The following is a 96,406-nucleotide window of genomic DNA, read 5'->3' as shown; positions in this document are numbered from 1 at the left end:
GGGTCGGGGAGATTGAATGCGTTATACTTAATTTACCTGACATATGATTGAACTTCTCGCCAACCTCCTTTTGTCTCCGCACCGCTAACGCTTTGATGAAGAAAGAGGGATGATCAAACGATCATCCCTCTTCATTTTGGGTCGGGGAGATTGAATGCGTTATACTTAATTTACCTGACATATGATTGAACTTCTCGCCAACCTCCTTTTGTCTCCGCACCGCTAACGCTTTGGATAAATTAACAATTTTGTAACATTTTGAAATTCAGTATTTTATTTTATAATTATTCTCTTTATATTGTATTCGTTTAAGTTATAAATGAGCAATAAAATTCTTTGCTTTTAACTCCGTTTGCCAGGACTTATGATTAATTATAAAGGCACTTGGGTTTTATATTATCTGGTTTATAGCATTAAACAAGTAGTGCAGATTATTAAACCTAAATTAACTAATCATGGAATTAAAAGTAACCCGTTCTGTCTTTACCGACACTACTACCCTTGGCAAGTTGTATGTTGATGATGACTTTTATGCTTTTACCTGTGAGGATGTTGTTCGGGATCTGACAGATGGCTGCTCGGCCAAGGTTCAGAACGAAACCGCTATAAACTATGGCAAGTATAAAGTCATAGTTAACTACAGCAATCATTTTAAAAAAGAACTCGCCTTACTGCTGGATGTTGATTGTTTTGAAGGCATTCGCATACATGGTGGCAATACCAATAAAGATTCAGAAGGTTGCATTTTGATTGGTGCAGAAGGAGATATGCAAACCAGTATATGGAATTGTGCCGAAAAAGTAGCGCAGCTAACCGCAATGATCAAGGCCAAACAAGTGCAGGAAGATGTATGGATAATGATTGAGAAGGGATAATATGTTCTTAATCTGTATTTTAAGTTGACAGGGCAGGTTGTCAATTATTCTTTCTGATAAAAATGCAAACACCTGACGTGTGGGTTTTAGAAGCGGCTAAAAATTGGTTTTAAAATGTATATGCTTTTTGGGGCAACCGATAACTTTCTACATTTCCTTTCACAATGATACATTATTTGATATTTCAATATGTTCAGCAAACTTTTTTCATTTAGCCGTAATCAGGGAGTAGTGTTGGTCACTGTACTGTTTCTACTCGCGATAGGATCTGTTTATTTTTTAAAATACATTCCTGACCGTCAGCGCGAATTAGAAGAAAAGCAATTCAGGGGCCTTCAAAATATTGAAAATAATATATCGCGAAAAATAGATAATTCATTGGCTTTGTTAAAAACGCTCGTTGATGCTTATACCAAAAATGCCAGCGATTATGACAGTGTTTCTGTCAGGAAATACATCACAGACTATCCCACGCAAAATTTTATAATCAGTATAGATACCCCGCCCACAAGTAAACTGGCTACAATTACCAGTAAAGCTATTGACACCTCTTCAGTTGAATTTAACAATACGCAACTCATTGTACGCTTAACAAAAGGGAAAACACGTGTTAATATTACTTATACACTGAAACAATTTATAGTACCCCTGCTTTCAAAAGATGTATTTAACGAGTACATAATTTTTAACGATAAAAGGGTCATTCATCAAACTTTCCCAAGCGGTATAACAGCTATCATTACCGATTCATTAAAAAATGAAAAAAACGGACTTGCAAAATGGCAAATTAAAGATGTCACGATAAGTGGTACGGCCTACAAGCTTTTTACTCAGCAACTTAACTTAAATACCACCACTGCGATTACTATAGCTGGCTTGTTAACTAAAGAAAGATATGATGCCGAGAAAAATAAACTCCCCGAACGTGCGGTGCTTTTTTTGCTAATGATCGCTATTGCAGGCATACTTGCCCTTCCATGGATAAAGCTATACCAGATAGGAAACAAAGACAGGCTTACCTGGGCCGATGGCTTATTTTCATTTGCTGTGTCGATGTTGTTGATGTCCATACTTTTTTTCGCTTTTTTTTCCTACAATGCCAGCTGGCAGCCGGGAGTTGCAGCTACAGAAAAATCTACTAAAGCGTTATCCAATAAAATAAAAAAGGCATTTTATTCGGAGCTGACAAATACTTATCAAATACTGGATTGTGTCGATAATGTTATTAATGGAATGGCTCCGGTTAACCAAAACTCAAAAGAAGTAAAGGACCGCTATTCGGAACAGTTGAAGGAACTTACCAAAAACATAAGTGTAAACCAGATTTTTCAATTAGATAAAAATGGGATAGGAGTATACAGCTGGTCGCCAACTACCGACCCTCCGCCTTCCGGAGATTTTTCTAACAGGGCTTATTACCTTAATTTAAGAGATAATAAATCCTTTTATTTAAAAGATTCAGTCCAAAAAAAATTCTCTCTGGAACAGGTCATTTCCTGGACTTCCGGTTCTTTTACTACCGTTTTATCAAAAAGGTCGTCGTTTAATAAAGTCAATCCTTATATAGCTATAGCATTTAACTTAAAATGCCTTAACTATCCGATAATGCCGCCCGGATTTCTTTATGCAATCATTAATCAACAAGGATTAACTTTATACCATTCTAATGTTTCAAAACAGCTGAATGAGAACCTGCTCAGCGAATTTTCTGAGCATAGATCGCTCAGGGCTGCCATTGAAGCCCGTAGTGATATTTTTTTCACAACCAGGTATGGGGGGAAGGAATATAATGCCATTGTAAGCCCTATTAGTGGCTTACCTTATTATATGGTTGTCCTGGAAGATCGCGCTTATACCAACATTCGCGATATTAATAATTTTTGTTTTAGCTTTTTTATGCTTTTTGGGTTCTTTTTTATCCTTGCTGCAGAATTACTGGTTGTATTTATAGTGTCTTACAGAAAGATCTACTATAATAAGCATTATTTCGATATCTCCTGGATAGGGCCAAACCAACGCTTTCACAAACAATATAATATTGCTGTAGCGGGCAATATTGTAGCGATTATTCTGCTGATCTGTATATACCATTACACTACATTTTTGCAATACGTGTTTATTTTGTTGATCGCAGCTACTATGATCATCTATTTTCTTAACTACCTTTGTAAAAAGGTATATTATGAAGAGGATGAGCCTGTTTTATTGAAGCTTAAAGAAAATGCTTTAGTCTGGTTACGGATCATTATTATTATACTTAATGTATTTGCCGCTCACTTAACGGCCTACACCCCTGTTTTAATCTTCCAGCTTATTTTTATCGTTCTATTGGCAGCGGTTAAGAAGTTTTATGAATTGGCAGAAAACAAAGGCTGGATTAAAAAAGCTACTTCCTGGGATTTTAGCGTTAGCTTTTCACTAATGACTTTTACACGCCTGATTATCACCAGCGGGTTGCCGGTAGTTTCATTCTATATCGCCACATCAACATATGAGGTAAAATTACTAACCCGCTACAGGCATACGGAATTTGTGAAAAGCATACAAAGGGACACTGATCTAACCCTGGATAACCTAAAGTACGACAAAATTTATGCCGATAGCGTTTGGGTTAAAACCGAAATGCTACGGCAGGAAAATCCCAAACCTCCCCGTGATGCAGATGATGTTATTACCAGTGCGCTATTTAAGCGACTGATGATTGATAATGACGAACTTATACCTGAAATCAAGGAACTGGATCATAACGCGGTTGATAGTTCGTGGATATATAGCAGCTTGTTTAGGTCAGGCCGTGGAATATCATACTATCATGTTCAAAAGAATAAATACTTTCATGTCGAATCTGAACATCTCAAATATAGACTCCCGAATCCATTGGACAGGGTAGACTGGTTTAACGGAATGGTTTATTGGATAGGCTTTTTAGGATTTCTTGGCGGGTTTTGGTATGTGCTTCACCATATTTTGAGGAAGCTATTTGCATTAAACCTTACCTCTGAGGCTTACTGGGATGAAATCGATACCCTCTTGCTTACCAAAGATGAACTTAACTCGTTAGTATTCCTGATCGGGTCTCCGGGTTCAGGTAAATTGAAAAAGGTAAAAACCCTGATTGAAAAACCAGGTATAAACGGTAAAGATGGAAAGCCGGTTATTTATGATGAAGCCAAGCCTGATTTAAATACCTTTTTTGTTGCAGATATGATCCTGATTCCAAACGATGGGGATACTGATGAGGCAAAAAACGGTTGGAAGAAAATTATAGAGGAAATAGATAATGAAAAGTATAAATTAATCATTGTAAATCATTTTGAATATGATATTAAAAACACCGCGAGCAATAGCATAAAACTAAATTTTCTTGAGTCGCTGTTACAAAAAAACAGATGCAAGCTCCTGGTTATCTCTACGGTTCACCCTGTAAATTTTCTGGATTCACTTAATCAGCAGGAAGATGATAAACCCGAAGGCGAAAGGCAGCCCGAGCACGATTTGGAAAGGTGGCATGTACTTTTGGGCCATTTCAGCATAGCAATTGAACGATTGAAAAACTGTGATATATCGTTTGATAAGGATACCCCTCAATGGAAGAGAATCCTATTATATGAAACCCGTAACAGTCATTTTCTGCAAAGGCTTCGGGAGCCGGTACTTACTACCCTGGAAAATAAGGCAAAGGAAAACAAGGCAAAAAAGATATCCGGAAAATTTGATGGTGATTCGTTGTCAGCTAAATTGGGTATCACGTCGCATTACTTTTATATGTACATGTGGCAATCTTTAACAAAAGAAGAAAAATTCCTGCTTTATGACCTCGCAGAAGATGGCCTCGTAAACCCCTACGATGATTATAACCTCACTTTATTAATCAGTAAGGGATTAATCATAAGAGAAGACAACATATTGAAGATCTTTAACCATGAGTTCCGGAATTTTATCCTTACAGCCATAGGCCATGCAGAGGCTATGCAAATTCAGGAACAAATTAAAGATACAGGTAACTGGAGTAAGCTTAAAACACCGCTGTTGTTGCTCATAGCGGCAGTTTTAGTTTTTCTGTTTACATCACAAAAGGAAACATACTCCACGTTATTTAAGTACCTGACCATCATTACCGCGGGAGTTCCTGCTATACTAAAGATATTTTCGATGTTTGACAGTAAAACCAAAGATGCATAGCGAATCTTCAAAACAAATTTAGAATTAATAAATTAATCAAAATTTATCCATATCCTGGATCATGTCGAAGCACAATCGGCTTTGGAAGTATTCCATTTTTTAAACTTAACTATTTCTTTACTTTGAAAATCTATTTTTGGGGCATGTTTTCAAGTAGGGCCTTAGTTAACGATGAAAATCTGGTTGTATTACTTAAACAAGGCAAACCATACGCCTATAATCAGTTATATGAGCAATACTGGAAAGAGCTTTATTTGATTGCTTACAGTAGGGTTGGAGAAGAAGATACTGCGAAAGATCTGGTACAAAACCTGCTTATTGATATTTGGAAGAGGCGTGAAACACTTGATGTTCGAACGAATTTAGAACAGTTTTTATTCGGTGCGCTCAAGCTTCAGGTCCTGAATCACTATCGCTCGGAAGGCATTAAGCAAAAAATAATGGAAAGGGCTCTTGATAGGATGCGCGATCTGTTTGTCTCTATGGATGAGTTAGCTGCTTACCATGATCTGGAAAAGGTAATTGAGGATGAAGTACTAATAATGCCTCAAAATATGCAGCAATCCTTTTTACGAAGAAGTGATAACCGTTCGGTAAAAGAAATTGCCAACGATCTGAACCTGGCCGAACAGACAGTCTCCAATAATATTTCAGAAGCGCTTAAGCGGCTCAGAAAAAGATTAATGGCCGAATACCCCGACCGGCATATGGCCTGCTTTACGCTGCTTCTTTACTTACTTAATAATTAGTTTACAAAAGCTTAACTATAAATAGAAGTAGTATTTGCCGTTTGGTGCAACATAGGGTTAAATAACACAAATAGTGAAACCCTCTGAGCTCAAAAATCTGATCAATCGTTATCTTAATCATGAAGCAAATGAAACGGAACGCCAGTTAATTGATGTATGGTACCAGTCATTTGATGAGCAAAATAAAAAGCCCGATCTGTCTGCAGCGGAAGAGCAGCGGTTAAAGAACGATATTTTTGATCAGGTAAAAGACACCTGGAAACAATCTCCAAAACCTATAAAATTACAGTCCGCTTTTAGGTATGCAACCGCTGCTATGCTTTGTCTTGCTACTTTTTTAGGGGTGTACCGGTATTTAATTAAGCCAAACGCTCAAAAGCAAGAGAAGTATTTAACCATAAATACAGGTACACGTGAGGTTAAAAAAATAGAGCTGCCCGATGGCTCTGCCGTGTGGATAAATGCAAACAGTCATCTCCGCATCAGTGAAGATTTTCAAAAACAGGTGCAAAGAAATGTATACCTGGATGAAGGGGAGGCCTTTTTCACCGTTAAAAAAAATGTAAAGCGGCCCTTTGTTGTATTCACCAAATCGGTTCATACGCGCGTTTTGGGTACCTCGTTCAATATTAACTCCTATAAAACACTGCATAAAGCTACCGTAACTGTTGCAACCGGGCGTGTACAGGTAAGCACACCGGCTAAAGTATTGGGTATTATAACTCCAAGTCTGCAAATCAGTTATGCTATCCAGAACGGAAGATATCAGATTAACAAAGCCGATGCTTTACAAGCCCACTCCTGGACAGGGGGGCAGTCCATTTTGAATCAAGCCTCTTTTGATGAGCTTGCGTTGGTTATCAAAAACGTTTATGACGTTCGCCTGATTGGTCAAAATAAAGCCATAGCGCATTACAAATACAATTTACATATTAATACCACCCACACTCTTGATGAAACGATGAAGATCATCTGTTCTATCCATCAAAACACTTACAAAAGGAGGAAAAATAATGAAATAACTATTTACTAAACAATAACAATAAAAAAGCCGGTCTGCAGCAGATCCGGCCTCCATACAATAGCTGTGTCAAGTTGGACCCTTTGCAGCTGTTGCCTTAGTTTATCAGTATAAATTTCACTAAGTATTCAAAAATATGAAAAAAATATCACGCCGCTTGAATAAAGCTACGCGTACTTCTATTATTGTTTTCTGCCTGCTTTTGGCAAATATCGGGCAATTGATGGCCGACACCATTGGTGGCGTATTTGAAACACGCATTAGCGTGGCCTTTAAAAATGAAACTTTAACGCATGCTGTCAGGAAAATTGAACAGCAAAGTAAAGTGGAATTCGCGTACGATCCCGACTTGTTGGGTTTACATAAACTTCTGGTAAAAGAAGGGAGTTTTACCAATGAGCGTCTGGATGTTGTTTTAAGATCTTTATTACAAAACACCGGTATCGCTTTTAGGGAAGAGATAAAAGGCACAATCACACTTTATAAAAAATCAGCCTCGGTTAAAGCCGCTTATGGCAAGGTATCTGGCCGGATTGTTGATGAAAAAGGAGAGCCGTTGCCAGGAGCAACGGTAAGGTTAAATGAACTGAACAAAGCCATACAAACCAACACCGATGGCTCTTTTATAATAGATGCCGATCCTGGTGTTTACACGTTGCTGGTAAGCTTTATTTCGTACCAAACCTACCGTGTACCCGGTGTTAAGATCACAGCTGGTGAAACTACCGCATTGGGAAACATAACATTGGTTGCCGAATCAGGCAGTTTAAATGAGGTGGTGGTAGTGGGTTATGGTACACAGAAAAAAGAAAACCTTACCGGCGCTGTTGATCAGGTTACTTCAAAGGTTCTGGAAAACCGTTCGTTGCCTAACCTTACCCAGGGCTTACAGGGTGTAATACCCAACCTTAACCTGGTGCCTTTGGATGGTAAACCCATACAATCGCCAAGCTTTAACATCCGCGGAACAACCTCTATCGGTCAGAAAGGTAATGCCCTGGTGCTTATTGACGGAGTGGAGGGCGATCCAAGCCGTATCAATCCGAGCGACGTAGCCAGCGTATCCGTATTAAAGGATGCTTCATCATCAGCTATTTACGGTGCAAGGGCAGCTTTTGGTGTTATATTGATCACAACCAAAAGTCCGGCTAAAGAGAAAACAAGCATCACCTATTCTTTCAACCAGTCGTTCAAAAGTCCAACTACGGTTCCACAACTGGTAACCAATGGGTACACTTTTGCTAAAATGTTTAATGAGGCATGGACAGCGGCCAATAACTATTCGCAGACCCCGCAAAATATCAATAAAACAGTAAAGTTCTCACCCGAGTATCTGGCAGAGTTAAAGCGCAGGGACGGTGATCCGAGCTTGCCTAAGGTAGAAGTTAACGGGCTTGGCGAATATGTTTATTATGCTAATACCGACTGGTATAAGGAACTATATAAAGATCATAACGCTTCCAGGGAGCATAACCTGGCCATATCCGGTAACAGCGGTAAAGCCGATTTCCTGATCACTGGCCGTTACTTTGCGCAGGATGGTTTGTTTCGTTACAACTCTGACAATTACAGCATTTATAATTTAAGAGCCAAAGGGTCATTACAGGTGTTCCCATGGCTGCGTATTTATAACAATGCTGACTATTCAAACATGAAATATCATAACCCGCTTAACGTGGGCGAGGGCGGTGGTATATGGAGAAACCTGGCAGATGAGGGCCATACCGTGGCGCCAATGTTTAATCCCGATGGTACTTTAACTTACTCTGCCGCTTATACCGTGGGCGATTTTGTTTATGGTAAAAACGGTATCAATTTCGATAACCGGGTATTTCGCAATACAGCGGGCTTTAACAGCTCATTCTTTGATGATTCCTTCAGAGTTAAAGGTGATTTCACATTCCAAAATACGGACAATAACCAGGATCGCAAACGTGTTCCTGTTCCTTACAGTCGTAAACCTGGTGTAATAGAATATGTGGGTACTAACTATAATGATCTGGAGAACCTGAACCAGCGTACACAATACATCGCCACCAACGTTTACGGCGAATATGAACCAAAATGGAGCAAGGATCATTATTTTAAAGCTTTAGCTGGTTTTAATTTTGAACAGTCAACCTTTAAAAAGTTAGATCTTGTACGTAACGGGCTTATTTTTCCGGATGCTACGGATATTAACCTGGCGCTCGGTCAATCTATCACCACCAGTGGTGGCTGGGACAGATGGGCAGTTATGGGCGGCTTTTACCGGTTAAACTATTCTTATAAAGACAGGTACCTGGTAGAAGCTGACGGGCGTTATGATGGTTCATCAAAGTTTCCGTCAAATCAGCGGTACGCTTTCTTCCCATCTGTATCAGCAGGCTGGCGCGTTACCAATGAACCTTTCTGGACAATGTCAAAAGATATCATATCCAACTTAAAGATCAGAGGGTCTTACGGATCGTTAGGTAACGGAAGCATCGATTCTTATGCCTTTCAACAACAATTCAGCATTAAACAATCGGGCAGGGTATTAAATGGCGTGCGTCCGCAAACTACTACTCAGCCAGGTGTATTGCCCGATGGATTAACCTGGGAAACCTCTAATGTTCAAAACCTGGGTATTGATCTGGGATTATTGTCTGATCGTTTAACAATCACGGGTGATGCTTATATCCGTAAAACCAAAGATATGTTTACCGTGGGTAATACCCTTCCTGCTGTATTTGGTACAGGTGTTCCAAAGGGTAACTATGCAGATCTGAAAACAAAAGGCTGGGAGGTAACCGTTGCCTGGCGTGATAAATTTGACCTGGGTGCTAAACCTTTCAACTATGGTTTTAGGGCCACTTTGGCAGATTATCAGGCTACCATTACCAAATATAATAATCCCAATAAAAATTTGAACGACTACTATGTGGGCCAAAAATTAGGCGAGATATGGGGTTTTGAGACCGCTGGTTATTTTACCTCGGCTGCGGATATAGCCAACTCACCCAAACAAACGCTGATTAAAGCTTCCGGTGCCAGCGAGCTATTACCCGGTGATATTAAGTTTAAAGACTTGAACGGTGACGGTGTAATTGATTACGGCGATCAGACCGTTAATAAGCCCGGTGACAAAAAGGTTATTGGTAATACTACCCCACGATATACTTTTGGCTTTGGTATGGATGCCGACTGGAATAGTTTCTTCTTCTCGGCCTTTTTCCAGGGGGTAGGTAAACGTGATTGGTACCCCGGTCCTGAGGCTGATTATTTCTGGGGACAGTATAACCGCCCTTACAATAAAGTTCCGGTATCGCAGTTGGATAAAATCTGGTCAGAGAGCAATCCAAATGCTTATTTCCCACGCTATCGTGGTTACTCTGCCCAAAACGGATCAAATGAGCTGGCACAAAACCAAACTAAATATTTGCAAAATGCCGCTTATGTAAGGATGAAAAATATCCAGTTAGGTTACCACCTGCCATTAAGCCTTATCCGCAAGATCAAACTGGGCGATGTCAGGGTGTTTGTTTCCGGAGAGAATTTATGGACATGGTCGCCATTATACAAGATCACCAAAGATATTGATCCGGAAAGCATCAACGGGTCAGACAGGGTACTAACTGATGGAACCAATGGTAATGGTAACAATTACCCCATACTAAAAAGTGTAACCATTGGTGTATCGGCCACTTTTTAATTGCCATAAATAATTAGAACATTTTAAATCATTAAACATGTTTACTCAACGTATAAAATCAATCAAAACTTATCTATGTATTTGCCTGTTAGGTTGCATCATAGCAAGTTGTAAAAAACTTGATCAGGTACCTCAGAGTACCGCTACCGGCAGTGCTGTTTTTGGCAGCGTTAATGGCCTTGAACTATACGCAAACTCATTTTATAACATTTTGCCTAATGCCGATACTATACCGGTATTTCGTGCCGATGCCATGGCCGACTTTTCGGCGAGAACCTCTTTCCCGGATTTTTTAAGGCCCGGAGTTTTCGATGCCAGGCAAAGTTCAGGATGGAACTGGACTGATTTACGCAGTTTTAACTACTTTATTCAAAATTGCACCAACCCTGCTATACCCCTTGTACAACGCCAGCATTATATAGGCCTGGCTCGTTTTTTCAGAGCGTGGTTTTACTTTGATAAGGTAAAACGTTTTGGTGATGTGCCATGGATCAACAAACCCATGTCTATAAATGACCCGGCATTATTTAATGGCCGCGATTCAAGAACACTGGTTATTGACTCTGTTATAGCGGATCTGGATTACGCCTGTCAGCATATTACCACCAACGATAATACGCGCAGCCTGATCACCAAATATGTTGCCTATGCCTTTAAATCAAGAGTATGTTTGTTTGAAGGTACATTTAGAAAATACCACGATGAATACAAATTGCAGGGTTCCGCCAATGCTTTGCTTGCCCAGGCTGTTGACGCAGCTCAGAAGGTAATGACTGAAGGTGGATTTAGCCTGAACACAGCAGGAGGCCCTGATAAAGCGTACCGGCAGCTGTTTACCACACAGGCTCCGGTAGTGTCTGAGGTAATTCTGGCTTCAGTTATTGATCCGGCCCTGGGCATATTTAGCGATGCCAACTGGTATTGGACAAGTGCCACTTATGGCGATAGGGTAAGTTTAACCCGTACCTTTGTAAATACCTATTTGAATATTGACGGAACTCCGTTTACCAGCAAAGCAGGTTACCAAACCATGCCATTTGCACAGGAGGTAAAAGGCCGCGATATGCGTTTGCAACAAACCATCAGAATGGGCAACTACAAGCGTATCAATGGCGGTACACCAGAGGCTGCTCCGCCGGTATTTTCATATACCTACACCGGTTACCAGCCTATGAAATGGACACTGGATGATGTGTCATTAGATGGCGGTAAAAAAAATACCAACTCCATACCGCTTATCAGATATGCTGAAATTTTGTTAAATTACGCCGAAGCCAAAGCTGAACTGGCTACGCTTACCGATGGCGATTGGAACCAAACTGTTGGTGCCATACGCAGACGGGCAGGTATTACAGGCAATACATCATCAAAGCCGATGACTATTGACCCATACTTACAAACCAATTATTTTCCGGCTATTTCTGATCCGGCTATTCTGGAGATCAGAAGAGAGCGCGGAATTGAACTGGCATTTGAAGGATTTAGATTTTATGATTTAGTACGCTGGAAACGCGGCCCGCTTATGGATCAGGTGTGGAATGGTTTTTATGTTCCCGCACTTGATGTACCGATGGATCTGAATGAAGATGGCGTGCTGGATGTTTGCTTTTATAAAGTAATGCCGGCTAATCCGATAAAAGGCGTAACTTACGTAAACGTGGCAGAAACCTTAAGTGGTGGCACACCTAACCCGCAAAGGTTGGCTAACAATACATTTGGTGAATTAACCTGGTTAACCACTGTACCCAAAAAATGGGATGATAAGTTTTACCTATATCCAATACCGGAAACCGACAGATTACTTAATCCTAAATTAGGACAAAATCCAGGTTGGTAAATAATAACAAGCGCAACAATTAAAAAATGAAAACAAAACATATCATACTGGTGGCATTAGGTATAATGCTTTCCTTTTATGCCCAGGCCCAAAACCTTATTGTGGGTACTTATAACCTGCGTTATGCCAATCCGCGCGATACCGGTAATATGTGGGTTAACCGTGCACCTATCGTGGCCTCCCTCATACAATTTCATGATTTTGACATTTTTGGCACCCAGGAAGGTTTACTAAACCAGCTGCAGGATATCAATGCTGCCCTGCCCCAATATGAGCGCTACGGATTGGGCCGCGATGATGGTAAAGATGCCGGCGAGCATTCGGCCATCTTTTTTAAAAAAGACAGGTTTAAACTATTGAATAAAGGTGATTTCTGGCTTTCACAAACACCTGAGAAACCCTCACTGGGCTGGGATGCTATCTGCTGCAACCGTATATGCTCATGGGTGTACCTGCAGGATAAACAATCCAAAAAGAAGTTTTACTTTTTTAACGCTCATTATGACCATCAGGGAAAAGTGGCCCGTGAGGAAAGCAGTAAGCTGATTTTGGAAAGGATCAAAACCATTGCAGGTAAAGAACCTGTGATACTTACCGGCGATTTTAATGGATCGCACGAAAGTAGCTGGTATCAGCGTGTGGCTACTTCGGGGCTAATGGTTGATACTTATAGTAAAACAGCGCGTCCATATGCCAATAACGCCTCATTCAATGGTTTCAAAAGATCTGTTCCGGGAAATGAGATCATTGATCATATTTTCACTACCGAAGCTTTTGTAGTAAAACGCTGGGGTATATTGACTGACAGCTATCACGGTAAATATCCGTCTGATCATTTTCCTGTACTTTCGGAGATAAATTTCCGATGATCTGATCATTTAATTTTTTCAAACCCGCTTTGTGAAAACAAAGCGGGTTTGTTTTTAATATGGATAGGAGGGGTTAATATTGAATTGTATTATTTGGCAAATTTCGATTTATTGCTTTGTGCTTTCATCATGAACCGACCAGCGAACCGTTTGCGTTAATTCAGCAGGGGTTTAACCTTTTGTCCGATTAGTTCGATTGATTTTAATAGTTGTTCGTGCGAAAGTCCTGCATTATCCATCTGAAAAGTGACCCTCGATATGCCGCCCAGTGCTTCACTATGGCGCAGGATCTTCTCGGCCACCACCTCAGGCGTTCCGATAAGCAGTGCGCCTTTAGGCCCAATCTGCGCGTCGAAACCTGCACGGGTAACCGGCGGCCAGCCACGCTCTCTCCCAAACTTGGTAAAAGTTGCCGCATATCCAGGATAATAATCTTCCACGGCATTTTCCGGTGTTTCACCAACGTATCCCAGTGAGTGGAGGCCTACTCTTAAATCCTCCGGGGCAAAACCTGCATCACGGCCTGCCCTCCGGTATAGGTCAACCAATGGCCGAAAACGCTCCGTGTCACCTCCAATGATAGCTACCATCAGTGGCAGGCCCATTGAACCTGCACGCACGAAGGAAGCTGGTGTGCCGCCCACACCCAGCCATACCGGTATTTTCTCCTGAACAGGGCGGGGGTAAATAGCCTGGTTGCTCAATGGCGCTCTGAAACGCCCCGACCAGTTCACCACTACATTATCTCTGATCTTTAGTAACAGGTTAATTTTCTCTTCAAATAAAGGATCATATTCCTGCAGGTTAAAACCAAAAAGCGGGAAGGCTTCAACAGAAGAACCACGGCCAACTACCATTTCGGCACGTCCTTTGGAAATGATATCCAACGTCGCGAAATTTTGAAACAACCTTACCGGATCGGCGGCGCTTAGCACTGATACCGCGCTGGTCAGCCGGATACGCTTTGTGCGGGCCGCTGCCGCCGCAAGGATCACTGCCGTAGCTGAGTCTAAAAACTCTTTCCGGTGATGCTCACCAATACCAAACACGTCAAGGCCAACCTGGTCAGCAAACTCAATTCTGGCCAGCAAATCCTCCATGGCCCGCATGTTGCCCTGCGCATCCAACGCGCTTTCAAGGTTACCCGTTGCAGCAAAACTGTCAATTCCGATCTCCATAATTCAAAAAATAAAAAAGTAGTGGCTGTTGATTTAATGAAGTAAAAATAGATGATTACTTTACATGTTTAAACATGTAAATGTCAAACATTTTTACCATTATAATTTTCCTTCATCGTGTTGGAGCAGGATAGAGGTGATAAAGCTCTACAGTGTAACAAACTTTATACACAATAATATATATTGTCTATAGTGTTTGTAGTCTTTATTATTATTTTTATGTTTGTCCCGTCAAAAATAAAAACATGAAGTAATGAAAACTTCCTCAAACAGCCAGACAGCCTATATAAATAGCAGGACAATGGAAAATGCTCCTGTAGTATTTGTGATGTGCTGTTGTTGTCTGTAAATCACTTTTTCAAATATTAGTTTTCCAGATAATGCAAGCCACCATTTAATTATGCTGACTTCAAAAATTAAAGAAGCTCAGGCTTTTAACGGTATTACTATTTAAAAAATTCCCCTGAATGAGATCATAAATATATTATAAAAAAAGACCGGCAAGGAAGCCTCGCCGGTCAAATTACAGGAAAGATCAGCTACGTAACGCCAATCACTCACTGACCTTCCATCAAGTTTTACTAACAATAAATTATTAAATAAAACCTGTTAAATATATGGAAATATATATCCATGCTAAATCATTTTACAAAAAGCTTATAACGCTGCTCTTACTTTTCTCCATCCCTATAATATCAAGCGCGCAAACAGAACAACCTCCAACAATTAACTCACATCTTAACGGTACTGTACTTGATGCTGTTACCCAGGAGCCTTTACCCGGAGCGGCCGTATTGATCTTAGGGACTACACACTCTGTAGCAACTGATAAGGATGGTAAATTCTCATTTGTTACCGGCCAAAAATTTCCTTATACGTTGGTAATTACCTATATAGGGTATGATAAACAGGAAGTTACCGCTAATGGTAGCCCTGTTACTATACTTTTAAAGCAATCGGTACGTGCATTAAATGATGTGGTGGTGGTAGGTTATGGTACACAAAGCCGTAAGTCGCTCACCGGTTCAGTATCAACTATTAATGCCGATGAAGTGCGTAATAAACCGGTAGCCAGTTTTGACCAGCAATTGCAGGGTAAGGCTGCAGGCGTACAGGTATCTGCCGGTACAGGTATACCCGGCGATGGATTGTTTTTCCGTATCCGCGGTAGCACATCTATTAATGCGGGTAATGACCCTTTGTATGTAATTGACGGGGTGTTTGTTAACAGCCAGTCGTTACAGAAGATCACTACGCAGGGGCAGGCTAATAATCCCTTATCTGACATTAATCCGGCTGATATTGAAAGCATCAGTATCTTAAAAGATGCCGACGCTACGGCTATTTACGGTGCACGTGCTGCTAATGGCGTTGTACTGATCACTACCAAGCGCGGTAAATATAATACGGCCCCCAAAGTGAGTTTAAATACCTACTTTGGTTTTGCCCAAGCCCCCAAATTATGGGACCTGGTTACCGGACCCGAACATGCGGAACTGGTTAATGAATTATATAGCAATACTGAAGCTGATGCTATAGCTACAGGAAATACGGCTGCCGCGGCTACTTATAAAAATCTTCCGTTCAGAGCATTAACCGATAACCCCACGGGTTTACCGGCACCTCGTGGGTTGCCTCAGGATCAACCAACTTATGATCGTTTACATGATGTGTTCCGTACCGGTTTTATCCAGAACTATGACGCCTCTGTTTCCGGCGGTAACGATAAAACGAGATATTATGTAGGCGGAGGCTTTAACAGCCAGCAGGCTGATCTGAAAACCAACGATTTTAATCGTGGTAGTTTCAAGTTTAACCTCGATCAAAAAATAAGCAATGTGTTCAGCATTGGTACCAGCACCCTGCTTTCGCAAACCTACAGAACCAATGCCCGCGTGGGCGACGGTCCGCAGGGTGGTATTTTACAAGCCGCACTGCATACACCAACCTATCTGCCCAAAGTAAATGCCGATGGCAGCCCCGCTAAATGGGCTGGTTTTGACAACCTGGATGTACTGATCAATAATACCAATATGCATTCAAAAAGCAACCGCCTGATCAGCAATATCTACGCCGATGCCAATATTACACCTGATCTGAAATTCCGTACCAGTTGGAGCGTTGATTATAATACCTATAACGAATACCAGTACTGGAACAGTTTAACTAACCTGGGCGCTGCCAACCATAACCTGGGCACATCAAGCATCAGCACCAACTCTATCTGGACAAATGAACAAACTCTTACTTATAACAAAGTTTTTGCCAACAAACATTCCTTTAGCGCATTGGTGGGTAATACCTTACAAGGCAATGTAAACTCCCAGACCTTTGCGCAGGGCACCAATTTTCCTAATGATGCTTTTCAGCAGATAGCCTCGGCGGCCACAACCACATCTTCATCTACCGAGAATAAGTATAACCTTTCCTCATTTTTTTCAAGGGTTACTTACAATTATGCGGGTAAGTATTTTATAGAAGGTAATTTCCGTGCCGATGCTTCTTCAAAATTCGGTAAGGATCACCGCTGGGGATACTTTCCATCGGCGGGTGTGGCCTGGCAAGCTAAGGAAGAGGATTTCCTGAAGAATGTAAATTTTCTGAGCAATCTTAAAATAAGGGGCAGCATTGGTTTAACCGGTAACCAGAACGGTATTAGCAATTTTGCGTCACGTGGTTTATGGCAAGCTGGCGCTAATTATCAGGATAATCCAGGTACCGTGCCGTACCAGCTGGCCAATCCCGATTTGAAATGGGAAAGCACCAGGCAAATAAATCTGGGTGTTGATGCCGGTTTCTTTAACAATCGCCTGAATCTGGAGTTCAACGTGTATGACAAGTACACTACGGGCTTGCTCCTCAACCTGCCATTGGCCCTAAGCTCCGGCTTTGCTTCGATCACTAAAAATGCAGGCGAAATGAGCAATAAAGGTTTTGAGCTGGCTATTAACAGCACCAACATCAAAAGCAAAGATTTTACCTGGCAAACCAGCTTTAACATATCACACAACGCTAATAAAATTGAGAAACTGCCAATACCTATAGATGCTTCATATGCTGCTATCAGGATGCAGCAGGGTTATTCCATGAACTCATTTTATGTGTACAAACAGCTGTATGTTGACCCACAAACCGGTAACGCTATTTACCAGCATGCTGATGGTACCAGCGGGCCAACCGTAACGGCTGCCGATAAGGTGTTTGATGGAAGCGGCTTGCCCAAGTTTTTTGGAGGGTTAAATAACACTTTTACTTACAAAGGTTTTGACCTGAGCATATTTTTCAATTTCGAAACCGGTAACAAAGTTTACAACAACAACGCTTACTTTCTGGAAGGTGGCGGTACCCGCGACGACCGCCGGGCCATGGATACCTATCAGTTAAAACGTTGGCAAAAAACAGGTGATATTACCGATGTGCCCCGTTTAACCGCACTGGGATCAAATTATACGCTAAGCCCTGTTAGCCGCTTTATTGAGGATGGATCATTCTTAAGATTAAGTAACGTTAACCTGGGTTATACGTTACCAAAAACGGTTGCTGAAAAAATTAAAGCAGCGTCGGTACGCATTTACTTCAGCGGATCAAACCTGTGGTTGTTAACCCGGTATAAAGGACCTGATCCGGAGATCAACGTAACAGCCGATCCTAATGTACAAGGCTATGATTTGGGTACGCCTCCAATACCACGTACACTGCAGGTTGGCGCTAACATCACCTTTTAATTAATCAACTGACATGAAAAGACTACTATATATACTTCCATTTTTTATCATCCTGTCATCCTGCAAAAAGTTTTTGGATGTGCAGCCACAACAACAGGTTGATGAGTCGTTGGCTATTACCAACGCGGGTAGTGCCACTACTGCTGTTAACGGTTTGTACAATACTCTTGGTACCGATAATTACTATGGTTCAAACTTTCCCGCTATATCATACCTGTACGGCAGCGATGTGGTTTGGACAGGCTCACAAGCAGCTCCGCAGGAGATATCCGCCCACAAAACAACGGCTTTTAACAGGTATATCAGCTCGGCATGGGGTGCTATTTATAAAACTATTTTATCGGCCAATTACATCCTGGAGTCAGTTCCTAAAGTAACAGACCCCTTATTGACAACTACTACTAAAAATCAGTATTTGGGCGAAGCTTATGCCATAAGGGCTTTATCATATTTTGATTTGGCCCGTGGCTGGGGTGGCGTACAGCTGATATTGACGCCGACGCATACTACATCAGACCATGCCGGTATTAAACGCAGCAGCCTGGCTGATACCTACGCCCAGGTTTTAAAAGACCTGAATGCTGCCGAGCCTCTGCTGCCAGCAACCACCAACCGTAACCGGTTTACCCAAAAAACAGTTTGGGCGCTCAAGGCAAGGTTTTACCTGTACAATAAACAATGGGACCTGGCCGAGCAATATGCCACCAAGATCATCAGCGATAACGCTAACTATAGCCTGCTTAAACCGTACAGTGCTTTTTTTGCTAATAATGCAGTAGCTACATCAGAGTCGGTATTTGAGATTGCTTATAGTACTTCGTTCAAAAACGGGCATAGTGTATGGTTTCTGCCACCTGCATTAGGCGGCAGGAGGGAGTGGGCGCCATCAAGTACGCTGGTATCCCTGCTCAATGACCCTACAGTTGGTGGGGGAAGAAGCGCGCTGATAGGACAAACAGCTCCCCCCGGAAATTTATGGTATGGTAAATTATATTACCGTAACCCAATAGGTACCGATCCGGCTTATATTATTCGCGTGGCCGAAGTATATCTTATCAGGGCCGAAGCCCGTGCACAGCAGAATAATTTAAGCGGCGCATTGCAGGATCTGAACGCCGTGCGCGACCGCTCTGGCGTTGCAGCATCCACCGCTTCAACCCAAAGTGATATACTGCTGGCCCTTGAAGCCGAAAGAAGGGTAGAGTTTCCGTTTGAAACTGACCGCTGGTTTAACCTGGTACGTACGGGCCGTGTGGCAGCTGTATTAGGTATTACTGATGCAACCAAATATTTATTCCCGATACCGGCAAGTGAACTGCTGGCCGATCCTGATCTGACACCCAACCCCGGATATTAATCACTAAACCATAACGATATGAAAAAGATCATTAATTTATTTATAGCTCTGCTTGTATTAGGCTCCGCAAATGTATTCGCACAGAATCCAGCAAATCCCATAGGGCCCGAAAAAGGTTCATTGGTTATTGTTGGCGGCGGTAATGTTGGTCCCGAAATTTGGGCCCGCTTTGTTGAATTGGCCGGTGGCGCCAATGCCAATATTATTTACGTACCTACGGCAGGCGATGATTCGACCATTGTAAAGAATGATAAGACCATTAAAAAACTGCAGGAATTGGGTGTTAAAAGTGTTACCACCCTACATACCCGCGATCCTAAAGTAGCCAATACCGAAAAATTTGTAGAGCCAATACGCCAGGCAACAGGTATTTGGTTTGAAGGCGGCCGTCAATGGAAAATTGCCGACGCTTACCTGGGCACACTTACCCAAAAAGAATTTAAAGCATTGCTTGATCGTGGTGGTGTAATAGGCGGTACATCGGCTGGCGCTACTATACAGGGATCATACCTGTTCCGTGGTGATACCAAAGGCAATACCGTACTGGTAGGCGACCATGTTAAAGGGCTTGATTTTATACATAATGTAGCTATTGATCAGCATATTTTAAAACGTAACCGCCAGTTCGATCTGCTCAGCTTTATCAAAACCCGCCCTGATCTGCTGGGTATTGGTATTGATGAAAGTACTGCTATTGTAGTTCACCAGAATACTTTTGAAGTGTTGGGCGTATCGTATGTGGCTATTTATGATGCCAATAATTTTGCCGGAACCACTAAAAACCCGGCTGGTGATTCAGGTAATAACGGGCCGTTTTACTACCTCAAAAAAGGCGAAAAATTTGACCTGCTTAATAGGAAAGCGTTGATACCAAAAGCATCAACAAAAACAGCAAGTAATTAATATTAAAAGGACAAAAAGCCAGGTGACTGAGTGGCTAAGTGAGGGTCTGCAAAACTCTTTACGGCAGTTCGAACCTGCCCCTGGCGTCAATAACACCATAGTAAACAAAAATTAAAACAATGAATGCATTAAAAGGAGCATTATCAAATGATGAATGGAAAGGATACGAAAAGTGGGCTTTTCGCATCTTCTCTATTTATTTCTTCATTCAGGCTGTACCGCTCGACTGGAAATTTTACCGCAACTTGTTTTCCATAAACTGGCTGCACCTGCGGTTTAGTGATATATTTTACGTCAGCCGTTATACGCCCCAGATTTTCTCTGATAGGACATCTACGGGATGGGGGCTAAACACCTACGCTGATTGGTTAGTTATGTTAGGTATAACTATTGTTGGTGCAGCAGTCTGGACTTACCGGGATAAGGATGCAAAAGATTATAACAAGTTTTATTACTGGATCCGGGTTATTGTACGTTACCGGCTGGCAATAGGTATTATAGCTTATGGTTTTATCAAATTTTTTCCACTGCAATCGCCGTATCCTTCCCTAAGTAATTTAAATACGCATTATGGCGAGTTTAGTCGATGGAAATTATTTTCATTAAGCCTGGGCATAGTGCCTAATTATGAGTCATTTCTCGGATTGGTCGAGATACTGGCAGGCTCGCTGTTGCTTTTTCGCAAAACGTCAACCATTGGCGCATTGATGGTGGTGGTATTCACAGGCAACGTTTTTATGTCAAACCTGGCTTATGATGGCGGCGAAGCTACCTACAGTTTATACCTGATAACGCTGGCTTTATTTTTATTAACGTTTGATGTTGTACGCCTTTTTGTACTGATAGGCTTGGAAAGGCCGGTACAGCCTAACCGCTTTAAAATATCACTTTCGCAAAAAGGCCAAAGTGCCAGATTGGTTTTAAAAACGCTGTTTATTTTCTTTTTTGTGTTTTTATACGGTTACAAAACATGGTCGGTTTATCATCATGATGTTTACCAGTACCCGCAAACCGCAGGCTTAAAAGATGCTGATGGTTTGTATGATGTAAGCGAGTTTAAGATCAATAATACAGCGCTGCCATATTCTGCAACCGATACCAGCCGCTGGAAAAACGTGGTTTTTGAAAAATGGGCCACCCTCAGCATTGGTACCAATAAAACGGTTAAGATTGACTCCGCTGTTACCGAAGAGATCAATGATAAGGATGCCGACAGGAGTTATGAAGAAGCGGGTTCCATTGGCCGCCAGTACTACAGCTACCAGATTGATGTAGCCAACCAGCAACTCATCCTGCAAAATAAAAACCATAATTATCCAAACGATAAACTGGTGCTACATTACACAAGGCCCGATAATTCAAAACTCATTTTATCTGGTGTTGAAGGCCGGGATACTGTGTATGTCGTGTTAAACAGGATCGATAAAAAATATCTGTTAGAGGAAGCGGCCCGCGGTCGCGACAAAGCCATTAAACTTTGATAATCATTATTTAAAAGAATTTATCATGTCAACAGAAATCCATTCCAACGTTGTAAAACTGCAGCAGATATCTACTCAGGATCAGACAGCTGCTTCGTCAGCTGTAAATAAGCAGCCGGTTAAAACATGGAAACCATATCAAAAAGCATTGTTCCGCATGGCGTTTGTGTTTTTTGTGGGGATGAGCATCCCCATGTCCGGCGAGTGGTATAAGAACTTGTTTGGTATCAACTGGTTTCACCTGCATTACCGCGATTTGTATGATATTGCACGCTTCCAGCCATCGTTAGTCCGTTTCCAAACGCCAGCCTACAATTTAATGGGCTATGCCGATTGGTTAGCTGTATTGGCTGTTGGTATTGTAGGTGGTTTAATATGGACTGCCATTGACCGGGGTAAAACTAAAAATTACGATACCCTGTACTATTGGCTAAGGGTAATTGTACGGTATAGGGCAGGGATAGGTATCATCGGATTTGGTTTTACAAAGCTGTTCCCTGTGCAATTGCCATATCCTTCACTTGGTCTGTTAAACACCAATTTTGGCGACCTCACCGCTCAAAAAATTTATTGGTTATCGGTAGGTATTGTGCCCTGGTACCAGGTGTTTGCCGGTATTGTGGAAGTAGCCGCGGGAGCTTTATTGTTTTTCAGGCGCACTACTTTATTAGGGGCTATACTGCTGTTTGGGGCTTTGGGCGATATTACATTTGTCAATTTTTCTTACGATGGCGGGGTGCACATCTATGCATCTTACTTTGTACTATTCGCGGCATTTTTAATTATTTACGATGTGCCTAAACTGTATAACCTGCTGATCCTGGAGCGTTATACAATTCCAACTAATTTTTATCCGTCGTTTTCTCAAAAATGGTTAAAATACACCCGTATTGTTTTAAAGGTGGCCACTATCTGGATCTTTTTAATTGTGTTATTTTATATTCAGTACATCAATTTCAGGTACGACCCCTATAAGCAGCCAGCCACCACCGGGGTAAAACAGCTCAGAGGTAATTATAATGTAACCACATTTCGCATCAACAATAAAGAAATACCTTTTTCACCAATTGATTCGGTTAGGTGGAGCGAGGCGACATTTGAAAAATGGTCGACCCTTACTTTTAAAGTGAATAGGCCTGTGCCGCTTGATCTTTCAAACGGCGGCGGTTCGCCCATGCGCGATATCAACCGTACATTTGAGCTTACTGGGGTAGGTGGTGGTCAGCGGGTTTTTTATTACCAGGCTGATACCGTGAACAATGTACTTTACCTGGAAGATAAGTTTGTTGCCTCAAACAGGCGTAATAGAGATAAAGGCAAGGGAGGTAACCAGGAAGCTAAAAACAAAAAGGGCAGGGGAGATAAAAAAGATTGGATACCAAAAGAAGCCCGTGCCAATATCAGGGATGAAAACACAGCCATTGATCAGATTGCTCTTTCATCGCGCCGTACCAAAGGTATTGCCGATGAACTGAAAGACAAACGCAAGCGTAACCGGATGATTTTGAACTATAGTACTACCGATGGTAACCATATTATTTTAAAAGGCATCAATGAGCGCAAGGATTCAATTTATGTAGTGCTTGACAAAGTAAGCAGAAAATATGCCTTAACCGCTAGCAAGTTACAGGCAGGAAAGTATTGATAATTTTACTAAATTATACATTTGATGTCAGCAACAAACAAATTAACTTACACAAAGATTGTACTGTGGTAAATACTAAGTTATATAAAAAGTGAAGCTCGAAAAACGTGATTATGATGCGGTAATTGTTGGCTCAGGGCCAAATGGCCTTGCGGCGGCAATATTGCTGCAACAAAACGGGCTTTCGGTTTTATTGCTGGAAGGAAAAGATACGATTGGCGGGGGGCTGCGTACCGAAGAACTTACATTACCCGGCTTTCAGCACGATGTTTGCTCGGCTGTGCACCCCCTGGCCGCTGGTTCACCCTTTTTTGAAACTTTACCACTTGCTGAGTATGGCTTAGAATATATTTATCCTGATATTGCCGCTGCTCATCCTTTTGATAACGGCACCGCGGCTGTACTCAAGAAGTCGGTTGCGGAAACTGCTGCCTTATTGGGGACCGATAGCCAGACATATTTAAAACTATTGTCGCATTTGGTAAAAACATGGCCGGCAATGGCGCCTGATGTTTTAGGGCCGTTAACTTTTCCAAAACATCCTGTAGATATGGCCATATTTGGATTGGATGCTTTAACATCGGCCACACATTTAGCTAAGCGGTTTAAAACAGAGGAAGCTAAGGGGCTTTTTGCTGGAATGGCCGCGCATAGTATACAGCCATTAAGTAATATCGCCACATCAGCTATCGCGTTGGTACTCATGGCAAACGGACATTTGAAAGGCTGGCCGGTACCAAAAGGAGGCTCTGGGAAAATAGCAGCAGCGCTGGCATCCTATTTTGAAGCTATTGGGGGCAAAATTGAAACCAATACCTATGTAGCCTCTTTTGAACAACTGCCATCGGCACGTGCTGTATTGTTTGATGTTACACCGAAGCAATTGCTGCAGATAGCCGGTCATAAATTTTCTGCTATTTATAAATGGCAGTTGGAACGTTATCGTTATGGTATGGGTGTTTTTAAAGTGGATTGGGCGCTTGACGATGCCATACCTTTTACAGCCGGAGAAGTAAAACAAGCCGGAACTGTACACATAGGGGGGACATTAAAGGAAATAGCTGCCGGTGAACAGCAGATATGGAAAGGTGGCCACCCTGATAAACCCTTTGTTTTATTGGCACAGCAAAGCCTGTTTGACAACACCCGTGCACCCGAAGGTAAACATACTGCATGGGCATATTGCCATGTCCCCAACGGGTCAAGCAAGGATATGACCGGAATTATTGAACAGCAAATAGAGCGTTTTGCCCCCGGTTTTCGTGACCGCATAATTGGGCGCCATACTATTAACACCCGGCAGCTTGAAAAATACAACCCCAATTATGTTGGCGGGGATATTAACGGAGGGGTGATAGATATAGGTCAACTGTTTACCCGGCCGGTTTTGCGAAGATCGCCTTACCGTACATCGGCAAAAGGTATTTATATCTGTTCATCATCCACACCGCCCGGCGGCGGCGTTCATGGCATGTGCGGATACCATTCGGCCAAGCGTGCGCTGAAAGATGTATTTAATATCAAATTATAAAAAGAACTATATCACCACTTAAAAATAAATAAATATGTCATCATCAACTACTAAATTAACACTACACGAAGATTGGGCAGTAGTTATTTTAGGTTCATTAATTATTATACTGGCTATAGCCGGTTTACTTTTACCTGTACCTACATTTGGCTGGGCAAATAGTGCAGCACTTTCAGATAAAGTGTTTAGCTCCGCCAACCTCTCAAAAATAGGGGTTCAGTTTGTTTTCGTGCTCATCATAGGCGGAATAGGGGCTTTGATTACCGGCAAGTCTGTTAAAAATTATGCATTAGGTTTTCCATTGGTTTACTTGATTACTATGGTAGCCCTGGTTCTGGCAGGCAGCAGCCAGGCAAAGGCTTTAAACCTGGAGGCTGTTATATTCAGTTTAGTTTTGGGCCTGGTGATCAGTAATTTTTTAAAACTACCTGAATGGTTAAAGTCGTCACTGTCAACTGAACTATTCGTAAAAATAGGATTGGTACTATTGGGAACCAGCGTTATTTTTTCTGATATTTTAAAGGCGGGTTCTTTAGGTTTAATACAGGCTTTACTGGTAGTAACATCGGTATGGTATTTTGCGTTTTGGGTTTGCAAAAAGCTAAAGGTTGATGATGAAATAGCCATGATCATATCGAGCGCGGTATCTATTTGCGGTGTTTCCGCTGCTATCGCGACTGCCGGCGCCATCAAGGGAGATTCCAAAAAGCTATCCTATGTGATCTCCATGGTGCTCATTACAGCTATCCCGATGATGATCTTTATGCCTATAATAGCGCATTACTTTAAATTTTCACAGGCCGTAACCGGTGCATGGCTTGGTGGTAGTATTGATACTACCGGCGCGGTGGTTGCTTCAGGATCACTTGTTGGCGAGGTTGCATTAAAGATAAGTACCATTGTAAAATTTTCGCAAAATGTGTTGTTAGGACTGGCCGCTTTTGCAATTTCCATTTACTGGACCTACACCCAACACCCCGCCGGCAGCGATCCTGATAAAAAGCCAACCTTGAAAGTGATCTGGGAGCGTTTCCCTAAGTTTGTATTGGGCTTTATAGGCGCTTCGCTACTGTTCTCTTTCTTTATATCACCAGAAACTGGCGCCCATATTAAGGATAGCTTAAAAAACCTGCAGGGCCTATGGTTCGCGCTGGCCTTTACCAGTATTGGTTTAGAAACCAATTTTGCTGATCTGTTTAGCGAGAATAGTAAAAAGCCGCTGTACGCATTCCTGATAGCACAAACCTTTAATATTTTTATTACGTTGGCTATTGCCTTTGTTTTATTCTGATGATCCTGATCCATGCCAAAACCATTTAACAACGGTAATTCACTCGCAGCCATTGTATTGGGCATGCTGCCGATAGTGGTGCTTGGCGCATATAGTTATCATGCAGGAGCCAATAAACCAGCTTCTGCTTTTGTTGTGGATACCACCCAATGGCCTGCATCATTTGGTTTTGGAAAACCCGCTGCTCCGCAACAAATTGCCGCCTGGGATATTGATGTGAGGCCCGATGGGGTTGGTCTGCCTGTTGGTTCAGGCAGCGTAGCTCAGGGCAAAGTTATTTACCTGGCAAAGTGCAGTGCCTGCCACGGTTCCGCAGAGAAAGTGGTGCCCGGTGTAAAATTGCCAGCACCTGTTTTGGTGAGCGATAGTACATCAAAGGTAAAGGCTATTGGCAATTATTGGCCCTATGCAAGCACCGTGTTTGATTATATACGGCGGTCGATGCCGTATAACCTGCCCGGGTCATTAACCAATAATGAAGTGTATGGTGTAACCGCGTACCTGTTAAGTGCCAATAAGATCATTAAATCTGATGCCGTATTAAATGCCAACACCTTACCCAAAATAGTAATGCCCGCGCAAAAATTATTTATAACCGACGACCGCAAAGGCGGCCCTGAAGTACGTTAATATGGAAAACACGGAAAAGTATAACGAGGCTGTAAATGATCATAAGGATCCACCGGTTTATAAAAAGATAAGTCGCAGGTTTTTATTGGGTGGCGCTGCTACTACAGCTATTGTTGCTATGCAGGCATCATTGGGCAAGTGGATACAGGTAGCCGCGCAACAACCAATGTTAAAGACCGATGATCCAACAAAACGAATAGGGTTTGGGCCAGGCGCGGTAGGCAAACGCTCACCTTTTGAGCACCCCGTGCGTATTAAATCTGATACTTCATCACGTACACCCTTGCAGGATCTGTACAGTTCATTAACCCCGTCAGATCTGCATTATGAAAGACACCATGGCGGTGTTCCTGTTATTGACCCGGATAAATACGAATTGTTGATACACGGTATGGTGAGCAAGCCCATGGTGTTTAAAATAGCTGATCTGAAAAGATTTCCATCAGTAACCCGTACCTGCTTTCTGGAATGTTCGGGCAATTTCAGATCAGGTAAAGAAACCCTGACACCGCAGGAGATCTGTGGATTAACCAGTCAGAGCGAATGGACGGGTGTGATGCTGTCTACACTGTTTAGGGAGGTTGGCGTTCAGCCTAAAGCCACCTGGTTTTTGGCCGAAGGTTCTGATGCAGCTGTAATGACCCGCAGCATACCGGTTAAAAAGGGTTTTGAAGATGCCATGATCGTTTACGCGCAAAACGGCGAAGCCATACGCCCAGAGCAGGGTTATCCGGCTCGCTTGCTTTTGCCCGGCTGGGAGGGCAATACCTGTGTGAAATGGATCCGCAGGATCGAGCTATCCGATGAGCCGTTCATGACACGCGAAGAAACTTCTAAATATACCTACCCCGTAAAAGATAGAATAAGACAGTTCAGCTTTGAAATGGATGCAAGGTCGATTATTACTTATCCGGCCTATCCCAATAATTTAGAGCGCGGCTGGGTAGAGATACGTGGCATTGCCTGGTCGGGCAGAGGTAAAATAGTAAGGGTAGAGATAAGCACTGATGCCGGTAAAACGTGGAATACTGCCCGCCTTCAGGAGCCTGTGTTGGATAAAGCCCATACTTATTTTAGGCATCTGTGGCAATGGAATGGCGACGAAACTGAAATCATGAGCCGCGCTATTGACGAAACAAACTATACCCAGCCTACACTGGAACAACTGGTAGGTGCGCGTGGTGCCGCGATCAGCGGATATCATATGAACCCCATAACCGCCTGGCATATAAAGCGCGATGGCAAAGTTTTATTTAAGCCAGAAAGCTGGAAATAGATTAAGAGATATCAAGGTATTTTCATGTTGCAGGTTGGGTAAAGCTTTTATCATCAGCCGAAGGGCCATAAATAGAAGGTACAGCAATGTCGTTTAGTCGCATATAAACCGTCAGCTGGCCACGGTGGTGCACCATGTGGTTGATACTCAATTCAATCTGTTCTTTTTTTGTTGAGGTAAACAACGTTTGACCATTGGCTTTTAGCTGAAAGGATGCTGCGAGCGAACCCTCGGTGACGGATAACAATGCTTCTTTGGCATCGGCTACATTTTTTTTAAAATGGTCGACCATATCCTGTGTAGTTTGCGGCTTATAATGCTCGAATGTCGCAAAATCAATGTCACCCTTCTGAATCATATGGGCGATCCATAAAGGTATTTCTGATACCAGTGTTGCGAGATAGCCTAATTCCATAGACTTTTCATGCGGTTTCCAGCCAAATAGTTCCATTGGTATACGTTCCAGGCACTTGGTTGTAGCAGGCGCTTCAGCTTCGAGTTCCACGGCGAATTGCTGAGCTAATAGTAAATCGTTCATGATATATTTTTGATAATGTTATACTCAATAAACCACTATATCGGATTGTTGTTTAGGAAATCTGTTTACAAAAATTATTTGAGATAAAGCCTGGCCGGGGTACCGGAATAATGAGTCTCATTTTTTGACGGTTTACGTAGTTTTACATGCAGAAATCTTATCTTGTAGATAATTATACACCTACATGCTATTCTCCCGCAGACAATTTCTTCTTGCCACGCTCGGCATAAGCTTCTACCGTTTCAGGCGAAAACCAGGAACGATAATAACTGTGCTTGGAGAGATCCCGGCAGACGCATTAGGGAAGACACTGGTTCATGAGCATATGTTGGTAGATTTTATCGGTGCTGACAAAATCAGTTATGACCGTTGGAACCGGGATCAGGTGGAACATAAGGTACTGCCTTACCTGCTGGAAGCAAAGCAGGCAGGGGTAAAATCCATATTTGATTGTACACCAGCTTTCCTGGGCCGGGATGTAATATTGCTAAAGAGACTGTCGGAAAAGACAGGCCTGCATATGATCACCAATACCGGTTATTATGGAGCTGTGAATAATAAGTACCTACCGGTTTGGGTAAAGAAAGAAACGGATAAACAGTTAGCTTCCCGATGGATCAGGGAGTTCAAAGAAGGGATAGAAAATTCTGATGTGCGGCCGGGGTTTATTAAAATCAGCGTGGATGCAGGTAAATTGTCAGCGCTTCATCAGAAGCTTGTTCGGGCAGCAGCTTTAACACACCTGGAAACAGGTCTTACCATTTGTTCCCATACCGGTAAATCACCTGCCGCCTTTGAGCAACTCGACATCCTGAAGATAATGGGCGTGAAAGCCGATGCTTTTGTATGGGTACATGCGCAGGCAGAAACCGATAGGAACCTGCATATTAAAGCTGCCCGGCGTGGTGCCTGGATAAGTCTGGATGGCATCGGATGGGGCGATTTCGAGAACTATGCCGATTCCATAGCCAGCTTAAAGCAGGAGCATCTGTTGCACCGCGTGCTGATTTCGCACGATGCAGGATGGTACAAGCCCGGAGAACCCGACGGAGGGAAGTTCACGGGTTTTACCAATATTTTCACCCAGCTTATTCCTTTGTTGAATAAGCTGGGTTTTACGCAAGCCGACTATGAGCAACTGCTTATTAAAAATCCGGCTTCCGCGTTTGCATTGAGCGTAAAAGCAGGTTGATTATTAAGCTTTCACAGTAGTTCTTTATTCGCTCCTTAAACTCTTGACCGGGTTTTCCAGTGCTGCCCTGATACTTTGATAACTTACCGTAAGTAAAGTAATTGCCATGGCACCAGCGCCTGTAACGGCGAATATCCACCAGGATATTTCAGACCGGTATTGGTAATGCTGCAGCCATTGGTGCATAAAATAATAAGCAATGGGGGAGGCGATCAGGAAAGCGATCATCACCAGCAGTACGAAATCTTTCGAAAGCAGGCTCCAGAGATTCAATACCGATGCGCCTAATACCTTGCGTACACCAATTTCCTTAACTCGTTGCTCGGCTATAAATGATGCCAGGCCAAAAAGGCCGAGGCAGGAAATTAAAATGGCGAGCGCGGCAAAAACAGTAGCCAGGCTACCAATGCGTTCTTCAGCGGCGAATTTGGCGGCGTACTCCTCATCAGCGAACTGATATTCAAATGGCACCGACGGAATGATCTTCTTGAAAACGGCTTCTATTTTTGGCAAGGCCTGGCTGGCGCTTGTTTTAGGGTTGATCTTGATATTGATCATGGAGGTAGGTACGTGGCCTTTGATCATAAATACGGTAGGATACATCGGCTCATATGGCGATTCCATGATCATGTCTTTAACCACTCCCAAGATCTTATAATACTTTAGGGGCTGGTCCTGGAATTTCCAGCTCACGCTTTCGCCAACCGGGTTTTTCAATCCCATGTATTTGGCGGCAGACTCATTAATAACCATGCCCGATGAATCCGAGATAAAGGCCCTTGAAAAATCGCGCCCTTTTACAAATTGCCATCCTACTGTTTTGCCAAACTCAAAAGACACTGGCAAGGTGCCAAACTGGTCAATCAGATTGGGATCTTTGCCTTTCCAGTTAAATCCCCCATTACCGGAGGCTATTTCCGTAACCCTGCCAAAGGATTCAGACATTTCGGCTACTGCACCGGTATTTCTGAGCTCAGCCCGTAACAAGTCGTATTTCCCATCAAAATCGCTTGATTTTTTCTGAACCATGACCAAACCATCCCGGGTATAGCCCACCGGACGGTTTTTGGCGATCTGGATTTGCCGGTAAATGATGATGGTACAAATGATCAAAGCCACCGACACCGTAAATTGTGTAACTACGAGTACCTTGCGTGGAATAGATGCAAAACGACCAACCCGGAAGGTTCCTTTCAATACTTTAACCGGGTTAAAAGAGGACAGGTAAAGCGCGGGGTAGCTTCCGGCGATAATACTGGTTACTAAAATAAAGACGCCGCCTGCCGCCCAGAAATAAGCGCTTTGCCAGGGTATCATCACCTCTTTGTGCGATAAGTCATTGAACCAGGGGAGCGACAAGCGAACCAAGATCAGCGAAACCAGGAAGGATAATACCACCACCAGAAAAGACTCACTGTAAAACTGGCCGATCAGCTGTTTACGCATGGAGCCGATGGCCTTCCTTACGCCGATCTCTTTGGCACGATTTTCAGAACGCGCTGTGCTTAAATTCATAAAGTTGATACAGGCCAGCAGTAATACAAATGCACCAATGATGCCTATAAGCCACAATAACTGTAGCGGGCCCTTATCTGCAGCTCCGTGTTTGTAGCTATGTAAGTGCCAGTCGCTCATGGGCTGCAGGAAAACCTGTGGATTTTGTTTAGCCTGTTCTTTCAGATCAGTCAGGTTTTTTAACTCCGCATCTTTAATATTCCTGGAAACCTGTTCAAAATCAGTATTGGGGTTAATCTCTACATAAATTTTCAGGAAATGGTTTTGCCAGTCGTTCATGGCCCGTTCCTTGATCCATGGGTTATCCGCGATCCACAGATCGGCAGGCGACAGGAATTTAAGGTCCTTAAACTGGGTATTCAGTGGCAGGTCTTCGTAAACACCGGTAACTTTAACATCCATTTTATTATTGATCTTCATCACCCGGTTCACCGGATTTGCATCGCCAAAGAAAGCCTTGGAAGTTGATTCGGAAAGCATGATCGAGTGCAGATCTTTTAAACCTGCCCGGGAACCGTAGATCATCTTCAGGGTCAGCATGTTGGGCGCGTCAGGGTCCATGAACAGGCCTTTTCTGGACAATTTCTTATCACCTGCTGATAGAATATCGTCAACATCCCAGGAAGCCATGACAATGTATTTGAAATTAGCCGCATAGTTGGTCTTAAGTTCGGTGAGCATCGGGAACTGGAGTGAAGAGTTCATACCGGGATCCCCGGTATGTGTATCAGTCACTCGCGTTCTGACCTGGGCAATGCGGTCATAGTGCTGGTGATAGGTGTTAAATGATAGTTCATCCCACATCCATAAGCCAATCAGTATGGCCACCGCCATACCGACAGCCAATCCGCCAATATTGATCAGGGAAGAGACCCTGTTCCTGGTCAGGTTTCTCCAGGCTACTTTCAGATAGTTTTTTATCATGACGTTACGGTTTAAACAAAACTGAAAAGAAGATATTTAACCGTACTGTTTTAAATATAGTGCCAATGCTTTAATTTATTGATTATTAGTGTTTTATGACGAATTTTATCCTTGATATGTATCAGAAACGAACATCTGGCGTTCGTTTTTATAACAAGTTATACTACATCATAAAATGTGCGGCTGACAAGCCTGCGCAGTGGGCGATTTTTATACAATTAGTGGCATCTCATCCAGGCAGCAAAATACAAGCCGTACATCCGCTAATTTTGACTCAAAGCAACCGTCCTAAGTAAGGTTGTAAATTACTCAAAATCAGTAGTCCCGGCCATTGTGTGCGCCTGTTCGTTATTTTTTTAAATGGTGGTTTTTGATTGATTTCACGAAAATAAAGTCCATCTTTATATAGGTGTTTACCTTCCATATTAGGAACAATATTTCTAAATTTAATTGCTTATTTATAAAATTAAGTGTTATTTTAACAATAATTATAAACAATGGTCTTTCGGCCTTTTGAGTTTTATTTAAAAGATTTGAAAGGCCGTAAGGTAATACAACCGGTTTAATTTTAGTAATAACACCTCCAGCTTAGCTAATGATGAGCTGTACTTGTTATTTATTTATATAATAAATCGCTGATTATAAATGTGATGAAGAGGTTTTGTTTGTTGGTATTGCTTCAGGTTTTTATTTCGATAACTTATGGACAGGCACCCATAAAGAATAAAGTTCTGAAGTATACACTAAAAGATGGTCTTTCTTTTGGTATCGTCAATAGTATTACCCAGGATGAAAAGGGTTTTATCTGGTTTGCTACAAATGACGGACTAAATCGGTTTGATGGCTCTACTTTTAAAGTATTCAAGGTAAAGCAAGGCGATTCTACTGCGCTGTCAAGTAACTATGTTCAGAAAATATTTTCAGATCACGCCGGTTATATCTGGGTATCATCAAGGGATGGCTTAAGCAAACTGGATACCAGGAATGAAAGATTTTATCATTACAGGTTTACATCAAACCACACGAAAAAAAACGATGTGAACGACATCATACAAAGCAAAAATGATAATTTTTGGATTTCCACGTATGGTTTGGGTATTTCTTACTTTAAAACGAAATCTGGTGCTTTTATTAGCTATAACCGGGTAAAGCTGCCACAATTATCCAGTGACAGAATAGTTTCCATGCTGGAGGATTCGCAGGGACTGCTTTGGTTAGGAACCCAGGATGCCGGAATTGATGTATTTCATCAGAAAGATGGAATTGTCACTGATAAAATTAATACCTCTTCGGAGCTCAGCGATTTTCCCCCGGGAAGAATTAATGATATTTTTGAAGATCATCTTCACAATATTTGGATCGCAACCAGTAACGGGTTAATTCATTATAATCGGAATTTAAATAAGTTCAAACGATACCAAACCAGTCAGAAGAATATTAAAAGCAACAGGTATATCTCACTTATTGAAGACAAAGATAAAAATTTGCTTATTGGGCTCCAGGACGGTGGGCTCTATAAATTACCATTGCAATCCGTTACTGATTCTGATTTAAAAAACTTTTCACTTACACCTGTTACCGGTGATGATGGTTATAACATCACCCAAAGATCGGTACAAACCCTGTATGTTGACCGTGACCAGAATATTTGGGTTGGTACATATGGAGAGGGGATCTACATGATCAGCAGCATTAAGGAGAAATTTATGCGGATCCAAAACAACAGATCTGATGCTATTGGCAAAAGTCTGAACAGATTTTATGGGATGTGCCAGGATGAAAATGGCGCATTATGGTTTGGTACGGATGGGGATGGTATCTTTAAAGCTTTGCCGGATGGAAGTGTTATTAAACATTACTATGCTGACGGACGTCCGGGGAGCCTGACCGATAACGCTGTTTTGTCTGGTTATCTTGACCGTGAAAATAATTTATGGTTTGGCACGTATGCCAAAGGCCTCTTTCGCTACGACAGAAAAGCGGATTTATTTGTCAATTATAATCATAACGCCAACGACATTAAAACTATCGGTGGGAACGATGTTCGGGTGATTTATCAAGACAGCCATAAGAATTTATGGGTTGGTACTAATGGGGGCGGGCTTAGCCTTTTCAATCCGGCTACAAAAACCTTTACAAATTATAATCCAGGAAATAGCGCTCTTAGCTCCTATGACGTAAGGGCAATAATTGAAGACACCAAAGGAAACTTATTTATAGGAACTTATGGTGGTGGGTTAGATTATTTGGAGGTTCAAAGTAAAAAAATCCGGCGATTTTTTAATTCCCGAGAAGAAAAGGCTTATATGCCAAGCGAGGTTATTTTTTCATTGTATCTGGATAATAAATATAGGCTTTGGATAGGTACGGAAGGGGATGGTCTTGTTATCTATAATTTTCATGATCATACATTTAAGCGGTATAATGAAAGGGACAAACTGGCCAATAATACAGTTTATGCCATTAAAAAGGCCAGCGATAATTCGATATGGTTAAGTACAAATAAAGGTTTATCCAATATTGAACCGATAACAAACAAAGTGTCGAATTTTGATCAATCAGATGGTTTACAGGCCGGACAGTTCAATGTGGGGTCTGTTATATACGATAGCCGGAGCAGACTGATGTATTTTGGAGGTACCGAAGGCCTTAATGTTTTTGAACCAGAAAAGGTAAGCAAAAGCAATTTTAAGCCTGAGGTTATTATAACAGGCCTACAGATTTTCGGAAAACCGGTAGAAGTTGGCGATCCGGGCAAAAATGGAACTGTATTGTCAAGAACGATTAATGAAACTAAACAGTTGATCTTGCAACCAGATCAATCGGTGTTCTCCATTCAATATACTTCATTGAACTACGCTTATCCGCAAAAAGGTGCTTTTGCCTATAAAATGGAAGGGCTGGATAAGTCCTGGAATTTTGTTGGTAACCAACGATCAGCAACATACAGGTACCTGGAACCAGGTGATTATACGTTCAGGGTCAAATGTTCCAATCAGGACGGCATTTGGTTTGATGATTTTGCAACATTGCAAGTTAAAATTTTGCCGCCCTGGTATAAAACATGGTGGGCATATCTATGCTATATTGCCGCGGCAGGCCTTATCTTCTACTATTACATGCTTTACCGGGCCAACCAGTCTAAGTTAAAGTATGAAATAAAAATCACCCAATTATCCGCTGAAAAAGACAGGGAACTGAATGAGCGGAAATTATCTTTTTTTACTAATATTTCCCATGAATTCAGGACACCGCTGACGCTTATTATCAATCCGGTTAAGGAATTATTGTATCATGAAAACGAGGTTGACACCAGTAACCTGAATATAGTTTACCGTAATGCTAAAAGATTGTTAAGCCTGGTAGATCAGCTACTTTTATTTCGTAAGGCAGATTCAGAGGCTGGCGTATTAACTATTTCCCGGCTTAACATAGTTGAATTAAGTAAGGAAGTGTTTTTATGTTTTACCTATCAGGCGAAGGCTAAAAGCCTGATTTTTGAATTCAATTGTGCAAATGAACATATTGAAATATTTGCTGACAGGGAAAAGATGGAAATAGTTCTTTTTAACTTGTTATCAAATGCCATAAAATTCACCCCGATTGGTGGAAGTGTAAAAATGGTGATCACTGAGCAGGAATCTAATGTCAGCATCGAAATTATTGACACCGGGCATGGTATTAAAGAGGGAACAGGTGACAAGTTATATTCCCGGTTTTATCAGGAGGAACATATCAAAAATCCATCGACCGGTGGTTTTGGTATCGGTTTGTTCCTTGTTAAAAAATTTGTTGAAGATCATTCCGGAAATATAAATTATGAAAGTGCGGTTGGCGGGGGAACACGATTTACGGTTACCTTATTAAAAGGAAAAAAACATTTAAAGAGTGATATCATTTTCGAGGATGATGAAACCAGTTCGGTTATTTTGCAGGAACTCGTTGAAAACGAAATTATAGTCGATGCTGAGCCAGAAGATGTCAATTTACTTTTTGAAGATGCTGACCTTAGTGGCGATTTAAAGTCAATATTAATTATAGACGATAATAAAGATTTAAGAGAATATCTTAGAATGCTTTTCAAGCATGATTACAAAGTTTATTCGGCTGATGATGGTAAAGAAGGGCTGTTAATCATCAGGGAGCATTTGCCCGACATCGTAATAAGCGATGTGATGATGGAAGGCATGAGCGGCATAGAACTGTGCGCTGCAATAAGAGAGGATATTAACATCAGCCATATTCCAGTTATACTCCTTACTTCAAGCACATCTCCTGATATAAAACTGAAGGGTATTGAAGGCGGTGCAGATGATTACATCAGTAAACCTTTTGATAAAGAAATTCTTAAAGCCCGTGTAGCAGGTATTTTAAAAAATAAAAATACGTTGCAAAAGTATTTTTATAATGAGATCACGCTTAACTCAAGTAACCAGAAAATACCCGCTGAGTATAAAGCCTTTTTAGAAAATTGTATCAAGATCGTCGAAAAACATATTCAGAACCCTGACTTTGGTATTCAGATCCTGGCCAGGGAATTGGGTATATCACATTCCACATTGTATAAAAAGGTCAAGTTTATTTCAGGCCAGTCTGCCAATGGATTTATAAGATTTATCAGGCTTAGAAAAGCAGCAGAGATATTGATCAATACCAGGCATAATATTTTTGAAACAACTTATCTCGTTGGAATCAACGACATCAAATATTTCAGGGAACAGTTTAAAAAGTTATTCGGCATAAATCCATCTCAATATATTAAAAAGTACCGCAAAAATTTTTCTGAAGATCTGGTACATAATGAATTCAATAATACGGCTAAAAGTTTCGGGGAATATTAAGACTTCGGTTACTAATTTATGCTGCATCTCATTCCTATCTGTGCGTGCTGTAGAGAAGATCGTCATTGGTAATTAACGAATATTTTTAAATAATTATGCCGATCCTGTCAGTATGTTCCAGCAGGTGATCTATTCTTTTCCAAACTCATCAGGGATTTATTTAAAATATTCATCATCGTAGATAGCGAAGAGGAGCGAAGCTGTTTTTTTTAGTTTTTATAGTTAAAATACCTTTTTACCCCTTTTTTTCTGACGATTAACCACCCGTCGGTTATATAGATTTCATCGACCTTAGCTGCCATAAACCAAATTTCGCGTGCTTTATTTTATTATTTGATATAGCCAGTCCAGTGATAAAACGTGGACAGCTGAACAAGTTGCACGTGTTTTTTTTAATAATTATTAACCCCTAAAATTTAAAAACATGAGAAGAAATTTACTGAAAGAATTTTCACCGCATGGAAACGCAAGAAGAACTTTAAGCATGCTCCTTGTTGCTGCCGTTGCGTTTTTATCACCACTGCGCGGCCTCGCAAAAAGCTTGGAGTATGGGATAACAACTGAAAGCTTGAAAAGCGCGGACCTGACCGTTACGGGTGTGGTAACAGATGAAAAAGGAGCACCACTTCCCGGAGTTACTATTATTGTTAAGGGAACTACACAAGGTACGGTGTCGGACATTAACGGTAAATATTCCATAACTGTAAAGGATGAGAATGCATATCTCGTATTCAGATCCATCGGCTATACTACACAGGAAATTGCTATAAACGGAAAATCAGGTATTAATGTGCAGCTGGTGGGCGACCCCAGATCTTTGAACGAGATTGTAGTTGTAGGTTACGGCTCACAGAAAAAAGCTACCCTTACCGGATCAATATCGCAGGTTAAAGGTGCCGAACTGGTTAAAAGCCCACAACCCAACCTTTCAAATTCGCTTGCAGGGCGTTTCTCGGGTGTTATTGTAAACAACCGCAGCGGTGAGCCTGGTTATGATGGCTCAAACATAACCGTTCGTGGTTTGGCTACCACAGGTAATAACAACGTACTTATCGTAGTTGACGGAGTTCCAGGACAAATTGGTGGTTTGGAAAGGCTTGATCCCAATGATATCGAAAGTATGTCGGTATTAAAAGATGCCTCAGCAGCTATATATGGTAACAGGGCAGCCAACGGTGTTATTTTGGTTACTACCAAAAGAGGTAAAACCGGTAAACCTACTATAAACTACAGCTTTAATCAGGGCTTTAGTTCTCCAACTCGTTTGCCTAAAATGGCCGATGCGGCAACCTACGCACAGATCATGAACGAGATCAATTACTATACAAGTCCTACCCTGGGTTTAAACCAGTCTTACTCTGCCGAACAGATCCAAAAGTTTAAAGATGGATCTGACCCGCTTAATTATCCAAATACCGATTGGGAAAAGCAAACCCTTAAAAGCACAGCGTTGCAAAATCAGCATAGCCTTTCTGTTAATGGTGGTAGCGAGGATGTAAAATATTTTGTGTCGCTGGGTACCATTTATCAGGATGGGATATACAAAAACGGCGCTACAAAGTATCACCAGTACAATTTCCGTTCAAATATTGATGCTAATGTTACCAAACGTTTAAAAGTAGGGTTATCCCTTTCAGGCCGTGAAGAAGACAGGGTGTTCCCGGGGACTGGCGCGGGCGATGTCTTCCGTTCTGTATACAGGGGAAACCCTACTATTGGAGCCTATTTCCCTAATGGCTTACCAACAACCGGTGTTGAAAATAACAACCCGGCAGTACAGGTAACCGACATTGGTGGTATAAACAACAACCCAACACAGGTTTTCAATGGTATTTTAAGGGGTAGTTACGCTATACCAGGTATTGAAGGATTATCACTTGATGGTTTTTTCTCTGTAGATAGATCGGATGCTTTTGATAAAAACTTTAGCACTCCTTACATTTTATACAAATATGATGCAGCCACTAATACATACCCCAAAGTTGTGGTTGGCGGTAATAACAACAAAGCAACACTGTTTGAATCGCAGGACAATCAATCGCTAATTACCTCAAACATTAAGCTGAACTTTGTTAGGAAATATGGCTTGCATGACATCAACGCTTTTGTGGGTTACGAACAAAGCAAAACTCATCGTGAATATTTTGATGCAAGGCGTTACAACTATCTATCATCACAACTGCCCGAATTATCACAGGGCGGAAGTGCTGCTACTGACTACCTGAATTCTGGCTACAGTTCAAACTATAACCGCCGAAGCGTGATCAGCCGTTTGGCTTATGCCTATGACGAAAAATATTTGTTTGAAGGCCAGTTACGTGCTGATGGCAGTTCCATATTCCCTTCAGGAAAACAATGGGGTTACTTTCCTTCAGCTTCGGTTGGTTGGAGAATCTCCAAAGAAGACTGGTTTAAAAGCAGCGTCGGTTTTTTTGATGATCTGAAGATCAGGGCATCATACGGTTCATTGGGTAATGATAACGTCGACAACTTTCAGTATTTTGATAATTATGTTTTGGTTGGTAACGGCTTTGTGGCCTATGATCCGTCTGCAAGTTCTAACGTTATCCAACCTAATGTTAGCCTGAAAAAATTAGCAAATCCAAATATTACATGGGAAGTAGCCAAAAAACTGGATGTAGGTATTAACGCCACCTTCCTGCACAACTTTACTTTAGAGGCTATTTACTTTAAGCAAAAAAGGTCTGATATTCTTACAACAAGAAATGCTTCGCTTCCGGGCTCTTCGGGTATCGTAAACCCTTATAATGATGGATCAGCAACATACACGCCATTAGTGCCATCTGAAAATATCGGTAAAATTAACAGCTCAGGTTTTGAAGCAACCTTAGGTTACAACCACACTGGGCAGGAATTTACCTGGGGTGTAAGCGGTAACATTACCTACGCCAAGAGCAAGGTAATCTTTATTGATGAAGCCAGCAGCACTTTAGATTACCAAAGCAAAACAGGCCGGCCGTTAAATAGCTATTTGTTATACAACAGCATAGGCATTTTTCGTACACAGCAGGAGATTGACAGCTACCCCCATGTCCCGGGTACTAAGGTTGGTGACCTGAAATATCTGGATTATAACGGCGACACTCAAATAACCGCCGATGATCAAACCCGTACCAAATACGGTAATGTTCCGCAAATTACTTATGGCTTAAGCCTTAACGCCGCTTATAAAAACTTTGATCTTTCGGTATTATTTTCAGGCCAGGCCCAGGTTAGCCAGTATGTTTTACCGGAATCCGGCAGCATTGGCAACTTTTACAGCAGTTGGGCCAATAACAGGTTTAGCCCAACAAACCCGAACGGTACTTATCCAAGGGTACCCGACCGCGCATCAAACGCCATCAGCGGTGGATTGTATCCAAACACCTTCTGGCTTAATGACGCATCTTTCGTTAGGTTAAAAAACGTTCAGTTAGGGTACAACTTTAACGGGCCTTTCCTTTCAAAAATTAAACTCTCTGGTTTGAGGGTATACGTAAGTGCATTTAACTTATTTACCATTACAAAAGTGAAGGATTATGATCCTGAAGGAACAACTGGAGGCGCCCAAAACTATTCGGACCAAACCAATAGTAGCGGCCAGTTTTATCCGCAACAGAGAATTATAAACTTAGGTGTTAACGTGAAATTTTAATCAGGACAGATAATGAAACTACAATATAAAACCCCGCTATATTTAATAATGTGCGGAATGCTGAGTATTACAGCATGTAAAAAAGATTTTTTAAATGTACAACCAACGGATAGGATAGCAACATCGGCCATAGAATCAGATACGGCCGTTTTTGAAGCATTTGTAACCAACCGGTACATTGGCGAGAGATTACAGGACAAAGAGGGTGACGGCTCAAATCCTGGTTTTGGCCGTGGTTTTGAATACAGTATGTGGAGCTCGCTTACTGATGAGTCTATCTATAATAATGACGACGCTACCTGGCTTGTGCAAAGAGGGCAGCTGGCCCCTGAAAATTTAGGCGGTGCCGGTGTACTTTGGGGCCGTAGCTACAGGAGCATCAGGGAATGTAATTACGCTTTAAGTCTTTTACCAAACATGCCTTTAAGTGCAGGGCATAAAACACGTATTGAAGGCGAGTTGAAATTTATAAGGGCATTCCGCTACCAGGACCTCATCCGCAATTATGGCGGCGTTGTTTTAATGGGCGATAAAGTAACTAACCTTACTGATAATTTACAGGATCCATCACTGTTTAAAAGGGCGAGCATTAAGGAAAGTATTGATTACGCCACTGCTCAGCTTGATGATGCTGCTTCAAAGCTCCCCCTAAATAATGACGGTACCTGGATGTTAGGTCGTGCTACCAAGGGTGCTGCATTGGCTTTAAAATCAAGGTTATTGCTCTATGCAGCAAGCCCGTTGTACAATGCAGGCACCTGGGCTAATGCTGTTACCGCGGCGCAGGCAGTTATCGGCCTCAATAAATATGGAATATATACCGGCGGGTATGGTAACCTGTTTTTAATAAATGAAACCAACGAAACCATTTTTGCTCGCTTATATACCAAAAATGCTAACCATACGCACCTTGAAATTGCCAATGGCCCAAACGGTTATGGTGGCTGGGCAGGCAATACCCCGCTGCAAAACCTGGTTGATGATTATGAAATGATGGATGGTAAACCTATTACCGATCCAACATCAGGCTATGACCCTACCCATCCATATGCAAACCGCGACCCAAGGTTTGCTGCAACCGTGCTTTACAATGGATCTATCTACAGGGGGCAAACGATAGATGCCTTTATTCCGGGTGGTAAAGACAGTAAAGATGGACCTGATAACTGGAATACTACCAAAACTGGTTATTATCTTAAAAAGTTCATGAATGATGCTTACCCGCTTCAAAACCCATGGGGTAATGCAGGCTTTCAGCCGTGGATCTATTTCCGCTATGCCGAGATCTTGTTAAACTTTGCAGAGGCTGCTAACGAGGCATACGGTCCTGATGCTGTTCCTTCGGGTTCAACACTATCAGCACGCACGGCAATTAACCAGATCAGATCGCGTCCGGGAATTAATATGCCGGCGCTGGCAACCGGGCTTTCACAATCACAAATGCGCGATGCGGTGCGCTATGAGCGCCGTGTAGAGCTGGCCTTTGAAGAGCACCGTTTTTACGATGTGCGCCGCTGGAAAATTGCCGATGTTACCGAAAACAAACCGGCAGGAGGGATGATCATTACCAAAAATGCTAATGGCAGCTTTAGTTATACACCAAAAGTAGCATTGGATGGCCGTTCCTTTGCAACCAAACATTACTGGTTACCAATACCAAGGGCCGAGATACAGGCTTCAGGTGGCCAGCTGCAACAAAATACCGGCTATTAACAGCACTTATACCAGGGGAAGGATGTTTTTTTCTTTCCCCTTTTTTCAACCCAATACTAACCTAAACAAATTATGAAGAACCTACGTGTTTTATTATTGATGGTATGTTGTGTGGTGGGAGGCTGTAAAAAAGACATGATCGCGGTAAAGGAATCGTCAACAAGTGAAGTAAAAACCGGAGAAAAGCCGGTTAAAACAGACTCAACACCGGCAAGCGTGCTTAAGGGAGTTAATTGGGCGGCTGATGGCGATAACTTCAGCGACGGGATATTGGTATTAAGTGGCTTAACTTCGGCAGATAGTTATGCTACCGTATCAGCCAAAGCCGATGCAGTTTTAACGGGGATCCAGAACAATACAGGGGCCAATACGGTTAGGCTGCCTGTAAATTACTCAACCGTATCACAAACCTGGTGGAACTCGTATACCGGAGTTATTGATAAAGCGCTGAGCAAAGGAATGAATGTGATATTGGGCTATTGGGAAGCCAAATCTTCTGCAGATGGGAAGATTGATAATACTACGGAGTTTTGGTCAATGTGGCAAACTATTGTTACTAAATACGGCGGTAACGCGCATGTATATTTTGAAATATTTAATGAACCTCATGGCTATTCCCTAACCGAATGGACAACCATTTGTGCGCAATGGTTAGGCAATTATCCCTCTATACCACAGGGCCGCATCCTCATCAGTGGTACTTCTTATTCGCAGGATATTACAGGTGTAGGTGCCGACAGTCGTTTTTCGGGCTGCCTTTTATCCATACATGATTATACTTTCTTTAGCAATGGTACCAATACAACCGCATTACAGTGGGAAAACAGGTTGAAAGGCAATATAGGCAGCTACAGCAGCCGTGCGGTATTAACAGAGTTTGGCATACCTATGACCGGTGGTAAAAACTATACCGGTGCCATAGGCGGCGATGTGGAGATTGCTTACCTGCAAGGCCTCACCAACCAGGTGCGTACATTTGGAATGGGAGCCGTTTACTGGCCGGGCATCCGTACCGGCGATAGTTACAGGATCCAGGAGCTGAGTGGTACCGGAATAAATCTTACCGTATCAACCACAAATGCGTCGGGCTTAAGCCGCATAAAATATGCCTGGGGTGTAGGCACCGGTGGTACCGATACCTTTTATTCCGGGGCATATTACCGCTTTTTAAACCTTAACAGTGGTCTTGCGCTTGATGTTAACGGTGGCTCGACAGTAAATGGTGCGGGTATTATACAATGGCCGCAAAATGGTGGCAATAACCAGCAATGGCAAATAACCAATAACGGTGGCGGCTATTACAAAGTAACCAACCGCAACAGCAGCCTGGCGCTTGATGTTAACGGCTCATCCACAGCCAATGGAGCAGGCATAATACAATGGACATGGAATGGAGGCAATAACCAGCAATGGCAGCTTACTGCCACAAGCGATGGTATATACAAAGCTATAAATCGCAACAGTAGCCTGGCGCTTGATGTTAACGGCGCGTCTGTTGCAAATGGCGCAGGCATAATACAATGGCCGTGGAACAGCGGCAACAACCAGCAATGGCAAATTGTACAACAATAATTTTACAATAAAACAGTGCTGTTAGGCGCTGTTTTATTGTTGATTTAAATATGATGATACTAAGATCTATTATAAAAAATATACTTTTAGTGATTACTGCTTTAGGGCTTAATACCTCTTTTGTAAACGGTCAGATCAAAGCAGTTGCTATTAATATCAATCTTTCAAAAACATATCAAACCATCAGTAATTTTGGTGCATCTGATGCATGGGCATGTCAGTTTGTGGGCAATTGGCCCAATGATAAGCGCAATAAAATTGCCGACCTGTTTTTTAGTCGCGATACTTATACTGATGGCTCACCTAAGGGTATCGGTTTGTCATTGTGGCGGTTTAATATTGGTGCAGGTAGTGCCCAACAGGCAGATCAAAGCGGTATTAAAGATGAATGGCGCCGTGCCGAATCGTTTTTAAACAATGATGGCAGCTACAACTGGCAAAACCAGGCCGGACAGGTGTGGTTTTTAAAGGCAGCCAAAAAACGCGGGGTAAACCAGTTTTTAGGTTTTAACAATAGCCCTCCGGTGCAGTTTACAATTAATGGTAAGGCATATGCAAGCGGTGGCAAGGTAAATATATCGGCCGATAAATATGATGCCTTTGCCTCATACCTGGCCAGGGTAGTAAAAGGCGTGGAGCAGGTAAGCAAAGTTAAATTTGATTATATAAGCCCGGTAAATGAACCCCAATGGGATTGGAGCGATGGCGGTCAGGAGGGATGCCCGTATAACAATGCGGAGGTAGCAGGCCTCGTGAAGTCAATTAATAAAGAGTTTGTAAACAATAAGATCAGTTCAAAAATTCTTATCGGCGAAGCCGGGAGCCTTAACTATTTATTTACGGCAGGTGATAAGCCAGGAAAAGGGCTCCAAATAAATGATTTTTTTAGGGACGGATCAGCAAACTACATTGGTAACCTGCCGGGTGTAACTAAAACTATAGCAGCACACAGCTACTTTACCACATCGCCAATGGCTACCGCTATAAAAGCACGTAAGGTACTGGCCGATAGTGTGGCGGCTGTAAAAGGACTTGATTTCTGGCAATCGGAATATTGTATTTTAGGCGATAATGCAGGCGAGATAGACGGTAACAAACGTGATCTGGGTATTGACGCGGCTCTGTATTTAGCCTCGGTTATTCATACCGACCTTACCGCCGCAAATGCATCAGCCTGGCAGTGGTGGACAGCCATTTCGGCTTATGACTATAAGGATGGCCTTATCTATATAGATAAAAATAAAACAGATGGCAATTTTTACACCAGCAAAATGCTTTGGGCCATGGGAAATTACAGCAGGTTTATAGGGCCCGGAGCCATAAGGGTTGATGCTGAAGTTACATCCGCAGTAACAGTTAAGCCGCTGCTTGTTTCCGCATTTAAAAATGGAAAGAACTTTACAGCGGTTATCATCAACCCAAACGCTGATGACGTAGCTGCCAATTTGAACATTAGCAACGCCAATATTAAGTTTTCCTCGGCATATACCACATCGCAGGCGGATGAGCTTAAGGCTAATAAAGCAACGGGAGTAAGAAACGTGGTTCCCGCCCGCTCCATCATCACCCTTACAGGTATTATCAAATAACATCTTATCACTATCTCAAATGAAAAACAAAATCTACCACCTTCTTTTTTTTATGAGCATAATACTATTGCCGGGGATGCTTAAAGCCCAGGACAAGGGTAAGCCCGCTCTGTTTAATTCAAACTGGAGGTTTCACAAAGGGGATATCGGTACGGGCATCAACGGTATCGCCACCGAAACCCAGTGGAAAATTGTAGATCTGCCACATGACTGGAGTATTGAAGGTCCATTTAGTAATGAATGGGCAAGTGCTACCGGCTATTTACCCGGTGGTATAGGCTGGTATAAAAAAAGCTTTACTGCCAATAGTGGCTGGCGGGGCAAGCAGGTATACATTTATTTTGACGGGGTATACAAAAGTAGCGAAGTATGGATAAACGGGCACCATTTAGGTAAACGGCCTAATGGTTTTATTTCGTTTAAATATGAGCTTAGCCATTATTTAAATTTAAACGGTAAAAACACGATAGCCGTTAAGGTTGATCACAGTGAATTTGCCGACTCGAGATGGTATACCGGCTCAGGCATTTACCGCAATGTTTACCTTATTGTTAAAGATCAAGTACATATTGACCCATGGGATGTGGCATTTTGCACACCAAAGGTTTCACCAAAACAGGCAACAGTAAAGGTTAAAGTAAACATTACCAACAACACTGCCGGTGATGCAAATGTGACCGTAAGGGTGAACCTGTTTAACGATAAGGCCAAAGCGGTAGCATCCGTACAAAAACAGCTCCGGACAAAGGCTGGCCAACAGGAGGTTGAGTTTGAGCAAAAAATAACAACCCCACAATTGTGGGACACCGAAAATCCCCATCTATATAGGCTCAGCGTGTCGCTTAGCCGCAATGGCAAACCGGTTGATGAGGTAACACAGGCTGTAGGCATCCACAGCATCCGTTTTGATAAGGATAAGGGTTTCTTTTTAAATGATAAAAGCACAAAACTGAAAGGTGTTTGTATTCATGACGATGCTGGTGCGCTGGGTGTGGCCGTTCCGCAAGAGGTTTGGGTGCGCCGCCTCAAAATATTGAAGGATGTCGGGGTTAATTCACTTAGGCTGAGCCATAATCCCCACGCTGATTATTTATATGATCTGTGCGATAAGATGGGTTTTTTGGTAATGGATGAGGCGTTTGATGAATGGGAGATAGGTAAAAATAAATGGGTAGCCGGCTGGAATGTGGGCACCCCGTCAAAAAACGGTTATCATGAATATTTTAAAGAATGGGCTGATCGCGATGTCAGCGATATGGTGCTGAGAGCGCGTAACCATCCCTCAATTATCATGTGGAGCATAGGTAATGAAATTGATTATCCTAATGATCCATATACACATGAAATATTAAATACAGGTCGTAACCCTCAGATCTACGGAAAAGGCCATCTGGCCGATCATCCAGCGGCCAGCGAACTTACTCCTATAGCCAAAAAACTGGTAGCAGCCGTAAAGGCTATTGACACAACCCGCCCGGTGACCGCTGCTCTTGCTGGCGTTGTTATGTCGAACGAGGTTGGTTACCCTGAGGTTTTGGATGTTGTAGGTTATAATTATCAGGAATACCGCTATGCTGATGATCATAAAAAATATCCCAACCGTATCATTTACGGCAGTGAAAACGGTATGCAGCGACAGGCCTGGAACGCGGTTGACAGCAACGAATATATTTCGGCCCAATACCTATGGACCGGGATCGATTATCTTGGTGAGGCCGGCAAATGGCCGCAGCGCAGTAATGGAGCAGGTCTTATTGATCTGGCCGGATTTAAAAAACCCGAATATTTTTACAGACAAAGCCTTTGGACTGCCAAACCCATGGTTTATATAGGAGCGCGTGAAATGACCAGGGTCGATGATAGAGGCATCTGGAGCCACCGTACAGCCGAGCCGGTTTGGAACTGGCAGCCAGGCCGTAAAATAAAAGTAGATTGCTTTACCAATTGCCAGGAAACGGAGCTGTTTCTGAATGGTCGTTCCCTTGGAAAACAATCGCGCGATACTACCAGGGGACAGGTACCTTCCTGGTTGGTAGATTACCAGCCAGGTGAGCTTTTGGTTAAAGGATATAACAACGGTATTGAAGTGTGCGCCAACTCGATAAAAACAGCCGGCGAGGCTTACCAGCTTAAAGCTGTAGCTGATAATGTGGTATTTGTCAGTAAAACAAAAGGTTTAAGCCAGGTTGAAGTATCTATAACCGATAAGGATGGAAACCCCGTATTTCCTGCTGATGATGAGGTAACGGTATCAATTACGGGTCCCGGTAAATTGTTAGGATTGGAAAGCGGCAGCAATAGCAGCCATGAAAGTTATCAGGCCAGCCAACGGAAGGCATTGCATGGGCGTTTGTTGGCTTACATACAAACCACAGGTAAGCAGGGGAGCATAAAAGTACAGTTCAGCGCCGGTAGCCTCAAGTCATCAACCCTAACATTAACCGTAAAATAATCACTATCAGATCCCTTATAAAAAAGTTAACACCTGCATTTTTAATTTATGAAACTAATAAAACTATTGTTCCTGTTTGTTACCCTGTTTGCGTCTGCTCAGCTGCAAGCCCAGCTTGCTAAACATTCTTTCGCTCTCGGTGATACCGCATTCCTGCTTGATGGTAAGCCCTTACAGATCATTTCGGGTGAAATGCATTATACCCGTGTGCCCCGTGAGGCCTGGCGGCAACGTATGAAAATGGCCAAAGCCATGGGGCTCAATACCATTGGTACTTATGTTTTCTGGAATGTGCACGAACCACAAAAAGGTCATTTTGATTTTACCGGCAATAATGACATCGCCGCATTTGTTAAAACAGCACAGGAGCAAGGCCTTTGGGTGATCTTACGTCCAAGCCCTTACGTTTGCGCTGAATGGGAATTCGGCGGGTACCCTTATTGGCTGGAAAAGGAGAAAGGCCTTATCGTGCGTAGTACAGAAGCCAGTTACTTAAAGGAATATGAGCTATATATTAAAGAAGTAGGCAAGCAACTTGCGCCGCTCCAGGTAAATCATGGGGGTAATATATTGATGGTGCAAATTGAAAATGAATACGGCTCATACGCCAGTGATAAAGATTACCTGGCCATAAACCGCAAAATGTTTATTGATGCGGGTTTTGATGGCCAATTATATACATGCGATCCTGAAGCTGCGATAAAGGACGGGCATTTGCCCGGATTATTGCCCGCTATTAACGGCGTAGACAATGTGGACAAGGTAAAAAAACTGATCAAAGATAACCATAATGGTAAGGGCCCTTACTTTATTGCGGAATGGTACCCGGCATGGTTTGATTGGTGGGGAACAAAGCACCACACTGTGCCTGCAGAAAATTATGTAGCCAGATTGGATTCTGTACTCTCTGCCGGCCTTTCCATAAATATGTATATGTTTCACGGCGGAACGACTCGTGGTTTTATGAATGGTGCGAATTACAACGACAAAGATCCTTACGAACCACAAATAAGTAGTTACGATTACGATGCCCCTCTTGACGAGGCGGGTAATGCTACAGATAAATACCAGAAATTTAGGCAGGTTATAAAAAAGCATTTGCCTGAGGGGCAAACTCTACCTGAAGTTCCGGCCGCGAAATCAGCCATGGCTATTGCTGATATTAAGCTTAATCGATCAGCAGGCTTATTTGATATGCTGCCACAAGCCAGGGTTAATAAAACCCCATTGACATTTGAGGATCTTAACCAGGCCTATGGCTTTGTTCTGTACAGGACTTCGATATCCGGCAAAAAGGATGCTGTCCTTAAAATTAAAGGTCTCCGTGACTTTGGGGTGGTGTTTATAAATGGTAAACGTGCAGGTACTCTGGACAGGCGGTTAAAACAGGACAGTTTGTTGGTCAGCCTTCCAAAAGGAAGCGCCAGGCTTGATATATTGGTCGAAAATATGGGTAGGATTAATTTTGGTCCCTATCTGCTTAAAAACAAAAAAGGGATAACTGAAATGGTAATGCTTGATGGCAGGGAATTGAATAACTGGAAGATGTATGGTTTGCCATTTAATAAGGTGGCAGATCTGCCTCAACAGGCTGTCATAAATGACCCGGCAGTGCCGGTAATCAAGCAGGGAACATTTATCCTGGATAGCGTGGCTGACACTTACCTCGATATGAGGAAATGGGGAAAAGGTATTGTATGGATAAACGGCCATAATTTAGGCCGTTACTGGAAGGTTGGGCCCCAGCAATCATTGTATGTTCCGGGTGAATGGTTGAAAAAAGGCGCTAATAAAATTACGGTTTTTGAATTACTGGACGGTAAACAAAAGAGCATATCAACTGTAAAAAGCCCAATCCTTGACGAGCTAAACGGATCTGATGTTAGCAAATAGTAACTACCCGCGTTATATCTGGATGGTACTAAAAAGGCAAATGATTTTTCATTTGCCTTTTTAGTACCATCTTTAGTTTTTTACAATCTTATAGATACTTCCCTTTGTATTTCCAGGGCCAGTATCCGGACTGGTTAGTATATAAATTTCGCCTGCCGGATCTTCACCAAACGCGGTTATTTTTAAGTTTTGGGGAATGTTTTGTAATGTAATTCTGCCTCTTTGCCATTTAGTACCTGCTTTTTGCAGATAGAATATCGGCCCCGTCCAGTCAGCAAACAGGTATTTGCTTTTTAATACAGGTACTTGTTGGCCATTATAAACATAGCCGCCCATTACGCTTATGCCTATTTTATGACTATACTCTGTTATGGGCATGGTAATTCCTTTGATATCACAGCCTGTAGCAGGATTATAACAATGTGTTCCTTCTGTTAATCTCCAGCCATAATTGGCACCTTTATTAACAATATCAACCTCTTCCCAGTTGTCCTGGCCAACATCGCCGGCAAATAGTTGCCCGGATGTTTTGTCGAAAGAAAACCGGTAGGGGTTACGGAAACCATATGCCCATATTTCAGGCTTTGCATTTTTTCTGCCGACAAAAGGATTGTCTTTTGGAACCAGGTAACCTGTTTTTGTATTAATATCAATACGCAATATTTTACCAAGCCAGGTATTCATTGCTTGTCCGTTACCAAATTCACCATGTTTATCACCCTGGCCGCCGCCATCACCAAATGAAATATATAAATAGCCATCGGGGCCAAATTGTATACAGCCGCCGTTATGGTTTCCAGCCGGCTTATCTGTAGAAAGGATTATCCGGCCGCTATTCGGATCTATCCGGTCTGAACTTGCCGATAACTTATACTCGGCGATAATATCCTGATGATCAAAGTTCGTGGCAGATGCCGGCGCACTGTAAAATACATAGAGTTTTCTATTGGTTTTAAATTGAGGGTGCAGTGCAATTCCTAATAAACCCCGCTCGTCGTAACTATTGCTTAATTGGGGAAGCTTACTGTGCAGGTCAAGCAAGGGAACATCACTTAGTTTACCATGCTTAATGACCCGTATTTTGCCCGTTTGCTCGGTTATCCAGACATCTCCATTACCTGGGAAAGCCACGTCTGTAGGTGCCTGCAGATTACCGGCAACCTGTTGTACTTTTACAGTTATAGGTGACAGCTCGTCATTTTCATTAATAGATTTGGTTTTGTGGAAAACATAGGAGGAGAGCAGGCACATCGTAATGCCCAGGACAATAAAGGAAGGAAGTTTTTCCCGAAATATTTTTTTCATAGTGCTTTTTTTGACATTCATTGGTTTAATATTGGGGGGTAATTAGTGAATAAAGTCAAACCATAGCGTCCCGGTTATTTGTTTACCGTTAGCCTGGTTTTTCTGGCTTTGTGGCCCCATTACTTCTGCAGGCTGAAATTTGGTGCCAATAGGGCTAATCGCGTTTAAAAAACCTATATTACCTTCAGGAAAAGCCGGTTCAACATTATTGTTTTCAAGCGCATCCTTCTCCCTTCCCGGATGCAACATTTGCAGATATGTGTTTTTATCAGCAGTATAAACAGTAAACGGCGATTCTTTATTTTCAATCACCACCCAGTTAACTTCCGCATGGTACCCTTTAAATTCGGGATACTTCCAGGTTTCACCGGTAATGGTATTATTGTAGGCCTTGTGCCAAACTCCAAATTGCTGCCCCTTCAGCCTGTTTTTCCAAACCCGGTATGGCCCCCGGCCAAGCCATTTCATACCGGTGATTTTTTCTTCCGGATAATTAAAGGTAATCCCCATAAAATCAGCGGCTCCCTGTTGGATATATTGATATTCCAGTTTTACGGGTTGTCCGGGTTTAAACGTCCATTTTACTTGTAATGCTCCTGCTGTCGCTTCATAAGTAGTGCTAACAATGTATTGCCCCTGGAAAGACTTGTGGTCAAACGTTTTTCGCTCCGTATTTATACCAGCCAAAACAGGTCCTCCCGATAACGAAATGGTGCCGGATGGTTTAACTACTTTTTGGATATACCCCGTGGATTTATCAAAATAATAACCTATGCCATCGCATTTTATGATGAGCGACTGCCCTGTTTCTTCTGTTTTTATTGCAGATTTAGCTGGCGACGGAATAATTCTTTTCGCGATAGCTGCCGGGGTACTGATTGCCCAGCTCCAGGTAAAAATTTCTTTCTTATCCGGGCCATAAGCAGTAAGGTATAGCGCATCGTTTTTTGACCATAGTAGGGGTAAGGCTAAGTTGAGCATGTCTTTTTCACCAGGTTTAAGATCAATCGCTGCAGGCGTGCCAGTTGCTTTTACAATAGGCGCCGTGGTTTTATCATGTGCCGATGGAAATTTAACCAGCTTCCACTTAAATGTACACTGACTAAAATTGGTAAAAGCATACCGGTTTTCTACAGGAATTTTGCCCGTAAAGGTTCGATCAATTGGCTGTGGATTGATATAAACGGGCGACCAGATCTCTTTTATAGTATAAAAACTGGCTTCCTTTTCACGATGCGGGCCCACAATGCCATCCGGCGCATGGTTGCCATCAGCGTCATATATCCCATTTTTATCTGTGCGGATAATGGCTTCGTCTAAAAATGCCCATATAAAGCCACCCGCTCCGTGCGGATGCTTCATCATCTGGTCCCAAAAATCGTCGAGCGCTGCTCCGGCTCCGCCATCATATAGCCCATGCATAAATTCTGTAGGGAAAAACACCTCCTGTCCGGTAGTTGCTGCTTTAACCATGTAATTATAATCAGGATAATGTTTAGTATCCGTACCGTTAAATTTTTCCCAGGGATGTATCACTGTGCGCTTTTGTGGGTCATATAAGGCATAGTCATTATCTAAACCCCTGTTCCAGCCCCCTTCGTTACCGTTGTCCCAAAAAACAATGGATGGATGATTTACGTCGCGTACCACCAGTTCCTTAACCAGTTTATGACCAACTATGGTATCATATTTAGCTTGCCAGCCGGTTAGTTCATCCAGTACATATAAACCTAAGGAATCACATACATCAAGGAAATCACGATCAGGAGGGTAGTGCGACATGCGCACCGCGTTCATATTCATTTGCTTCATCAGCCTCACATCCATTAAATGAATATTGTGGCTTAGGGTACGACCAGTTTCGGGCCAAAAGCTATGGCGGTCACTGCCTTTCATTATTATTTTGGCTCCGTTTATATAAAACCCGTCATTGGTTCGCAACTCAACCGTACGGAATCCAAATTTTTGCTTAACGCTATGAATAATGCCCTGCTTGTTTTTTATAGTGACAATAACCTGGTATAAGTTAGGAAATTCCGCACTCCACAATAAGGGCCTGTTGAAATTGTTTTTTAGTTCCTGATATTCCTGGGTGGTGTCTGCTTTAACAGCAAATGGCTTATCTATATTTTCACCGTTTGTTTTTTGTACCTGTGCTTCAATTGTTTCGTCGCCCTTTAAATTTTGCGGATATACGTCCAGTTGGAAAGATCCGTCGGCTTTTGCATTTACCGCCATCCTGTCAATAAAGGTTGCGGAAACAACTTCCAGATAAACCGGACGAAAAATGCCACCGAATACCCAAAAATCACTGTTTTTACGTTCCGCATCATTCACAGATGCATTTGCTGAGGTTTTATCAACAGTTACTTCCAGTAAGTTTTTGTCATTGGGTTTAAGCAGATTGGTTATATCATATTTAAAACGATAAAAGCTTCCCTGGTGTAGCGGCCCGGCCTGCTTACCATTAATCATTACTTTAGTATCTGTCATTGATCCCTCAAAAACTATAAATACTTTTTTGTTCTGCCAGTTTTCGGCAAAAAACTCATGCTTATAAAGCCCCTGTTCGTTGGTTTTTACTTTATCATGGCCATAATTATAGCTGCCAAAGCCTTGCAATTCCCAGTTGGAGGGTACCGCGATTTTTGTCCATTTGCCGCTGTTTCTTCCACCCGTACAATAAAAATCCCATGGTATGGTATGATCCTTATCTGTTCCGGACAGATATTTAATAATGGTTTCCTGCGAAAACGCATGGAAACAGATCACCGTGAACAATAACAGCAGAAGTGTTTTTTTCATGATTATTTATCAGACAAATCAGTAACATAGGTTTTTTAAGTTGCTGGGGTAGCTGGCAACTCGGTTAATTTTTTTGTGAAGATAACTTTTCTGCGTGATGAACAAGACGGGTTCTTTCTATGTTTTTCATTTTTATTTTAGTGGTTCTATTGCACGTTTGGTCTTTTCAAGCTTATTCTATCCCCCTGTAAAGAGTTAGCAATTGGTTTATTTAAAGCGAATTGTTTTATGAAACAAAAAGCTTCGTAACTAAATGCTTGAAAAGGTGTCTAAATAAGTAAATTGCTTATAATCAAGCTTAAGGCTTGCTTTATTTCTACATTTAAATAAATAACAGTAATCATGACAACAAAAGAAACTTTTAGCCTGCATGGCGAAAACCTGTTGAAAAAAGTAAAGGAATTAATAGCGGAAGGAAATGTAACCCGTATTACAGTAAATGATAAAACTGGTAAAGAGCTGATAACTTTTCCATTGACTATTGGTGTAGTTGCAGCAGTGTTTGCACCGGTTTTCGCGGCGGTTGGCGCATTCGCGGCATTTGTAGGAGAATGTAGTATTACCGTTGAGCGGGAACCTAAAGTGGAGGACGACCATCCGTTAAAATAATCCTACATGCGTGGCGTGTTGGGATATCGATTTTTAGTTAGTCACTATTGGTATGCGTTTGTTTTAGCTAACATAATCACTGTTGGGTGATAATTGGTATAATGAATGGCAAACGTTACTAATCTGCTATTATTAGCTCTATTTCATGAGCTCTAAAAACTTCCTTATCTTTTTCCTCAACGCCGCCGTCAGTTATAATATAATTGATGAGTGACAATGCCCCTAAACTGGCGAATGCGCTTTTACCAAATTTAGTAGAGTCGGCTACCAAATAGGTAGTTTCTGCGGCATCAATCATCGCCTTTTTTACAACCAGATCGCTAATACTGGGATAGGTTAAACCAGCCTTTAAAGATAGACCCGCGGTTGCCAGGAATAATTTTTGAACATTAATCCCCTTAAAAAAATCGGCCGCTTTTTGGCCGGTTAAGGATAAGGTAGGGGGTTTAAATTCTCCGCCGGTCATAATTACCTCAATATCAGGTTCGGCCCCTAACATCAAAGCAATATTCAACGCATTGGTAATAACGGTTACATGCCGGTTACCTTTTAACTTTTTAGCTATCTCCGTAGTGGTTGAACCGGAATCAAGTATTATGGTATCTCCGTTTTCAATAAATTCCATGCATTTAGTAGCAATGAGCTCTTTTTTATCTAAATTCTCGTGGTTAGCTACTGAAAATGAGCTTACCTGATCTTTAATATTTTTTAAAAAAGCGCCCCCGTGCTCCCGGATCAGCAAGCCATCTTTCTCCAGTTTTTCTAAATCCTGCCTAACGGTTACCTCAGTAACCTTAAAGATTTTTGCCAGGTCTGTAACCTTGGCCGAGCCATCCTCTTTTAAAAGATCCAGGATTTTATCCCTTCGTTGATTTGCAAGCATTTTTATTCTTTGATTTTTCAAAGATATATAATTGAACCAATGAAAAGCAAAACAAATAAATCGAAATAAAGCGCAAATTAATCAGTTGGTAATTTCAAAAAGTAGATGAATTATGAAAAAGGTGATTTATTGAGTAAAAAATCAAAAGTTTAATCTATAGAACGAAAACATAGTATAGTAATATGATAATAAAGTATAGTATATAATCTTTGTTTTGTTTGTTTTTTCTTTTTTTGTTTTCTATTTTGGCTTTCCAAAGTTGGGAATGCGTATTGTGCCGTTTTTCCTGATTGAGCCAATTATAAAGTATAATAAGTTGCTTGTTGGTAACCATGCTTTTTATAGTTACCGAACTATATTATAAAAAAACAAAAAATGAATAATAAAACAACCCTGGGTGTAATTATCGGTAACCGTGATTTTTTTCCGGATCGTTTAGTTTCGGAGGCCCGTACCGATATTATAGCCCTGTTTGATAAGCTTAACATTACACCCATTATGCTGGATGAGCAAGAATCCAAGCTTGGCGGTGTCGAAACCTTCAAGGATGCGCAACGGTGTGCCGATTTGTTTAGAAAGCATCAGGATGACATTAGTGGCATCATCGTATTTCTGCCCAATTTTGGCGACGAACGAGGTGTAGCCGAAACCATTAAACTATCAGGCCTGGCAGTGCCTGTACTGGTACAAGCCTATCCCGATGAACTCAACAAACTGGATGTTGCCCGTCGCCGCGATTCCTGGTGCGGCAAAATATCGGTTTGCAATAATTTTTACCAGTACGGTATTAAATACACACTTACCAATAGTCATGTAGTGCATCCTTCGAGCCCTCAATTCAGTGAAGACCTGTTAAGTTTTGTGGCGGTTTGTCGCGTGGTGAAGGGCCTGCGCAAAGTTCGTATAGGTGCGGTAGGTGCCCGTCCGGGTGGTTTTAACACGGTTCGTTACAGCGAGAAGATCTTGCAGCGCAACGGCATATCGGTAACTACGGTTGATCTTTCAGAGATCCTGGGCAACGCCAATAAATTAACCAAAGACGATGCCGAAGTAAAAGCGCACTTAGATAAAGTTTTGGCATATGCGCCTAAGGGTAAAACACCCGACGAAGCGTTGATACAAATTGCCAAACTTGATGTGGTGCTTAATCATTTTATGCAGGAAAACTCACTTGACGCTACTGCTATACAATGCTGGACCTCGCTGCAAAAAAACTATGGCTGCAACGTTTGCACCAGCATGAGCATCATGAGCGAAAATATGCTGCCAAGTGCCTGTGAGGTTGATGTAACCGGCACGCTCACCATGTATGCTATGCAGCTGGCGTCAGGTTCGCCAAGCGCCCTGGTTGATTGGAATAACAACTATGCAGATGATGAAAACAAATGTGTACTGTTCCATTGCGGCAATTGGGCCAAATCATTTTTACCCGATATCGAGATCAGCAACGCGCCTATTTTGGGTACAACCGTTGGGGTAGAAAATACTTATGGTGCATTATCCGGTCGTACACCGGCATCTCCTTTAACGTATGGACGCATCAGTACTGATGACCCCAAAGGAGTTATCAAAGCCTATTTTGGCGAGGGTAATTTAACGGATGACGCGCTGAATACTTTTGGAAACCGGGCCGTTGCTCAGATTCCCGATCTGCAGGGACTGATGCAATATGTTTGCCGTAATGGCTTTGAGCATCACGTGGTCATGAATGCTTCAAAAACAGCAGGTATACTGAAAGAGGCGCTGGGTAATTACATGGGTTGGGAAATCTATCAACACGGATAAATATGATGACTGAAAAGGAATTGATCGCGAAGTCTGTCAAGTATCGCAAAAAGATCCTCAAATATATTGTTGGGGCCAAAGCCGGCCATACCGGGGGAAGCCTTTCGTGTGTTGATATATTAAACGTTTTATACAACAGCGTTTTAAATGTATCGTCAGAAAATTTTACATCGCCAGATAGGGACAGGTATATCCAAAGCAAGGGCCATTGTGTAGAAGCATTATATGTAGTACTTGCTGATAAAGGCTTTTTTCCTGAAGATGATCTGAATACCTTATGCCAGTATAAGTCGCACTATATAGGTCACCCTACACGTAAGGTGCATGGTGTTGAACAAAATACAGGTGCTTTAGGTCACGGACTTCCTATCAGTGTAGGAACCGCCCTTGCCGCCAAAATGGATGATAAAGCTTATCATGTTTTTACGCTTTTAGGCGATGGCGAACTGCCCGAAGGTTCAAACTGGGAGGCGGCTCTCACCGCCGCGCATTATAAGTTGGATAATCTTTGCGCCATAATAGATAATAACAAGCTGCAGATCACTGGTACTAACGCTGATGTTTGCAATACCTATCCCATTGATTCCAAATTTGAAAGCTTTGGCTGGGCGGTAAAGGAGGTTGACGGACATGATATTAAAGCGCTTAAGGAAGCCTTTGCTGCGTTGCCTTTTGAAAAAGGGAAACCCAGTCTCATTATAGCACATACTATAAAAGGCAAAGGGGTAAGCTTTATGGAGAACAGTGTAAAATGGCATCATGGCGTACCTGATAAGGAGCAATATGAAACCGCTATCGAGGAGCTGGATGGAATAATGACCGGTGTAAATTAAACAGATCATGGGAGCAGTAATTGAAAATACTACGATAAACGGCAAACCTAACCAGGATATATTTTCGGCTACTTTGCAAGACCTGGCCACTCATGACAAGAGCATTGTGGCCGTTACCAGCGATTCAAGAGGCTCTGGTAAGCTGGTTAAATTCGGCATCGATCTTCCTGACCAAATTGTAGAAATAGGTATTGCCGAACAAAACCTGGTTGGCGTAGCCGCGGGACTGGCTTCGGCGGGTAAAAAGGCATTTGCCGTTTCGCCGGCTTGCTTTTTAACCGCAAGAGCCCTGGAACAAATTAAAAATGATGTGGCCTACTCCAATAATCCGGTAAGGCTTATTGGCATAAGCGCAGGGGTTAGTTATGGCGCGCTGGGTTCAACCCACCATAGCTTGCATGATTTCGCAGTACTGCGCACCATCAATAACCTGATCATCGCGGCACCCGCTGATAATTTTGAAACCCGCGAAGCAGTCAAACAAGCAGTACTACTTAATCAGCCGCTGTATTTACGTTTTGGTAAAAAGGCCATGGCTACACTAACCGAGGATGAAAGCGTTGGTTTTGAATTTGGTAAAGGGCGTGTGATTAAGGAGGGTAATGGCCTGTCGATCATCGCCACGGGCGAAACAGTTTACCCTGCTTTGCAGGCTGCTGAAAAACTGGAACGTAAGCAGGGCATCAAAGCTACCGTGGTAAGTATGCACACCATTAAACCGCTTGATGCTCAACTGGTATTACAGCTTGCAGAAAAAACCGGGGCCATCATCACTGTTGAAGAGCACAGCATTTACGGTGGTTTAGGAGAGGCCTGCGCTTCATTATTATTAGCTAACGGCTATAACAAACCATTTAAAATAATGGGCATACCTGACGAATACACGGTTACAGGTTCGCAAACAGAAATATTTAATCACTACGGCTTGTCGGCAGATGGGATTGCGCTGGCCGTAACAAAAATGCTTGTAAAACAATGAAATAACCTATTGCCACAACAACCTAAAAAATGATGAGATACCTTAAAATATTGCTGTTGCTGATTTTGGTTTTTGCCGGTTGTAAAAATCGGTCCGACTCGGCGAAGCAAAAAAAGATGGCCATTATTGTGTCAACATTAAACAATCCCTGGTTTGTTTTTTTAGCGCAAACGGCCGCCGCTCAAGCAAAAACACTGGGCTATGAATCTAAAATATTCGATTCGCAGAACAATACCGCGTTGGAGACCGACCATTTTGAAAATGCCATCGCCTCCGGCTATAGCGCTATTTTGTTTAATCCTACTGATGCTAACGGCTCTGTGGTAAATGTATTGAAGGCCAAAAAAGCTGGCGTACCGGTATTTTGTATGGATAGGGAGGTGAACACTGTCGATGGCGCTACTTCGCAAATCTTATCAGACAGTTACTCAGGCAGTGTATCACTTGGAAAATATTTTGTGCAAACCATGCATAAAAAAGGCAATTATGTTGAATTGTTAGGCTTAGTAGCCGACAACAACACCTGGAGCCGCTCCAAAGGGTTCCATAGTCTGGTTGATTACTATCCCGGTTTAAAAATGGTTGCCCAGCAAAGTGCCGATTTCGACCGAAATAAAGCCATGGAGGTCATGGAATCCATACTACAGGCCCACCCCGATATTGACGCTGTTTTTTGCGGTAATGACGCTATGGCCATGGGTGCTTACCAGGCTTTGGTTGCGGCCGGCAAGGCTAACCGTGTGAAGGTATTTGGTTTTGATGGCGCCGAGGATGTGGTACAGGCCATTAAGGAAAATAAAATTTCGGCCACGGGCATGCAGTTCCCTAAAGTAATGGCGCAAACTGCCGCCAATTATGCTGATGAATATTTTAAAGGCAAGCGCGATTTCCCCAAAAAAATACCTGTAGCCGTTGAACTGGTTACCAACGATAACATAAACGATTATATAGCTTACGGAAAAAAAGATTAAGCCATGGCAAAAAAAACACTTAAATACCTTGTGGCTATTATTGTGGTAGTTTTCCTGGCCTGGAACTCCTTTTACTTTAAAAAACTGAGTGAGGTGAAGGCATCGGCGGTAAAGCAATTTAACGCTACTTCATACGCCCGCAATTATATGGACAAGCAGCTTTTGCCTGCCGCAGCTAAGGCTCTGGAAATTGACCAGTTGTTGGCTCAATTAAAAAACAAACCCGATAGCACATTCAAATCAAATTCACACGCATTGGATATCGGCAACATCCGCTTTTTCATGACGATGGGACAGGGTGTTGTGACGTCTGTAGATGATAATGATGTTTATCTGCTCACCCCCAATAAACAAACCGTTAAAATAGCCACCGAATACATTTTTGGCAATGCTTTGCGCGATGCGCCAGGTATTATCAACATTAATGATTTTACCAACACTATGGATCTGAACAATGTATCGGCGGAGGTAAATAAAATTGTAAGAAATGAGATAGTCCCGTCCTTTAAAAGCAAAGTTAAAAAAGGCAGTACGGTAACTTTTGCCGGGGCATTTGAGCTTAACCAGGAACACATAAACCTAAATAAGATTGAAATTATACCGGTATCATTAAAAACAGCCAATTAGTGTTAGCAGCAGAAAATATATGCAAAAGATTTTCGGGTGTAACCGCGCTTGAAAATGTGAACCTGGCGCTTGCCGCCGGAAAAGTAACAGCTATTATTGGCGAAAATGGCGCGGGTAAATCAACATTGATGAAAATACTTTCGGGTGTGTATGATGATTACGAGGGCAATATTATTTTTAAGGGAAACACTGTACGTTTTAAAAACACCCGTGAGGCTCAACATGCCGGTATCGCCATTATTCACCAGGAGCTTAACCTGGTGCCTCATCTTACCATAACCGAAAATTTATTTTTAGGCCGGGAGCTAACCAATAGCTGGGGTATGCTTGATAAAAAAGCCATGCGCCTGCGAACTGCAGAACTGTTGCAAAAGCTTAAGCTATCAGTAAACGCCGACAGTATAATTGCCGATTTGAAAGTGGGCCAGCAGCAGGTGGTTGAAATTGCCAAAGCGCTGCTTTATGATGCCGAAGTGATCATTATGGATGAACCAACCTCCGCCATTAGTGAAAGCGAAGTGGAGGTGCTGTTTGAGAATATTACCAACTTAAAAAGCCAGGGTAAAGCCATTGTTTATATTTCGCATAAGCTGAACGAGCTGTTTAAGATAGCCGATCATTACACCGTTTTAAGGGATGGAAGAACCATTGAAAGCGGCGATATGAAGGACATAACGCATGATATACTTATTCACAAAATGGTTGGCCGCGATATTGAGATTATTCGAAACAGCAATGCCGCGATTGCAAAGAACGTATTGTTAAAGGTAGATGGCCTTTGCCTTAACAAAGCCGGCAACGAGCAAAAACAACTGTTAAAAAACATTTGCTTTGAACTTTACAATGGCGAAATACTGGGCATATTTGGCTTAATGGGAGCAGGCCGTACCGAACTGATGGAGGCCCTGCTGGGTATGCATCCGGGGCTTACTAAAGCGGCTATCACGCTCAATAATCAACCTGTTAAATACAAATCTGCGGCTGAGGCTATCAAGGCCGGTATGGCGCTGGTACCCGAGGACCGTAAAAAGGATGGCTTGGTTTTAGGTTTGGATGTAAAAACCAATATCAGCCTGAGTTCGCTTGATAAAATGCAAAGTGTGGGGCTCATCAACAACAAAGCCGAGCTGGAACTGGCTCACAAGTACATAAAAGCATTAAAAATTAAAACGCCATCTGAAAAGCAAACGGTTAAAAATTTAAGCGGTGGCAATCAGCAAAAAATTGTTATTGCCAAATGCCTGGCAACGCGGCCCAAAGTACTGATGCTTGACGAACCAACCCGAGGGATAGATATTAATGCCAAAAATGAGATCTATAAGTTGATTGCAGAACTGGCCGCATCTGGGTTGGGCATCATCATGGTATCGTCTGAACTACCTGAGATCATGGCGGTAGCCGACAGGATACTGGTAATGGCCGATGGCGCTATAACCGCTACGTTTAACTCAGGCGACGCAACCGAAGACAACATACTTAAAGCAGCGATAGCTGATATAAATTAAAAAGCTAACTAATGATTTTAACACAACACCGTACGCAACTGGCTAAATTTCAATCACTCATAGCGCTGATACTGCTTTGTATAGGCATCAGCCTCATGTCTGACAAGTTTTTAACCGTTGATAATGCCTGGAACGTGATGCGGCAGATCTCGGTTAACATCTGCATCTCCGTTGGGATGACGCTGGTGGTGCTGACATCGGGCATTGATCTTTCGGTAGGGTCGGTGCTGGCATTTTGCGGTGCAATTACTGCCGGGCTATTAAAATTTGGCATTGAACTGCCCGCTAATAATTTATACATCGGCTTTACGCTGTTAGGAGCTATACTGGTGGGTTTAGTGGTGGGCGCACTGCTGGGTTTATTTAACGGTTGGACAGTTACCCGCTTTAAAGTGCCACCATTTGTAGCTACGCTGGCCATGCTCACCATTGCCCGGGGCCTAACGCTCCTGTGGACCAAAGGTTTCCCGATATCTAACCTTGGTGATAGTTTTGCATATATAGGTACCGGCTGGTTTTTAGGTATTCCGCTGCCCGTATGGATCTCGGCGGCAGTTATTGTATCAGCTGTTGTTATCACCCAGAAAACTGCCTTGGGCAGGTACATTTATGCCATTGGAGGAAACGAACACGCGTCAAAGCTTTCGGGTATCAACATCAACAAAGTAAAGCTTATTGTTTATTCCATAGCCGGGATACTGGCCGCGGTAGGAGGTATCATGGTAACTTCCCGGTTAGATTCGGCACAGCCAAACGCCGGTATTAGTTACGAGCTCGATTCTATTGCTGCCGTGGTTATTGGCGGCACTTCCTTATCTGGTGGTCGTGGAACTATTATGGGTACTGTGCTGGGCGCCATTATTATTGGCGTACTGAACAACGGACTGGTATTACTTAATGTATCACCCTTTTGGCAGCAGGTTGTTAAGGGGGGCGTTATTCTTTTAGCCGTAATTATTGATAAAGCCAATTCAAAGAATGATTAACAATTACATACTCGCGGTTGACCAGGGTACCAGCAGTACCAAATGCATCATTTTTGATCATCATGGTAAAGTTGTAGCCAAAGCTTCCGAGCCTCTTAAAACGCATTATTTACCAGGCGGTTTTGTTGAACAGGTACCTGGGGCTATTTATCAAAATGTACTCGATGCGGTAAAAAACTGTCGTGACACGTTTACATCGGCAGGAGGCAATTTAGCTGATATCCGTTGTTGCGGCATATCAAATCAACGCGAAACCTTTATAGTTTGGGACAAGACCGGCAAGCCGCTGTACAACGCGGTTGTTTGGCAATGCAAACGCTCGGTAGCTGTTTGCGATGAGCTCAAGGAACAAGGTTTAGAACAATTGATAAAAGAAAGAACCGGGCTTATCATCGATCCATACTTTTCGGGCACTAAACTGATATGGCTATACCAAAACAATGCCGGGGTTAAGCAAGCCATTGATAATGGCGAAGCTTATTTTGGCACGGTTGATACGTGGCTGCTTTATAAACTAACCAACGGCAAGGTTTACAGTACCGATCATACCAACGCGTCTCGCACTTTATTTTTCAACCTTAAAACACTGAATTGGGATGATGAAATCTTAAATGAGTTTGGGCTGTCGGGATTGAATTTACCACAGATTAAACCCTCATCATCATTTTACGGCATATCAGATTTTGGGGGCTTGTTTAATACACCCCTAAACATAACAGCCATGATAGGCGATTCGCATGCAGCCGCTTTCGGGGAGGGTTGTTTTGAATCCGGAACGGCGAAGGCTACACTGGGTACAGGCTGTTCTATTCTGATGAATATTGGTGACAAGGCTACCAGTTCGGCCAATGGCATGGTTACTACCATTTGCTGGAGCACCGAAGAACGTGTTGATTATGCTTTGGAAGGTGTTATCGTATCATGCGGAGCAACTATTGAATGGTTGAAAAATGAACTTGGCCTGTTTACCGAAAGCAGCCAGACGGAACTGATGGCTGCCAGCGTGCCTGATAATAATGGCGTTTACCTCATCCCCGCATTTAGCGGTTTGGGAGCTCCGTATTGGGATATGAACCGAAAAGCAGAAATCATAGGGCTAACCTTTGATTGTAATAAAAATCATATTGTAAGGGCCGCTTTAGAATCTATCCCTTTCCAGATCAAGGACGTTATTACCGCGATGGAAACCGACACCGGGATAGCATTGGTAAAACTCATGGTTAATGGTGGCATAACAGCCAATCATTTTGTTTTGCAGCTGATAGCCGATGTGTTGAAATGTGAGCTTGTTAAACAGGATATGCCAGATGTTTCAGCATTGGGCGCGGCTTATTTAGCTGGTTTAAAGGGCGGTGTATTTAAAAGCCTGGACGATATTAACAACCTGAAAAATGCACCCATGAGCTTTAGGCAGACACATGCGGAAAACAACATGCAGCAATACTATGAGGAATGGCAATCGCATATAAAAAGGGTCAATAATTAATAAGCATGAAATTGAGCATTAACACCACCGGTAAAAAGACAAGCTATATGCAAAAGTGCATAGGTATTGCCGCTCATTTTTTGGTGGGCTTATTATGCTTAATGAATTGCTGTGTGGCAGCTATCCCCAAAATTGAGCGCTGGGGTCGTTATGAAATAACACTAAAAGGGCTGGCTACCGGCAACCCTTATACCGATGTGGTATTAAAAGCAACTTTTTCCAATGGGACGGACAGGATTGCTGTAAATGGTTTTTATGACGGAGATGGTGTGTATAAGATCAGGTTTATGCCTGCAAAAACCGGGGTATGGAATTATGTTACCATTAGTAATTCTACTTTATTAAAAGGCAAGCGCGGCTCATTTCAATGTGTACCGGCTACCGGCAGTAACCATGGCATGGTGAAGGTATGGAACACGTACAATTTTAAGTACGATGATGGCAAAGTGTTCTATCCCTTCGGAACCACCGCTTACGCATGGACACACCAGGGTAAAGATCTGGAACAACTTACCCTGAAAAGTTTAAAAAACGCGCCTTTCAACAAAGTGAGGATGTGCGTTTTTCCGAAGTATTACAACTATGTAACCAACGAGCCGGAGTTTTATCCTTACCAAAAAATATCCTCGTCCAAGAATAATGATGGCAGGGTGAAGTTTATATGGGACTTTAAAAAATTCGACCCGGCATTTTTCAGGCACCTTGAAAAAAGAATTGATGATCTGAACGTTTTAGGGATACAGGCCGATGTAATCATTTTTCATCCTTACGATAAAGGACATTGGGGCTTTGACAGCATGGGAAAAGCTAATGACTTTTTTTACATCAAATACCTAATTGCAAGGTTAGCATCTTTTCGTAATGTGTGGTGGTCAATGGCCAATGAGTTTGATTATATCAGGAGCAAACCCCGCGATGCATGGGATGCTTATTCAGCCGCTGTGGTGACTAATGACCCCTATCGTCACTTATGCTCCATACACAACGGCAGCGTTTATTATGATAACTGGAAATCCTATTTCACCCATGTAAGCATCCAGAATGGTTCGCCGGTTGAAGATTTTGGGCGGGCGGTGCTATTGCGTGACGTTTACTTTAAGCCGGTAATTTATGATGAAGTATGTTATGAGGGTAACCTGCCTTTAAGGTGGGGTAATTTAATCGGGCAACAAATGACCGAAGCCGTATGGCAGGGCATTATTGCAGGCACCTACGTTACCCATGGCGAAACCATAAAAACTAAAGGCGATACCATTTTTTGGGCAAAGGGTGGTGTATTTAAAGGCGAAAGTCCGGCTCGCATAGCCTTTTTAAGAAACATTATGGAGCAGGGCCCTGGTCCGCTAAAACTGGCTGATCCGTGGAAAGACAACCAGACTGCGCAAACAGACAGTACTTACTATTTAATCTATTTCGGCAAACAGGAGCAAAAAGAATGGCGGTTTAGCCTGCCTAAAAAGAATGGACCTCCGGCCGGTACCAAATTTAAGGTAGATATTATTGATACCTGGAACATGACCATCACCTCGCTTAGTGATGTTTTTGAAACCGCGGCTCCCAACGAATACCGGATTTACGATATACATGATAAAAAAGTTAGCCTGTCTGGTAATGCGTACATGGCCCTGCGCATTACACAAATAAAGTAATGCATAAATAACAAGCAAACTCAATCAATAAAATAACAGAAGATAAACAATACAATATCGCTATCACAAAACATATATAACACACATTAAATAACCGTAATTAAAAAAACTGGCTATGTATAAGTCAAACACTGATTTATCAATCATTGTACATGATATTGCGCTGCACAATAATGAGCAGGCATACAAGCAGTTATTTAATACGCTTTTTGGCCCGTTAAAACGTTTCGCGGCATCTATCATAAAGTCAAATGAGCTGGCCGAAGAAATAGCAGGCGACGTAATGATCACACTCTGGCGCAACCGTATCCGGTTACTCAACATTCAGAATATAAAGGTTTATGCTTTTGTGATGGCTAAAAACACCGCGCTGAATATGCTGAAAAAGCAATCGGGCAATACGGTACAGTTAGACGAAACCAATATTGATATCACTTTTGATAATTTGACTCCGGAGCAAATATTAATAAACGAGGAGTTCAAAAAAAGCATCGAGCTCATTGTTCAGGCTTTACCCCCGCGCTGCAAAATGGTATTTAAACTGGTAAAGGAGGATAACTTAACTTATAAAGAAGTAGCCCAGATACTTGATATTTCGGCCAAAACTGTTGACGCGCATTTGGTTACCGCGGTAAAAAGAATTTCATGCGCCATTAAAAGCGAGTATAATTTAATTTGATATTGACGGACTTTACAAGACCTTAAAATATTTAAATTTCTTATAGGGAACTCCCTGTTTTTTCTTGTCCTCTACATAATAACCAATATTAACCGGATTTTCAAGATCCCTTTTTCATGCCAGATAACAGGATATTACAGCTATTGGCGCATAAAGTAGCCGGCGAAGCTACTGCTGATGAATTGAGCGAATTGCAGAATTTACTTGAAAGGTATCCGGATGGGGTATACATGGAAGAGGTATTAACTCAATTATGGGCAAAACAGCCCGTTGATAATGCCGGGCAGGATCTTGAATACATTAAACATAAGTTAAAATACGCGGCAGATTTTGAGCCTGCAGAAGATGGCTATCACCCTAAATTTTATTCAAAGATTAAAAGCTATTTGGCTATAGCTGTAATCTGTTTATTAACAGGATCGGGAGTATTTTATTACCACCGGTTTGTGAAAAATACCCCGGTTACAGCTACAGAAATTTCTGCCGGTAAAGGTGTCCGTAAAAAAATAATACTGCCCGATGGTACGCAGGTATGGCTTAACAGCAACAGCAGGCTAACTTTTAATAATGATTTAAACGCAGCACCCAACAGAGTAGTAATGCTTACTGGTGAGGCTTATTTTGATGTGGTTAAAAACAAACATCGTCCATTTATTATACAAACCGATAAAGTTTTAATTAAAGTATTGGGTACCGCATTTAATGTAAAGGCTTATCCAACCGATAGTATTACAGAAACAGCATTAATCAGGGGATCGATTGAGTTAACGGTGACAGATAACCAGCATCAAAAAATATTATTAAAGGCGGGTGAAAAACTCCTGCTGGCAGATAAAAACACTAATAGTAAAGATACCCCACTGCCTGCTGCTATTGCTGAAAAGAGAAAATTATCCATTGAAAATATTAAACCTGTTGAAATTGAAAGCCAGGAATATATAGAAGAAACATCATGGATAACCGATAAGCTCATCTTTAAAAATGAGTCGTTCCGTGAGCTGGTACCCAAGTTAGAACGTTGGTACAATGTTAAGATACATATAGGCAACAGTGCAATAAATGATTATCACTTTACCGGAATTTTCCAGAACGAAACTATAGAACAGGCCTTAAAAGCCATGCAATTAATCAGACCATTTAAATTTAAAATAAACAACGATGAGATAGACATTAACTAACCAAAAGAACTTAAATAAGGAGTAAAAGTAAGCGGAAGATGCTCGAACATCTTCCGCCGAAAAATCTGCAAATTTTTTTGACACGGGTTATTACTAACCCCGGTAATTAACAGATTGTTTAACTAATTAAACTTTTAAATCTATGAAAATAAAACAACTTCATAGTTACGGCTACCCTGTTTTTCAATACAAAAAATATTTACTAATGCTTAAATATGTTTTCATTTTTACTTTTTTGTTTTGTTTAAGGGTATCGGCATACACTTACTCTCAAAACCTGCGGGTAACCATGGATATCAAAAAAATGGAACTTAAAAAAGCGCTTTCTGTGCTTGAAAAGAAAAGTAACATTCGTTTTTTATACAGCGAAGAGGTGTTGCCCAATGCCAAAGAGGTTACCATTAATGTAAAGGACGCGCTTTTTGCTGATGTGCTGCAAAGCCTACTGAAAGATACCCAACTGAAATACCAGATCACCGAGAATGGGCTGGTCATCATAGCCCCGAAAAGTACCGGGATAAAAGACATCAGGGTAAAAGGAAAAGTAATTGATGAAAAAGGCCTGCCATTAGCCGGTGTAACGGTTAAGCAGGAGGGGACAAAGTTTGGGGCAATAACCAATGTTAACGGTGAGTATGAGCTCACCGTTCAAAGCGGCGCCCAGCTTACCTTTTCATACATAGGTTTTAACAGCCAAACTGTAAGTGTAAAAGGAACCGATAATGTGGAAACGCTGAATATTACCCTTAAAGTTAATACTTCAGGCAAACAACTGAATGAAATTATAGTGGTTGGTTATGGTACCCAAAGTAAAAGGGCCGTAACCGGTTCTATCGCCTCAGTAAAGTATGATAATTTCAAGGATAGGACGAACAGCAATGTAACCCAGTCATTAGCCGGTCAATTACCTGGCGTAAGCATTACTCAGGCGCAGGGAGCCCCCGGTTCAACTCCTATTATTAAAATTCGTGGTACAAGTTCTATTACGGCAGGAACCAATCCGTTGTATGTAGTAGACGGTTTACCTCTGGAGAACTTCAATTTAAATTACATAAACCCGCAGGATATTGAATCGATAGATGTATTAAAGGATGCTTCATCAACGGCCATTTATGGTTCACGCGGTGCCAATGGTGTTGTAATTGTTACTACCAAACTGGGCAAGCCCGGCCAAACCAGTGTAAATGCATCTTATGAGTATGGTGTGCAGGACGTAACACGCAGGATTGACATGATGAACGCTCAGCAGTTTATACAATATTATGTCGACGCCCATAATAACGCCTGGGTTGCTCTGGGAGGCGGTCACCTGGCGTCAGACCCTAATAGTGCCCGGTCATCAGCCTACAAGATCCCTGAAGATTTTACTACCAACCCGGCTCAATTTGGCAACGGTACCAACTGGCAGGATGTGATGTTCCGCTCTGCGCCCTTGCAAAACGCGCAGGTATCGGTATCAGGTGGCACCGATAAAACACAGTTCCTGTTCTCGGTAGGATATCTGAACCAGGATGCCGTGCTCGATGCCAATTATTACAAACGCTTGTCTCTCCGTACCAATATTAAACACAAAATATCCGATCATTTTACCGTAGGTACCAATCTTTCTTTTACCGGGATATTTGATCGTACAGATGGCGTAGCCGGTAAAAGCGATGTAGTGAGCCTTGGTTTGCAAAGCGACCCGATATTTCCTGTTTATACCGAAACTGGAAGTTTGGGTTTCCGGGATCCCAACTCAGCATGGTATCGTTTTATTCCATACAGCGATCTGATCGAGTGGCACCCATATTCTCTAACCCGTGAAATTGAGGCCAAGAATAAATCGTTTAATACCCTCGCAACCGGATTTTTAGAATACAAGATTATTGATGGATTAAAGTTCCGTACCAGTATTAACGCGAACTTGTACAATAACAGCTATAATTCCTACTCCAATGCGGGTCAGGGCTATGGTTACTCCGCGGTATTGCCCGCGCAAGGTGTGGTAAGATCAAACTATTCATTGAACTGGCTTACAGAAAACACGGTAACCTATGACAAACAGTTTGGAGACCATAGTTTTAGCGCCTTGGTAGGTTACACCGCCCAGCATGAACGCGACGAGTATAGCCAGTTGGTATCGTCAAACTTCCCTAATGACCTGGTACATACTTTAAATGCCGGTACCGCCAGTTCAGGAACGTCAACTGCATCTGAGTGGGCTATGGTTTCGTACCTGGCAAGGGTAAACTATAATTACAAGAACAGGTATTTCCTTACCGGTACCATACGCCGTGACGGCAGCTCAAGGTTTGGAACAAATTCTAAATGGGGATATTTCCCATCAGTGTCCGCGGGTTGGCTCATATCTGACGAGGACTTTCTGAAAAACGCGGAATTTATCAGCAACTTAAAGTTAAGAGCCAGTTATGGTGTAGCCGGTAATAATCAAATCCCCAATTATGGCCCTACAAGTTTATTAAGCACATCAAATTATGTGAGCGGCAGTTCGCTGGCCAGTGGCCTTACCGTTTCCAATATTTCCAACCCTAACCTCAAATGGGAAAAAACTAACCAGTTTAACCTGGGTATTGATATCGGCATTATTAAAAACAGGGTGAATTTCACCGCGGAGTTTTATAACTCCATTACTAATAACCTGCTCCTAAATGTACCCGTTCCGGATATTACCGGTTTTTCAACACAGCTTACCAATATTGGCAAAGTCAGGAACCGGGGGCTGGAGTTTAGTCTGAACACCAAAAATACTATTGGTGCATTTAAATGGAGTACAGATTTTAACCTTTCGTTTAACCGCAACAAGGTATTACAGCTGGGGCCGGGTAACGCGCCGCTATTGTTTACCGATTATATAGTACAAGTTAAAACCGAAGTAGGGCAGCCCGTATCGAACTTTTACGGGTATATTTTTGATGGCGTTTATAAAAACCAGGCTCAAATTGATGGCTCGCCTCATGTTACCGGCACAACTCCCGGCGAACCTATTGTAAGGGATGTAAACAAGGACGGTAAAATTGATGCTGCCGATCAAACCACTATTGGTAACGCGCAAGCTAATTTTGCTTCGGGCATAACCAATACTTTTAGCTTTAAAGGGTTTGAATTTTCTTTTATGTTTCAGGGCTCATTCGGCGGGCAAATTACCAACCAGCTTACCCGTTACCTGGGTATCTGGAACGGTGGCCGAAACGCTTATGCAGGTGTCGCAAACTACTGGCAGTCTGAAAGTGATCCTGGTGATGGGGTGCATTTTAAACCCTCCATTAGTCCAACGGCTATGGAGCAAAGCTTTTCAAGCTATTGGGTTGAAAGTGCTACCTGGGTACGTCTTAAAAATATCAGGTTATCATATACACTCCCTAAAGCATGGCTTCAGCATACGCCTGTTAAAGGAGCCCGTATTTATGTGAATGCCGAAAATGTGCATTTGTTTAGTAAATACAAAAACTTTGATCCTGAAAATACTACCTATCCGTCAACAGTTCCATCATCAACGCCAACAACTGGGGTTCCATCGGGAGCATTTTACGGGGTAGATTATGGTTCATACCCGGTACCGCGTGTGATAACTTTTGGAGCAAAGGTTGATTTTTAATTTTAATAACCGTGAAAATGAAAAATATAAAAAGAATTTTAGCCATCACTTTCATCTGTGTAATGGCTTGCGGCTGCAAGAAATCATTCCTCGAATTGTCGCCTGTTTCCAATGCGAATGCCAACAATTTTTATAAAACCAAGGCCGATTTTGAGGTAGCTATTAATTCGGCTTATGCTACCTTGTATGTTATTTATGCGCCTGAAGAGGCGGTATCATATACCGAGATCATGTCTGACGAGGGTACGCTTTATGCGGTGGCCGGTGCACAGGCCGATAAATGGGCAATCAGAGATTATACTGCAACAGCAAGCAACACACTGGTGTATCAATACTGGCAGGATTATTATAAAGCATTATTTAATATTAACAATGTTTTAGATAAGATAGAGGTAGCCGGACTGGATGCGGCTTACACTAATCGTGTAAAAGGCGAAATGATGTTTCTCCGTGGCCTGTATTATTATAACCTGGTGCAATTGTTTGGCGGTGTACCACTCGTTACCAAAGTAATCAGCGCTGATGAAAGCTATGGTATATTACGTTCCCCAGTTGCTGATGTGTATAACCAAATTGTATCCGACATGAAATTCGCTGCTGATAATTTGCCTTCGGCAAACGCTGTTCCGGCCGCAGGCCGTGCATCAAAGGGAGCTGCCGAAACTGTATTGGGTAAAGTATATTTGTCATTAAATAATAAAACCGCCGCTACACAGGTGCTGCAGAATGTTTACAATAGCGGTCAATATAGCTTATTACCACAGTATACATCGTTATTTGGCCCAAATGTTAAAAACACAAAGGAATCAGTTTTTGAGATTCAATATCTGGGCGGATCAGCAAGTAACCCCTATAGCCCTTATTGGACGGCCTTTGCGCCGGTTACTAACGGTGTAATAACCAAATATGGCGGTGGCATTAACCAGGTAACTGATGATCTGTACAATGAATACGAAGCTGGTGACCCACGCAGGGATGCCTCCATCGAAACCGGGTATACCGATGCTAAAGGAAATTTTGTAAGTATTAAATTTCCTAAAAAATGGGAGGACCGTACTGCCCCTACAAGCGGTACGCAGGAACTGAGTAATAACAATTTTATGGTACTGCGCTATGCCGATGTATTACTGCTTTTATCAGAAGCTACCGGCGATGCTACTTATTTAAATCAGGTACGGGCACGGGTTGGTTTAGCCGCTTTCGGGAGCGCGGGTTATCCTTCTGCCCAATACCCTACACTTGCACTGGCCATTGAGCATGAAAGAAAGGTAGAACTGGCGCTGGAGTTTCACCGTTTCTTTGATTTAAAGCGGACAGGAAGAGCATTAACTGTTTTAACAGCAAAAGGCAAAGCGGTAACCGAGCAAAGGTTAGTATTGCCTATACCACAATATGTTATCACGCAAAATAGCAAGATAACTCAAAACCCTGGTTACTGATAAATCATCAGTCAATTATATCATAAAAGGGAATTAATCTGAAGGTTAATTCCCTTTTATGATATATATAATCGTGGCAATTCGTTTCAAAAACATGAAATGCCCGTGTTGTTAACATTCAATTAATATTAAAACGATTGATTTGTATCCTGACACAGCAATTTGTTAACGGTAACCATAAATGATTAAATGCATAGAGCTATTTTCCTTATAGTCATTTGGTTTCTCTTTTCCAGTACCAATGCCTATGGGCAGGATAAACAGTTATTTGCGATCCGCTCACTTAGCCAAAAGCATCCAGATTCAGCACTTATAATTCTTAAAAAACTTCATGCAAAGGCAGTTGATGAAGGCAACACCGCTACCGAAGGCGCTTGTTTGCATCAAATGGGCCAGATTTGCTACAATCAGGGACATTACGCCCAGGCAATCGATTTTTATCAACGTGCCGATAAGCTATTCAGTACACTGGGTAACAAAAACTTTTTGGCCGTTAATCTGGGCGAAATGGGAGTTTTATATTATTATAACAAACAGCTGGGAAAATCACGCGCCATGTATAACAAGGCCTTAGTTATTTACAAACAAAACCATAATCTTAAAGGGCAGGCTGAGATTTTTGGAAATATAGGGCACCTGTATGAAAAGCGCCGCCAATATGATAGTGCATTTTATTATCAAAACCTGGCGCTTAAAACATATACCAATGCAAATTATAAACAAGGTGCTGCAAAAATATACGAGAACCTGGGAAGCATTTATGAAGACCTGGCAAAATTTGATTCTGCTTACACCTGCTTTAAGCACTCTTTACAGCTTTACAGGGAAGAGAATAATGAGATAGCCAGTATTGAAGTAATCAATAATCTTGGTGATATTCTGCGCAAAACAGGTAAGTATAAAGAAAGCATAGTACAATCGCACCGGGCCATGACACTTGCAGGGCAAACAGGTAATATTTACCAACTTGCTGCATGCAGCAAGGATCTGGGAAAAACCTACGAATTAATCAACCGCATGGATAGTGCGTACCATTACGCAGAACTAAGCCGTAAGTATTCGCTTGAGATTTATTCAATAGATGGCGTTAAGCAAACTGCCTTTTTACAGGTGCTGTACGATATAGATAAAAAGAGTGACGAGATTGTTAGGCTTAACAATATTCGCAAAATAAATCGCATCATCGCTTTTGCTGCAGTTGTGATAGGGGCACTGCTGATCATATTGGTTATAGTTATTTTTAGCAGGCAACGCTTAAAGATCAAAGACCAGAATGCACTGGCCAAACAGAAAGAGGCGCAGCATGAACTGATGCAGCTGGAAATAAAAAACCAGCAGCTTGAAGAAGAAAGCCTGAAACAGCAACTGGATGTAAAAAGTCGGGAATTATCTGCCCATACCTTAAATCTGATTAAGAATAACCAATTGCTTGAGCATTTGCGCAGCACACTACAGGCTATGGTCAAAGAAGATAAACGTGACCAGAAAAAACAAATGCAGCAAGTTATAGTGCAGATTAACGAAAGTTTTAATCACGAACAACACTGGAAGGAATTTACCAATGCCTTTGAGCAGGTTCACCAGCAATTTTTTGATAATATTAAAAAGCATAGCGGCGAATTGACTTCTACAGATATGCGCCTGATTGCCTTACTCCGCATAAATCTCGGATCTGCAGATATAGCCACCTTGTTAGGAATATCTACCGACAGCCTGCGTGTTTCCAGATACAGGCTACGCAAAAAACTAAATATACCACAGGGCGACAACCTTACAGCCTTTATTCAAAGCTTATAGTACCGTTACCGTTATGGCTTATTTCTTATAAAGAAAAGCTTTGTTTTTGGTGTTAACTTTAACTTAATGTAACGGTAATAAAATGATAACGGAGTTTTTAAAAACAATTAAATATCTGTTAATGAGGTATTTAAATTATACTGTTGCTTTTTAATATACGGCTAACGTAACGGTGTTGCCTTTATGTAACCCCACAAGTTTCATTTCTATTTGGATGTATACACACCTTTGCAGCATCACAAAAAAATGAAACATTATCCCCACAACAATGAATAAACTTTTACAAATCCTTTTACCGCTGCTGCTTTGTGCGACAATAGCAAGCGCAACCAAACTAAAGGGCCATGTTTACGATAAACAATCTGGCGAAGCCTTAGTTGGCGCGACGGTTGTTTTAGAAAGTACAGGTAAATCAACCAGCACCGGGCTCGACGGCTCATTCGAGATAAAAGATGTCCCCCCCGGCGCAGCAACCATCCGGATAAGTTACATTACTTACAAAACAATTGTCCGGCAAATAACCATCCTGAAGGAGGACAATCCCCATTTAAAGTTCTATATGGAAACTTCGGCTAAAGATCTGAGCGAGGTTACCGTTAGGGCAAATGCAAGTGGCTCTAACGATGGTGATGCCCGCCGTATTGAGCAGAATGCCACACAGATAATGAACATCGTATCAGGCCGTGCTATCGAGATATCACCTGATTTGACTGTGGCCAACGTTATGCAGCGGGTATCCGGGGTATCTATTGAGCGTAATAGCAACGGCGATGGCCAATATGCTATTTTACGTGGAATGGATAAACGCTACAACTATACATTAGTGAACGGTGTTAAGATACCGAGCCCGGATAACAAATACCGTTATGTACCGCTCGATCTGTTTCCGTCTGATTTACTGGAAAGGCTCGAAGTTTATAAAACCTTAACCCCTAATTTAGAAGGCGATGCTATTGGCGGCGCGGTCAACATGGTAATGAAAAACGCGCCTGACCATCTCCAGATAAACGCCAATATAGCAATCGGTTACAGCCAGTTATTCTTTGACCGTAATTTCACAAGCTTTGATGCTTCGGGCATCAACCACAAATCTCCTTATGAAATAAACGGTCGTAATTATAATGCCACTCAAGCCGATTTTGCAAAAGGTACGCTTGATTATACATCGAAAAAACCTGCTCCTAATATGATCGGGAGCTTATCTATCGGTCAGCGGTTTTTTGATAATAAGTTAGGTGTTATTATTGCAGGTAGTTATCAAAATACCTATCGCGGCAGCAATAGTACCTTTTATGATTCATCTGTTGATGGTACCGATGCTTATGCAAAAATTACCAGTCAGGACAAGCGCGAATATTCTGACCAGCAAAAACGTTTAGGTTTACATGGCAAGGTTGATTATGTGTTTGATAAAAACAATAAGATAAGCCTTTATAACCTGTATGTAGACCTTAAAAATCAACAGCTGCGCGATGAAGTAAGTACAACCTACAACAATGTTTACAATGCGAGCCAGGGTAAAAACGCCGAGCTGGTTTACAGCACCCGCAGCCGTTTAACCGAGCAGCAGATATATAACACCACCCTGCATGGTGATCATAAATTTTTCGATAGCAAATTCAAGGTACAATGGTCGGGAGTGTATTCATCAGCAAGAAACGAAGTGCCTGATAATACGCTGATAAGTTTGAATGGCTTACGTACAAACAACCAGGATACTCGTTTATCATTAGTAAACACTAACCCGGTAGAACGCCGCTGGGAACGTAACACCGATGAGGATAAAGCCGGTTATTTAGACCTTGGTTATACAGTTAAAACAGGCGACAATAAGATCGATTTCATGGCAGGCGGTTTATACCGCGATAAGCAAAGAAGTGGTTTTTTTAATAAATATAATTTGTATGCCCCGCAGGTTCCTGACCCAAGTTCAACTACCGGTGGTGTGAGAGCGCCGCTATACGGGGTAGATTTTCAAAACTATACTGATCTGAATTTATCAGTAAGTAACCCCCAGGGAGGTGTAGCCAACTCTTTAACATACGATGCTTCGGAAAAGATAGGAGCAGGCTATGGTATGTTTAAATTAACATCGAATAAATTAGAGGTAACTGCCGGCGCAAGGGTAGAGCATACCAACCAGGGCTACAACTTATTATTTCCACAAGGTGAATTAAGGCCTACCGGAAGCCAGATCTATACAGATGTGTTACCAAGTGCTATTATTAAATACCATTTAACCGATAAAGAACAATTACATGCATCATACTACAGGGCAGTAAACCGTCCGGGTTTTTATGAGATAGTGCCGAGTAAGATAGTTAACGAAGAATATGAAGAGCGCGGTAACCCTGATCTGAAACGTGCATTGGCAGATAATTACGACCTGCGTTATGAATTGTTCCCGGGTGCATCTGAACAATTATTGGTAGGCGCATTTTACAAAAAAATAAAAGATCCTATTGAATATACCTTCCAGCCGGATGCCGTGCGTGGGCAGGATATTTATTATACCCCGGGTAATTTTGGGACGGCAAAAAACTATGGCGCCGAGATTGATTATGTCAAATTTTTTAACAAAATCGGTATCAAGGCAAACTATACCTATACACACTCACGCATCACTACACCAAAAACATCGCGCAGGATAAACCAAGCCACAGGCGATATCGAAGCGTTCCTGGTTAACCAGTCGAGACCATTGTATGGACAGTCGGCACATGTTGCAAACCTGTCTTTATTATATAAAGACACCAAAAAAGGTTTAGACATACAGCTTGCAGGCGCCTATACAGGCGAGCGTATCAACACCGTATCGCAATTCCTGAACAATGACCTTTGGCAAAAAGGATTTATCCAGATGGATGCCTCTGCCGAAAAAAGTTTCAAGAGCGGTATAAGCGTGTTTGTAAAAGCGAATAACCTCCTTAATACACCATTCAAACTATTTATAAAAGGCACTAACACCGAAAATGATAATATCAGGGAGAATATTGTTTCTAACGGACAGACTTTGATCCGTAATGATCAGTACGGCCAGGGCTACCTGATAGGTTTAAGATATAAGTTTAATTAAGATTATTCAAGCAATCAATATGAAATTCAAACAAATTATAATGGCATTAGCGTTTGCGGCACTGGCTTTTACAGGTTGCGAAAAAGCTAACATAAATGTTGATACCACTCCGCAGAATGGTTCGGCAATTGGTGAAGTATCGGGCGTATGGACTAAAGGCAGCGTGCACGAAATTAAAGGTGATATCATTATCCCTGAAGGGAAAAGCCTTACCATTGAAGAAGGTGTAACCGTATTAATGGATGTAACTGCTAAACCCGAGATAGTAATTAAAGGTAATTTATACTCGTTAGGCACTGCCGAAAGCCCTGTTAAATTTACCGTGAGCGATGTTTATAAAACCGATGCCAATAAATTCGGCAAAATGTGGGGGGGCTTGTTGGCCGCGCCTACCTGCGCCGAGCTTGTACTTGACCATACCATATTAGAGTATGGCGGCAACACTACATCTGATGCTTCAACATCGGTAAAAATGGGCTTGTACAAAGCCGTGGCTGGTGAAAATCTGCCGGCGCTTTGGTTCTCAAACGTAAACGGTAAACTTATTGTAACCAACAGCATTGTGCGCAACTTCCAGGAAGACTGTACATACATTGAAGGTGGTAAAAGCATATTTTCGAACAATGTGTTTTACACAACAGGAATAAGCGGTGGCGAGGCCATGAACTTTAAATCAGGTTGCCTGGCCGATATCGCCTACAACCTGGTTTATAGCTGTAATACCAATGCGTTAAAGCTATCAAACACTGGTGACCGTACCCCGCAAGCTTACATAATTGCTTATAACAATACGATGATCAATACCGGCTGGCGCAGGCCTACCGCTAAAGGTGGTTCTGTTTGGCTGGAAGCCACCGTACATGCCGACTTATATAACAACCTTTTTGCCAATACCCGTTACGGTATAAAACGCGACCCTAAAAAACCGGAGGATAACCGTTCTAAAAACGACTACAACTGGTATTACGGTTTTGACCAAACTACGGTTGACCAGTTTCAGGTTGGCAGTAATGATATAGTAGCAGGCGGCGCTAACGATGTAAGGGGTACCAAAGCGGGCGACAACGACCCTAAATTTGTGAACTACCCATTAAGCAATTCTGAGGTGAGTCCTGATTATAATACCTCATGGGATTTTCATTTGCAAGGTAATTCGCCTGCATTAACAAAAGGTACCACTAACTTTACACGCCACCATAAAGCGGGCATAACTCTGGCCAACGGCCTCACTTATACATCACCTGAGCCTTCTGTATTTGTTGGCGCGTATGGTGCTAAATTGTAATTGCATGAAGAAATTGAACTTGTTTTGTTTAGCGCCGCTGGCCATATTACTCCTTACTTCATGCAAACCAGCTGCAGATACCACGGCTATCAAGCCGGTTATTATTACAGAAGCCGTTAAGTACGATACCGATGACCCCGCCATCTGGATTAATAAAGCCAATCCAGCTGAAAGCCTGGTTATCGGTACCGATAAAGATGCTGATGGCGCCCTGTACGTGTTCGACCTCCATGGTAAGATAATAGCTGATAAGGTTGTAAGAGGATTGAAACGCCCTAACAATGTAGACATTGCCTATGGCCTGATGTTAAACGGTAAACCAACCGACATTGCTATTACCACCGAGCGCATGAGCCACAAGCTCCGTATTTATTCGTTACCGGCCATGAAACCTGTTGATAACGGCGGGGTTGAAATGTTTGTTGGTGAAACAGGCGCAGAGTACCGCGATTTGATGGGTATAGCTATCTATACAGCTATAGATGGTAAAATGTATGCCATAGTTGGCCGTAAGAGCGGTCCTACAACCGGCGGATACATCTGGCAGTATTTACTGGGCGATGATGGCACGGGCAATGTAAAAGCTACGCTTGTGCGCAAGTTTGGCAAATACAGCGGCAAAAAGGAAATTGAAGCAATTGCGGTTGATAATGAACTGGGCTATATTTATTATTCAGATGAGCAGGTAGGCGTGAGGCAGTATTACGCGGACCCCAAAAAAGGCAATGAGCAGCTGGCTATATTTGGCACAACAGGTTTTCAGGCCGATCATGAGGGTCTGTCGATTTATAAATTAACTGATTCTACCGGCTACATTATGGTGTCTGATCAGGGAGCAAATCGTTTTCAGGTTTTTAATCGGGAGGGAACAACGCATAAGCTGCTTAAGATAGCTAACGTAGCTGCACAGCAGAGCGATGGATCTGATGTGGTCAATATACCACTGAATGATACATTCAAACATGGATTATTTGTAGTGATGAGTAATGATAAGACCTTTCATTACTACAGATGGGAAGATATTGCAGGCAAAGAGCTAAAGGTAAAATAAGGTTGCAATGGCCTGTTTTGATGACTTGAATTTTGGTTCTTCATCACTATAACTTGCCGAGAGGGGGAGCTAAATAGAAGCATAGAATATCATTCTATGCTTCTATTTCTGTCTTAGATTCATTTCTCCTGGAAAGTATCTCATCATTTAAAATGAAGAGATGCAAGCATTTCGCCTTTAGGGAGTTCCCGTGAAGTATAATGAATGCTTAGCTCATGATTGAAATTATTCTTTTCCAACTGCAACAGATCTTTTACCGATATCGTCATATTTGAATCCGAACCGGTGGTATTGGCAAACTCAAATTTCTTCAATGTATTTCCCTTCTCGTCTTTTATGGCAATGCTCCTGCTCGTACCGGCTCCCTTTACAGTGCAATGTTTGTAATTGATGCGCAGCTGATCATTGTCATTTGCCTTACTCAGTTGCAGTACTCTTAAACTCAAAGGCTGGTTCACCGATTGTTTTAGAATGAGCTTGTTGTTAAGATAGATCTCGTAACTGTCCAACCCAAACTTTGTTGTAAAACCAAATGCGGTGAAGCATAGTGTAATCAGCGTAAATATCTTAATAAACGCCTGATTGAATGTTGTGTGTTTCATAATATAAATTTTAAATGAAAACCCTTAACTATTTTCTGATAACAATATTAAGCATACAGGAAATGAAGTAGAAAAATAGTAGACCAACAACCGGAATAATAGACATCAGCATTTTTATCATCGTATTCCGCTAAAATAATATGGTTCGTATTATGTTTATTTCGTTAAAACCTAAAGTGGTAAAATTGGATAACGATTATAAAATCAATCTGAAAAAGCGTAGAGAAGGCAAACTCAACAAAAACTAAAAGATCTTTGTAAGGATAGGTGAGTTACAGCGACTAATTCAAAAACTAATATGCCTCAACATGATAAACAACATTTTTTCAAGATCGAATAAAAACTACAACAATTGGGCCCCACTATTTTTGCGTCTCGGAATGGGCTTTGGCTTTATGGCTCACGGGTATGCTAAACTTAGCCGTGGGCCCGCAGGCTTTGAAAAGCTACTGCATTTAATAGGTGTCCCATTCGCACATATTATAGCTTACATTTTACCTTGTAGTGAACTATTTGGAGGATTAGCGCTTCTGTTAGGCTTGTTTGTGGGTCTTGTTTCCATTCCACTCATCTCAACGATGCTCGTCGCTATGTTCACCATTCAACTAAAGTTTGGATTTAGTTCTGTGAATACAATAGGTCTGACACCTCAAGGACCTTTATTCGGTCCTCCCGGATATGAAATTAACGTGATATACATAGCAGGTCTCATCGCCTTAATCATTTCAGGTGCAGGGGTATTTTCCCTTGATGCGTTTTTGATGCGCAATAAAAAGTCAAATTAAAGAATAGAAAGGAATTGACAGATGGCAAGGCATAAACGCCAGGACCTGAATAGCCTCATAAAGTAAAAAAAATGCCTGCCTCATCGGAGGCAGGCTTAAATCAAACTTGATAGAATTTTTGATTAATGAATAGCCTAATTAACTGTTTTAGGACCTGCCCCGGCTTTAACAATTGCGGGCACATTTGCAGCAGCATCAAGAACGGACTTATAAGAATAAGTTGGAACCCAGGTTTTTAATGCTGTAGTAATATTATTGGCACCACAATTTGAATAGATATTAGTTGACGTACCACTAAAATAACCTACAGGTTCCCCATCAAGGTTAGTTGTAAGCGGTTTTTTACAACCCGAAAAATATTCATTATCTGTTCGTGCAAGACCAGCATACCTGACGCCTATAGAATAGCCCGAATTGTTTAAATGGTAATTGTTGAACATGTGAATTGATCCAAAAAGCAATGTTGGTTCTCTTTCGCTTACGTTATACCAAAAGTTGTGATGAAATGTAACATGTAATTTGCCGGTGTTAGCCGCTGCCGCACCACTTGCTGTTGAACCGATAAGTACCGATAAGTTAGTGTCATGGAACCTGCTCCAGGAAACGGTTACAAAATCAGCTCCCTCCGCAAGACCAATGTCTTTACCCCAATAATCCCAGCCATGACTTTTGTCTGTTGAAAAATCACAATGATCTACCCATACGTGGTGTGATTTGAATTTGATATAAACCCCGCACTCTGTTACATAGTTTTTGAAAGTTATATTTTGAATGATAACGTTGCTTATGCCAAACAGATACAGGTTTATGCCTTGCAAAACAGCTCCTGTTTTACCTATAAGCGTGGTGTTGGATCCTACATAAACAGGATCATATCCGGTTCCTTTAATAATTCCACTGATGTAAATAATTTTAGGGGACGAACCGGCCGCTGCCGCCTTAAAAGCGGATAATGATGTTACCGTAACGGTTTTGCCGCCCTTACCTCCGGTAGTAGTAGCACCACCAGCGGTAGCGAATCCTGTTAATACTGTTTTTAAGACTGAACCTGTAGGCGCTGTTGAAGCGGCCGGCGCACTTGTGGAACTTCCTGCAGTTCCGGTAAGGGTATAGGTGTATTTCCTGCCGTTATTAAGCGGATTACTGTTATCCGAAGCAGAAAAATACAATTCTTTTCCCCAATGGCTGAAGCTTCCTCTACCGATCTCGCGGATGTCATCGTGGGCTGTGTGCGCGGGCCCTAACGCTACACCGTTTTCATAAATCTTAAGTGTTGAAACGGTTGGCTGGTCATTTGAATCGCCAGATGTAGAAATTGGTCCTGCTTCGTAACCATGGCCTTCATCATGTCTCATTGTGGAAACACTAATTGGATAAACGGTTGGCGCAACATTTGTTGTACTTGTTACAGAAAGACTCTCCGGTGAAATAGCATTAACCGGGGGACTGGGTGCGTCTGCATTTTTGGAGCAGCTACCAATCAAAAGAATGGCAGTTAGCGCCAAACCGACTGATTTTCTTCTTTTTAAGGATTTTTTTTGCATAGAGTGTTTTTAAAAGGTTGGTCATGCAACGCTGCCTTACCTTAAAAATTACCGTTGATTTTTTTTAAAAGTTTATAGACTATAATTAAAATTGGTTCAAAAAATAAGCTATGAGCGATTTATATGTGTAAAAATGATGTAAAATACAACACAGAAAGTTGTAAAGCAATGCGCATTTAATGACATTTAAATGACATTTCATGGAGCTACCTGCAAATCATGATTACTTAAAATCTCATAGAATAATTAGGTAAATACTTAATTATCTAAGCTTTACGACAGCATTTAAGGGGTATTTTTATTTAAAAATATAAGTATTGTTAGTTTGCGTAAAAACCATATATGCTTAACGTGGTTTAACGCATTGTTTTATAGTGTTTTATAGTGAATTTTATGTTGTTCTGACCCCGCCGTGATGATCCAGGGTTATCATAGCAAAAAATAAAAGATACAAAATGAAAACGCCTGCTCATCGTTTTTGGCCATTCACACCGAAGATCAGTATTATCTCTGCTGTAATACTTTTAATCTCGTTATTGCTCATTACCGGAACTTTGCACTCAACTACTGGCTGGCCGGCTGATACTTCAAGTAATACGATCTTAATAGGTGTTTTTTTGCTGAGCTTGTTACCAGTTATACTTGCTATTCTCGATATAATTATTGAACGCGGAGGCACCATAGGTTATGGCGATCTTAAGATTGATTTTTCAAAAATACAGCAATCGGCATATTCAGGGTTTACCGTACCTGCAAATATTGGCGTACGCGGAGAACATGTGGCCGATAGCGGAACCTCCAATATCCTGGATACATTGCGTGAGGCTACCTCTTCGGGTGTTGTTGTAATAGATTTGGAAGATGGGCATGCCTGGTGGGAGACCCGACTGTTGGTTTTAATAGCCGGTGCTGACCGGCTTGGAAAACCTGATAAAATAGTGTTCTTAGCAACCATAGAAGGCAGGGAACAAACATTTGTAGGATGGGCGCAGCCTAAGGAGCTGTTACAGCAATTATTAAAAGAAAATCCGCAATATTTGAAGAGTTTTTATGCGTCGCGTGCCGCAGCCAGGCAGTGGGAATTATTACCCCCGTTGGAACCTGTACAACCCTATAATAATTACAATATTCTGCCCGCGCAACCCTGGATGCAAGGTGCGCTTGCCACAAATCATACCTGGATGGCATTCTCAACTATTTCAGGACTACCAAATGAATTACTAACGGAGCAACTTTTACAACATGAACTTGGTGAAAATATTGAAAATAAGGGAGGTGCGAAACATATCAGTATGGTGCATCTGGATGAAGTTTTTAAGCCAATATTAATAAAGCAGCAGATTGACAAGAGTTGGACGGATGAAAAGCAAACCAGTACGCTGTTTTCAAGCGAAGCTGCCTTTATTGTAATAACTGAAAATGGTAGATATTCATCACTGCTTTCAACACAATCACTATATAATGAAGTGTTGAGGGGTATGCTGAATACTAAGAAATCCTGAAATGATATTTAAAAAGCCAGACAGCTGATAAAGTGCCAGAGACTTTATCTTTGGCACTTTATTCCTGAGAGTTAGCTAATATTAGACTTAATTTTTTACGCCGGTCGAAAGATTAAGGTAGGTCGCAGAATAGATCTTCCGGAACATCAGGTAAGTGATGGTTACCATGGTAAACGCAACAATGGCGTCGATGGTACCTGATGGTCCAACCACATTCAATTTGGAGGCGAAGGCAAAGATGATATCGAAGAATACTCCGGCAAACACCCATTCTTTTAACCTAAGCAGTTTGTCTGGAATTAAAAGCACAATAATTCCTGATAGTTTAGCGATACCCAGCACGTAAATAAAGTAGGAGGGGTAGCCCAATTGCAGGGTGATGTCCCAAACAATGGGGTTTTTAGTCAATTCAAAAAATCCGCTTGCACCAAACCATAAGGAGGTTAACAGGGCGCCTGTCCAATAAATTCTTTTTGCATTTTTAAGTGTCATGATATTTGATGTTTAAGTATTTTGTTAAACCAAATTTGATCATTACCGGTTAAAACGCCGAGTAGTTTATCAGTGAAATAGGCAAAATTCATCGTGGAATAGACATTTAGGCACCCGATACCGATATTGATGACCATCAAGGGGGATTCTGCCTGGATTGTTGAAAGCAAGAAGGAATTTCACCGGAATTAACGCCGATGACAGTAAACTTTACAATGGGTATTTGTATGCGTAAAGTACCGGGAGCCACCCGGTACTTTGATTTATTTATTTTAAGTTAAGTGAGGGCTTTCCAATGTCACTTAGTTTTTTTGCTGTGAAAGAAAAGTGATGAGGGAGGCAAACTCATCATATGATAATGCATTAGCCAGGCCAGTAGGCATCATGGATGTTTTCAATTCTTTGCGACTGATTACGTCAGCGGTTTTTATCGTAAAAACGTCACCGGTAATATTTCGCATGACTATTTTTTGGGCCGACTCCTCGGTAATGAACCCCATATAACTTTTGTTTCCTTTTGCCGATATCATGACGGTGGCAAAACCCTGAGAAATAGATGCGTTAGGTTTAAGAACCGACTCGGCAATTTGTTGCCGTTTCATGATGGAGCCAATTTGCCCCATAAACGGACCTTTCTGTTTTTCACCCCTGTTAAGGCTATGACAGGCTATGCAGCCCTGGCGTGCAAAAAGAACTTTTCCCTTTAATGGGTCCCCTTTTATTTTTGCGATCATCAGCATCACATCCTCGATGGAAGATTTCCCGATCTGGCCTTTCTTGTTCCTGATCTTTGCCAGGTCGATCTTAACTTCTTTCGAGGCAACGTTTTTTTCTTCGCCCCCAAACGCGGTGATACCCATTTGGTGCCGGGTATTTAAATCAGCAAAAAGTTGTTTCCCGCCAGGCGCCGATTTTGCCCATTGGGTTTTTAAAAACTGCTCAATCTGTAACGAACCTGCCCATGTAACGCCTTTGTAAATTGGTCCGTGCGAATCCGGCCTCGTGCCCCACCACCAGGAAGCATCATAATCACCTTCTTTTTTGTAAAGCCGGGATAACGTTACCAGTATTTGCTTTTTGGTTTTTTCATCTTTAATTTTTGAATAGGAGCCGATTAAACCATCAACAGCTTTGGTATCATACATGTATCTTAAAGCCCATAGTGCCAGGGTGGAGTTTTGGGTTCCGATGGCGTTAACGCAGTCATTAATAGCATTCATACTTACAAGGGCCTTTACAGCCAGATGTGCCGGTATAATTGCGGAGTTAGGTTTAGCATGAGGGCCTTCCTCATTTTTTCCCGGCGCCACAAAAGTAGCGGGAACATGTGTTGCTAATAACGGCTGCGCTGCAGCTATGTTACCGAGGCGGCCCAGGCCTATAATTGCCGAGGCATGAACGCGTTCGGAGGAATCCTTTAAGCCGGCTAAAAACGGTTCAATGGGTACGTTTTGAATACCGGCCTTTCTGTCTGCCAGTGCTCTTAAGGCAAATTCTCTTAAATCCTTATTTTTCGAAAGCTGTACTAAGGCGGGTATTCCATTTTCACGGGTTGCCTGGCCATAGGTGTAAATACCTGCTACCCGGGCATATAACGGCAGGCTTGCATCATTTGCAATTCCAAGCGACAGCCTGCCGGTCTCTTCAACAGGCCTGGTAAGGAGTTCCTGAGAGGCACTTAGCCTGGCTACAGCGCTTGCTGATTTAAGTAAGTCTGCCAAATCACTTGATGAAGCGGCATGAAGATCGGGGAAAGCCTTATAGGTCCAGTTTTTAGGCACGGCCCGCACCACATAGCCTTTAGCGGGATCGCCGGAGTAACCAGCGCCATCCCATGCAGAAAGGTAAAGTATTCCGGATCCATCTACGTCAAGATCTGTAATTTGAGGTAATTGAATAAATTCTTCTTCTTTTTGCTGAAAGCTGGCGCCATCCGGTTTTACACGGTTAATATAAAGTTCGCTTCTTCCCCAGTCGGCTGTCATTGGTACATGGTTGTATTTTTCCGGCCAGGTGGGTTCGTCCATAAACAAAGAGCCTGTGCCCGATCCACCTCCTAAATCTACCAAGGCTGGTAAAATCTCATCCGTAAAATGCTGGAACAATACGGGATACCCATATTCGCCCGATTGTATATGGTGAGAAAAACGTATGTTCCATCCACCGCCATCATTGGTATTGTCCCTCGTAAAAATATTCATGTACGGGTCAATGGCAACATCATAAATGTTTCTGGTTCCATGTGTGTAAATCTCCGTCTCAGTTCCATCTGGCCTTACTCTAACGATACCACCACCCAGCATGGTTAGTTTTTTGCCGCTGCGGTCTATAGCATCATGAAATCCAAAGTCACCTACAGCAATATATATCCAGCCGTCGATGCCCATGCGTATTCCATTGGTAGCATGGTCTGTACCTCTTTCAACCAGCATGTGCGCATTGCTGATATGCTCAATCAGCGGTTTTGGGGGCCCGTCGGCAATGCCGTCCTGGTCCTTATCTTGAAAAACTTCCAGGTTCATCCCAGTCGCCTTACCCGTTTCTTTAGAAAACACGGTGTGCATTACAAAAACCTGATCGCCCATAACGAGGATACCCCGGGGATCGTCAACTTCGGCAAACTCTGTATGCTTGTCTATCTTACCGTCATGATCACTGTCCACAAGCCGGAGAATTTTTCCTTTTCCGGGAGTTTTGCCCAGCGAGCCTATCATATCTATACCAACAAATACCTCACCTGTTGGTGCTGTCGCAATGCAGGCAGGACTTGGCGTAAGCTCAGGGCCTGCAAACGTGGTAACCGTTAATCCTTCGGGCCAATGCAAAGAATCTTGGTGTACAGTACTTAAAGTTTCCCTTTGATTTAACAAAGAAGAAGTACTTTGAGGTTGACTTTCCTGGGAAAAAGTACCTGAAAAGTATCTAAATAAGCCTAAAGAGACTATGGCAAAAAACAGAGTGAAGGAAAATTTTAGCATAAGTGGTCTGAAATTATGAATAATTATTACAATGGCAAACAGATAAAATTATGTGTTTCATTTAATGATAGTTACATTTATTTTAATCATTAATGAATTATTGTTTGGCAATGCATTTTTGAGTCATTAATTGCTATTCAGAACATACTGCTAAAGATTGTTTAATACGGCATCTTTTAAAAGGTTGGATGATTATTTCAGGCTTGTCAAAAAATATCTTTAATTTTAGGGCTATCAAATAAAAATACAATTCCTACTATTCTCAAACTTTTAAATCGAGTTAATAAATCTAAAAAAGGTTTTATAATTATTTTATATGAAAAGATATGTTTTAGTGCTTTTTTTATTTCTCTCTTTTTCGGGCTATTCGCAAAATTCCATTAATAATTACAAATATGTGGTGGTGCCCGAAAGATTCAGTTTCCTTAAGCAAAATGATCAGTATTCACTAAATAGCCTAACCAAAGGCCTTTTGCAGGATAAAGGTTTTACAGTTTATTTTGATAATGCTGAATTGCCCAGCGAAGTGGCTAACAATAAATGCCACGCATTGAATGCCGAATTATTAGAAAAAAGCGGAATGTTTACCACCAGCCTTACACTTTTGTTAAAGGACTGCCAGGGTAATATTGTTTTTAAAAGTAAAGAGGGTAAAAGCCGGGAGAAAGATTATAAAGTTTCTTATAATATGGCTTTAAGGGATGCTTTTACATCCTTAAATGAAGTTACGTATGCCTATAACGGATCAACCAATGAGCCGGCCCAGCCAGTGGTTACAACAATAGCTGCAACAGCACCTGAAAAGCAAATAGCTACAACAGAAGCTTCCGCAGTACCTGTAAAATCAACGGTAGCAGCTCCAGCTACGGCTTTAGCAGCACCTCTAAAAACAACAGAAGCAGTAACCAATCAGCCGGCAGGAACATTATATGCGCAGGCAATAGCCAATGGATATCAATTAATTGACACCACGCCGAAAATAGTTTTAACCCTCCTGAAAACCTCGGCAGAGAATTATTTTATAGCCAGTAACGCTACTGCTAACGGAATAGTTCTGAAAAAGAACGAAAATTGGTTTTTCGAATACTATAAGGATGGTAAGCTTATTTCTGAAAAGCTACTGGTTAAATTTTAGTTTTTTTTAATCAAGGGAAATTAGCAGAATATAAAAAAACTAACCCAGACTTATCAGCTGTAAAAGGTATGAGTACCGTTTGCCGGGCCTAAAAGAAAAAAGGCACTAAGCCAGAATGGTATCAGCATACCGGCTGTAGATGAAAATGATTATCGGGAGCACTTCAGCGACAAATCTGAGAATCATCATATGGTATGATTTTTCTCGGAATAACCTGATTTGATAAAAAAAGCCTTTCATTTTGATAGGCTTTTTTTATGACCTTTTCAGTCCCTCCCAAATAAAACCTTCATTTAAAGGGTCTAAACATATAAATACAGCTATGCCTGGATAATGGGCACTCTTTTGGCAACAGGGTATATACAGTTATTAAACAATCCGTGCTTTAACTGGAAATAACTAAAAAGAAATGGAAGATGAACGAATCATTGTAAGGTCAGCCATTCCGGCTGACGTGGTCTTTGCTGACCAGATTATTCAGGAAATGGAAAGTTCCGCGATAGCAAGAGGCTCGGGAATATCAAAAAGATCAGCAGCCTCTGTAATAGAAAAAATTGACACCGGCAAAGCGATAGTTGCCGTAACCGAAAAAGGTGAATGGGCCGGTTTCTCCTATATAGAGACCTGGGACAATGAAAAGTTTGTCTCAAACAGCGGTCTTATCGTATCCCCTAAACACCGTAACCAGGGTGTTGCCTCCCAAATCAAAACACAAATATTTGAATTATCCCGAACGAAGTATCCATCAGCAAAGATATTTAGTATTACCTCGGGCCTGGCCATCATGAAACTGAACACCAAGTTGGGCTTTGAGCCGGTAACCTATGCAGAAGTTGCACAGGAATCCACCTTTTGGGATGCTTGCAAAAGCTGCGTTAACTATGATGTATTGCAAAGTAAAAAGAGGTGCAATTGCCTTTGTACCGCAATGTTGTTTAATCCACAGTTAAATTAATTATTTATTGTTATGATAAAAGATCTGAATGAAGGATCAGGCATTTCCCGGGTATGGGACGGCCTGCCAATGAATTCTCTGCTTTTTAGCGAGTCGGTAACTTTACTGCAACAATTAATAAAAACGCCCTCTTTTAGCGGAGAGGAAGCGGCGGCGGCGGATATTGTTCAGCGATACCTCACCAGCTATTCCATCAAAGTTAAAAGAAAAGGAAATAATATCTGGTGTTATAACAAGTATTATGACAGTGCCAAACCCAGCATTTTACTCAATTCTCATTTGGATACCGTTAAGCCTAATGACGGTTATACCAATGATCCCTTTTGTCCTGAAATAGCTGCGGGAAAGCTTTATGGTTTGGGTAGTAACGACGCCGGGGGATGCCTGGTGTCATTGATCGCCACTTTTTTGCATTTTTACTGTTACAAGGGCCTGGGATTTAACCTCTGCCTGACTGCTACCGCCGAGGAGGAAAATTCCGGGCAAAATGGTATTAAGTCCATCATTCCTCTGTTGGGCAAGCTGGAGCTGGCCATTGTTGGCGAGCCTACTTTATTACAGATGGCCATTGCAGAAAAGGGGAATCTGGTGATTGATTGCATTAGTAACGGGCGTTCCGGGCACGCAGCCAGGGAAGAAGGGGATAATGCCATACACAAATGTCTCAAAGATCTGGAATGGTTCAGGAACTACCAGTTTGCGCAACCGGTAAAAGGACCGTCGCCGGTGAAAATGACCATTACTACCATCAATTCGGGCTTACAACATAACATTGTGCCGGCTAAGTGTGAGTTTACGGTAGATATCCGTAATGACGATACTTTTTCGCAGCAAGAGATCCTGGATACGATCAAAAAGAATGTGTCCTGCCAGATCACGGTTCGTCCGGGTTCACTGGGGGCATCTTCAGTTCCGTTTGATCACCCCATAGTGAAAACAGGCATCGCGGTGGGATGTAAAACCTATAGTTCACCCACGTCTTCAGACCAGGGCTGGCTAAACATACCTTCCGTCAAGATCGGGCCTGGTGATTCGGCCAGGTCACATTCTTCAGATGAATTTATTTACCTGGAGGAAATAAAAAAAGGGATCAGCTTATATGTCAGGCTGCTGGAAACATTGCCGCTGATGCTGATCAACAACCCAAATAAGTACAAAGATGAAATCAAATATATTAATAATTGATGACGAGATTAAGCTCAGTGAATTACTGGCAAGGATACTGGTATTAGAAGGCTACAGTGTATTACAGACTCCCAATGCTAAAGCCGGACTACGTATAGTTGAGCGTGAGGACATCCGTGTGGTGTTAAGTGATGTTAAACTACCCGATGCTAACGGGGTGGAACTTGTTAGTAAGATCAAGCAGATCAAACCATATATCGAGGTGATCAACCTGACTGCTTTCGGATCGATCAGCGACGGGGTTTTAGCAATCAAGAACGGTGCTTTTGATTATTTGACAAAAGGCGATGATAATGATAAGATTATTCCTTTGGTAAGTAAAGCCATTGATAAAGCCAACCTGCAGTTTCAGGTGAGCGAACTGCAAAAACAGATAGAGGTGCAACATGGCTTTCCCATTGTTTTGGGGCAATCGCCCGCTATTTTAGAGGCTGTAGAACTGGCGAAGAAAGTAGCCGAAACAGATGCTACCGTTTTACTACTGGGGGAAACCGGTACCGGCAAGGAAGTATTTGCAGAAGCTATTCATTATGAAAGCCTAAGGAAAGACAAACCCTTTGTAGCGGTTAACTGCAGTGCATTTAGTAAAGAATTACTGGAAAGCGAATTGTTTGGCTATAAAGCCGGGGCTTTCACCGGGGCTGTTAAAGATAAAAAAGGATTGTTTGAAGAAGCCAGCGGAGGAACTATTTTTCTGGATGAGCTGGGTGAAATGAGCCATGACCTACAGGCCAAATTGTTGCGGGTACTGGAAAATGGCACTTTTATAAAAATAGGGGAAACCAAGACCACCAAAGTTAATGTACGGTTAATTGCCGCTACCAATCGTGATTTGCAAAGGGAATCGGAAGAGGGCCGTTTCCGTCTCGACCTTTTTTATCGCTTATCCGGCTTCTCTATTGTATTACCGCCCCTGCGGGAAAGAATAGGAGATATAGAAGTATTGGCCAGGCACTTTATCGAAGTTTATTCAGCTAAGATTAAAAAGAAATTACCCGATGTTGATGAACTCTTTTTTAAACTGCTGAACCAGCATAAGTGGAACGGCAATATCAGGGAACTGAAGAATGTTATGGAAAGGGTAATCATCCTCATGGACGAACCTGTACTGACCCCCAAACTATTGCCTTTTGAATTCCATAACGGCGGTTCTTATGACCTGGTAGCGCTTGACCTGGACAGCGTGGAAAAACACCATATCAGGCGGATATTAAAATATGCCAGGGGTAATAAAACCGAGGCCGCCCGGATATTGGGTATTGGTCTCGCCACGCTTTACCGTAAAATAGATGAATATCACCTCGTGTTGAACTAATCAACATGAGAATGCCACTGTTTCAAATTGAGAGGCTTTTTGAAAAAGTCATTTAAAGAAAGCAGTGGCTTTGTTTTTAAACTATTGATAATCAATTCCTCCATGCTTAAGCTATCCAGTCTGGTATAGCAATTGGCTAACATGCCACAAATAAGTAATAACCCGGTAAGGGCAAAGCGGACAAAACTTATACAAGCTTTGCCCTTACTACTAAAAGTATACATCATCATAAATTTAATATATATAATCATGAAAAATTCAATAAAAGTGCTCATCGCGGTGATTGTAATCGGTATACAAAGTATACGACTGCATGCACAAAATTCAAAAAACACTACAGGCATTTATCTTACCGAACAGGATTATAAGGCAGGCAGGCTAAGTTATGTTTTAAATGAAAACGATAAACTTCAGCTGAATGAGTTTTTAGGCGGAAAGCATATCAGTCTGGTTTATCAGGGTAAAAAAATGAAACTGTCCAAAAGCGAAATTTTTGGATACCGCCGGAACAACCAGGACTTCAGGTACCTTCATAATGAGGCATACCGGGTACTGGATACCTCCGGCTTCCTGCTTTACAGCCATCAGCAATTAGTTCAGCAGGGTAAAGGATATATACCTGTTGAACAATATTTCTATAGTACCAGTTCCGCTGCGCCGGTTTTAAGTTTAACCATTGAAAATATAGATAAAAGCTTCTCCGCGCAAAGTGAGTTCCGTTACAGTGTCCAAAGCTATTTCCATAAGGATGCTGATCTGATCACCTTTGACAAGGTGGATAATCAATACGAAATCAAACACCTGTACTTTGAGCATAAACAAGCCACAGGTACTCAACATGCAGCTCTTTAATAACTATTTGGTACCCCTATCATATAATGCTGAACCCTGGAAGTCGTGAGTTAAAAAGCGGCTTCCGGTTTCCACCCTCTAAACTAAACACTGAGAAAAATACCCCTGTTTATTCCTTTAGCAGCTACGGCAATGATAGCGCTCACATAGTAATATAATATATTTGTAAAGGGCCATATTTATGTAGCTCATAATCCATTAATTGCCATTAGTATAGCGGGTTCATTTAATCAATAATATGTCTGAAGAGGATAAAGATTCGACCGTCAAAACCTTTATTGAGCTTGTAAAAAAATCAAGGCGCGGAAAGTTCAAGATCTATATCGGTATGAGTGCCGGGGTAGGCAAAAGCTATCGGATGCTGCAGGAAGCGCACGCGCTTTTACGCAATGGGATTGATATACAGATTGGTTATATTGAAACACATAACCGGGCTGAAACAGAGGCATTGGTAGCAGGGCTACCGGTTATATCACGCCGGAGTATATTTTATAAAGGCAAGCAGCTGGAGGAAATGGATCTCCAGGGAATCCTGAACCGGCACCCCGAGGTAGTGATTGTTGATGAACTTGCCCATAGTAATGTTGAAGGCAGTATGAACTCCAAACGCTGGCAGGATGTTGTTGATATACTGGATGCGGGCATCAGCGTGATTTCGGCGGTCAATATCCAGCACCTGGAAAGTATGAACCAGGAGATAGAAGAAATTACAGGTATTCCTATCACTGAGCGTATTCCTGATAAAGTACTGGAGCTAACCGATGAAATTGTAAATATTGACCTTACTGCCGACGAACTGATTGACCGGTTGAAAGAAGGTAAAATATATGATCAGTCAAAGGTAAAAACAGCCCTGTTGAATTTCTTTCAACCAGACAAGATCCTACAGCTGCGGGAACTGGCGCTCAAAGAGGTGGCGCATCATGTTGAACGGAAGATCGATACAGAAATACCCAAGCAGATCAAACTACGGCCCGAACGGTTTTTAGCCTGTATATCTTCCAATTCGGATACGGCAAAGGTGGTGATCCGCAAAACGGCCCGTCTTGCTTCTTATTACCGTTCTTCCTGGATCGTTTTATACGTCCAGAGCAGCGGGGAAAGTGGCAACCGCATAAAACTGGATAAACAACGTCACCTGATCAATAATTTCAAGCTGGCAACAGAGTTGGGAGGGGAGGTGATCAAGATAAAAAGCGACCATATCACCCAGACTATTATGAAAATCGCAGACGAACGTGAGGTGACCACCATCTGCATCGGGAAACCGCATTTAAATTTGTTCCAGGTAATTTTAAAAACAGCCGTATTTAATCAGTTACTTAATCACATATCTAAGACGGCAATAGATTTAGTAATTTTATCATAACCAATTTTGCCATGAAAATAAAGAATAAACTTCGGCTGGGTTTCGGCTTTCTTTTTGTCGTTGTCCTCTTTTTTGGGGCAGTATCCATATTTTATATCCATGAGATTTCGGATAGCGCCAAAGTGATCCTGAAGAATAATTATGAATCACTGAATTTTGCCCGGGAAATGCGTACCATTCTTGATGAAGATAAATTGCCGTTAAGTGATAAGTCCAAAGCCGATTTTAGCCGCCAACTTACCCTGGAAGAGCACAACATTACGGAGGGTGGCGAGGACGCTGCGGCAACCAGTCTTAGAAAGGCATTTAGCGTACTTCAATCTTCCTCAGCTACACCGGCGCATCAAGAAAATGCAGAATATGAGGCGAGGGCACAATTAAGGAAGATAGAGAAATTGAATATGCAGGCTATTGTCCGTAAAAACGATTCGGCCCAGGCCTCCGTGCGAAGAGCTACCCTGTTCCTCGGGCTGGCAGGTACCTTCACTTTCCTCGTGCTTTTTAGCTTTAGTGTAAACTTTCCGGGATTTATAGCCAATCCGATGCGCGCCTTATTGGAGGGCATACACGAGATCAGCCAAAAGAATTATAACCAGCGGCTGAATTTTACCAAAAATGATGAATTTGCCGAAGTGGCTACAGCCTTTAATGAGATGACCGACCGGTTGAAAGAATGGGAAAATAGTAACCTGGCCACGGTGCTGTCAGAAAAACAGCGCATCGAAACGATTATTGAACAAATGATGGATGCAATTATTGGTTTAAATGAAGATAATGAGATCTTGTTTATCAATACGGCCGCTGAAAATATTTTAAACCTTGACGGGAAAAAGGTTATTGGAAAGCCGGCATACGAGTTTACGGCTCAAAATGATCTGCTTAAATCCATTTTAGAGGGCAACAATAGTTTACGTCCTTTTAAAATTGCACTGAACGGCAAGGAGTCCTACTTTCAGTTAGAGAGCAGGGAAATTGTTATTCCCAATCTTAACCCCCAAAAAACGGTACTCAACATCGCCAGCAGGTCAGTAGGTAAGGTGTACATATTAAGAAATATAA

Annotated in this window: 61 protein-coding genes and 1 tRNA gene (1 of these 62 cut by a window edge); 52 read left to right on the top strand and 10 right to left on the bottom strand. The window is 42.0% G+C overall.

The window, feature by feature from the left end; all coding sequences use genetic code 11:
• Positions 1-455: 455 nt before the first annotated feature.
• The 7 genes from M2273_RS05470 to M2273_RS05440 all read left to right on the top strand — a co-directional run bounded on the left by M2273_RS05470 (position 456) and on the right by M2273_RS05440 (position 13,206).
• Positions 456-875: a DUF5675 family protein gene (locus tag M2273_RS05470; RefSeq protein WP_429393983.1), complete on the top strand. Its 420-nt coding sequence runs from the start codon at positions 456-458 to the stop codon at positions 873-875.
• 189 nt (positions 876-1,064) lie between these two features.
• Positions 1,065-5,057 (top strand): cache domain-containing protein, encoded by a 3,993-nt coding sequence (locus M2273_RS05465; RefSeq protein ID WP_429393981.1) that lies wholly within the window; start codon positions 1,065-1,067, stop codon positions 5,055-5,057.
• A gap of 143 nt (positions 5,058-5,200) precedes the next feature.
• Positions 5,201-5,806 carry an RNA polymerase sigma factor gene (locus M2273_RS05460; RefSeq protein WP_429393979.1) on the top strand — a complete coding sequence of 202 codons (606 nt, stop codon included), beginning with the start codon at positions 5,201-5,203 and terminating at the stop codon, positions 5,804-5,806.
• Between the two features lie 73 nt (positions 5,807-5,879).
• Positions 5,880-6,839 carry a FecR family protein gene (locus M2273_RS05455; RefSeq protein ID WP_429393977.1) on the top strand — a complete coding sequence of 320 codons (960 nt, stop codon included), beginning with the start codon at positions 5,880-5,882 and terminating at the stop codon, positions 6,837-6,839.
• A 124-nt stretch (positions 6,840-6,963) separates the two neighbouring features.
• On the top strand, positions 6,964-10,500 hold the full coding sequence (locus M2273_RS05450; protein WP_429393974.1) for a SusC/RagA family TonB-linked outer membrane protein: 3,537 nt from the start codon (positions 6,964-6,966) through the stop codon (positions 10,498-10,500).
• Between the two features lie 37 nt (positions 10,501-10,537).
• On the top strand, positions 10,538-12,337 hold the full coding sequence (locus M2273_RS05445) for a RagB/SusD family nutrient uptake outer membrane protein (protein WP_429393971.1): 1,800 nt from the start codon (positions 10,538-10,540) through the stop codon (positions 12,335-12,337).
• Between the two features lie 26 nt (positions 12,338-12,363).
• A complete protein-coding gene (locus tag M2273_RS05440) occupies positions 12,364-13,206 on the top strand; it encodes an endonuclease/exonuclease/phosphatase family protein (RefSeq protein ID WP_429393968.1) in 843 nt (280 codons plus the stop codon).
• 155 nt (positions 13,207-13,361) lie between these two features.
• On the opposite strand, the gene M2273_RS05435 is transcribed toward M2273_RS05440, so the two are convergent.
• Positions 13,362-14,384, bottom strand: coding sequence for an LLM class flavin-dependent oxidoreductase (locus M2273_RS05435; RefSeq protein ID WP_429393966.1), 1,023 nt, complete (start codon positions 14,382-14,384; stop codon positions 13,362-13,364).
• A 617-nt stretch (positions 14,385-15,001) separates the two neighbouring features.
• On the opposite strand from M2273_RS05435, the gene M2273_RS05430 reads away from it, so the two are divergent.
• The 10 genes from M2273_RS05430 (at position 15,002) to soxC (ending at position 28,223) form a co-directional block, all read left to right on the top strand.
• A complete protein-coding gene (locus M2273_RS05430) occupies positions 15,002-18,109 on the top strand; it encodes a SusC/RagA family TonB-linked outer membrane protein (RefSeq protein ID WP_429393964.1) in 3,108 nt (1,035 codons plus the stop codon).
• 13 nt (positions 18,110-18,122) lie between these two features.
• Positions 18,123-19,466, top strand: a complete 1,344-nt coding sequence (locus M2273_RS05425) for a RagB/SusD family nutrient uptake outer membrane protein (protein ID WP_429393961.1) — start codon at positions 18,123-18,125, stop codon at positions 19,464-19,466.
• An 18-nt stretch (positions 19,467-19,484) separates the two neighbouring features.
• A complete protein-coding gene (locus tag M2273_RS05420; protein WP_429393958.1) occupies positions 19,485-20,369 on the top strand; it encodes a cyanophycinase in 885 nt (294 codons plus the stop codon).
• A gap of 16 nt (positions 20,370-20,385) precedes the next feature.
• Positions 20,386-20,456 (top strand) — tRNA-Cys (locus M2273_RS05415).
• A 32-nt stretch (positions 20,457-20,488) separates the two neighbouring features.
• Positions 20,489-21,850, top strand: coding sequence for a DoxX family protein (locus tag M2273_RS05410; protein ID WP_429393956.1), 1,362 nt, complete (start codon positions 20,489-20,491; stop codon positions 21,848-21,850).
• Between the two features lie 25 nt (positions 21,851-21,875).
• Complete coding sequence (locus M2273_RS05405; RefSeq protein WP_429393954.1) at positions 21,876-23,495, top strand: hypothetical protein; 1,620 nt, start codon at positions 21,876-21,878, stop codon at positions 23,493-23,495.
• A 91-nt stretch (positions 23,496-23,586) separates the two neighbouring features.
• A complete protein-coding gene (locus tag M2273_RS05400) occupies positions 23,587-25,026 on the top strand; it encodes a phytoene desaturase family protein (RefSeq protein ID WP_429393951.1) in 1,440 nt (479 codons plus the stop codon).
• 34 nt (positions 25,027-25,060) lie between these two features.
• Positions 25,061-26,317 carry a YeiH family protein gene (locus M2273_RS05395; RefSeq protein ID WP_429393949.1) on the top strand — a complete coding sequence of 419 codons (1,257 nt, stop codon included), beginning with the start codon at positions 25,061-25,063 and terminating at the stop codon, positions 26,315-26,317.
• Positions 26,318-26,329: 12 nt separating this feature from the next.
• Positions 26,330-26,947, top strand: a complete 618-nt coding sequence (locus M2273_RS05390) for a c-type cytochrome (RefSeq protein ID WP_429393947.1) — start codon at positions 26,330-26,332, stop codon at positions 26,945-26,947.
• Between the two features lies 1 nt (position 26,948).
• Complete coding sequence (gene soxC, locus M2273_RS05385; protein WP_429393944.1) at positions 26,949-28,223, top strand: sulfite dehydrogenase; 1,275 nt, start codon at positions 26,949-26,951, stop codon at positions 28,221-28,223.
• 22 nt (positions 28,224-28,245) lie between these two features.
• Here the strand turns inward: soxC and M2273_RS05380 are convergent, their stop codons facing one another.
• Complete coding sequence (locus M2273_RS05380; RefSeq protein WP_429393943.1) at positions 28,246-28,761, bottom strand: DinB family protein; 516 nt, start codon at positions 28,759-28,761, stop codon at positions 28,246-28,248.
• A gap of 271 nt (positions 28,762-29,032) precedes the next feature.
• On the opposite strand from M2273_RS05380, the gene M2273_RS05375 reads away from it, so the two are divergent.
• The gene (locus M2273_RS05375; protein ID WP_429393941.1) at positions 29,033-29,953 is read left to right on the top strand and encodes a phosphotriesterase family protein; all 921 of its coding nucleotides are present in this window, start codon (positions 29,033-29,035) and stop codon (positions 29,951-29,953) included.
• 24 nt (positions 29,954-29,977) lie between these two features.
• Here M2273_RS05375 and M2273_RS05370 read toward each other — a convergent pair whose 3' ends face one another.
• Entirely contained in the window at positions 29,978-32,392 is a 2,415-nt protein-coding gene (locus tag M2273_RS05370) for an ABC transporter permease (RefSeq protein WP_429393938.1), read from the bottom strand.
• Between the two features lie 650 nt (positions 32,393-33,042).
• On the opposite strand from M2273_RS05370, the gene M2273_RS05365 reads away from it, so the two are divergent.
• From M2273_RS05365 to M2273_RS05335, 7 genes are all read left to right on the top strand, one after another.
• Positions 33,043-37,233 (top strand): hybrid sensor histidine kinase/response regulator transcription factor, encoded by a 4,191-nt coding sequence (locus M2273_RS05365; protein ID WP_429393935.1) that lies wholly within the window; start codon positions 33,043-33,045, stop codon positions 37,231-37,233.
• 424 nt (positions 37,234-37,657) lie between these two features.
• A complete protein-coding gene (locus M2273_RS05360; protein ID WP_429393933.1) occupies positions 37,658-40,888 on the top strand; it encodes a SusC/RagA family TonB-linked outer membrane protein in 3,231 nt (1,076 codons plus the stop codon).
• 12 nt (positions 40,889-40,900) lie between these two features.
• Positions 40,901-42,601 (top strand): RagB/SusD family nutrient uptake outer membrane protein, encoded by a 1,701-nt coding sequence (locus tag M2273_RS05355; protein WP_429393931.1) that lies wholly within the window; start codon positions 40,901-40,903, stop codon positions 42,599-42,601.
• A 72-nt stretch (positions 42,602-42,673) separates the two neighbouring features.
• Entirely contained in the window at positions 42,674-44,173 is a 1,500-nt protein-coding gene (locus M2273_RS05350; RefSeq protein WP_429393928.1) for an RICIN domain-containing protein, read from the top strand.
• A 50-nt stretch (positions 44,174-44,223) separates the two neighbouring features.
• Positions 44,224-45,762, top strand: a complete 1,539-nt coding sequence (locus M2273_RS05345) for a glycoside hydrolase (protein ID WP_429393926.1) — start codon at positions 44,224-44,226, stop codon at positions 45,760-45,762.
• Positions 45,763-45,814: 52 nt separating this feature from the next.
• A complete protein-coding gene (locus M2273_RS05340; protein WP_429393925.1) occupies positions 45,815-48,214 on the top strand; it encodes a sugar-binding domain-containing protein in 2,400 nt (799 codons plus the stop codon).
• Positions 48,215-48,262: 48 nt separating this feature from the next.
• The gene (locus M2273_RS05335) at positions 48,263-50,107 is read left to right on the top strand and encodes a beta-galactosidase (RefSeq protein ID WP_429393923.1); all 1,845 of its coding nucleotides are present in this window, start codon (positions 48,263-48,265) and stop codon (positions 50,105-50,107) included.
• A 72-nt stretch (positions 50,108-50,179) separates the two neighbouring features.
• Here M2273_RS05335 and M2273_RS05330 read toward each other — a convergent pair whose 3' ends face one another.
• Both M2273_RS05330 and M2273_RS05325 read right to left on the bottom strand, forming a co-directional pair.
• Positions 50,180-51,412 (bottom strand): PQQ-dependent sugar dehydrogenase, encoded by a 1,233-nt coding sequence (locus M2273_RS05330; RefSeq protein WP_429393921.1) that lies wholly within the window; start codon positions 51,410-51,412, stop codon positions 50,180-50,182.
• Between the two features lie 42 nt (positions 51,413-51,454).
• On the bottom strand, positions 51,455-54,217 hold the full coding sequence (locus M2273_RS05325) for a glycoside hydrolase family 2 protein (RefSeq protein ID WP_429393919.1): 2,763 nt from the start codon (positions 54,215-54,217) through the stop codon (positions 51,455-51,457).
• 342 nt (positions 54,218-54,559) lie between these two features.
• Here M2273_RS05325 and M2273_RS05320 point away from each other — a divergent pair, with 342 nt between their 5' ends.
• Positions 54,560-54,826, top strand: coding sequence for a DUF4342 domain-containing protein (locus M2273_RS05320; RefSeq protein ID WP_429393917.1), 267 nt, complete (start codon positions 54,560-54,562; stop codon positions 54,824-54,826).
• Between the two features lie 118 nt (positions 54,827-54,944).
• Here M2273_RS05320 and M2273_RS05315 read toward each other — a convergent pair whose 3' ends face one another.
• The gene (locus M2273_RS05315) at positions 54,945-55,709 is read right to left on the bottom strand and encodes a DeoR/GlpR family DNA-binding transcription regulator (RefSeq protein WP_429393914.1); all 765 of its coding nucleotides are present in this window, start codon (positions 55,707-55,709) and stop codon (positions 54,945-54,947) included.
• Between the two features lie 375 nt (positions 55,710-56,084).
• Here M2273_RS05315 and M2273_RS05310 point away from each other — a divergent pair, with 375 nt between their 5' ends.
• The 17 genes from M2273_RS05310 (at position 56,085) to M2273_RS05230 (ending at position 80,633) form a co-directional block, all read left to right on the top strand.
• Positions 56,085-57,494 (top strand): L-fucose/L-arabinose isomerase family protein, encoded by a 1,410-nt coding sequence (locus M2273_RS05310; RefSeq protein WP_429393911.1) that lies wholly within the window; start codon positions 56,085-56,087, stop codon positions 57,492-57,494.
• A gap of 2 nt (positions 57,495-57,496) precedes the next feature.
• Positions 57,497-58,327 carry a transketolase gene (locus M2273_RS05305; protein WP_429393909.1) on the top strand — a complete coding sequence of 277 codons (831 nt, stop codon included), beginning with the start codon at positions 57,497-57,499 and terminating at the stop codon, positions 58,325-58,327.
• A 7-nt stretch (positions 58,328-58,334) separates the two neighbouring features.
• Positions 58,335-59,306 carry a transketolase family protein gene (locus M2273_RS05300; RefSeq protein ID WP_429393907.1) on the top strand — a complete coding sequence of 324 codons (972 nt, stop codon included), beginning with the start codon at positions 58,335-58,337 and terminating at the stop codon, positions 59,304-59,306.
• A 29-nt stretch (positions 59,307-59,335) separates the two neighbouring features.
• Positions 59,336-60,277, top strand: coding sequence for a D-ribose ABC transporter substrate-binding protein (locus M2273_RS05295; protein ID WP_429393905.1), 942 nt, complete (start codon positions 59,336-59,338; stop codon positions 60,275-60,277).
• 3 nt (positions 60,278-60,280) lie between these two features.
• Positions 60,281-60,904, top strand: a complete 624-nt coding sequence (locus M2273_RS05290) for a DUF2291 domain-containing protein (RefSeq protein WP_429393903.1) — start codon at positions 60,281-60,283, stop codon at positions 60,902-60,904.
• Positions 60,904-62,409, top strand: coding sequence for a sugar ABC transporter ATP-binding protein (locus M2273_RS05285; RefSeq protein WP_429393900.1), 1,506 nt, complete (start codon positions 60,904-60,906; stop codon positions 62,407-62,409). The genes M2273_RS05290 and M2273_RS05285 overlap by 1 nt, the downstream gene beginning before the upstream one ends.
• A gap of 11 nt (positions 62,410-62,420) precedes the next feature.
• Entirely contained in the window at positions 62,421-63,395 is a 975-nt protein-coding gene (locus M2273_RS05280; protein WP_429393898.1) for an ABC transporter permease, read from the top strand.
• Positions 63,388-64,881: an FGGY family carbohydrate kinase gene (locus M2273_RS05275; RefSeq protein WP_429393896.1), complete on the top strand. Its 1,494-nt coding sequence runs from the start codon at positions 63,388-63,390 to the stop codon at positions 64,879-64,881. The genes M2273_RS05280 and M2273_RS05275 overlap by 8 nt, the downstream gene beginning before the upstream one ends.
• Before the next feature lie 5 nt (positions 64,882-64,886).
• Positions 64,887-66,530, top strand: a complete 1,644-nt coding sequence (locus M2273_RS05270; RefSeq protein ID WP_429393894.1) for a DUF5060 domain-containing protein — start codon at positions 64,887-64,889, stop codon at positions 66,528-66,530.
• Positions 66,531-66,645: 115 nt separating this feature from the next.
• Positions 66,646-67,209 (top strand): RNA polymerase sigma factor, encoded by a 564-nt coding sequence (locus M2273_RS05265; protein ID WP_429393891.1) that lies wholly within the window; start codon positions 66,646-66,648, stop codon positions 67,207-67,209.
• A gap of 116 nt (positions 67,210-67,325) precedes the next feature.
• On the top strand, positions 67,326-68,387 hold the full coding sequence (locus M2273_RS05260; protein ID WP_429393888.1) for a FecR family protein: 1,062 nt from the start codon (positions 67,326-67,328) through the stop codon (positions 68,385-68,387).
• A 142-nt stretch (positions 68,388-68,529) separates the two neighbouring features.
• Positions 68,530-71,985 carry a TonB-dependent receptor gene (locus tag M2273_RS05255; protein WP_429393884.1) on the top strand — a complete coding sequence of 1,152 codons (3,456 nt, stop codon included), beginning with the start codon at positions 68,530-68,532 and terminating at the stop codon, positions 71,983-71,985.
• Between the two features lie 17 nt (positions 71,986-72,002).
• Positions 72,003-73,424 (top strand): RagB/SusD family nutrient uptake outer membrane protein, encoded by a 1,422-nt coding sequence (locus M2273_RS05250; protein WP_429393881.1) that lies wholly within the window; start codon positions 72,003-72,005, stop codon positions 73,422-73,424.
• Between the two features lie 189 nt (positions 73,425-73,613).
• Positions 73,614-75,221, top strand: a complete 1,608-nt coding sequence (locus tag M2273_RS05245; protein ID WP_429393879.1) for a tetratricopeptide repeat protein — start codon at positions 73,614-73,616, stop codon at positions 75,219-75,221.
• Positions 75,222-75,489: 268 nt separating this feature from the next.
• A complete protein-coding gene (locus tag M2273_RS05240; RefSeq protein ID WP_429393877.1) occupies positions 75,490-78,297 on the top strand; it encodes a TonB-dependent receptor domain-containing protein in 2,808 nt (935 codons plus the stop codon).
• Positions 78,298-78,337: 40 nt separating this feature from the next.
• On the top strand, positions 78,338-79,582 hold the full coding sequence (locus tag M2273_RS05235; protein WP_429393875.1) for a right-handed parallel beta-helix repeat-containing protein: 1,245 nt from the start codon (positions 78,338-78,340) through the stop codon (positions 79,580-79,582).
• A gap of 4 nt (positions 79,583-79,586) precedes the next feature.
• Positions 79,587-80,633, top strand: a complete 1,047-nt coding sequence (locus M2273_RS05230; RefSeq protein ID WP_429393873.1) for a phytase — start codon at positions 79,587-79,589, stop codon at positions 80,631-80,633.
• A 143-nt stretch (positions 80,634-80,776) separates the two neighbouring features.
• Here the strand turns inward: M2273_RS05230 and M2273_RS05225 are convergent, their stop codons facing one another.
• Positions 80,777-81,235, bottom strand: coding sequence for a hypothetical protein (locus M2273_RS05225; protein WP_429393870.1), 459 nt, complete (start codon positions 81,233-81,235; stop codon positions 80,777-80,779).
• Between the two features lie 308 nt (positions 81,236-81,543).
• Here M2273_RS05225 and M2273_RS05220 point away from each other — a divergent pair, with 308 nt between their 5' ends.
• Positions 81,544-82,020 carry a DoxX family protein gene (locus M2273_RS05220; RefSeq protein ID WP_429393867.1) on the top strand — a complete coding sequence of 159 codons (477 nt, stop codon included), beginning with the start codon at positions 81,544-81,546 and terminating at the stop codon, positions 82,018-82,020.
• A 134-nt stretch (positions 82,021-82,154) separates the two neighbouring features.
• Here the strand turns inward: M2273_RS05220 and M2273_RS05215 are convergent, their stop codons facing one another.
• Complete coding sequence (locus M2273_RS05215) at positions 82,155-83,564, bottom strand: pectate lyase family protein (RefSeq protein ID WP_429393864.1); 1,410 nt, start codon at positions 83,562-83,564, stop codon at positions 82,155-82,157.
• A gap of 455 nt (positions 83,565-84,019) precedes the next feature.
• Between M2273_RS05215 and M2273_RS05210 the strand changes: the two genes are divergently transcribed.
• A complete protein-coding gene (locus M2273_RS05210; RefSeq protein WP_429393861.1) occupies positions 84,020-85,066 on the top strand; it encodes a hypothetical protein in 1,047 nt (348 codons plus the stop codon).
• 87 nt (positions 85,067-85,153) lie between these two features.
• On the opposite strand, the gene M2273_RS05205 is transcribed toward M2273_RS05210, so the two are convergent.
• Both M2273_RS05205 and M2273_RS05200 read right to left on the bottom strand, forming a co-directional pair.
• Complete coding sequence (locus M2273_RS05205; protein ID WP_429393859.1) at positions 85,154-85,558, bottom strand: DoxX family protein; 405 nt, start codon at positions 85,556-85,558, stop codon at positions 85,154-85,156.
• A gap of 302 nt (positions 85,559-85,860) precedes the next feature.
• The gene (locus M2273_RS05200) at positions 85,861-88,428 is read right to left on the bottom strand and encodes a DUF7133 domain-containing protein (RefSeq protein WP_429393857.1); all 2,568 of its coding nucleotides are present in this window, start codon (positions 88,426-88,428) and stop codon (positions 85,861-85,863) included.
• Between the two features lie 424 nt (positions 88,429-88,852).
• Here M2273_RS05200 and M2273_RS05195 point away from each other — a divergent pair, with 424 nt between their 5' ends.
• From M2273_RS05195 to M2273_RS05165, 7 genes are all read left to right on the top strand, one after another.
• Entirely contained in the window at positions 88,853-89,671 is an 819-nt protein-coding gene (locus M2273_RS05195) for a hypothetical protein (protein ID WP_429393854.1), read from the top strand.
• Positions 89,672-90,080: 409 nt separating this feature from the next.
• On the top strand, positions 90,081-90,626 hold the full coding sequence (locus tag M2273_RS05190) for a GNAT family N-acetyltransferase (protein WP_429393852.1): 546 nt from the start codon (positions 90,081-90,083) through the stop codon (positions 90,624-90,626).
• A gap of 12 nt (positions 90,627-90,638) precedes the next feature.
• Positions 90,639-91,811: a M20/M25/M40 family metallo-hydrolase gene (locus tag M2273_RS05185; protein ID WP_429393850.1), complete on the top strand. Its 1,173-nt coding sequence runs from the start codon at positions 90,639-90,641 to the stop codon at positions 91,809-91,811.
• Positions 91,786-93,126 carry a sigma-54-dependent transcriptional regulator gene (locus M2273_RS05180; protein ID WP_429393847.1) on the top strand — a complete coding sequence of 447 codons (1,341 nt, stop codon included), beginning with the start codon at positions 91,786-91,788 and terminating at the stop codon, positions 93,124-93,126. The genes M2273_RS05185 and M2273_RS05180 overlap by 26 nt, the downstream gene beginning before the upstream one ends.
• A 249-nt stretch (positions 93,127-93,375) precedes the next feature.
• A complete protein-coding gene (locus tag M2273_RS05175; protein ID WP_429393845.1) occupies positions 93,376-93,978 on the top strand; it encodes a hypothetical protein in 603 nt (200 codons plus the stop codon).
• Between the two features lie 238 nt (positions 93,979-94,216).
• On the top strand, positions 94,217-95,347 hold the full coding sequence (locus M2273_RS05170) for a sensor protein KdpD (protein ID WP_429393843.1): 1,131 nt from the start codon (positions 94,217-94,219) through the stop codon (positions 95,345-95,347).
• 11 nt (positions 95,348-95,358) lie between these two features.
• Positions 95,359-96,406, top strand: partial view of an ATP-binding protein gene (locus M2273_RS05165; protein ID WP_429393840.1) — the 5' portion only. 740 nt of this gene lie beyond the right edge of the window; the window shows 1,048 of its 1,788 coding nt (coding positions 1-1,048); its start codon is at positions 95,359-95,361; its stop codon lies off the right edge, out of view.

Source organism: Mucilaginibacter lappiensis (assembly GCF_050433765.1).
Lineage (GTDB): Bacteria > Bacteroidota > Bacteroidia > Sphingobacteriales > Sphingobacteriaceae > Mucilaginibacter > Mucilaginibacter lappiensis_A.
This window is presented reverse-complemented; position numbering and strand designations above follow the sequence as displayed.

Excerpts from the sequence above, each read along its gene's own strand:
- M2273_RS05470 (WP_429393983.1), top strand. The coding sequence starts at position 456 with ATGGAATTAAAAGTAACCCGTTCTGTCTTTACCGACACTACTACCCTT.
- M2273_RS05465 (WP_429393981.1), top strand. The coding sequence starts at position 1,065 with ATGTTCAGCAAACTTTTTTCATTTAGCCGTAATCAGGGAGTAGTGTTG.
- M2273_RS05460 (WP_429393979.1), top strand. The coding sequence starts at position 5,201 with ATGTTTTCAAGTAGGGCCTTAGTTAACGATGAAAATCTGGTTGTATTA.
- M2273_RS05450 (WP_429393974.1), top strand. The coding sequence starts at position 6,964 with ATGAAAAAAATATCACGCCGCTTGAATAAAGCTACGCGTACTTCTATT.
- M2273_RS05445 (WP_429393971.1), top strand. The coding sequence starts at position 10,538 with ATGTTTACTCAACGTATAAAATCAATCAAAACTTATCTATGTATTTGC.
- M2273_RS05440 (WP_429393968.1), top strand. The coding sequence starts at position 12,364 with ATGAAAACAAAACATATCATACTGGTGGCATTAGGTATAATGCTTTCC.
- M2273_RS05435 (WP_429393966.1), bottom strand. The coding sequence starts at position 14,384 with ATGGAGATCGGAATTGACAGTTTTGCTGCAACGGGTAACCTTGAAAGC.
- M2273_RS05430 (WP_429393964.1), top strand. The coding sequence starts at position 15,002 with ATGGAAATATATATCCATGCTAAATCATTTTACAAAAAGCTTATAACG.
- M2273_RS05425 (WP_429393961.1), top strand. The coding sequence starts at position 18,123 with ATGAAAAGACTACTATATATACTTCCATTTTTTATCATCCTGTCATCC.
- M2273_RS05420 (WP_429393958.1), top strand. The coding sequence starts at position 19,485 with ATGAAAAAGATCATTAATTTATTTATAGCTCTGCTTGTATTAGGCTCC.
- M2273_RS05410 (WP_429393956.1), top strand. The coding sequence starts at position 20,489 with ATGAATGCATTAAAAGGAGCATTATCAAATGATGAATGGAAAGGATAC.
- M2273_RS05405 (WP_429393954.1), top strand. The coding sequence starts at position 21,876 with ATGTCAACAGAAATCCATTCCAACGTTGTAAAACTGCAGCAGATATCT.
- M2273_RS05395 (WP_429393949.1), top strand. The coding sequence starts at position 25,061 with ATGTCATCATCAACTACTAAATTAACACTACACGAAGATTGGGCAGTA.
- M2273_RS05390 (WP_429393947.1), top strand. The coding sequence starts at position 26,330 with ATGCCAAAACCATTTAACAACGGTAATTCACTCGCAGCCATTGTATTG.
- soxC (WP_429393944.1), top strand. The coding sequence starts at position 26,949 with ATGGAAAACACGGAAAAGTATAACGAGGCTGTAAATGATCATAAGGAT.
- M2273_RS05380 (WP_429393943.1), bottom strand. The coding sequence starts at position 28,761 with ATGAACGATTTACTATTAGCTCAGCAATTCGCCGTGGAACTCGAAGCT.
- M2273_RS05370 (WP_429393938.1), bottom strand. The coding sequence starts at position 32,392 with ATGATAAAAAACTATCTGAAAGTAGCCTGGAGAAACCTGACCAGGAAC.
- M2273_RS05365 (WP_429393935.1), top strand. The coding sequence starts at position 33,043 with ATGAAGAGGTTTTGTTTGTTGGTATTGCTTCAGGTTTTTATTTCGATA.
- M2273_RS05360 (WP_429393933.1), top strand. The coding sequence starts at position 37,658 with ATGAGAAGAAATTTACTGAAAGAATTTTCACCGCATGGAAACGCAAGA.
- M2273_RS05355 (WP_429393931.1), top strand. The coding sequence starts at position 40,901 with ATGAAACTACAATATAAAACCCCGCTATATTTAATAATGTGCGGAATG.
- M2273_RS05350 (WP_429393928.1), top strand. The coding sequence starts at position 42,674 with ATGAAGAACCTACGTGTTTTATTATTGATGGTATGTTGTGTGGTGGGA.
- M2273_RS05345 (WP_429393926.1), top strand. The coding sequence starts at position 44,224 with ATGATGATACTAAGATCTATTATAAAAAATATACTTTTAGTGATTACT.
- M2273_RS05340 (WP_429393925.1), top strand. The coding sequence starts at position 45,815 with ATGAGCATAATACTATTGCCGGGGATGCTTAAAGCCCAGGACAAGGGT.
- M2273_RS05335 (WP_429393923.1), top strand. The coding sequence starts at position 48,263 with ATGAAACTAATAAAACTATTGTTCCTGTTTGTTACCCTGTTTGCGTCT.
- M2273_RS05330 (WP_429393921.1), bottom strand. The coding sequence starts at position 51,412 with ATGAAAAAAATATTTCGGGAAAAACTTCCTTCCTTTATTGTCCTGGGC.
- M2273_RS05325 (WP_429393919.1), bottom strand. The coding sequence starts at position 54,217 with ATGAAAAAAACACTTCTGCTGTTATTGTTCACGGTGATCTGTTTCCAT.
- M2273_RS05320 (WP_429393917.1), top strand. The coding sequence starts at position 54,560 with ATGACAACAAAAGAAACTTTTAGCCTGCATGGCGAAAACCTGTTGAAA.
- M2273_RS05315 (WP_429393914.1), bottom strand. The coding sequence starts at position 55,709 with ATGCTTGCAAATCAACGAAGGGATAAAATCCTGGATCTTTTAAAAGAG.
- M2273_RS05310 (WP_429393911.1), top strand. The coding sequence starts at position 56,085 with ATGAATAATAAAACAACCCTGGGTGTAATTATCGGTAACCGTGATTTT.
- M2273_RS05305 (WP_429393909.1), top strand. The coding sequence starts at position 57,497 with ATGATGACTGAAAAGGAATTGATCGCGAAGTCTGTCAAGTATCGCAAA.
- M2273_RS05300 (WP_429393907.1), top strand. The coding sequence starts at position 58,335 with ATGGGAGCAGTAATTGAAAATACTACGATAAACGGCAAACCTAACCAG.
- M2273_RS05295 (WP_429393905.1), top strand. The coding sequence starts at position 59,336 with ATGATGAGATACCTTAAAATATTGCTGTTGCTGATTTTGGTTTTTGCC.
- M2273_RS05290 (WP_429393903.1), top strand. The coding sequence starts at position 60,281 with ATGGCAAAAAAAACACTTAAATACCTTGTGGCTATTATTGTGGTAGTT.
- M2273_RS05280 (WP_429393898.1), top strand. The coding sequence starts at position 62,421 with ATGATTTTAACACAACACCGTACGCAACTGGCTAAATTTCAATCACTC.
- M2273_RS05275 (WP_429393896.1), top strand. The coding sequence starts at position 63,388 with ATGATTAACAATTACATACTCGCGGTTGACCAGGGTACCAGCAGTACC.
- M2273_RS05270 (WP_429393894.1), top strand. The coding sequence starts at position 64,887 with ATGAAATTGAGCATTAACACCACCGGTAAAAAGACAAGCTATATGCAA.
- M2273_RS05265 (WP_429393891.1), top strand. The coding sequence starts at position 66,646 with ATGTATAAGTCAAACACTGATTTATCAATCATTGTACATGATATTGCG.
- M2273_RS05260 (WP_429393888.1), top strand. The coding sequence starts at position 67,326 with ATGCCAGATAACAGGATATTACAGCTATTGGCGCATAAAGTAGCCGGC.
- M2273_RS05255 (WP_429393884.1), top strand. The coding sequence starts at position 68,530 with ATGAAAATAAAACAACTTCATAGTTACGGCTACCCTGTTTTTCAATAC.
- M2273_RS05250 (WP_429393881.1), top strand. The coding sequence starts at position 72,003 with ATGAAAAATATAAAAAGAATTTTAGCCATCACTTTCATCTGTGTAATG.
- M2273_RS05245 (WP_429393879.1), top strand. The coding sequence starts at position 73,614 with ATGCATAGAGCTATTTTCCTTATAGTCATTTGGTTTCTCTTTTCCAGT.
- M2273_RS05240 (WP_429393877.1), top strand. The coding sequence starts at position 75,490 with ATGAATAAACTTTTACAAATCCTTTTACCGCTGCTGCTTTGTGCGACA.
- M2273_RS05235 (WP_429393875.1), top strand. The coding sequence starts at position 78,338 with ATGGCATTAGCGTTTGCGGCACTGGCTTTTACAGGTTGCGAAAAAGCT.
- M2273_RS05230 (WP_429393873.1), top strand. The coding sequence starts at position 79,587 with ATGAAGAAATTGAACTTGTTTTGTTTAGCGCCGCTGGCCATATTACTC.
- M2273_RS05225 (WP_429393870.1), bottom strand. The coding sequence starts at position 81,235 with ATGAAACACACAACATTCAATCAGGCGTTTATTAAGATATTTACGCTG.
- M2273_RS05220 (WP_429393867.1), top strand. The coding sequence starts at position 81,544 with ATGATAAACAACATTTTTTCAAGATCGAATAAAAACTACAACAATTGG.
- M2273_RS05215 (WP_429393864.1), bottom strand. The coding sequence starts at position 83,564 with ATGCAAAAAAAATCCTTAAAAAGAAGAAAATCAGTCGGTTTGGCGCTA.
- M2273_RS05210 (WP_429393861.1), top strand. The coding sequence starts at position 84,020 with ATGAAAACGCCTGCTCATCGTTTTTGGCCATTCACACCGAAGATCAGT.
- M2273_RS05205 (WP_429393859.1), bottom strand. The coding sequence starts at position 85,558 with ATGACACTTAAAAATGCAAAAAGAATTTATTGGACAGGCGCCCTGTTA.
- M2273_RS05195 (WP_429393854.1), top strand. The coding sequence starts at position 88,853 with ATGAAAAGATATGTTTTAGTGCTTTTTTTATTTCTCTCTTTTTCGGGC.
- M2273_RS05190 (WP_429393852.1), top strand. The coding sequence starts at position 90,081 with ATGGAAGATGAACGAATCATTGTAAGGTCAGCCATTCCGGCTGACGTG.
- M2273_RS05185 (WP_429393850.1), top strand. The coding sequence starts at position 90,639 with ATGATAAAAGATCTGAATGAAGGATCAGGCATTTCCCGGGTATGGGAC.
- M2273_RS05180 (WP_429393847.1), top strand. The coding sequence starts at position 91,786 with ATGAAATCAAATATATTAATAATTGATGACGAGATTAAGCTCAGTGAA.
- M2273_RS05175 (WP_429393845.1), top strand. The coding sequence starts at position 93,376 with ATGAAAAATTCAATAAAAGTGCTCATCGCGGTGATTGTAATCGGTATA.
- M2273_RS05170 (WP_429393843.1), top strand. The coding sequence starts at position 94,217 with ATGTCTGAAGAGGATAAAGATTCGACCGTCAAAACCTTTATTGAGCTT.